The 115343-nt window shown below is 34.4% G+C and carries 126 protein-coding genes and 1 pseudogene (2 of these 127 running past the window's edge); 79 read left to right on the forward strand and 48 right to left on the reverse strand.

The window, feature by feature from the left end:
- From rplN to CRV04_RS01515, 14 genes are all read left to right on the forward strand, one after another.
- Positions 1 to 228, forward strand: the 3' portion of a protein-coding gene (rplN, locus tag CRV04_RS01450) for a 50S ribosomal protein L14 (protein WP_128994840.1). The gene continues 141 nt to the left of window position 1, outside the view; the window shows 228 of its 369 coding nt (coding positions 142-369); its start codon lies off the left edge, out of view; it ends in the stop codon at positions 226 to 228.
- A gap of 2 nt (positions 229 to 230) precedes the next feature.
- Entirely contained in the window at positions 231 to 470 is a 240-nt protein-coding gene (gene rplX / locus CRV04_RS01455; RefSeq protein WP_128994841.1) for a 50S ribosomal protein L24, read from the forward strand.
- A 1-nt stretch (position 471) separates the two neighbouring features.
- Complete coding sequence (gene rplE / locus CRV04_RS01460) at positions 472 to 1020, forward strand: 50S ribosomal protein L5 (protein ID WP_128994842.1); 549 nt, start codon at positions 472 to 474, stop codon at positions 1018 to 1020.
- Complete coding sequence (locus CRV04_RS01465; protein WP_128994843.1) at positions 1020 to 1205, forward strand: type Z 30S ribosomal protein S14; 186 nt, start codon at positions 1020 to 1022, stop codon at positions 1203 to 1205. Before rplE ends, CRV04_RS01465 begins: the two co-directional genes overlap by 1 nt.
- Positions 1206 to 1217: 12 nt before the next feature.
- Positions 1218 to 1616 carry a 30S ribosomal protein S8 gene (gene rpsH, locus CRV04_RS01470; RefSeq protein WP_128994844.1) on the forward strand — a complete coding sequence of 133 codons (399 nt, stop codon included), beginning with the start codon at positions 1218 to 1220 and terminating at the stop codon, positions 1614 to 1616.
- 9 nt (positions 1617 to 1625) lie between these two features.
- On the forward strand, positions 1626 to 2159 hold the full coding sequence (gene rplF / locus CRV04_RS01475; protein ID WP_128994845.1) for a 50S ribosomal protein L6: 534 nt from the start codon (positions 1626 to 1628) through the stop codon (positions 2157 to 2159).
- A gap of 10 nt (positions 2160 to 2169) precedes the next feature.
- A complete protein-coding gene (gene rplR, locus CRV04_RS01480; protein ID WP_128994846.1) occupies positions 2170 to 2529 on the forward strand; it encodes a 50S ribosomal protein L18 in 360 nt (119 codons plus the stop codon).
- A gap of 9 nt (positions 2530 to 2538) precedes the next feature.
- Entirely contained in the window at positions 2539 to 2979 is a 441-nt protein-coding gene (gene rpsE, locus CRV04_RS01485) for a 30S ribosomal protein S5 (protein WP_128994847.1), read from the forward strand.
- 3 nt (positions 2980 to 2982) lie between these two features.
- Positions 2983 to 3381 (forward strand): 50S ribosomal protein L15, encoded by a 399-nt coding sequence (rplO, locus tag CRV04_RS01490; RefSeq protein ID WP_128994848.1) that lies wholly within the window; start codon positions 2983 to 2985, stop codon positions 3379 to 3381.
- Between the two features lies 1 nt (position 3382).
- Positions 3383 to 4645: a preprotein translocase subunit SecY gene (gene secY / locus CRV04_RS01495; protein WP_128994849.1), complete on the forward strand. Its 1263-nt coding sequence runs from the start codon at positions 3383 to 3385 to the stop codon at positions 4643 to 4645.
- Between the two features lie 5 nt (positions 4646 to 4650).
- Positions 4651 to 5412 carry a type I methionyl aminopeptidase gene (gene map / locus CRV04_RS01500; RefSeq protein WP_128994850.1) on the forward strand — a complete coding sequence of 254 codons (762 nt, stop codon included), beginning with the start codon at positions 4651 to 4653 and terminating at the stop codon, positions 5410 to 5412.
- Positions 5413 to 5422: 10 nt separating this feature from the next.
- Complete coding sequence (gene infA / locus CRV04_RS01505; RefSeq protein WP_128994851.1) at positions 5423 to 5641, forward strand: translation initiation factor IF-1; 219 nt, start codon at positions 5423 to 5425, stop codon at positions 5639 to 5641.
- Positions 5642 to 5737: 96 nt separating this feature from the next.
- Positions 5738 to 6997: a GGDEF domain-containing protein gene (locus tag CRV04_RS01510; RefSeq protein WP_128994852.1), complete on the forward strand. Its 1260-nt coding sequence runs from the start codon at positions 5738 to 5740 to the stop codon at positions 6995 to 6997.
- 14 nt (positions 6998 to 7011) lie between these two features.
- Positions 7012 to 7917, forward strand: coding sequence for a DUF3369 domain-containing protein (locus CRV04_RS01515; RefSeq protein WP_128994853.1), 906 nt, complete (start codon positions 7012 to 7014; stop codon positions 7915 to 7917).
- 114 nt (positions 7918 to 8031) lie between these two features.
- Here the strand turns inward: CRV04_RS01515 and CRV04_RS01520 are convergent, their stop codons facing one another.
- Entirely contained in the window at positions 8032 to 8244 is a 213-nt protein-coding gene (locus tag CRV04_RS01520; protein ID WP_128994854.1) for a hypothetical protein, read from the reverse strand.
- A 129-nt stretch (positions 8245 to 8373) separates the two neighbouring features.
- Between CRV04_RS01520 and CRV04_RS01525 the strand changes: the two genes are divergently transcribed.
- From CRV04_RS01525 to aspS, 3 genes are all read left to right on the forward strand, one after another.
- Positions 8374 to 9045 carry a uracil-DNA glycosylase gene (locus tag CRV04_RS01525; protein WP_164969091.1) on the forward strand — a complete coding sequence of 224 codons (672 nt, stop codon included), beginning with the start codon at positions 8374 to 8376 and terminating at the stop codon, positions 9043 to 9045.
- The gene (locus tag CRV04_RS01530) at positions 9042 to 10121 is read left to right on the forward strand and encodes a hypothetical protein (RefSeq protein WP_128994856.1); all 1080 of its coding nucleotides are present in this window, start codon (positions 9042 to 9044) and stop codon (positions 10119 to 10121) included. The genes CRV04_RS01525 and CRV04_RS01530 overlap by 4 nt, the downstream gene beginning before the upstream one ends.
- A gap of 83 nt (positions 10122 to 10204) precedes the next feature.
- Positions 10205 to 11956: an aspartate--tRNA ligase gene (gene aspS / locus CRV04_RS01535; RefSeq protein ID WP_128994857.1), complete on the forward strand. Its 1752-nt coding sequence runs from the start codon at positions 10205 to 10207 to the stop codon at positions 11954 to 11956.
- Positions 11957 to 11983: 27 nt separating this feature from the next.
- On the opposite strand, the gene CRV04_RS12820 is transcribed toward aspS, so the two are convergent.
- Both CRV04_RS12820 and CRV04_RS01540 read right to left on the reverse strand, forming a co-directional pair.
- Positions 11984 to 12154, reverse strand: coding sequence for a hypothetical protein (locus tag CRV04_RS12820; RefSeq protein WP_164969092.1), 171 nt, complete (start codon positions 12152 to 12154; stop codon positions 11984 to 11986).
- Between the two features lie 63 nt (positions 12155 to 12217).
- A complete protein-coding gene (locus CRV04_RS01540) occupies positions 12218 to 12907 on the reverse strand; it encodes an SDR family NAD(P)-dependent oxidoreductase (RefSeq protein ID WP_128994858.1) in 690 nt (229 codons plus the stop codon).
- 98 nt (positions 12908 to 13005) lie between these two features.
- On the opposite strand from CRV04_RS01540, the gene CRV04_RS01545 reads away from it, so the two are divergent.
- A complete protein-coding gene (locus tag CRV04_RS01545; protein ID WP_128994859.1) occupies positions 13006 to 14742 on the forward strand; it encodes a YgiQ family radical SAM protein in 1737 nt (578 codons plus the stop codon).
- A 62-nt stretch (positions 14743 to 14804) separates the two neighbouring features.
- Here the strand turns inward: CRV04_RS01545 and CRV04_RS01550 are convergent, their stop codons facing one another.
- The gene (locus CRV04_RS01550) at positions 14805 to 15446 is read right to left on the reverse strand and encodes an adenylate kinase (RefSeq protein WP_128994860.1); all 642 of its coding nucleotides are present in this window, start codon (positions 15444 to 15446) and stop codon (positions 14805 to 14807) included.
- A gap of 173 nt (positions 15447 to 15619) precedes the next feature.
- Here CRV04_RS01550 and CRV04_RS01555 point away from each other — a divergent pair, with 173 nt between their 5' ends.
- Positions 15620 to 16189 (forward strand): adenylate kinase, encoded by a 570-nt coding sequence (locus CRV04_RS01555; protein ID WP_128994861.1) that lies wholly within the window; start codon positions 15620 to 15622, stop codon positions 16187 to 16189.
- 2 nt (positions 16190 to 16191) lie between these two features.
- On the forward strand, positions 16192 to 16950 hold the full coding sequence (locus CRV04_RS01560; protein ID WP_128994862.1) for a competence/damage-inducible protein A: 759 nt from the start codon (positions 16192 to 16194) through the stop codon (positions 16948 to 16950).
- Between the two features lies 1 nt (position 16951).
- Here the strand turns inward: CRV04_RS01560 and CRV04_RS01565 are convergent, their stop codons facing one another.
- The 5 genes from CRV04_RS01565 to CRV04_RS01585 all read right to left on the reverse strand — a co-directional run bounded on the left by CRV04_RS01565 (position 16952) and on the right by CRV04_RS01585 (position 21678).
- The gene (locus tag CRV04_RS01565) at positions 16952 to 17551 is read right to left on the reverse strand and encodes a tetratricopeptide repeat protein (RefSeq protein ID WP_128994863.1); all 600 of its coding nucleotides are present in this window, start codon (positions 17549 to 17551) and stop codon (positions 16952 to 16954) included.
- On the reverse strand, positions 17548 to 18573 hold the full coding sequence (locus tag CRV04_RS01570) for an alanine racemase (protein WP_128994864.1): 1026 nt from the start codon (positions 18571 to 18573) through the stop codon (positions 17548 to 17550). Before CRV04_RS01570 ends, CRV04_RS01565 begins: the two co-directional genes overlap by 4 nt.
- A gap of 3 nt (positions 18574 to 18576) precedes the next feature.
- A complete protein-coding gene (uvrC, locus tag CRV04_RS01575) occupies positions 18577 to 20412 on the reverse strand; it encodes an excinuclease ABC subunit UvrC (protein WP_128994865.1) in 1836 nt (611 codons plus the stop codon).
- A 289-nt stretch (positions 20413 to 20701) separates the two neighbouring features.
- Positions 20702 to 21196, reverse strand: a complete 495-nt coding sequence (locus CRV04_RS01580; protein WP_128994866.1) for a SprT-like domain-containing protein — start codon at positions 21194 to 21196, stop codon at positions 20702 to 20704.
- A gap of 11 nt (positions 21197 to 21207) precedes the next feature.
- On the reverse strand, positions 21208 to 21678 hold the full coding sequence (locus CRV04_RS01585; RefSeq protein ID WP_128994867.1) for a J domain-containing protein: 471 nt from the start codon (positions 21676 to 21678) through the stop codon (positions 21208 to 21210).
- A 98-nt stretch (positions 21679 to 21776) separates the two neighbouring features.
- Between CRV04_RS01585 and CRV04_RS01590 the strand changes: the two genes are divergently transcribed.
- Positions 21777 to 22655: a radical SAM protein gene (locus tag CRV04_RS01590; RefSeq protein ID WP_128994868.1), complete on the forward strand. Its 879-nt coding sequence runs from the start codon at positions 21777 to 21779 to the stop codon at positions 22653 to 22655.
- Here the strand turns inward: CRV04_RS01590 and CRV04_RS01595 are convergent.
- Positions 22652 to 23275, reverse strand: a complete 624-nt coding sequence (locus CRV04_RS01595; RefSeq protein WP_128994869.1) for a DsbA family protein — start codon at positions 23273 to 23275, stop codon at positions 22652 to 22654. The genes CRV04_RS01590 and CRV04_RS01595 overlap by 4 nt on opposite strands.
- Positions 23276 to 23394: 119 nt before the next feature.
- Here CRV04_RS01595 and CRV04_RS01600 point away from each other — a divergent pair, with 119 nt between their 5' ends.
- The 7 genes from CRV04_RS01600 (at position 23395) to CRV04_RS01630 (ending at position 30633) form a co-directional block, all read left to right on the forward strand.
- Positions 23395 to 24111, forward strand: a complete 717-nt coding sequence (locus tag CRV04_RS01600; protein ID WP_228126431.1) for a sulfite exporter TauE/SafE family protein — start codon at positions 23395 to 23397, stop codon at positions 24109 to 24111.
- Positions 24108 to 25289, forward strand: coding sequence for an MFS transporter (locus CRV04_RS01605; protein ID WP_128994870.1), 1182 nt, complete (start codon positions 24108 to 24110; stop codon positions 25287 to 25289). The genes CRV04_RS01600 and CRV04_RS01605 overlap by 4 nt, the downstream gene beginning before the upstream one ends.
- A gap of 66 nt (positions 25290 to 25355) precedes the next feature.
- Positions 25356 to 26798, forward strand: a complete 1443-nt coding sequence (locus tag CRV04_RS01610) for an alanine/glycine:cation symporter family protein (protein ID WP_128994871.1) — start codon at positions 25356 to 25358, stop codon at positions 26796 to 26798.
- 67 nt (positions 26799 to 26865) lie between these two features.
- The gene (locus CRV04_RS01615) at positions 26866 to 27987 is read left to right on the forward strand and encodes a sensor histidine kinase (protein WP_128994872.1); all 1122 of its coding nucleotides are present in this window, start codon (positions 26866 to 26868) and stop codon (positions 27985 to 27987) included.
- Positions 27988 to 27990: 3 nt separating this feature from the next.
- Entirely contained in the window at positions 27991 to 28668 is a 678-nt protein-coding gene (locus CRV04_RS01620) for a response regulator transcription factor (protein WP_128994873.1), read from the forward strand.
- Between the two features lie 67 nt (positions 28669 to 28735).
- Positions 28736 to 30136 (forward strand): aspartate ammonia-lyase, encoded by a 1401-nt coding sequence (gene aspA, locus CRV04_RS01625; protein ID WP_228126432.1) that lies wholly within the window; start codon positions 28736 to 28738, stop codon positions 30134 to 30136.
- A gap of 2 nt (positions 30137 to 30138) precedes the next feature.
- Complete coding sequence (locus CRV04_RS01630; RefSeq protein WP_128994874.1) at positions 30139 to 30633, forward strand: asparaginase domain-containing protein; 495 nt, start codon at positions 30139 to 30141, stop codon at positions 30631 to 30633.
- On the opposite strand, the gene CRV04_RS01635 is transcribed toward CRV04_RS01630, so the two are convergent.
- The 5 genes from CRV04_RS01635 to CRV04_RS01655 form a co-directional block, all read right to left on the reverse strand.
- Entirely contained in the window at positions 30634 to 31713 is a 1080-nt protein-coding gene (locus tag CRV04_RS01635; protein WP_128994875.1) for an ABC transporter permease, read from the reverse strand.
- The gene (locus tag CRV04_RS01640; protein ID WP_128994876.1) at positions 31713 to 32822 is read right to left on the reverse strand and encodes an ABC transporter permease; all 1110 of its coding nucleotides are present in this window, start codon (positions 32820 to 32822) and stop codon (positions 31713 to 31715) included. Before CRV04_RS01640 ends, CRV04_RS01635 begins: the two co-directional genes overlap by 1 nt.
- A complete protein-coding gene (locus tag CRV04_RS01645; RefSeq protein ID WP_128994877.1) occupies positions 32812 to 34509 on the reverse strand; it encodes an ATP-binding cassette domain-containing protein in 1698 nt (565 codons plus the stop codon). The genes CRV04_RS01640 and CRV04_RS01645 overlap by 11 nt, the downstream gene beginning before the upstream one ends.
- 11 nt (positions 34510 to 34520) lie before the next feature.
- Positions 34521 to 35489 carry an HlyD family secretion protein gene (locus CRV04_RS01650; protein ID WP_128994878.1) on the reverse strand — a complete coding sequence of 323 codons (969 nt, stop codon included), beginning with the start codon at positions 35487 to 35489 and terminating at the stop codon, positions 34521 to 34523.
- 83 nt (positions 35490 to 35572) lie between these two features.
- Positions 35573 to 36085 (reverse strand): ferritin, encoded by a 513-nt coding sequence (locus CRV04_RS01655; RefSeq protein ID WP_128994879.1) that lies wholly within the window; start codon positions 36083 to 36085, stop codon positions 35573 to 35575.
- A 118-nt stretch (positions 36086 to 36203) separates the two neighbouring features.
- On the opposite strand from CRV04_RS01655, the gene CRV04_RS01660 reads away from it, so the two are divergent.
- The 10 genes from CRV04_RS01660 (at position 36204) to CRV04_RS01705 (ending at position 46593) form a co-directional block, all read left to right on the forward strand.
- Positions 36204 to 37124: a manganese-dependent inorganic pyrophosphatase gene (locus tag CRV04_RS01660; protein ID WP_128994880.1), complete on the forward strand. Its 921-nt coding sequence runs from the start codon at positions 36204 to 36206 to the stop codon at positions 37122 to 37124.
- Positions 37125 to 37196: 72 nt separating this feature from the next.
- Positions 37197 to 37964 carry a sulfite exporter TauE/SafE family protein gene (locus CRV04_RS01665; RefSeq protein WP_128994881.1) on the forward strand — a complete coding sequence of 256 codons (768 nt, stop codon included), beginning with the start codon at positions 37197 to 37199 and terminating at the stop codon, positions 37962 to 37964.
- A gap of 2 nt (positions 37965 to 37966) precedes the next feature.
- On the forward strand, positions 37967 to 38395 hold the full coding sequence (locus CRV04_RS01670; protein ID WP_128994882.1) for a GNAT family N-acetyltransferase: 429 nt from the start codon (positions 37967 to 37969) through the stop codon (positions 38393 to 38395).
- Positions 38396 to 38400: 5 nt separating this feature from the next.
- Positions 38401 to 39171: an AraC family transcriptional regulator gene (locus tag CRV04_RS01675; protein ID WP_128994883.1), complete on the forward strand. Its 771-nt coding sequence runs from the start codon at positions 38401 to 38403 to the stop codon at positions 39169 to 39171.
- Between the two features lie 231 nt (positions 39172 to 39402).
- Positions 39403 to 40707, forward strand: a complete 1305-nt coding sequence (locus CRV04_RS01680) for a 2-isopropylmalate synthase (RefSeq protein WP_128994884.1) — start codon at positions 39403 to 39405, stop codon at positions 40705 to 40707.
- 92 nt (positions 40708 to 40799) lie between these two features.
- Positions 40800 to 41423 carry a DJ-1/PfpI family protein gene (locus CRV04_RS01685; RefSeq protein WP_128994885.1) on the forward strand — a complete coding sequence of 208 codons (624 nt, stop codon included), beginning with the start codon at positions 40800 to 40802 and terminating at the stop codon, positions 41421 to 41423.
- 71 nt (positions 41424 to 41494) lie between these two features.
- The gene (locus CRV04_RS01690) at positions 41495 to 42568 is read left to right on the forward strand and encodes a DNA alkylation repair protein (RefSeq protein ID WP_128994886.1); all 1074 of its coding nucleotides are present in this window, start codon (positions 41495 to 41497) and stop codon (positions 42566 to 42568) included.
- Positions 42565 to 43032 carry a Cys-tRNA(Pro) deacylase gene (gene ybaK / locus CRV04_RS01695; protein WP_128994887.1) on the forward strand — a complete coding sequence of 156 codons (468 nt, stop codon included), beginning with the start codon at positions 42565 to 42567 and terminating at the stop codon, positions 43030 to 43032. Before CRV04_RS01690 ends, ybaK begins: the two co-directional genes overlap by 4 nt.
- Before the next feature lie 79 nt (positions 43033 to 43111).
- Positions 43112 to 43312 carry a hypothetical protein gene (locus CRV04_RS01700; protein WP_128994888.1) on the forward strand — a complete coding sequence of 67 codons (201 nt, stop codon included), beginning with the start codon at positions 43112 to 43114 and terminating at the stop codon, positions 43310 to 43312.
- A 95-nt stretch (positions 43313 to 43407) separates the two neighbouring features.
- Positions 43408 to 46593 carry an NAD-glutamate dehydrogenase domain-containing protein gene (locus tag CRV04_RS01705; protein ID WP_128994889.1) on the forward strand — a complete coding sequence of 1062 codons (3186 nt, stop codon included), beginning with the start codon at positions 43408 to 43410 and terminating at the stop codon, positions 46591 to 46593.
- 27 nt (positions 46594 to 46620) lie between these two features.
- On the opposite strand, the gene CRV04_RS01710 is transcribed toward CRV04_RS01705, so the two are convergent.
- On the reverse strand, positions 46621 to 47340 hold the full coding sequence (locus CRV04_RS01710; protein WP_128994890.1) for a hypothetical protein: 720 nt from the start codon (positions 47338 to 47340) through the stop codon (positions 46621 to 46623).
- A 244-nt stretch (positions 47341 to 47584) separates the two neighbouring features.
- On the opposite strand from CRV04_RS01710, the gene CRV04_RS01715 reads away from it, so the two are divergent.
- Entirely contained in the window at positions 47585 to 47947 is a 363-nt protein-coding gene (locus tag CRV04_RS01715) for a hypothetical protein (RefSeq protein WP_128994891.1), read from the forward strand.
- 64 nt (positions 47948 to 48011) lie between these two features.
- Here the strand turns inward: CRV04_RS01715 and ciaB are convergent, their stop codons facing one another.
- Positions 48012 to 49910 carry an invasion protein CiaB gene (gene ciaB / locus CRV04_RS01720; protein WP_128994892.1) on the reverse strand — a complete coding sequence of 633 codons (1899 nt, stop codon included), beginning with the start codon at positions 49908 to 49910 and terminating at the stop codon, positions 48012 to 48014.
- 167 nt (positions 49911 to 50077) lie between these two features.
- On the opposite strand from ciaB, the gene htpG reads away from it, so the two are divergent.
- The 3 genes from htpG (at position 50078) to aat (ending at position 53696) form a co-directional block, all read left to right on the forward strand.
- Positions 50078 to 51991 carry a molecular chaperone HtpG gene (gene htpG / locus CRV04_RS01725; protein WP_128994893.1) on the forward strand — a complete coding sequence of 638 codons (1914 nt, stop codon included), beginning with the start codon at positions 50078 to 50080 and terminating at the stop codon, positions 51989 to 51991.
- Between the two features lie 183 nt (positions 51992 to 52174).
- A complete protein-coding gene (locus tag CRV04_RS01730) occupies positions 52175 to 52879 on the forward strand; it encodes a hypothetical protein (RefSeq protein ID WP_128994894.1) in 705 nt (234 codons plus the stop codon).
- 148 nt (positions 52880 to 53027) lie between these two features.
- A complete protein-coding gene (gene aat, locus CRV04_RS01735) occupies positions 53028 to 53696 on the forward strand; it encodes a leucyl/phenylalanyl-tRNA--protein transferase (RefSeq protein ID WP_128994895.1) in 669 nt (222 codons plus the stop codon).
- A gap of 5 nt (positions 53697 to 53701) precedes the next feature.
- On the opposite strand, the gene CRV04_RS01740 is transcribed toward aat, so the two are convergent.
- The gene (locus CRV04_RS01740) at positions 53702 to 54172 is read right to left on the reverse strand and encodes a hypothetical protein (RefSeq protein WP_128994896.1); all 471 of its coding nucleotides are present in this window, start codon (positions 54170 to 54172) and stop codon (positions 53702 to 53704) included.
- A 261-nt stretch (positions 54173 to 54433) separates the two neighbouring features.
- On the opposite strand from CRV04_RS01740, the gene CRV04_RS01745 reads away from it, so the two are divergent.
- Complete coding sequence (locus CRV04_RS01745; RefSeq protein WP_128994897.1) at positions 54434 to 55036, forward strand: hypothetical protein; 603 nt, start codon at positions 54434 to 54436, stop codon at positions 55034 to 55036.
- 26 nt (positions 55037 to 55062) lie between these two features.
- Here CRV04_RS01745 and CRV04_RS01750 read toward each other — a convergent pair whose 3' ends face one another.
- Complete coding sequence (locus tag CRV04_RS01750; RefSeq protein WP_164969094.1) at positions 55063 to 55917, reverse strand: universal stress protein; 855 nt, start codon at positions 55915 to 55917, stop codon at positions 55063 to 55065.
- A 157-nt stretch (positions 55918 to 56074) separates the two neighbouring features.
- On the opposite strand from CRV04_RS01750, the gene CRV04_RS01755 reads away from it, so the two are divergent.
- Positions 56075 to 56641: a hypothetical protein gene (locus tag CRV04_RS01755; RefSeq protein WP_128994899.1), complete on the forward strand. Its 567-nt coding sequence runs from the start codon at positions 56075 to 56077 to the stop codon at positions 56639 to 56641.
- Here the strand turns inward: CRV04_RS01755 and CRV04_RS01760 are convergent, their stop codons facing one another.
- Positions 56642 to 57439, reverse strand: a complete 798-nt coding sequence (locus CRV04_RS01760; RefSeq protein ID WP_128994900.1) for a DUF4197 domain-containing protein — start codon at positions 57437 to 57439, stop codon at positions 56642 to 56644.
- A gap of 336 nt (positions 57440 to 57775) precedes the next feature.
- Between CRV04_RS01760 and CRV04_RS01765 the strand changes: the two genes are divergently transcribed.
- Positions 57776 to 58426, forward strand: a complete 651-nt coding sequence (locus CRV04_RS01765; protein ID WP_128994901.1) for a hypothetical protein — start codon at positions 57776 to 57778, stop codon at positions 58424 to 58426.
- Positions 58414 to 58944, forward strand: coding sequence for a DedA family protein (locus CRV04_RS01770; RefSeq protein ID WP_128994902.1), 531 nt, complete (start codon positions 58414 to 58416; stop codon positions 58942 to 58944). Before CRV04_RS01765 ends, CRV04_RS01770 begins: the two co-directional genes overlap by 13 nt.
- A 286-nt stretch (positions 58945 to 59230) precedes the next feature.
- Here the strand turns inward: CRV04_RS01770 and CRV04_RS01775 are convergent.
- Positions 59231 to 61450 (reverse strand): annotated as a pseudogene (locus CRV04_RS01775) (methyl-accepting chemotaxis protein); the annotation flags it as partial.
- Between the two features lie 89 nt (positions 61451 to 61539).
- Here CRV04_RS01775 and dbpA point away from each other — a divergent pair.
- Both dbpA and CRV04_RS01785 read left to right on the forward strand, forming a co-directional pair.
- A complete protein-coding gene (gene dbpA, locus CRV04_RS01780) occupies positions 61540 to 62904 on the forward strand; it encodes an ATP-dependent RNA helicase DbpA (RefSeq protein WP_128994904.1) in 1365 nt (454 codons plus the stop codon).
- A 62-nt stretch (positions 62905 to 62966) separates the two neighbouring features.
- Complete coding sequence (locus tag CRV04_RS01785; RefSeq protein ID WP_128994905.1) at positions 62967 to 63248, forward strand: peptidylprolyl isomerase; 282 nt, start codon at positions 62967 to 62969, stop codon at positions 63246 to 63248.
- Between the two features lie 19 nt (positions 63249 to 63267).
- On the opposite strand, the gene CRV04_RS01790 is transcribed toward CRV04_RS01785, so the two are convergent.
- From CRV04_RS01790 to CRV04_RS01805, 4 genes are all read right to left on the reverse strand, one after another.
- Complete coding sequence (locus tag CRV04_RS01790) at positions 63268 to 64860, reverse strand: HD domain-containing protein (RefSeq protein WP_228126433.1); 1593 nt, start codon at positions 64858 to 64860, stop codon at positions 63268 to 63270.
- Positions 64861 to 64943: 83 nt separating this feature from the next.
- Complete coding sequence (locus CRV04_RS01795; protein WP_128994907.1) at positions 64944 to 66320, reverse strand: PhoH family protein; 1377 nt, start codon at positions 66318 to 66320, stop codon at positions 64944 to 64946.
- A gap of 40 nt (positions 66321 to 66360) precedes the next feature.
- Complete coding sequence (locus tag CRV04_RS01800) at positions 66361 to 67557, reverse strand: EAL domain-containing protein (RefSeq protein ID WP_128994908.1); 1197 nt, start codon at positions 67555 to 67557, stop codon at positions 66361 to 66363.
- Positions 67557 to 68639: a sensor domain-containing diguanylate cyclase gene (locus CRV04_RS01805; RefSeq protein WP_164969095.1), complete on the reverse strand. Its 1083-nt coding sequence runs from the start codon at positions 68637 to 68639 to the stop codon at positions 67557 to 67559. The genes CRV04_RS01800 and CRV04_RS01805 overlap by 1 nt, the downstream gene beginning before the upstream one ends.
- Before the next feature lie 165 nt (positions 68640 to 68804).
- Here CRV04_RS01805 and CRV04_RS01810 point away from each other — a divergent pair, with 165 nt between their 5' ends.
- Complete coding sequence (locus CRV04_RS01810; protein WP_128994910.1) at positions 68805 to 69137, forward strand: hypothetical protein; 333 nt, start codon at positions 68805 to 68807, stop codon at positions 69135 to 69137.
- Between the two features lie 2 nt (positions 69138 to 69139).
- Here CRV04_RS01810 and CRV04_RS01815 read toward each other — a convergent pair whose 3' ends face one another.
- The 6 genes from CRV04_RS01815 to CRV04_RS01840 form a co-directional block, all read right to left on the reverse strand.
- Positions 69140 to 69433, reverse strand: a complete 294-nt coding sequence (locus tag CRV04_RS01815; RefSeq protein WP_128994911.1) for a DUF3817 domain-containing protein — start codon at positions 69431 to 69433, stop codon at positions 69140 to 69142.
- Between the two features lie 78 nt (positions 69434 to 69511).
- Positions 69512 to 70372, reverse strand: a complete 861-nt coding sequence (locus tag CRV04_RS01820) for a GP88 family protein (protein WP_128994912.1) — start codon at positions 70370 to 70372, stop codon at positions 69512 to 69514.
- A gap of 93 nt (positions 70373 to 70465) precedes the next feature.
- Positions 70466 to 71497 (reverse strand): selenide, water dikinase SelD, encoded by a 1032-nt coding sequence (gene selD, locus CRV04_RS01825; RefSeq protein ID WP_128994913.1) that lies wholly within the window; start codon positions 71495 to 71497, stop codon positions 70466 to 70468.
- A gap of 111 nt (positions 71498 to 71608) precedes the next feature.
- Entirely contained in the window at positions 71609 to 72277 is a 669-nt protein-coding gene (locus tag CRV04_RS01830) for a response regulator (protein ID WP_128994914.1), read from the reverse strand.
- Positions 72267 to 73868 carry a sensor histidine kinase gene (locus CRV04_RS01835; protein ID WP_228126434.1) on the reverse strand — a complete coding sequence of 534 codons (1602 nt, stop codon included), beginning with the start codon at positions 73866 to 73868 and terminating at the stop codon, positions 72267 to 72269. Before CRV04_RS01835 ends, CRV04_RS01830 begins: the two co-directional genes overlap by 11 nt.
- The gene (locus tag CRV04_RS01840; RefSeq protein ID WP_228126448.1) at positions 73861 to 74976 is read right to left on the reverse strand and encodes an ABC transporter substrate-binding protein; all 1116 of its coding nucleotides are present in this window, start codon (positions 74974 to 74976) and stop codon (positions 73861 to 73863) included. Before CRV04_RS01840 ends, CRV04_RS01835 begins: the two co-directional genes overlap by 8 nt.
- Positions 74977 to 75150: 174 nt before the next feature.
- On the opposite strand from CRV04_RS01840, the gene CRV04_RS01845 reads away from it, so the two are divergent.
- The 9 genes from CRV04_RS01845 (at position 75151) to CRV04_RS01885 (ending at position 84315) form a co-directional block, all read left to right on the forward strand.
- Positions 75151 to 76821, forward strand: a complete 1671-nt coding sequence (locus tag CRV04_RS01845) for a 4Fe-4S dicluster domain-containing protein (protein WP_128994916.1) — start codon at positions 75151 to 75153, stop codon at positions 76819 to 76821.
- On the forward strand, positions 76814 to 77422 hold the full coding sequence (locus CRV04_RS01850; RefSeq protein ID WP_128994917.1) for a TorD/DmsD family molecular chaperone: 609 nt from the start codon (positions 76814 to 76816) through the stop codon (positions 77420 to 77422). The genes CRV04_RS01845 and CRV04_RS01850 overlap by 8 nt, the downstream gene beginning before the upstream one ends.
- Positions 77423 to 77503: 81 nt before the next feature.
- Positions 77504 to 77728, forward strand: coding sequence for a formate dehydrogenase (locus tag CRV04_RS01855; RefSeq protein WP_128994918.1), 225 nt, complete (start codon positions 77504 to 77506; stop codon positions 77726 to 77728).
- A 15-nt stretch (positions 77729 to 77743) separates the two neighbouring features.
- Entirely contained in the window at positions 77744 to 80542 is a 2799-nt protein-coding gene (locus CRV04_RS01860) for a molybdopterin-dependent oxidoreductase (protein WP_128994919.1), read from the forward strand.
- Positions 80543 to 80552: 10 nt separating this feature from the next.
- Complete coding sequence (fdh3B, locus tag CRV04_RS01865; protein WP_128994920.1) at positions 80553 to 81143, forward strand: formate dehydrogenase FDH3 subunit beta; 591 nt, start codon at positions 80553 to 80555, stop codon at positions 81141 to 81143.
- Between the two features lie 9 nt (positions 81144 to 81152).
- Positions 81153 to 82112 (forward strand): cytochrome b/b6 domain-containing protein, encoded by a 960-nt coding sequence (locus CRV04_RS01870; protein ID WP_128994921.1) that lies wholly within the window; start codon positions 81153 to 81155, stop codon positions 82110 to 82112.
- The gene (fdhD, locus tag CRV04_RS01875) at positions 82109 to 82942 is read left to right on the forward strand and encodes a formate dehydrogenase accessory sulfurtransferase FdhD (protein WP_128994922.1); all 834 of its coding nucleotides are present in this window, start codon (positions 82109 to 82111) and stop codon (positions 82940 to 82942) included. Before CRV04_RS01870 ends, fdhD begins: the two co-directional genes overlap by 4 nt.
- Entirely contained in the window at positions 82935 to 83345 is a 411-nt protein-coding gene (locus CRV04_RS01880; protein WP_128994923.1) for a ModE family transcriptional regulator, read from the forward strand. The genes fdhD and CRV04_RS01880 overlap by 8 nt, the downstream gene beginning before the upstream one ends.
- A complete protein-coding gene (locus CRV04_RS01885) occupies positions 83338 to 84315 on the forward strand; it encodes a cysteine desulfurase (protein WP_128994924.1) in 978 nt (325 codons plus the stop codon). The genes CRV04_RS01880 and CRV04_RS01885 overlap by 8 nt, the downstream gene beginning before the upstream one ends.
- A gap of 165 nt (positions 84316 to 84480) precedes the next feature.
- On the opposite strand, the gene CRV04_RS01890 is transcribed toward CRV04_RS01885, so the two are convergent.
- Positions 84481 to 84783, reverse strand: coding sequence for an NINE protein (locus CRV04_RS01890; protein ID WP_128994925.1), 303 nt, complete (start codon positions 84781 to 84783; stop codon positions 84481 to 84483).
- 216 nt (positions 84784 to 84999) lie between these two features.
- Here CRV04_RS01890 and CRV04_RS12935 point away from each other — a divergent pair, with 216 nt between their 5' ends.
- The 3 genes from CRV04_RS12935 (at position 85000) to CRV04_RS01905 (ending at position 86016) form a co-directional block, all read left to right on the forward strand.
- Positions 85000 to 85209, forward strand: coding sequence for a hypothetical protein (locus CRV04_RS12935; protein ID WP_128994926.1), 210 nt, complete (start codon positions 85000 to 85002; stop codon positions 85207 to 85209).
- Between the two features lie 42 nt (positions 85210 to 85251).
- Positions 85252 to 85419, forward strand: a complete 168-nt coding sequence (locus CRV04_RS12940) for a hypothetical protein (RefSeq protein ID WP_228126435.1) — start codon at positions 85252 to 85254, stop codon at positions 85417 to 85419.
- A gap of 72 nt (positions 85420 to 85491) precedes the next feature.
- Positions 85492 to 86016 carry a hypothetical protein gene (locus CRV04_RS01905; RefSeq protein WP_128994927.1) on the forward strand — a complete coding sequence of 175 codons (525 nt, stop codon included), beginning with the start codon at positions 85492 to 85494 and terminating at the stop codon, positions 86014 to 86016.
- A gap of 10 nt (positions 86017 to 86026) precedes the next feature.
- On the opposite strand, the gene CRV04_RS01910 is transcribed toward CRV04_RS01905, so the two are convergent.
- Positions 86027 to 87001 (reverse strand): aldolase catalytic domain-containing protein, encoded by a 975-nt coding sequence (locus tag CRV04_RS01910; RefSeq protein WP_128994928.1) that lies wholly within the window; start codon positions 86999 to 87001, stop codon positions 86027 to 86029.
- A gap of 124 nt (positions 87002 to 87125) precedes the next feature.
- Between CRV04_RS01910 and CRV04_RS01915 the strand changes: the two genes are divergently transcribed.
- The 3 genes from CRV04_RS01915 (at position 87126) to CRV04_RS01925 (ending at position 91498) form a co-directional block, all read left to right on the forward strand.
- Positions 87126 to 87827, forward strand: coding sequence for an alpha/beta fold hydrolase (locus CRV04_RS01915; RefSeq protein WP_128994929.1), 702 nt, complete (start codon positions 87126 to 87128; stop codon positions 87825 to 87827).
- Between the two features lie 62 nt (positions 87828 to 87889).
- Positions 87890 to 88852 (forward strand): substrate-binding domain-containing protein, encoded by a 963-nt coding sequence (locus tag CRV04_RS01920; protein ID WP_128994930.1) that lies wholly within the window; start codon positions 87890 to 87892, stop codon positions 88850 to 88852.
- Entirely contained in the window at positions 88853 to 91498 is a 2646-nt protein-coding gene (locus CRV04_RS01925; protein ID WP_128994931.1) for a PAS domain S-box protein, read from the forward strand.
- Here the strand turns inward: CRV04_RS01925 and CRV04_RS01930 are convergent.
- The 3 genes from CRV04_RS01930 to CRV04_RS01935 all read right to left on the reverse strand — a co-directional run bounded on the left by CRV04_RS01930 (position 91495) and on the right by CRV04_RS01935 (position 93102).
- Positions 91495 to 91950: a DUF2721 domain-containing protein gene (locus tag CRV04_RS01930; protein ID WP_128994932.1), complete on the reverse strand. Its 456-nt coding sequence runs from the start codon at positions 91948 to 91950 to the stop codon at positions 91495 to 91497. The two genes, CRV04_RS01925 and CRV04_RS01930, sit on opposite strands and share 4 nt — an antisense overlap.
- Positions 91944 to 92114 carry a hypothetical protein gene (locus CRV04_RS12835; protein ID WP_164969096.1) on the reverse strand — a complete coding sequence of 57 codons (171 nt, stop codon included), beginning with the start codon at positions 92112 to 92114 and terminating at the stop codon, positions 91944 to 91946. The genes CRV04_RS01930 and CRV04_RS12835 overlap by 7 nt, the downstream gene beginning before the upstream one ends.
- Before the next feature lie 103 nt (positions 92115 to 92217).
- A complete protein-coding gene (locus tag CRV04_RS01935) occupies positions 92218 to 93102 on the reverse strand; it encodes a DMT family transporter (protein WP_128994933.1) in 885 nt (294 codons plus the stop codon).
- Positions 93103 to 93244: 142 nt separating this feature from the next.
- Between CRV04_RS01935 and CRV04_RS01940 the strand changes: the two genes are divergently transcribed.
- A complete protein-coding gene (locus CRV04_RS01940; RefSeq protein WP_128994934.1) occupies positions 93245 to 93595 on the forward strand; it encodes a RidA family protein in 351 nt (116 codons plus the stop codon).
- A 3-nt stretch (positions 93596 to 93598) separates the two neighbouring features.
- Here the strand turns inward: CRV04_RS01940 and rraA are convergent, their stop codons facing one another.
- From rraA to CRV04_RS01960, 4 genes are all read right to left on the reverse strand, one after another.
- Positions 93599 to 94084 carry a ribonuclease E activity regulator RraA gene (rraA, locus tag CRV04_RS01945; RefSeq protein WP_128994935.1) on the reverse strand — a complete coding sequence of 162 codons (486 nt, stop codon included), beginning with the start codon at positions 94082 to 94084 and terminating at the stop codon, positions 93599 to 93601.
- A gap of 124 nt (positions 94085 to 94208) precedes the next feature.
- Complete coding sequence (locus CRV04_RS01950; RefSeq protein WP_228126436.1) at positions 94209 to 94799, reverse strand: hydrogenase-4 component G; 591 nt, start codon at positions 94797 to 94799, stop codon at positions 94209 to 94211.
- Positions 94800 to 94878: 79 nt separating this feature from the next.
- Entirely contained in the window at positions 94879 to 96804 is a 1926-nt protein-coding gene (locus tag CRV04_RS01955) for a sensor histidine kinase (protein ID WP_128994936.1), read from the reverse strand.
- Between the two features lie 57 nt (positions 96805 to 96861).
- Positions 96862 to 97086 carry a hypothetical protein gene (locus CRV04_RS01960; RefSeq protein ID WP_128994937.1) on the reverse strand — a complete coding sequence of 75 codons (225 nt, stop codon included), beginning with the start codon at positions 97084 to 97086 and terminating at the stop codon, positions 96862 to 96864.
- Positions 97087 to 97171: 85 nt separating this feature from the next.
- On the opposite strand from CRV04_RS01960, the gene CRV04_RS01965 reads away from it, so the two are divergent.
- The 6 genes from CRV04_RS01965 to CRV04_RS01990 all read left to right on the forward strand — a co-directional run bounded on the left by CRV04_RS01965 (position 97172) and on the right by CRV04_RS01990 (position 102584).
- Positions 97172 to 98098 carry a class I SAM-dependent methyltransferase gene (locus tag CRV04_RS01965; RefSeq protein WP_128994938.1) on the forward strand — a complete coding sequence of 309 codons (927 nt, stop codon included), beginning with the start codon at positions 97172 to 97174 and terminating at the stop codon, positions 98096 to 98098.
- Positions 98099 to 98174: 76 nt separating this feature from the next.
- Positions 98175 to 100085 carry a sensor histidine kinase gene (locus CRV04_RS01970; RefSeq protein WP_128994939.1) on the forward strand — a complete coding sequence of 637 codons (1911 nt, stop codon included), beginning with the start codon at positions 98175 to 98177 and terminating at the stop codon, positions 100083 to 100085.
- Between the two features lie 36 nt (positions 100086 to 100121).
- Positions 100122 to 100892: a hypothetical protein gene (locus tag CRV04_RS01975; protein ID WP_128994940.1), complete on the forward strand. Its 771-nt coding sequence runs from the start codon at positions 100122 to 100124 to the stop codon at positions 100890 to 100892.
- A 44-nt stretch (positions 100893 to 100936) separates the two neighbouring features.
- A complete protein-coding gene (locus tag CRV04_RS01980) occupies positions 100937 to 101377 on the forward strand; it encodes a disulfide oxidoreductase (RefSeq protein WP_228126437.1) in 441 nt (146 codons plus the stop codon).
- Positions 101367 to 102020, forward strand: coding sequence for a DsbA family protein (locus CRV04_RS01985; RefSeq protein WP_128994941.1), 654 nt, complete (start codon positions 101367 to 101369; stop codon positions 102018 to 102020). The genes CRV04_RS01980 and CRV04_RS01985 overlap by 11 nt, the downstream gene beginning before the upstream one ends.
- 9 nt (positions 102021 to 102029) lie before the next feature.
- Complete coding sequence (locus tag CRV04_RS01990; RefSeq protein WP_128994942.1) at positions 102030 to 102584, forward strand: TlpA family protein disulfide reductase; 555 nt, start codon at positions 102030 to 102032, stop codon at positions 102582 to 102584.
- A gap of 21 nt (positions 102585 to 102605) precedes the next feature.
- On the opposite strand, the gene CRV04_RS01995 is transcribed toward CRV04_RS01990, so the two are convergent.
- The gene (locus tag CRV04_RS01995; protein WP_164969104.1) at positions 102606 to 102986 is read right to left on the reverse strand and encodes a response regulator; all 381 of its coding nucleotides are present in this window, start codon (positions 102984 to 102986) and stop codon (positions 102606 to 102608) included.
- Between the two features lie 426 nt (positions 102987 to 103412).
- Here CRV04_RS01995 and CRV04_RS02000 point away from each other — a divergent pair, with 426 nt between their 5' ends.
- The 5 genes from CRV04_RS02000 to CRV04_RS02020 all read left to right on the forward strand — a co-directional run bounded on the left by CRV04_RS02000 (position 103413) and on the right by CRV04_RS02020 (position 106754).
- The gene (locus CRV04_RS02000) at positions 103413 to 103709 is read left to right on the forward strand and encodes a hypothetical protein (RefSeq protein WP_128994944.1); all 297 of its coding nucleotides are present in this window, start codon (positions 103413 to 103415) and stop codon (positions 103707 to 103709) included.
- A 61-nt stretch (positions 103710 to 103770) separates the two neighbouring features.
- A complete protein-coding gene (locus CRV04_RS02005) occupies positions 103771 to 104106 on the forward strand; it encodes a hypothetical protein (RefSeq protein ID WP_128994945.1) in 336 nt (111 codons plus the stop codon).
- Between the two features lie 5 nt (positions 104107 to 104111).
- Positions 104112 to 104711: a DUF4405 domain-containing protein gene (locus tag CRV04_RS02010; RefSeq protein WP_128994946.1), complete on the forward strand. Its 600-nt coding sequence runs from the start codon at positions 104112 to 104114 to the stop codon at positions 104709 to 104711.
- An 86-nt stretch (positions 104712 to 104797) separates the two neighbouring features.
- Positions 104798 to 105238 carry a hypothetical protein gene (locus CRV04_RS02015; RefSeq protein ID WP_128994947.1) on the forward strand — a complete coding sequence of 147 codons (441 nt, stop codon included), beginning with the start codon at positions 104798 to 104800 and terminating at the stop codon, positions 105236 to 105238.
- A gap of 61 nt (positions 105239 to 105299) precedes the next feature.
- The gene (locus CRV04_RS02020) at positions 105300 to 106754 is read left to right on the forward strand and encodes an NAD(P)/FAD-dependent oxidoreductase (RefSeq protein WP_128994948.1); all 1455 of its coding nucleotides are present in this window, start codon (positions 105300 to 105302) and stop codon (positions 106752 to 106754) included.
- Positions 106755 to 106783: 29 nt separating this feature from the next.
- On the opposite strand, the gene CRV04_RS02025 is transcribed toward CRV04_RS02020, so the two are convergent.
- From CRV04_RS02025 to CRV04_RS02040, 4 genes are all read right to left on the reverse strand, one after another.
- Positions 106784 to 107251, reverse strand: coding sequence for a ferritin-like domain-containing protein (locus CRV04_RS02025; protein WP_128994949.1), 468 nt, complete (start codon positions 107249 to 107251; stop codon positions 106784 to 106786).
- 70 nt (positions 107252 to 107321) lie between these two features.
- Entirely contained in the window at positions 107322 to 108065 is a 744-nt protein-coding gene (locus tag CRV04_RS02030) for a hypothetical protein (protein ID WP_128994950.1), read from the reverse strand.
- A 214-nt stretch (positions 108066 to 108279) separates the two neighbouring features.
- Entirely contained in the window at positions 108280 to 108912 is a 633-nt protein-coding gene (locus CRV04_RS02035) for an HAD family hydrolase (RefSeq protein WP_128994951.1), read from the reverse strand.
- Positions 108909 to 110834: a sensor histidine kinase gene (locus CRV04_RS02040; protein WP_164969097.1), complete on the reverse strand. Its 1926-nt coding sequence runs from the start codon at positions 110832 to 110834 to the stop codon at positions 108909 to 108911. Before CRV04_RS02040 ends, CRV04_RS02035 begins: the two co-directional genes overlap by 4 nt.
- A 165-nt stretch (positions 110835 to 110999) precedes the next feature.
- Here CRV04_RS02040 and CRV04_RS02045 point away from each other — a divergent pair, with 165 nt between their 5' ends.
- The 3 genes from CRV04_RS02045 (at position 111000) to CRV04_RS02055 (ending at position 112517) form a co-directional block, all read left to right on the forward strand.
- Positions 111000 to 111383, forward strand: coding sequence for a nuclear transport factor 2 family protein (locus tag CRV04_RS02045; RefSeq protein WP_128994953.1), 384 nt, complete (start codon positions 111000 to 111002; stop codon positions 111381 to 111383).
- Between the two features lie 68 nt (positions 111384 to 111451).
- The gene (locus tag CRV04_RS02050) at positions 111452 to 111727 is read left to right on the forward strand and encodes a hypothetical protein (RefSeq protein ID WP_128994954.1); all 276 of its coding nucleotides are present in this window, start codon (positions 111452 to 111454) and stop codon (positions 111725 to 111727) included.
- A 79-nt stretch (positions 111728 to 111806) separates the two neighbouring features.
- A complete protein-coding gene (locus tag CRV04_RS02055; protein WP_128994955.1) occupies positions 111807 to 112517 on the forward strand; it encodes a YebC/PmpR family DNA-binding transcriptional regulator in 711 nt (236 codons plus the stop codon).
- A 1-nt stretch (position 112518) separates the two neighbouring features.
- Here the strand turns inward: CRV04_RS02055 and CRV04_RS02060 are convergent, their stop codons facing one another.
- The 3 genes in view from CRV04_RS02060 to CRV04_RS02070 are tightly spaced (each overlapping or abutting the next) and all read right to left on the reverse strand, a layout consistent with a single transcriptional unit that may run on beyond the window.
- Positions 112519 to 113274 carry a M48 family metallopeptidase gene (locus tag CRV04_RS02060; RefSeq protein WP_128994956.1) on the reverse strand — a complete coding sequence of 252 codons (756 nt, stop codon included), beginning with the start codon at positions 113272 to 113274 and terminating at the stop codon, positions 112519 to 112521.
- Positions 113271 to 113720, reverse strand: a complete 450-nt coding sequence (locus CRV04_RS02065) for a YiiD C-terminal domain-containing protein (RefSeq protein ID WP_128994957.1) — start codon at positions 113718 to 113720, stop codon at positions 113271 to 113273. Before CRV04_RS02065 ends, CRV04_RS02060 begins: the two co-directional genes overlap by 4 nt.
- A protein-coding gene (locus CRV04_RS02070) for an alpha/beta fold hydrolase (RefSeq protein WP_128994958.1) crosses the window boundary here: on the reverse strand, positions 113717 to 115343 show its 3' portion. 503 nt of this gene lie beyond the right edge of the window; 1627 of the gene's 2130 nt are visible here — the last part of the coding sequence; the start codon falls outside the window, past its right edge; the stop codon is at positions 113717 to 113719. The genes CRV04_RS02065 and CRV04_RS02070 overlap by 4 nt, the downstream gene beginning before the upstream one ends.

Here is a 115343-nt window from a genome sequence, read left to right on the forward strand (position 1 = left end):
CCAACTGGTAAAGTTAAAAAAGGTCAAGTTGTTAAAGCTGTTGTTGTTAGAACTCACAAAGAGATTCAAAGAGAAAATGGTTCTTTAATCAGATTCGACGACAACGCTGCTGTTATCCTTGACGCTAAAAAAGAGCCAATTGGAACGAGAATTTTTGGACCTGTTGCAAGAGAAGTTCGATATAAAAACTTCATGAAAATTGTTTCACTTGCTCCGGAGGTATTATAATTATGGCAGTTAAATTAAAGATCAAAAAAGGTGATACTGTAAAAATCATTGCTGGAGATGATAAAGGTAAAACGGGAGAAGTTTTAGAAGTATTACCATCAAAAAACAAAGTAGTTGTTAAAGGTTGTAAAGTTGCTAAGAAAACTGTTAAACCTGATCAAGACAAAAATCCAGATGGTGGTTTTGTAAACAAAGAGATGCCTATTGATATCTCTAATGTAGCAAAAGTAGAAGGTGAGTAAGATGTCAGCTAGATTATTAGAAAGATATAAAGCGGAAATTAAACCAGCATTAGAATCAGAATTCGTAAAAAACAAAATGTTAACTGCTAAGTTAGAAAAAGTAGTTATCTCTGTTGGTGCGGGTGAGGCAATGAAAGACAGTAAATTAATGCAAAACATTCAAGATACTATCTCTTTAATTACTGGTCAAAGAGCAGTACAAATCATTGCTAAAAAATCTGTTGCAGGTTTTAAAGTTAGAGAAGGTATGCCTGTAGGTGTTAAAGTAACACTTAGAGGGGAGCAAATGTATAACTTTATAGATAAACTTTGTTCAATCGCACTTCCAAGAGTAAAAGACTTCCAAGGTCTTAATAGAAATGGTTTTGACGGTAGAGGAAACTTTAACTTTGGTCTTGATGAACAATTAATGTTCCCAGAAGTTGTATATGATAATATCATTACAACACATGGTATGAATATTTCAATTTCTACATCTGCAGATAACGATAAAGAAGCGTACAGATTATTAGAACTTGTAGGAATTCCATTTACAAAAGGAAGAGCGTAATGGCAAAGAAATCTATGATTGCTAAGCAACAGAGAGCTCCTAAGTTCTCTTCTAGAGCTTATACAAGATGTTCAGTTTGTGGTCGACCACACTCAGTTTACAGAGACTTTGGTCTTTGTAGAGTGTGTTTAAGAAAAATGGCTAACGAAGGTTTATTACCTGGTGTTAGAAAAGCTAGTTGGTAGGAGAATAAAGCTATGATGAATGACATAATCGCAGATGCTTTAACTAGAATTAGAAATGCAGCAATGAGAAAACTTGAAGTTACTACATTGTTACATTCTAACACTGTAGAAGGTGTATTGAAAGTTTTAGAGCAAAAAGAGTATATCGATGGATATAAAGTAGTTGACGGTAAAAATAATAAGAAAACTATTCAAGTTACACTTAAATATGATGATGCTGACAGATCAGTTATCAACGAGTTACAAAGAGTTTCAACTCCAGGACGAAGAGTTTATAAACACTCTACTGAGTTAAAATCTTTCAAAAATGGATATGGTACTATCATTGTTTCTACAAACAAGGGTGTAATTTCAAATGATGAAGCTTTCGCTGCTAAAGTTGGTGGTGAAGTTTTATGTACAGTGTGGTAGGAGAGAACAATGTCAAGAATTGGTAAACAACCTATCGCAATCCCAAGTGGAGTTGAAGTTACAGTTGATGGTACAGCAATCGTTGTAAAAAAAGGTAATAAATCTTCTACTGTTGAGACACACGGACGAGTTGATGTTGAAATCGCAGAAGGAAAAGTTGTATTCTCAAGAAAAGGTGAAGATAAAGAATCTTCAGCATTCTGGGGAACTTACAGAGCTTTAACAAACAATGCAATCGTTGGTTTAGCTGAAGGTTATAAAAAATCTTTAGAGATCAACGGTGTTGGTTACAGAGCTGCTGTTAAAGGTAAAGTTCTTGAGTTACAACTTGGTTATTCTCATCCAATCGAATTTGATATTCCAGAAGGAATTGAGATTTCTGTTGATAAGAACATTGTAAACGTAGAAGGTGCAGATAAACAACAAGTTGGTCAAACTGCTGCAATTATTAGAGGCTTTAGAAAACCAGAACCATATAAAGGTAAAGGTGTTAAATATACTGACGAGCATATCGTTAGAAAAGCCGGAAAAACTGCTAAGTAAGGTGTGAAGTATGAGTAGAGCAAAAGATTTAGCAAAGAAAAATTCTTTAAGAATTAAAAGAAAAAAAAGAGTTAGAGGAAAAATCTCTGGTACAGCTTCAAGACCAAGAGTTACAGTTTTCAAATCTAATAGGTATTTAAGTGCACAAGCAGTAAACGATGTTGAAGGTGTTACATTAGCATCAGTTAACTCTAAAGCTATGAACTTAAATGTAAGCAAAGAGAACGCAACAAAAGTAGCAGCTACATTCGCAGAAAGCTTAAAAGCTGCAAATATTACTGAAGTTGTATTTGACAAAAATGGTTACCTTTATCACGGTGTAGTTGCAGCATTCGCTGACGCACTTAGAGATAACGGTATCAAATTATAAGGGTTAATGATGGCAGTTAATAGAGAAGATTTTCAAGAAGCAATCGTTAAAATTGGAAGAGTTACAAAGGTTGTAAAAGGTGGACGAAGATTCAGATTTACAGCTTTAGTTGTTGTTGGTGATAAAAACGGAACAGTTGGATTTGGTACTGGAAAAGCAAAAGAGGTTCCAGATGCAATTAAAAAAGCTTTAGATGATGCATTTAAACGATTAGTCAGTGTATCAATTAAAGGAACAACTATCGCACATGATATTGAGCATAAGTACAATTCAAGTAAAATTTTACTTAAACCTGCATCTGAGGGTACAGGGCTTATTGCTGGTGGTGCTGCGAGACCAGTTCTTGAACTTTCAGGGGTTACAGATATCATTGCTAAATCTCTTGGTTCAAACAATCCAAACAACCTTGTACAAGCTACAGTTGAAGCGTTAGCAAGAATTAAAGGATAGAGTATGGCATTAGACAACTTACAACCAGCAACTGGTAGTACAACAAATACTAAACGAGTAGGTAGAGGTCAAGGTTCAGGAATGGGTAAGACTTCTACTCGAGGTCAAAAAGGTCAAAAATCTAGATCTGGGTATAAAATCAAAAGAGGTTTTGAGGGTGGACAAATGCCAATCCAAAAAAGACTTCCAAAGATTGGATTTTTCTCAAGAGCTGTAAAACCTTACTCTATCAATGTTGATAAAGTGAAACAAGTTGCAGCACTTGAAGAGATTACAGTTGAGTCAATCAAATCTGTATACAAATTATCTAAATCAGTTGTAAAGGTTAAATTAATTGGTGCAGCTGCAAAAGATTTAGCTTCTAAAATTAAAGACGAAAACGTAACAACTACTGGAAACTAATATGAGTAAAGATCTAATAAATAAGATTCTTATTACATTAGGTTTTATCTTCCTCTATAGGTTACTGGCATACGTGCCAGTTCCTGGAGTGAACATAGACGTTGTAAAAGAATTTTTTGATTCAAATGCAAACAATGCATTAGGTCTTGTGAACATGTTTAGTGGAAATGCCATTGAGCGATTAAGTATTATCTCATTAGGTATTATGCCTTACATTACTGCTTCTATTATTATGGAACTTCTAGCAGCAACTTTCCCTGGTCTTGGTAAAATGAAAAAAGAGCGAGATGGAATGCAAAAATATATGCAAATCATCCGATACACAACTGTTGTAATCACATTGATTCAAGCAGTCGGAGTATCAATGGGTCTGAACTCATTAACAGGACAAAGTGGTCAAGGTGCAATCTCAATTGATATGGATACATTTGTGGCTGTTTCAGCAATTTCAATGTTAACAGGAACCATGCTTTTAATGTGGATTGGAGAACAAATCACACAAAAAGGGATTGGTAATGGTATTTCACTGATTATCTTTGCAGGTATTGTTTCGGCAATTCCAAGTGCAATTGGTGGTACGATTGATTTAGTGAACAATGGACAAATGAACTTCTTAACAGTTATTGGAATCCTAGTGGTTATTCTCGGAACGGTGGGAGCAATTATCTATGTTGAATTAGGTGAAAGAAGAGTACCTGTATCTTACTCAAGAAAAGTAATGATGCAAAATCAAAATAAAAGAGTAATGAATTATATTCCTATTAAGGTAAACCTTTCAGGTGTAATTCCTGCAATTTTTGCAAGTGCAATTTTGATGTTCCCTGCTACTATTTTACAAGGCAGTCAAAACAAAATATTGATGGCTGTGGCAGATTTTGTAAGTCCTCAGTCTTATACATTTAATATCTTTATGTTCTTATTTGTTGTTTTCTTTGCATTCTTCTATGCATCGATCACCTTTAATGCAAAAGATATCTCTGAAAACTTAAAAAAACAAGGTGGATTTATTCCTGGTGTACGACCGGGTGAAAGCACTGCTGGTTTCTTAAATGATATTGCTGGACGATTAACGTTCTGGGGTGCATTGTACTTAGCTGCAATCTCTACAGTACCATGGCTTTTAGTAAAAGCAATGGGCGTACCTTTCTATTTTGGTGGGGTAGCTGTACTGATTGTTGTTCAAGTTGCAATTGATACCATGAGAAAAATTGAAGCACAACAGTATATGAATAAATATGATACATTAAGTGCAGTCGGTCTGTAAATATTATGGCAATTCCATTAAGAAAAGAAAACGAAATTGAAAAGCTTCGAACTGCTTCCCAAGCAGTTGCGAAGACTTTGAACTACTTAAAAGAGAATGTAAAACCCGGAATGACCCTGTTAGAAGTGGACAAAATGGGTGAAGATTTTCTTCTGTCTTTAGGTGCAAGACCTGCTTTTAAAGGTCTGTACGGCTTTCCAAATGCAATTTGCACATCTTTAAACGAAGTTGTAATTCACGGTATTCCTGATGATACAGTATTAAAAGAGGGAGACATTTTAGGACTCGACATCGGAAGTGAAATTGATGGTTGGTATGGTGATGCGGCCATTACAATGCCAATTGGTCAAATTTCCAAAGAGGATGAAGACTTAATAGCGTGCGCAAAAGATACTTTATATTATGCGATTGATATGATTAAAGAGGGTATGCGATTCAAAGAGCTTTCAAAAGCCATTGAAGACTTCATTCGTGCAAGAGGTTATGTGCCTTTAACACGTTTTTGTGGTCATGGAATTGGACGAAAACCACATGGTGAACCAGAGATTCCAAACTATGTTGAAACGCCAAACGTGAAAGCTGGTCCTAAAATTAAAAACGGAATGGTTTTTTGTATTGAACCAATGATTTGTCAAAAAGAGCAGGAACCTGTGATTTTAGAGAATGATTGGGACGTGATATCTCAAGATGGCTTACGAACAAGCCATTATGAACATACTGTGGCTGTGGTTAATGGTAAAGCAGTCATTCTATCAGAAGTAAATTAAAGGAAAACAAGTGGCAAAAGATGATGTAATTGTAATTGATGGTAAAGTGATTGAAGCGTTACCTAATGCAATGTTTAGAGTTGAATTGGATAATGGACATGTAGTATTATGTCATATCTCTGGAAAAATGAGAATGCACTACATTAAAATTTTACCAAGCGATAAAGTAAAAGTGGAGATCACACCTTACTCTTTAGATAAGGGTAGAATTACTCACCGATACAAATAATTTAATAAAAACAATTTATAATTTATAAATTGTTTTTATTGTTTATTAACACACTTTAAGGCAAAATATTTGCATCTTGTATTTTAAAGAAGCAATATGGACAAAGAAAAATTAGTTGGTATTATTAAATCTACACTGACAACCCTTAAAAAGAAAAACATACATGCTACCCCAATTAACTATGCTAAAGAGTTTAGCCGACAAGCAGGGGAGTACAAAAAAGAGCTCAAAGAATACAAAGAACTCGAGTATTTAATAGAAGAGCTTATTCATCAACAAAACAACAATAAACATCCTAAAATTGATACGTATTATGAACTTGTAAGAGAGTATAAAAAACTTTATAAAACAAATAATCTTGAGATTTTAATAAATAACTTAGAAGAAATTATTGCACCATCAATCAATCATGAGATTGATTCAAGCATTGAAAAGTTTGTAAAAAGTGTAAAAACGAAACCTTCTCAATTTTTATCTGAAAAAAAAATTGAAGAGTTAAAAGCATTGGCTCAAGAAAGAATTGAGCTTGATCGTGAAGTGATTAAAGAGAAAACATCGGATATCATCAAACTGACAAATTTAATGGGAAAATATTTTGATCGATCATTGATTCAAAGTGGAAACTCTTTGGATGAAGTCAATAACATCAAACAAGAGCTCGATGAACTTGAACTCTCTGCTACTTCAAAAAGAGAGTTGATTCGACTTCAAAATAAGCTTGTTGATACGGTGTATGCATTAGGAAATAATCTGAAAAGTTCTCAAGAAGAACTCATTGAAAATAAATCACGATTTGGCGAGATGCAATCACGTATTATAAAACTGCAAGAAGAGCTTAACAGTGTACGTAAAGAGAAGTTTATGGACTTCTTAACAGGCGTACATAATCGTCGGGCTTTTGATGTTGAGATTGAAAAGCTGGAGACTCAGTTTAAAATTTTTGGAAACAAATATGCGATTTTATTCATAGATATTGATTATTTTAAAAAGATCAATGATCAATATGGACATGAGTGTGGAGATACCATTTTAAGAACTTTTGCAAATCTTTTAAATGCACTTACTCGTGAAGGTGACATGATTGTTCGATACGGAGGAGAAGAGTTTATTGCTTTAATCAAGTATGAAGAACAAGTTGAAGTTGAGAAGTATGCAAGACGTATTAAAAAAACCATTGAAGAGAATAATTTTGTTTATAAAGACTTAAAGTTTAAAATTAAATTTTCTGCGGGTGTTGCTTATAGAGAAAATAATGTTAATAATATTGATACCGTCAATGCCGCAGATAGTTTAATGTATAAAGCGAAACGAACGGGTCGAGAACAAATTATATTTGAAAATGGTTTAATCATTTAAGTTAAAGGATATGTATGATGGATGCTAAAAAACCTATGAAGTTTGCTCAAAAAACAAAAGGTGAGTCGATTAAAGATACGTGGAAAGTTCTTATTGTTGATGATGAGGAGAGTGTTCATACGATTACAAATGCAGTGCTCAATGGAATTACGTTTGATCATAAAAAACTTGAGTTTATTAGTGCTTACAGTGGAACACAAGCAAGAGAGTTGATGCAAGAGAATCCAGACATTGCATTGATACTTCTTGATGTTGTTATGGAGAATGACAATGCGGGTTTAGAGTTTGTTGATTATGTTCGTAATGATTTAGAGAATAAAATGGTCAGAATTGTACTACGAACAGGACAACCAGGATATGCCCCTGAGAAAGAGGTGATCGACCAATATGATATCAATGACTATAAAGAGAAGACAGAACTGACTGCTCAAAAACTTTATACCACGGTTATTACTTCACTTCGAAACTTTAAAGATTTGATTGATTTACAAAATCAAAAAATTCCTGTAGAGAAGAAACAAAACAGCATGATGTATGAGTTCTCTCAAACGGCATTGGAAAAATTGATTACAACCATGAAAGAGAGCTGTGAAGGCAAATGTGAAGGCATCGAAATTGTGGTGTGTGAATTTGTCAAAGAGAACAAAATGATTTTGGCTTCAACTGAAAGTTATAAAGGTTTGGATTATGAAGGGTTTATTGCAAAATATCCTGATATTCAAGAAGCCATTGAAAAAGCGTTGGAGTTAAAAAGCAGTATCTCGATTGAAAAAGGGATGGTGAGTTACTACGAAGATGAGAGTGGTAATGAAAACATTGTTTATGTGAACAGTCCTAAACACTTGACACAAAATGATATTCAACTCATTGAGATGTTCTCGTTTAATATCTCTTCAGCCATTGAGCTGTATTACAAATAATCAATACATGAACCATAGATGTAATATATTTACATTTATGGAACTCATAACTACCTATAGTCGCGCATTTTAAAAAATATATAAGCAGCGATAAGTCCCATAAATCTAAATATCTTACGATACTCTTTGTAGGGTTAAGTGGATTTCCTCTTCTAAACGTTTTTTTTGTTCACTCATGAGTTTGAGATTCTTTTTTAACAACTCTTTATCTTTATATGAATCGATAATAAACTCAAACAACTTTGGTCGGTTTTTTTTCCAATTGTGCAACGTGGTTTTATTCACTTCTAAATCTGATTCTAATTTTCTTAAACTGGGTGTCATCATGAAACGGCCTTTTAAACTTTATATGCAAATTGTATAATTATTTGGAACGATTGTCAAGTATTTTATATAAATTTGTTCCAAATAATGGAACAAATCAGAGTGAAAGTTCTTTTTTTGTACAATTTTCAGATGACAAAACAAGTACAACAGAAAATTTTAAAACACTATAACAGCTTGCAAATGATGGGTTTTGAGTATGCTCCTGCATTAAAAACGGATGAGCTTAACAACAATGACATGTCCTTGCCCAATAATTTAATTGATTTACAAGCACTTGTTGAAAATTGCAGTTTGTGTGAGTTATCTAAATACAAAACAAGCACGGTTTTCAGCGAAGGTAATATTCACTCACCCATAGTTTTTGTGGATGTAATGCCTTCCATTGTACAAGAAGAAAACAATCGATTGTTAGTGGGGAAAAGTGGAGAACTGTTGATTAAAATGATTGAAAATGTGTTAAACGTTTCTTACAACCAGTTCTATTTTGCCAATATTATTAAGTGTAAAACAAGCACAAAAAAAGTACCCACACCACATGAAATAAATTGTTGTAAACCTTTTTTAACCAAACAGTTAGAACTCATTTCACCTAAATTGATTATCACATTAGGTGAGAGAACGTATGAATATTTAACCAATGATAAACGAAATATTGAACAAGTTCGTGGTAAAATAACAAAGTATAATCATATTGATGTATTGCCCATATATCATCCAAGTTTTCTGTTGCGAAATCCATCAGCAAAAAAAGAGGCATTTCACGATATGCTTAAAATCAAATCATTAATGGAGTCAATGTGAAACACTACAGTTTTATTTTTATTTTTTCACTTCTTTTTATTGGATGTGCTCCTAAAACAGTAGACTATTCTCAAAAAGAGTACAGTCAAACCTATAAACAAAAGCAACAAGAAGATGCAGAACGAAAAATGAGCCAATTTGAGCTCTTTAACATCTATGAAGACCAAAACAGAGTTGCCATCGTATTTCCTTCAAAAGTGGTTGGAAAATATGCTAATGGAACAATCAATACCATCATTTCATATTTGCTTTTTAAAAATGAGAAGTTTGATGTGGATGTGATTGATTCTTCAACAGAAGAGTATGCAAGTGTCTATCAAGCGATGAATGAAGTGGTAGACAACCGATACAGTAAAGTGATACTTCTTTTTACTGAAGATGGATTACAACACTTAAACGATATTCAAAATATTGACAAACTGGATATTTTTATGCCACTCATTCATAAAAGCAGTGTCATTAATCCTATGCCAAATATTACTTTTGGAGGAATGGATTATGAAGAACAAATCCAAACACTTAAAACTTTGAGTAATGGTAAAAATACTCACTTTTATGGAGAGAGTGTATTGGGCAATACTTTACGAAATATTTTATTGCAAGATAACTTTAATGTGATCAGTGAGCGTATGATTAAACCTTCAGGGAATAACTATAAAGCAATTACATCTCAAGAAGTACTCAATGATTCAACGCTGTTTTTAAATACTTCTATTATTAAAACCTCTATTTTACTCTCACAATTAACAGTGCAAGAGGCAACGCCGTATGTGATTCTTTCAACGCAGTTAAACTTTACGCCACTGATAGTATCTTTAACGCAATACCCAGATAGAAAGAATTTCTTAATTGCAAACTCCATTGAACAAACCTCTCCTATTTTAGAAGAGACCATCAACTTACTTGATGCAGATGTGGTGTATAACTGGGTGAACTACTCAACACTGATTGGAATTGATTATTTGTATAACAACAAAATGACCAGCAGTGTGATTAAAAATAGAATTGTGGATTCTCAAGTACAATACCGTACAACGATTTACAAAAATACTCCATTTGGATTTAAAAAACAGTAATCTTTTCAATTTTAGCTTAGTCCAACAAAACCTAAGTTTTGTTTCGATATAATCGCGGATATTTAAACACGATGGAGCTAAAATTGAGAACTCATTATTGTACTGACGTAACTGAAAAAAACATTGGGGAGACGGTTACTGTTGCTGGTTGGGTCAACAGTAGACGAGACCACGGTGGAATCATTTTTATTGACTTAAGAGATAAAGGCGGGATTGTTCAACTTGTAGCAGACCCACAAGATAACAAAGAAGCATTAGAAGTAGCAGAAAAAGTAAGAGATGAATTTGTTTTAATTGCTACAGGGAAAGTAAGACAAAGAGGGGAAGGGTTAGAAAACCCAAACCTAATAACAGGTAAAATTGAAATTATCTTAGATGAACTGATTATTGAAAATCGTTCAAAACCAATGCCATTTGACTTAGGTGATGAAAAAGTAAATGAAGAGATTCGATTAAAAAACCGATTCTTAGAACTTCGAACAAAACGATCATATGATATTTTTAAATTAAGAAGTACCGCAAACATTGCAGCAAGAAACTCTTTAAATGAGATGGGATTCTTAGACGTTGAAACACCAATTTTAACAAAATCAACACCAGAAGGTGCAAGAGACTATTTAGTACCTAGTCGTGTTCACCCCGGTGAATTTTATGCATTGCCTCAATCACCACAACTTTTCAAACAACTTTTAATGGTATCTGGATTTGATAAATATTTCCAAATTGCTAAATGTTTCAGAGATGAAGACTTAAGAGCAGACAGACAACCAGAGTTTACACAAATTGACGTTGAGATGAGTTTTTGTGACCAAGAAGATGTGATTAAAGTTGCTGAAAAATTGATTCATGATATTTTTACTGCGTGTGGAAAAGAAGTGCCAGCAACATTCAAAAGAATGACGTACAACGAAGCTATGGAGCTGTATGGTAGTGATAAACCAGATTTACGATTTGGTATGCCAATGGTAGACGTAATCGATATTTTTGGACGAAGCACCAATGAAATTTTTGCAGATATTGCAAAAGATAAAGCACACAACAGAATCAAAGCCATCAAAGTACCAAACGGAGATAACATCTTCTCTAAACGACAAATGAAAGGTTTTGAAGATTACGTTCGAAAATTTGGAGCTAAAGGTTTAGGTTACTTCCAAATGAAAGAGGATGGACTTAAAGGACCATTGACTAAATTCTTCTCTGAAGCAGATTTAGAAGAGATTGTGAAAGTAACTGAACTTCAAGAGGGTGACGTTGTATTCTTTGGTGCAGGTCATAAAAAAGTGGTTTGGGACTACATGGGACGATTCAGATTGTACCTAGCAGAACAAATGGAAATCGTACCTAAAGATGTATACGAATTCTTATGGGTTGTTGACTTTCCAATGTTTGAAGTAGAAGAGGGTAAAATCAAAGCACTTCACCACCCATTTACAATGCCAAAAAACTTAAACAAAGAGAACATTGAAGAGATTGAATCAATCGCTTATGACTTAGTACTCAATGGTACTGAGCTTGGTGGTGGGTCTATCAGAATTCACAAAGAAAACATTCAAAGTGAAGTATTTAGCCTTATGGGTATTAGTGAAGAAGAAGCCAAAGAGAAGTTTGGATTCTTACTGGATGCACTTCAATTTGGTGCGCCTCCACACGGTGGATTTGCAATGGGGTTTGATAGAATGATTATGTTGCTTGCAGGAACAGACTCTATTCGAGACGTGATTGCATTCCCTAAAACACAAAGAGCTCAATGTCTTATGACACAAGCACCGTCTGAAGTAGATGGTGAGCAGTTAAAAGAGCTCAGTTTACGAATTCGAAAAGCAGTAACAGAATAAAAGAGAATTTCTCTTTTGTCTGTTGACTTACTTATATTTACTCACTCTTACAATATCCAATTTAAAAAATCGTTTCTTATCAATTTTTGTCTTTAAATCTTCATAGATATTTTTACAAGCATTACAACTGCAAAATGGCAGTGCCATTAAAAGTTTTTCATTGGCACCAATGGGTTGAATTTGAGTTTTGTGTAACATCTTCTTCTCCTAGAATATACAAAGAAGTTTGACATGTTACTGTTACCAATTGATTACGTTTCATCAAAGACTGCGTACATCAATAAACGCACCACTTTCAAATTTATCACTTTGTTGTGCAACCTTTGCCAAACGTTGGGCTGCTTGTTCAGGTGTTTGTATTTCTCCATTTTTGAGACGTTGTGCAGAAGGGAACTCTTGGTCGTTTATATCAAATCGTATGTAATCTGTCATGGGTGTTTCTACAACACCTGGAGCCACTGCTAGCAAAACAGAGTTGGGCATCTCTTTGGAGTAGAGATTTAAAAGCATGTTTAACCCCGCTTTTGATAAAGAGTAACTTGCCCAACCTTTAGAACCATTGACTGATGCACCTGAAGAGAGCCCAATGATGGTTTTGACTTCAATGGTAGCCAATATATCCAGCAACTCTTTATTGGCATAGACATTGAGGTTATACACCTCTTGTAGCTCTTCAATAGTGAGTTCAAATGATGATTTGATTTCACCCAACATGCCTGCATTTAAATAGACCAAATCAAGTGCTTGAATGTTTTGTATAAACTCTTTGAGATTGTTTTTTATAAGTTGTGTTTGGATTAGGTCACACGCTTTGAAAGTAAAGTTTTCATGTGTGATACTGGGTTGTGTTCGACTGATACCAAAAACATGGTAACCTGCTTCTAAATAGTAGTGTGTTAAAGCCAACCCCAATCCTGAACTGCACCCTGTGATTAATACGTTTTTTGACATTGACTTTCCCTATACTTAAAGTTTTTGTTCAATATTTTAGTATAAATCACTTTTATATACTCTTTTGGTTATAATTGCCAAAAAATAAAAAGAATAGAATGTTTTTACCCACAACCAAAGAAGAACTTAAAAAATTAAATATAGACCAACTTGATATTATTTTAGTCAGTGCTGATGCATATATTGACTCACCTTTTATTGGCGTGGCCGTAGTAGGGCGTATGCTTGAAGCACAAGGGTATAAAGTAGGAATCATTGGACAACCTGATATTGAGAGTGATGACATCATGCGTTTGGGTGAACCAAAACTCTATTGGGGGGTCAGTGGTGGAAGCATTGACTCGATGGTTTCAAACTATACTGCTACTAAAAAATTTAGAAACTCAGATGACTATACTCCCGGTGGGAAAAACAACAAACGACCTGACAGAGCAACGTTAGTATACACCAATTTAATCCGACGACATTTTAAAAACACCGTACCCATTGTCTTAGGTGGGATTGAAGCGAGTTTAAGACGTGTAAGCCACTATGATTATTGGACCAATAAACTGAGAAAACCGGTACTCTTTGATGCCAAAGCTGATTATTTGATTTATGGTATGGGTGAAATGGCGATTAAAGAGTTCAGTGCGGCACTTCGCGATGGGCAAAATCCTCAAGATGTACGAGGAGTGTGTTATATATCTAAAGAGCCAAAGAGTGACTACCTTCAACTGCCGTCACATCAAGAGTGTGTGGATAACAAAGAGAAGTATATTGACCTTTTTGATGCTTTTTATGATAACAATGATCCCATCTCTGCAAAAGGCTTATGCCAACCAGTAGACACACGGTTTTTAATTCAAAATCCACCGTGTGATTACTTAGATGAACAAGAGATGGATAACGTGGCATCTTTACCTTATGAAAGAGAGTTGCACCCGTATCATCGATCTGAAGGGAAAGTGAAATGTTTAGAGACGATTAAGTTCTCTATTCAGACGCATCATGGATGTTGGGGTGAGTGTAACTTCTGTGCCATTGGTGTACATCAAGGACGAACCATACGAACACGAAGTGAAGACTCTATTTTAAAAGAGGCCAAAGAGTTTACACAATACAAAGATTTTAAAGGCATCATCTCAGATGTAGGTGGACCAACAGCGAACATGTATGGCTATGAGTGTACAAAAAAACTTAAAAAGGGTACTTGTGATGAGATACGATGTGTGGATTACGAAGGGTTATGCAAAGCGATGAAAGTGGATCACTCTCGACATCTGAATCTTCTTAAAAATATTAGACAAGTTCCTGGAGTTAAAAAAGCGTTTGTGGCTTCAGGGATCAGATACGATGTTATCACTGAAGATAAAAAACATGGCTATGAGTACTTAAAAGAGTTGGTTAATCACCACATCTCTGGTCAGATGAAAGTGGCACCTGAACACACCTCTGATAGGGTTTTAAAACTCATGGGAAAACCAGGAAAGCAATCATTGATTGATTTTAAGCGATTGTATGACCGTTTAAATAAAGAGGCGGGAAAGAATCAATACTTAACGTATTATTTAATTGCAGCGCACCCAGGATGTGAAGAGAAAGACATGCATGAACTTAAGAACTTCACACGCAATGAGTTAAAGATGAACCCCGAACAAGCACAAGTCTTTACTCCCACTCCTTCAACGTATTCAAGTGTGATGTACTATACGGAACTTGACCCCGTAACGCGTAAGAAAATCTACGTGGAAAAAGATATTAAACGCAAAGAGAAACAAAAAGACATTGTCATTGATAAGCAGTTTATTCAACGAAACAAACGACCTTCTGGTGGCAGTGGAATGCAAGGATAAAAGCATAAAAAAAGGGGCAACTGCAAAACAGTCGCCCCCTTTTTTATTTGTGAGTTAAAAGATTATGCTAAAGCCGCAATCATATCTTTTGTAACATCTGAAACATCTTTTGTTCCATCAAGTTCAGTGAATACACCCATGTTTGTATAAAAGTCAATTAAAGGTGCCGTTTGTGCATGGTATGCTTCAAGTCTGCTTTTTACAGTCTGGGCATTATCATCTTTTCGAATAATGAGTTCACTTCCACAGTAATCACATACGTTCTCTTCTTTTGAAGGGTTAAACTCTACATGGAAAGAGGCACCACATTTTGAACATACTCTTCTTCCAGTGATTCTTCCTACGATTAATTCATCTGGAACATTTAAAGAGATTACTCTGTCAAGTGAGATTTGCATGGTTGCCATAAGCTCTTTAAGTGCTTGGGCTTGTGCTAATGTTCTTGGGAAACCATCAAGGATGAAGCCCTCTTTACAGTCAGACTCAGCCAATCTGTCTTTAATGATACCAATAATAGTTGAATCTGGAACCAATTTACCTTCATCCATAAATTTCTTTGCTTCTAATCCCATCTCAGTGTTGTTAGCAATCGCTTCTCTTAAAATATCACCTGTTGAAATTTGTGGAATGTTGTATTTCTCAATTAAAAATTTTGCTTGAGTTCCTTTACCCGCTCCTGGTGCACCAAATAGCATTAAGTTCATAGTCATTTTCCTTTTAAATGGTTCCCTTATAAGGCAGTCAAAAATCATTTTTAAAGACCTTTAAGAGAACAGTGAATTGTGTTTGATTTTTTGTATTGTAGTTAAAAAGCATTTAACATCACATAAAGAATTTAATCGATTTTTGCTACAATAACAACTTTAAAAGGGTATACATGAAAAAACTATTTTTAATTATTGGCGCACCAGGAAGCGGGAAAACAACCGATGCAGAGCTTATTGCAGCACAACATGAAGACATCACTCACTACTCTACAGGGGATATGTTAAGAGCGGAAGTTGCAAGTGGAAGTGAAAGAGGAGAACTCATTGATTCATTTGTCAGCAAAGGAAACCTTGTCCCAATTGAGATTATCATTGAAACCATTGTAATGGCCATTAAAAATGCACCAACGGATGTGGTTGTTATTGATGGTTATCCAAGAAGTGTAGAGCAAATGATGGAGTTAGATCGATACTTGGTTGATGAAGATGAAGTAGAGTTGGTCAATGTTATTGAAGTAGAAGTATCCCAAGAGGTTGCTTGTGAAAGAGTTTTAGGACGAGCAAGAGGAGCTGATGATAATGTGGAAGTGTTTAACAATCGAATGAAAGTCTACACGGAACCCTTAGAAGAGATTCAAATATTCTATAAAGCAAAAGATGTGTTAAAGAAAATCAATGGTGAGCGCACCATTGAAGAGATTGTTGAAGAGATGGATGCCTTTATTCAATCACGAATTTAACTATGAGTTCTTTAACTAATCCCAACTTCTACTCTGTGATTATTGGCACAGAGCTACTTAATGGGCGTCGCAAAGATGCTCATTTTACTTTTTTAAACCAAGAGCTGCTCAAGCGAGGATTTATTCAAAAAGCAAACTTTGTTATTAAAGATGATCCACAATTCATGCTGGACATTTTTAATCTGATACAACAAGATGAAAAGGCAGTGATGTTTTGTTTTGGTGGCATTGGTGCTACGCCAGATGATTATACCAGAGAAGTTGCAGCCAAAGCCTTTACCAATAGTGAGATGTTTTATCATGAAACAGCCAAAGAGCTTATTATTAATCAATTTGGAGATGAAGCGTATCCCTACAGAATTGAGATGTCTCATCTGCCTGTTGGAGCAAAACTTTTAGACAATGTGGTTAACAATGTTCCGGGATTTTATTTAGAAGATCGATTTTTCTTTACACCTGGATTTCCTTCAATGTCACAAGCGATGGTTTTACAAGCATTGGACAGACACTATTTAAAAAATGATACAAAGGTGTTTAGAAAAACATTGACGGCATACACAGGAGAGAATACGCTTATTCCTTTGATGAAAAAAGTACCTTCCAACGTGGAACTTTCATCGCTTCCACGTATTAAAGGTGAAAAAAGGGAAGTGGTGCTTTCCATTGCTGCTTTTGAAGAAAATGTGTGCAGTGAAGTGTTCGATACTTTTGTATTATTTTTAGAGAATGAGAAAATAGAGTATGTCTTAGGAGATGTTTAACTTATGGTTTGACATACGTTGAGCCAAATTTAAACCCTTTATCTTCTGGATAGTTTGGCAAGTTATAATCTCTCCAAACTTTTAAACAAAGTGGGTGCTTACTTTGAACGCCTTCTTTTGCAAATGCATGAGCTCGTCCAAAGTTCACAAACACTCCTTTTCCAGCTGCGTACATATAGGCTAAATTACATTGGGCTGTAATATATCCTTGTTTTGAAGATTTTTCATACCATTTGATGGCTTCTAAATAGTCCTTTTCAACAACGCCCCCCAGTGTGTAGTACATGCCTAAACGATTTTGAGATGCGGCATGTCCTTTTTGCGCTAATTTTTCGAATTGTTCAAAAGCTTTTTGTTGGTTGTACAGATAAAATTTTGGATTGGCGTATAAGACCCCTAGGTTATATTGAGCTTTGTAATTTCCCAGTGCAGCAGATTTCTCAAAGTATTCAAATGCTTTGGTATAGTTTTTTTCTTTGTAGTATTTTTTTCCCTCTTCAAAGAAGACTCCCGTGTCTGCTTGGGCTAAATCATCAATGGTCAGTGGACTGTTTGCCCATGCAATTCCTGCATATAAAAGAAGTCCAAGCATTTTGTTCATGATGTAATCTCCCTTGGTATATCCGGTTTAAGTGAGGTTATGATTTCATAGGTAATCGTATCATGTGCTTTGGCCAATGGCCAAGCATTATTAAAAAGACAGATTTCATCTTTTGTGGTATTTAATGAGAGGTTGTCCATTGAAACACGACCTAACACTTCATAGCCTTCAGGCGTAAAAAATTTTTTACGTTCATTCAGGCGTAAAAATCCATGTCCATACCCAGTATCATAAGTTGATACGTCCATATCCTCTTGTGCAGTATAGGTTCCACCATAACCAATGCATTGATTTTTTAATAACTTTCTTGATGATAATTTATTAACATATAAAGATAAGACTGGTTTAAGTTTTGGAATTCCAAAAATTGGGTTGGTATCAAGATATCCATACAGTGCAATTCCAACACGAACCCAATCATCATCAAAAGAATTATCACGAAATGTCGCTGAAGAATTTGAGCTATGAAAAATAGGAATGGGTAAAAAAAGTTTTTCACATATTTTAATAACTTCTTTTTTTACCTTTTTAAAATTATTTTTTTGCCAAAAGAAAACAGAGCTCAATTCATCGGCACTTTTGTGGTGTGTGAAGACCCCTGATAAAATGAGTCCTTTGTTATAAATCCCTAAAATAGCCTCTTCTAGCTCTTCAATGGCAACTCCATTTCTATGCATTCCTGTATCTACTTTAAGCTGGACTTTAGTATTTTTTTGCATCAACTCAATGTCATTTATACAATTTATGGTCATGTGAAAAGTATGTGAATAACTTGGGGGTTGTTTATCAGCTAAGATTAAGATATTGTCGAATAATGTCACAATCTTCTCTGCTTCTGCAACACTATGTACCACCGCGTTTCGTACCCCATACTCTTTACAAAGGGTACCAATTTCTACAATTCCGTGTCCATATGCGTTGTCTTTTAGTACCACTGCAATCTTGTTTTTGTCTTTGATTTTTGACTCAATGAGTTGAAGATTGTGAAAAAGATGTGATTTATTCAGTAAAATTCGTGCCAAAGCTTAATCCAAATTATTAAAATGTTTATGTATAAGAGTAGCATCTTTTTCGTTTAAAACCTCTTTGAGGTTTTCAAAAGTTGCGTTTTTAATCTCTTTAAAAGTTCCAAAGTATAAAAGCAGTTTTTTAACTTTGGCTTCACCAATACCATGCAGTTGCAACAAGGATATTTGTTTGTCCTCTTTTCGTTTTTGCTTTTTATGAAAGTTAATGACAAAGCGGTGCGCTTCATCTCTTTGACGTTGTACAAATTGAAGTCGTGCGTCACTGGGTTGTAGTTTAAGTTCTTTAAAGATACCGTCTTGTTTATAATGTAAGATGTCTTTTGCTTTTCCTTTAGCTCGGTGCGCCTTTGCATCAACTTTCTCTTTTGCTATGGCAATGATGTCAATGTTTACTCCCACAGACTCTATGATGTCATAGGCCAGTTTAAGCAGAGTTGAACCTCCATCAATAATCCAAAGATCAGGTGCTGGATTTTTTTCAAAACTCTCTACTCGGCGAATGAGCATCTCTCTCATTTGTGCATACTCATCATTGGTTTCTAAGTTGTAGTGTCTGAAATCTACTTTCATGAATTTCTCATGCCAAACGACCATTGCTCCAACGGTTGCTTGACCCATCATGTGTGAGTTATCAAAACTCTCAATACGTTCAGGCACTCTTTGCAAACAGAAGAGCTTTTGCAGTTCTTCATACACCGTGGTATGGTTTTTCGTTGCATCCAATCGAAGCAATTCTTCACAGTTATTCAGTGCTATTTTTATAAGTTCACATTTTTTACCCGCTTTTGGAAAATTCAGAGGAATCTTTTTATTGAATTTTTGTTGTAAGAAACTTTGTAACTCCTCTTGGTTTTCTGTTTCATTCGCAATGAGTACCTCTTTAGGCAGTACTGGAATTTCATGGTTGTAGTAGTTGATGATGGCTCTTTCATACATCTCATCCAAGTCCACTATACTTTGTTCATCGACAAAGTCAAGTTTAATGTAATCATGATTTGAAGATGCCAGTTTCCCATCTCGGATAAACATACGCACAATCACGGCACGTTTAAGCCCTTGTTTAATAGCAAAGACATCAAGGTTTTCATTACTGGCTAAATCCATACCGGTTTTGACTTGAGATTTTTCAATGGTTTTGATACGGTCACGTAATATCATGGCATCTTCAAAACGAAAATCCATGGAATACTCTTCCATACGATCTTTGAGTTTGAAAATGAGTTTACTTTTATTATAGATATACTCTAAAGCTTCATTGACAATACGTTTGTATTCTTGTGAAGATATTTTGCCTTCACACGGTGCATGGCACTTTTTGATTTGGTAAAACAAGCAGGCCTCTTTCCCTTTTATACAGGCCTTTTTTTGGACCAATGGTACAATCTCATAAATGGAGTCCAATATGTCTCGTGCTCCAGTAGAATAAGGACCAAAGTATTTGATACTGCTGCCTTTTAAAACCTTTCGTGTGATTTCCAGTCGTGGGAAATCTTCACTCATATCAATATAGATATAAGGGTAGGTTTTATCATCTCTCAATAAAATATTGTATTTGGGTTTGAGTTGTTTAATCAATGAATTCTCTAAAATCAGTGCATCGTGTTCATTGGGTACCACAATCCAATCCACGTTTTTAACTTCACTGATCATCTTATAAATACGAGGTCCAAGTTTTTCAGCAGGTTGTAAATAAGGGGTGAATTTAAAGTATGATTTTACACGATTTTTAAGCACCTTTGCTTTACCAACATAAAGCAGGTGTCCCTCTTCATCAAAGTATTGATATACACCTGATTGATTGGGAAGTTCTTTGAGTTTTTCTTCTAGATTCATGAAAAGTATTTTATCTAAAACAAGATGAAACTCTGCCCATTTTTGGAAGCTTTTAAAGAGATTGTTTTGTGAAAAAAATTTTAAAATTTCAGCAAGAGTTAATTTAAAAAGATGTTATAATAGGAGTAACCAAACAATAGGAGGTGTGAATGAGAGGAATCAAACATTCTTAATATTGTTACCACAGATAAATCATAAAGAAAAAGTTAACTACACAGTTATAGCATAGATAAAAGTTTATTTATGATTTAAAAAGGGAAGAGCTCATTTGCTTCTTCCCTTTTTTCGTTTAAAATGATGTTTTCCCCAATAAAATGTCGTGTTCATTGACATATTGTTCACACTTAATGCCATTGAGTTGCTTGCAGATTTGTTGCCACTCTTTCCCATGACCTTTCTTTTTATTGGTAAAATTGCCCTTATAAAACATCACTGCATGTGCATATTCATGAGGTATGACATGGTTTATCATATACTCACTGCTCTCTTTAAAACGTTTTTTATTTAAATAAATAACAATACGATGATGTTTGGTATAGGCTGTTGCACCATAAAGATGAGCAGGCATGGCATCACTCACAATCAAAGGCACATTTAAATCAAAACCAAGGTTTTTTTTCATCAGTTGGCGAGTTTGTAATTTTTTATTTTCAATTTTTTGTAAGAGAGTTGTACTTAATGGGTGATTATCAAAGTGATAGTCTTGATACCAGTGATACCCTAGAAGAAGTATCGAAAGTATTACCACAAAGAAAAAAAAGAGATTTAATCTTTGCAGAAACATGAAGGTACCTTTTATTGTGCTACTTGCATCAATACATCTCGATAGTGGTTAAGCTCTTTCATGAGTGTATCATCATGGTTATTGATATCAGGGTGGTATTTACGTGCTAACTCTTTGTACCTTTTTTTCACTTCCTCTTTAGTAGGACTGTGCGTAAAGCCAAAGAACTCTTTTGCTTTTTGAACTTCACCAAATTGTGGTGGGGCTTGGAAGTTGCCTTGCTGGAAGTGTTGAAAATCTTCAAAACGGAAACCTTGTGCGCCTTGTTGAAAGTTTGAACCATCAAAGTGAAAGTGAAAACCGCTTTGCCGTGATTGCTCTTTGAGTTGTTTGATTTTTTTATAGATAAAGAAATATCCTAAAATGATTAAAACAGAAACAATAATTAAAAATGTTCCAAAGTTCGTAAAGATAAGATAGAGAACAAAAAAGAGTAGGCTAAATCGAATGAGTTTGCTAAAAAAGTAATCAATGTTATTCATGTAGTAAAAAATGTCCTTTTAATGTCTGCTTGTATTATAGTATTTTGTTATTATAATAAGGTTAATATTTCATATAGGATTATATCAAGGAAAAGTTAATGATTCATTACAGTGAGCCTCTTTTTAGACCACCTTCAGAAGCAAACAATGTCATAATTCAAATCACACATGGTTGCAGTTACAACGCCTGCAGTTTTTGTTCGATGTATGAAACCAAACAGTATAAACAAAAGAGTCTGGATGAGGTGTTTGAAGATATTGAAACACTAAATAAGTATTACTCACAAGCACACAAGATATTTTTAGCCGATGGAGATGCCTTAGCTGTAGATACTTCTACGCTTTTACAAATACTTAAAAAGCTCTATGCATCTTTTCCCAATTTACGACGCGTCACTTCATATGCTTCTCCTATTAACTTAGAACAAAAATCATTAGAAGAGCTTTCAACATTGTATGAAGCTGGATTAAAACTCATCTATTTTGGAATTGAAACAGGCAGTGATGTCTTGCTTAAAAAGATTCAAAAAGGAACAACTTTTTCAAAGATGAAAGAGGGATTAAACAAAGCAAGTCAAGCAGGTTTTAAAATCTCAGCAACGGTTATTTTGGGTGTGGGTGGAAGGGAGTATTCAAAAGAACACGTGGCACAAACTGCTCGATTGGTCAATGAAACCACATTGAACTATCTCTCAACCTTACAATTGGGATTGCAACAAACTAAAGAGGCACAGTTTTATAAAAAGTTTGAACAAGGGTTTACTTGGTTGGATGACAAAGAGATGCTTGAAGAGCAGTTACACTTTTTAGAAGCCTTACAACCTACAAATAAAATCATTTTTCGTTCAAACCATGCAAGCAATGCTTTTGCACTTGCTGGAACTTTGCCGAAAAATACGAACCGATTGATAGATGAAGTGAAGTATGCCATCAAGGATGAATCACTGCTCACTCCTTCATGGCTTCGAGGGTTTTAAAAGTAGGTGTTTTCACTTAAATTTTGAATTTGAGCGAGCATTTTAGAACTCTCTTTAAAATCGATATTTATAGGATAACACTCTTTTTTATATTGTAAAAGAAGTGTGGGAAATACACGCACATTGAGTTTTCGTCGTAAGTTCAAATCTTCATCTAAAAGGGCTTGTGTTTGTGGAGTGTGAAGCCGTTTTTCAAACACTTTTTTATCCAAGCCAATTTCATCTGCTAATTTGACTAAAACCTCTTTTTGTGAAGGATTGAGTGCTTTTTGATAGTAACCGCGTTGTATGGCTTGAAGCATCTCTTCCTCTTTGCCCATTTCACGTGCAAGAATCAGAGCTTGGCACGCTAAATAGGTGGCTCTTTGGGGTGTGTTTTTACTCCAAAAATCGTAGTTGAATTTTGTGCCTATTTCTTGTTCTATTTGTTGCCAGATGGCTTTGATTTTCTCTTGTTGATCTTTGGGCATCACTTCATCTGTGTGTTGAGCCAATCCGCCACAGACATAAACAATTTGGGTGTTATCTTTTAAGTTTTTTTTGAGCTCTTCAAATACAGGCTTAAAAGCGTAACACCAAGAGCACATTGGATCATGAATATAGTATAGTGTCTTTTGCATGATAAACCTCCTAAGAACTTTTTGTAATTATATCTTTTTTACATCAAAGCAATGTACAAAAAAATCATTAGTTATTCCATTTAACTTGTTTTAGTTTTTATTTAGAGTATAATTCCAAAATGATTTTAGAAATAACACTGGGTATTATTACTTTTTTAACCTCCATTGTTGCGGGAGTTGTCGGTATTGGTGGAGGTATGATGCTTATTGCAATCCTTCCTTCTTTTTTACCTTTGAATGCGTTGATTCCTGTGCATGGTTTGACTCAAATGTCAAGCAACTTTTCACGAGCTGTTTTTGGATATAAGGATGTAGAGTATGAAGTTATCCCTAAGTTTTTAGTGGGGTCACTTTTGGGTATTGCTCTTTTTTCTTCTATTTTGTTTTATATTTCATTGGAGTATGTGCCTCTGTTTATTGGGGTGTATATTTTACTCTCATTGTGGAGTACAAAATTCAATGAAAAAATTAAACGATATGAAAACTATTACATTGCTGGCTTTTTTCAAACAGGTCTTTCTATGGTTGTAGGTGCAACGGGACCTCTGACGATGACACTTTTGCTAAAAGATTATGGGGATAAACATAAAGTCGTGGCAACAGGTGCAGCACTTATGAGTATCACACATATTTTTAAAGTAATTGTGTTTGTCTTTTTTGGTTTTGTTTTTTGGGATTATGTTGGTGTATTATCTTTCATGATCGCAGGTGCCATAGCAGGAAGTTTTGTAGGAACAAAATTGCGAGATAAAATTGATGGTAAAAGGTTTATAATGGTACTTAAAGTGCTTCTTTCTGCATTGGCAATTAAGCTGATGGTTTCTCTGTTTTTATGAGAGATTTTTTTAAATCCAAAGAGGCATTGCTTTATGTGATGTCCATTGCGATGCTGTTCTCTTTTTCAGCATGGATGAGTCTTTTAAATAACTTTGTGGTTGAAGTGGCCTCATTTAATGGTAGTCAAATAGGGATTTTACAAAGTTTGCGTGAAGTTCCTGGCTTTTTAGCCTTTACCGTGGTATTGGTTCTTTATTTGATTGCCCAGCAACGTTTGGCATATCTCTCCATGATTTTATTGGGACTTGGAACGCTTTTAACAGGTTATTTCCCCAATGCTATTGGTTTATATATCACAACAGTCATTATGTCCATAGGTTTTCACTATTTAGAGACACTTAATCAATCACTCTCACTTCAATGGTTGCCTAAAAACAGAGCACCGATTATTTTAGGGCGCATCACAGCAGTCAAATCTTTTACAGGATTATTGGTGTTTGTCTTAATTTTTGCGATGATGAAATATTGGGATGTACCCTATAAAAATGTCTATTTGTTTTTTGGTGGTATCACCGTGGTGATTGGTATTGTGTGTTGGATATTTTTTGAGCATTTTAAAGATGACGTTGTCCAAGAAAAGAAGTTGAGTTTACGAAAAGAGTATTGGCTTTTTTATGTTTTGACTTTATTTGCAGGTGCAAGACGACAAATCTTTGTGGTATTTGCTGGGTTTTTATTGGTTGAAAAATTTGGTGTTGATATTGAAAATATGGTTTTGCTTTTATTTGTGAATGCTGTTTTAAATATCTATTTTGCGCCGAAAATTGGAAAATTTATTCATAAGTTCGGAGAGTATTTGACACTTCGCTTAGAGTATCTTGGCTTGGTCATTGTTTTTACAGCATACGCTTTTGTGGACAACATCTATATTGCTTTTGGACTTTATATTTTAGACCATTTGCTCTTTTCAATGAGTTTGGCACTGAAAACTTATTTTCAAAAAATTGCCAATCCAAAAGATATCTCCACTGCCAGTGCCGTGAGTTTTACCATCAACCATATAGCAGCTGTTTTTTTACCCTTTGTATTAGGGCTTATTTGGTTGTATTCAAACTCTTTGGTCTTTATTATTGGCGCTTTAATAGCGTTGTGCTCTTTAACACTTTCATTTTTGATTCCAAGAAACCCAGTACAAGGGTATGAAACAACACTCAAAAAAAGAGAGATTGTGCCGTAAAAATTGTAAGACACTTTTAACCCTCTTAAGCATGTTACAATTTTTCAAATGAAAAAGGAGTCTTTCATGTTAGGTGAAATTAATGATTTTTTGAATAACTTGATTTGGGGTAATATCTTAATTTATATGTTACCTGCATTGGGTATTTTCTTTACGATCAGTTCGCGGTTTGTGCAGTTTCGATATTTTTTTAAAATGTTTCATATTTTAAGAGATACGGTGCACGATAAAGATGGGCATATCAGTTCTTTCCAAGCACTCATGCTGAGCGTTGCTGGACGTGTTGGTGGTGGAAATATTGCAGGTGTTGCAGTGGCAATCACTTTGGGTGGTCCCGGTGCTGTTTTTTGGATGTGGATCATTGGTTTAATTGGTATGAGTACAAGTTTTTTTGAGTGTTCCTTGGCTCAATTATATAAAGAAAAAGATGCATTAGAGACAGGTGTGTATCGTGGAGGTCCAGCTTATTATGTTACCAAAGCGTTGGGACAAAGATGGTTGGGTGTGATTATCTCTGTGTTATTGATGTTTACATTTGGTTTTGCCTTTAATGCCACACAATCTTTTATTATCACCACTTCATTTGAATCCTCTTTTAACATTCCTACTTGGATAACTAGTATTGCTATTACCTTGATTTTTGCATTTGCAGTATTTGGGGGTATTAAAAGAATTACACGATTTTCAGAGGTAATTGTGCCTATTATGGCCGTAGGTTATTTGCTCATTGCAATTGTTGTGATTGCATTGAACTATGCTCAAATCCCACATCTGATTGCTTTGATTGTTCAAGAAGCATTCTCTCCCACGTCTGCTATCAGCGGTGGAATTGGTGCGGTGATGTTGCAAGGAGCAAAAAGAGGGATGTTCTCAAATGAAGCGGGATTGGGTTCTGCTCCAAATGTGGCTGCCGTTGCTTATGTGGCACATCCTGTTCAACAAGGTATCGTTCAATCGTTTTCTGTGTTTATTGATACCATTATTTTGTGTTCATGCACGGCATTTATCATCCTTTTATCAGGGGTATACGTTCCTGGGCAATCTGGTGTGGACGGAGTATTGTTAACGCAAAATGCACTCATTGAGCATATTGGTCCTTTTGGGGGTTATTTTGTAACTGTGGCACTCTTTTTGTTTGGTTTCTCTTCTATTTTATACAACTACTACTTAGCAGAAAACTCACTGAACTTTTTCAACAGTGGGAACAAATCTCTTTTTACAATTTTTAGAATTTTTGTGATTGCTCTGATTATTTGGGGGTCTTTTCAAGACTTGGCATCGATATTTTCATTTGCTGATCTTTCAATGGGACTATTAGCTGTGATTAATATGTTTGCAATTGCACTTTTATATAAACCTGCTTTGCGTTTAATAAAAGGGTATGATCGACAAATCAAAGAGGGAATCAAACCAGTGTTGCGTTATAACGACTACAACGAATTCAAAATTGACAAAGCCATATGGAAAGAGATTGTAGATAATATTAATGACATCAGAAAACAGAACTAGTACAGACATTTTTGTCTGTACAAAGCCACATTAAGTTAATATTAGATTATTATTTTGGAGCTTTAATATGTTTAATAAAGAGGGCATACCATTTTTTGTCATTACCATCCCTTTCTTAAGCATATTCTTTATTGCCTTATTCAGTTTTTCGTTTTATTTAAAAACAGTAGATGCCAGTTTTGAAGAAGAGTTGAAATCGTATAAAATACTCTATATGCAAACGCATCCCAATGCAAACTTTGATCCAATTGAAAAAAACAAACGTGCCATACATGCCCAAAGTATTGAAACATTTCAAACTTTTATGGTGACACTGACAACCGTGACACTCATCTTTATGTTTTTATTTACAATTTTAATGATGAGCATCATCAATGATATTGTTAAAAAATATGTCAAGCAAGTACAGAATAAAGAGGAAAAACTGCAAAACTTGAATAAAAACTTGGTGTATAAAGTACAACAAGGTATCGAAGAAGGAAAGAAAAAAGATAAAGCAATTTTAATGCAAGCAAAACACGCACGAATGGGTTCGATGATCTCCATCATTGCACACCAATGGCGCCAGCCTTTAACGGAGTTATCAGGTATTTTAATGGAGTTAGAGACCGCCACACGATTTAATAAAGTGAACAAAGAGCACATTTTAAATTCCGTTGAAAAATCAGATCAAATGATTGCGTTTATGTCCAATACCATTGATGATTTTAGAAATTTCTATAAACCTGATAAGAAAAAAGAGTATTTTAATCTCAAACAGGCGTGTGAAAGTGCCATTTCGTTAATCACTGCCACATTGATTGAAAATGAGATTGAACTCAAAGTGGAAGTACATCAAAACCGAGATGTGTTTGGTTATCCACGAGAGTTTTCACAAGTGATTTTAAACCTTATTTCCAATGCCAAAGATATTTTGATTGAGAAACAAACACCTCATCCTTTTATAGAGTTAAGTATCAGTACCAAGGGGTTAAACAGTATTATTTGTGTTAAAGACAATGCAGGCGGGATACAACCTGAATTTTTAGAGTTGGTGTTTGATCCCTATTTTAGCACCAAAGATACTTCTAAAGGAACAGGATTAGGACTTTATATTTCCAAGTTAATCATTGAGCGAAATATGGGTGGAGAGTTAAGTGTTTATAATGATCATGAAGGCGCTGTATTTAAAATTGTGTTAGCAGGATAAAAGATGAATCAAAATCTACTTGAAGAGCTCAGAAAAGTTCCCATTTTATGTGTTGAAGATGAAGATGGTATCAGAGAAGTGATTGTCAATACTTTGAAGTATTATTTTGATGAAGTGTATGAAGCTTCTAATGCAAAAGATGCATTTGATTTGTATGAGGAGTATAAACCCAAAATCATTTTATCTGATATACAAATGAAAAAAACAAATGGCATCAATTTGGTGCGTCAAATACGAAAGCATGATATGCAAACGACCATTATTATGTTAACCGCTTATTGTAATGAAGAGTATTTGATGGATCTGATTAATCTGAATATCAATCACTATATTTTAAAACCACTCAATCATAAAAAACTCACTGAAGCACTTTTAAAATATGTGCAAAAACACGTCACTCAAAAACTCTCTTTAGCACAAGAGCTTTATTTGGATTTAGCTACTCGATCATTGTTGTATAAAAATGATACTATACCGTTGCGTAAAAGAGAGAAAGAGTTTTTACAACTTCTGTATGAACATAAAAATCAGATTGTTACGTATGCAATCATTGAAGATGAATTATGGGGCGACAAATTTATGACCAATCATGCCTTAAAGTCATTTATTAAAGAGTTAAGAGCTAAATTACCCCTGAATATCATTAAAAATGTACCGCAAGAAGGTTATACCTTGCTATAATACAAAACACACTTTTTACATACTTCAATTAAGTATGATACATAGATAATATTTTAAGGTGAATATAATGGAAAATTATAGAATAGATAAAGATTTTTTAGGTGAAAAAGAGATTGAAGTGAATGCCTATTATGGTATTCAAACATTACGTGCTAAAGAGAATTTTGATATTACACGAACCAGTATATCTTTGTTTCCTAATTTTATTAAATCTCTTGCTAAAGTGAAAAAAGCATGCGCATTGACCAATTATGAATTGGGGGATTTAACCGATCAACAAAAAGATGCGATTGTACAAGCTTGTAATGAGATCATTGATGGTAAGTTTCATGACCAATTTATTGTTGATCCTATTCAAGGAGGGGCAGGTACTTCTACGAATATGAATGTCAATGAAGTCATCACCAACCGAGCTTTAGAGATATTGGGATATCCAAGAAGTGCTTATGATATCATACACCCCAATAACCACGTCAATATGAGCCAGTCAACCAATGATGTCTACCCAACAGCCATTAAGTTGACACTGCATGAATTGATTTATAAACTCAAAGATTCATTACGATATTTACGAGATGCTTTTGATGAAAAAGCCATAGAGTTTAAAGATGTACTAAAAATGGGACGAACTCAACTTCAAGATGCAGTTCCTATGACATTGGGACAAGAGTTCAAAACATTTTCAGTGATGATTGATGAAGATATCTTTCGTCTCAGAGAGGCACAAGCTCTTTTAAAAGAGGTGAATTTAGGTGCAACGGCCATTGGAACAGGGATTAATACTAAACCAGAATATCAAAGAAAAGTGATTAAACACTTACGAGAAGTGACGGGGGTAGATTATCAAAGTGCAGGGGATTTGATTGAAGCAACCCAAGATACAGGAAGTTTTGTACACATCTCAGGTGTTTTAAAACGTGTTGCTATTAAAGTTTCAAAAGTATGCAACGACTTAAGACTGCTTAGTTCAGGACCAAGAGCGGGATTAAATGAAATCAATCTTCCTAAAGTACAACCAGGAAGTTCAATCATGCCTGGAAAAGTCAATCCTGTTATACCTGAAGTTGTCAACCAAGTCGCTTTTGAAGTGATTGGTGCAGACGCCACCATCTCGATTGCGTGTGAAAGTGGTCAGTTGCAGTTAAATGTTTTTGAACCTTTAGTGGCATATAAACTCTTTACTTCCATCAACATGATGCGGCGTTCGTTTTATACTTTGGCTAAAAAGTGTGTTAAAGGGATTACGGCGAATGAAGAGGTGTGTATGGAGTATATCTTAAATTCAGTCACTTTAGTAACGTGCTTAAATCCAATTTTAGGTTATGAGAAGAGCTCGGCCATTGCAAAAGAGGCATTGGCAACCAATAAACGGGTCTATGATATTATTTTAGAACAACAACTCTTTACCAAAGAACAACTTGATGAACTGCTTCACCCAAGAAACATGGTAAGTAATTTTAAAGGATAGAGATGCACGTATCAATCATAAACACAGGCGGTACCTTTAACAAACGATATAACCCCATAAAAGGTCAACTTGAAGTGCCTTTAGACCATAAGGCACTTGAAAAAATTCTTGCATCGACGCATAATGTGGAGTTTGAAATCATAGATGTGGTTTCAAAAGACAGTTTAGACATGACCAATGAAGATCGTTTAACAATATATGAAGCCATTCAAAACTGCTCAAATGAGAAGGTGATTGTCATACATGGTACGGATACCGTTGATTTAACTTCGGCACTGATCAAAGAAAAAAAGTGTGAAAAAACCGTTGTTTTCACAGGAGCAATGGTACCTATGAGTATTGATGAAGTCGAAGCAACCATGAATTTTTCATTGGCTTTAGGGTATTTAAGCCACACTACACAAAAGGGTACTTTTATTGCCATGCATGGCGTGGTGGTTGATTGTTCAAAACTGGTTAAAAACAGAGCGTTAGGACAATTTCTTATTCAAGAGTAACTAGGTTACTTTTTTCTTAAAGAACCACGTTGCAATACTCAATGTAACAACTCCCAAGGCAATCATGGGAAGAATTTCCCATATTGCCACAGCCCATGAAATATCTTTCAAAAAGACCCCTTTTAATAAAATCAGAAAATATTTAAGTGCGATTAAGTCAGTAAAAGGAATCAACCACTCTGGCATATTTTCAACAGGCGTTGCAAATCCCGACATCAATATAGAAGGCACAAGAAGAATAAATGCACCTAAAATACCTTGTTGTTGCGTTGAAGACAAAGAGGAGATAAACAGACCAAATCCCACAATTGAAAAAACAAACGCAATGATTCCTACGATTAAGATGGGAAGTGAACCAATAAAGGGCACCTCAAAAAAAGTAATGGCTGCAATAAAAATAAATGCTGCTTCAATGATGCTGATCATCATAGGTGGAATGGTTTTTCCAATGATTAATACCATTGGACTTATAGGAGCCACGGAGATTTGTTCAAAGGTTCCTAATTCACGTTCGCGTGCAACGGACAAAGAGGTTAAAATCAGTGCAATGATCATTGTCAAACTCCCCACTAAATTGGGTAAAATCCACCAAAAATTATCTAAGTTGGGGTTATACCAATGTCGTACTTCTACACTGTTGTCTTGTTTTGAAAAAGTTTGAGCAATAAGCATTTGTATATACCCCACAGCAATTTGTGCACTGTTGGATCTTCTTCCATCTGCTATGAGTGCGATGCTTTTTTTCCAAGAGGGTGTTTGCAGCGAAAAGTTTTGAGAAATTTCAACGGCCACAAGGATGGTTTGAGTATCCAGTTTGTGTTTTAAATCTTCATTACTTTTTAAAAAGTAGACTTCACTGAAGCGCGGGCTGTATTTCAAACTGCGTATGAGTTCTTGACTTTTTGTTGAGTTGTCATAATCCAACACACCAATGGGGATGTTTTTAACTTCCAGTGTAACTGCAAAAGAGAAGAGAACCAGTTGAATTAAAGGGGGAATGATGATTACGATACGAGAGCGTTTGTCACTCCAAATGGCTAAAAACTCTTTGCGTATGAGAGAGAGTAGTTGCGTCAACATTATTGTAACTTCTTTCGTGTAATCATAAAAATGATTGCAAACATGCTGATACCATACAGAAGCATATAAAGCATATTGGGCCAAATAATCTCGTGAATATTGCCTGAGAGAAAAAGTGTTTGTAGTATGGTAATAAAATATTTCGCAGGAATAAAATGCGTAATAAACTGTAACCAAGGTGGCATACTGCTGATTTGAAAAATAAAACCTGAAAGAATCATGGCGGGTAAAAACCCAATAATCAGTGCCATTTGAGCTGCTACAAATTGATTTTTTGCCAATGTGGATATGAGTAATCCAAGACTCAATGAAGGGATTAAATAGACGCAAGAAGAGAGAACAAGTAAGAAAAAAGAGCCTCGAAAAGGTATCTCAAACCAGCTCAGTGTAATGAACATACAAATCAATAATGAGATTAAACCCAAGATAAAATAGGGCAGAAGTTTACCTAAAAGCAGTTCTAAAATATTAATGGGTGTAGACATGATGGCTTCCATGGTTCCTCTTTCCCACTCTCTTGCAACAACCAAAGCCGTCAATAATGTACCAATAAGTGTTAAAATAATGGCAATGGAACCGGGCAATAAAAAGTAACTGCTCAGCAATGGAGCATTAAACCAATAACGTGTTTGAATATCCAGCAATGTTGGAGAAAATACAATGCCCTCTTTATATAACCACTCTTGCCATACATTGATACCATATTTCATTGCATACCCTGCAATACTGGGTTCTGTTCCATCGGTGATGATTTGTATGCGCGGTTGACCTTTTAAGATATCGACATCAAAGGTTGAAGGAACAATAATCATTGCATGCAGTTTGCCTTCTTGTAGGGCTTTTGTAAAATAGCGACGATCCGTTGCGGTTGTAACATCAAAACTTTCACTGTTGGAAAAAGCATTGACCAAACTGCTTGTATGAGCAGAACTCTTTTCAATAACGATGCCCAATGGGATGTTTTTTGAATCCAAAGAAATGGCATAGCCCATTAAAAAAAGCAACATCAAAGGCAAAATCAGTGCAATGATCAAAGCACTGGGATCACGAATGATTTGTAAACTCTCTTTGATAAAAAGGGCTCGTAAACGTTGCAGACTAAACAGCATCATGTTCCCTTTTAATAAGCTCTATAAAGGCCTCTTCCATGGTTGCATTCTCACCAATTTGTTGAATCAGATTATGAGGAGTATCCAACGCAATGGCTTTGCCTTTATAAATCAACGCAATACGGTCACAATATTCGGCTTCATCCATAAAGTGCGTTGTCACCATGATGGTCATCCCTTTTTGTACCATCGCATAAATATGGTTCCAAAACTCCCGTCGTGTGAGTGGATCAATTCCTGAAGTGGGCTCATCTAAAAATAAAACAGCAGGATCGTGCATCACTGCACATGCCAAAGAGAGTCTTTGTTTATACCCCAAAGGCAGTGTTTTAGAAGCGGTTTTTTTGTATTTATGCAGTTCAAAAATATCCAGCATACGCTCTATTTTTCTCTTTTTTGTCTCTCCTTTAAGCCCATACACCCCTGCAAAGAATTTTAAGTTTTCATAGACTGAAAGATCTCCATATAAAGAGAACTTTTGAGACATGTAACCAATTTTTTGGCGCGCTTTATAGGAGGAAGTTTGTAGACTAAGACTCAGAACTTTTGCTTCACCATGGCTTGGTTTTATGAGTCCACACAACATTTTAAATGTCGTTGATTTTCCTGCGCCATTGGGGCCTAAAAAACCAAAAATCTCTCCTTGATTGATACTGAAGCTGACATCATTGGTTGCCACAAAATCTCCAAACCTTTTTGTGAGGTGATGGGCTTCAATGAGACTGTTTGAAACTCGTTCAAATGAGCCCATTTGTTGAGCCAACAATGAGTGCCCATTGAAATTACCGTTGAGTATATTCATAAACCCATCTTCAAAATTGGCTGACATACTTTCATAATGGCAATGGGGTGCATCGATTCTTTCAAGGGAAGGCAGTAAGGTTTTATGTTCACAAATCAGTTTAATGCTGTTGCCTAAAATCACTCCATCTTTAACGTGCTCATTTTCTAAAGCCAAACGAAGGGTTTTTCTTTTATCTTTTAAATTGCCGATGAGTTTAAAAACCTTTCCATTCATGGTTTCACTCAGTCTTTGAGGTTTGCCTTGAAAAAGCACAGTGCCCTCATTTAAAAGGATAACTTCGTCGCATGCTTGTGCTTCATCTAAATAAGCAGTGCTCCAAACAACCCCAATATCCTCTTCAATGAGTTTGTTGACAATTCCCCATAACTCTCTTCTTGAAATGGGGTCAACCCCGACTCCTGGTTCATCCAGCAATAAGAGTTTGGGTTTTTTAATTAAGGCACATGCCAGTCCTAGTTTTTGTTTCATTCCGCCTGATAAATCTTTAGCTAAAAAAGAGGTGAACTCTTGAAGGTTAATAAACGTAAGCAACTCTTCTATTCTCTGTTTTTGATTGAGTGGATCGATGCCTTGTAAGTTGGCATACAGTTTCATGTTTTCCAAAACCGTTAAATCTTCATAAAGACCAAATTTTTGAGGCATATAGCCAATATTTGCTTGCACTTTAAAAGCCTCTTTGGGTAGAGATGCTTCCAATACAGTAAGGGTACCACTGCTTGGGTCAAGTAAGCCTGTCATCATTCGTATGAGTGTGGTTTTCCCTGCTCCATCGGGTCCCACAATACCTGTGATTTGTCCTTTTTTAATATGAAGGTCAATCTCTTTTAGTGCCAGTGTATCACCAAATGATTTTGTCAGATTATGTGCAGTAACCAAAGACATTCAACACTCTTTTAGAGGTCTTCAAACTCAATGGTTACAGGCATCCCTTGACGGATATATTCATCGGGGTTTTGTAAAATAAGACGTATACGATAGACCAATTGGGTTCGAAGTTCTTGTGTTTGAACATTTTTAGGGGTGAACTCCGCTTGTGCTGAGATAAAACTCACTACCGCTTCGTATGTTTTATTGGGTTGTGTATCTGTGTAGACTTTTGCATGCATATTGGGTTGAATCTTTCCTAAATAGGGTTCATCAATATAACTTCGTATCCAATACTCATCATTCAATGCCATTTCGAACACAGGTGTGCCTTGGGCTACAATAGAACCTTTTTCATAAGCACGTGTTAATACCGTACCGCTGCTTGGTGCAATCAGTGTTGTATCTTCCAGATGAATTTTGGCCTCTTGCAATTGTGCTTTTAAAGCCTCTAATTGAGCTTGCGCAGAGAGGATATCCTCTTGTAAATAACCATTTTTTAGAAGTTGTAAATTGTGTTTGGCATAATCATATTGTGCTTGTGCGCTGTCAAAAACCAATTTATGGTCATCAAATGTCTGTTTAGAAATGGAGGCGGTTTTTAAAAGTTGTTTGTATCTGTTTAAATCTTTGTTTGCTTTTTTAAGTTCTACTTCGGCTTTATCGAAGTTTGCTTGTGCTTTTTGAATATCTTCTACTCGATATCCATTTTTCAGTTTTCTAACTTGGGCTTCTTGCATTTTAACTTCCGCTTGAATCTGGTTGAGTGCTTGTATATAGAGTGCATCATCGAGTTTGGCAAGCGGTTCATTTGCTTTAACGCTCTCTCCTTCATCAAAAAAAAGTTCAGAGATTTTTCCTGAAACACGAAAACCCAATGAGACGGTTCTTAAATCAACGTTACCGTAAAACTGTTTTTGTTCACTCTGGTTGTTGAAACATCCGGATAAAAAAAGTGAGAGGATAAGGGGCAGTAAGCCAAGTGCATATTTCGACATCGTTTCTCCTGTCTTGTAAAAAACGATTATAGCAAAAGTGAGATTATTTTAGCGACAGACAAAGTCATTGAGACTCTGTGTGTTTAAGCTTTTGAAGTTGGGTCTACAAATGTTCTTGTCGCTAACTCTTTGTCGATGGTATACAGACCATAACCATTATCTCCCACAAGTTTAATGTGGTCAATAATCTCACTGACAGTGGCTTCTTCTTCTACTTGTTCGGTCACATACCATTGCAGTAAGTTATACGTTGCATGGTCTTTCTCTTTCATGGCAATATCAGAGATGTCATTTAAGTTTTGTGTCATGAATTGCTCATGAGCCAATGATTTTTCAAAGACATTTAAAAGTGAATCAAACTCCACAGCCACTGCTTCAATGGCTGGAAGTTGAAGTTCCACACTTTGGTCTTCAAGGTATTTAAAAAGTTTCATACCATGAGCAATCTCTTCTTGGTATTGCACTAAAAACCAGTTTGATGCTCCATTAAAACCCTCTTTTGAACAGTATGCACTCATACCTAAATAGATATATGCTGAGTGAAACTCTCTGTTAAGTTGCTCGATTAACGCTTTTTGAATTGTTGCTTGAATCATACTCTCTCCTTTAGTAACTATTTTCCATTATATCACGAATTGTTTAATATTATAATTTAAATCATCCCTAACTAAAGTTTGGTTACAATTGCGCAAAAAAGATAATAGGAAAGATTTTATGGCTATTTATACATGTGGACACACAACGCCAGATTCAGACTCAATTTGTTCTGCAATCTCTTTGGCATATTTACTTAATAAAATAGGACGTGAAGCAACGCCTGCACGACAAGGAGAGGTAAATCCAGAGACTCAATTTATTTTAGACAGATTTGGATTTACAGCACCTGAACTGAAAACATCGTTTGCAGGTGAAGAGATTTTTATCACTGATTATTCTGACAGAGGTCAAGCACCAAAAGATATCGATGAAGCAACCATCGTGGGAATTGTTGACCACCATAAGTTAGGTGACTTAACTACCTCTGCTCCTTTAGAGTGTTGGATTCGACCAGTAGGGTGTACAAACACAATTGTAAAAGAGATGTATGATTATCATAAAGTAGAAATTCCAAAAGAGATTGCTGGAATCATGATGTGTGCTATTTTAAGTGACACCGTAATTTTTAAATCTCCAACATGTACAGACCTTGATATTAAAGTGGTACGTGAATTAGCACAAATTGCTGGAATAGAAGATTTTGGTGCATTGGGAATGGAGATGTTCAAAGTCAAATCTGCTGTAGAGGGTGTGCCTGTACGAGAGTTGATTTTACGAGACTATAAACCTTTTGATATGCACGGAAGTAAAGTGGGAATTGGTCAACTTGAAGTGGTGGATTTAACTATTTTTGATGCAGTCAAAGATGAACTTCAAGCAGACTTAGACAAACTTCGAGAAGAAGAGGGGCTTCATACAGCCGCACTTCTTTTAACAGACATCATGAAAGAGGGCTCTGAAGTATTGGTTTCAAGCAGTGATGCATCAATCTTTGAAAAAGCATTTGATAAAAAACTTGAAAACGGTAAAGTGTGGATTGACGGTTGTCTTTCACGAAAAAAACAGATTATCCCTTTCTTAGAACCTGCATTTGCATAATTAAAAAGAGAGCTTACAACAAGCTCTCTTGACTCTTTTTTATAGATACTATTTTAATTTTAAGGCTGCCATATGGATTTTGGAGCAGACATCTCGTTATTGTGGATTACTGTTTTTGTACTCACTGGTTTTTTTGCAGGATATATTGACGCTATTGCTGGTGGTGGAGGTATGATACAAGTACCGATGCTTCTTTTTAGTGGGATTGCTCCCATACATGTATTGGCTTCTAATAAAGTGGCAAGTGTCGTAGGCGTACTCATGGCAACCATCAAATATGCATGGAGTAAAAAAATCAATTATAAAGTCGTAGCAGTTGCTATCATTCCATGTTTGATTGCTTCGTATATTGGAACCAAACTGGTGATGTATCTCTCTGAAGAGACCATACAGTGGATGATTCTTATAGCCATTCCTATTGCGATGCTGTTTTTGTTTAAAAAGAGTAAAACGATTGTCGAAGTTCACCGAGAAAAAAGTAAAAAAAATATCATCTTAGCTACTGCACCCATTGGCTTTTATGATGGGTTACTAGGACCTGGTACAGGTACGTATATGACGATTTCCATGAAGAAGTTTTTACAGCTGGATTACCTCATGGCCACGGCTTCCACAAAGCCACTGAACTTTGCAACCAATGTGGGGTCTGTGATTGCGTTTGTACTTGCGGGGAAAGTGTTATGGTTAGTGGCTATTCCTATGGGATTAGCTAATGTTTTGGGTTCGTATGTGGGAAGTCATTATGCCATCAAAGGTGGGGAAGCTTTTATTAAAAAAGTACTTGTGTTTGTACTTGTTTTAATGTTGGTGGGAAATATAATTAAAATAGTAGTGAGTTAATTATGATTACAAAAATAGAAGAGTTTGAATATCAAAAAGTTGCAGAGGTTTGGGAAGCATCCGTTCGAGCAACACACACTTTTTTAAGTGAAGCAGACATTGCTTTTTTTAAACCAAAGATTTTAGATGAGTATTTATATGCCGTGGATTTATTGGCTTATCGAGATGCATCTGAAGAGATTATAGGTTTTATTGGTATTCATGAGGGGAAAATAGAGATGTTGTTTGCTCATCCCAAACATTTTAAACAAGGCATTGGAAGAATCTTAACTCAATATGTCATACAAAATCATTGCGTCAATGAAGTGGATGTGAATGAGCAAAACCCAAAGGCTTTAGAGTTTTATAAGCATATGGGCTTTAAAGTCATCTCCCGAAGTGATACAGATGGTTTAGGTAAACCTTTTCCTCTGTTACACATGAGGTTATAAGCCGCATGAGTATTCAAGTATTTAAAGACAGTCGCCTGCCTTTTGTAGAACTCAGATATCTAAAGGTCATACCAGAGTGTACTAAAATGCATCTGCACGATGAAGTGACCATAACAGCGGTTGAAGTAGGGGAGTTAAATATCATATTCAATGATGAGAACTACCACTTAACGCCAAATGAAATCATGATTATCAATCAAAACATCTCTCACTGTGCGACGCTAAACGATACGGATTCAAAAGGGTGCTTTGTTTTATATCTGGATACAGCATATTTAAAAGAGTTGGCTTTAGAGTTTAAAGCACCTTATGCTGTTCAAACACAAAGCGGTTTTATAACATTGTGTAAAACACTCTTAAGTCAACAACACAGTATGATTGAAAAACAAGAAGAGACGCTGTTGTTTTGTATGGAGAGTTTTGCTCAATGTGATACCACAAGTAGTGAAGAGCGTATGGATGAAACGGTCTTTCAAATTAAAGCCTATTTGGATGAACACTATTTAGAAGATATTGATTTACCAAGCATTGCACAACAGTTTGATATCACGGAGATTCACTGTATACGTCTTTTTAAAAACAGATTTGGTATTCCTGTGCATTCGTATGTTTTAAATAAACGTGTTCATCATGCTAAAGCACTTTTAAATCAAAATATTCCCATTGTTGAAGTGGCGTTACAAAGTGGGTTTTTTGACCAAAGCCATTTAAATCGAAGCTTCAAACGTATCTTTCAAATGACGCCTAAACAGTTTCAAAAAAATCTTTTATCATAAATGTTAATTTTGTACAAGATTTTATTTCCCTTTTTTGATTACAATGTTGAAAATTTAATCAAAGGAGCATAGTATGCGCAAACAAACCTATTCAATTATTTCTCAATATAACCCTCTTTTTGCTTCACTGCTTCTTCTGTCTCTCTAATATTTCTTTTTATTAATTTATCAATTCATTTATGTTTATGACACGGCGTCATCTAATTTATTATATTTTTCATGGAGAAAAAAATGCAATTTAAAAAATACAGACCCTATGAGAGGGTAGAGAACATTCAACGAGATTGGCCCAATAATCACATCACACAAGCTCCTATTTATTGTAGTGTGGACTTACGTGATGGTAACCAAGCATTGGTCAATCCTTTAGGAATAGAACAGAAGTTAGAGTATTTTAATACCTTAGTGAAAATGGGCTTTAAACAAATAGAAGTAAGTTACCCCAGTGCCAGTGAGACAGACTTTGGGTTTACACGTATGTTAATAGAAGACAACTTGGTTCCAGATGATGTGGCGATACAAATATTAATCCCTGCAAAAAAAGAGTGGATTAAAAGAAGCGTAGAAGCAATGCAAGGAGTGAAAAACGGTATTTTTCATTTATACAATCCCACCAATGAGTTTCAACGAAGAGTGGTATTCAATAAAAGTGATGAGGAAATCATGAATATGGCTGTTGAGTCCATGCAATACTTAGTGGAGTTAACACAAGAGTTCCAAGGCAATGTGACCTATCAATACTCTCCAGAGAGTTTTTCGCAAACGCAATTGGATTTTGCATTGACCATTTGTAACAAAGTCATAGATGTCGTCAATCCAACGACCGATAAAAAAATGATCATCAACTTGCCCAATACCTTAGAAGCCTGCACCGCCAATGTGTATGCAGACAGAATAGAGTGGATGAGTAAACGTTTAAATAAAAGAGAAGCCGTTATTTTAAGTGTGCATCCTCACAATGACAGAGGAACGTCAGTGGCTTCTGCTGAACTTGCAGTTTTAGCGGGGGCTCAAAAAGTAGAAGGCACTTTATTTGGTAATGGAGAGCGAGCAGGCAACTTAGACGTGGTGAATTTTGCGTTTAATATATACTCTCAAGGAGTGGATCCAAAGTTGGATTTATCGATGATTGATGAGGTCAAAGCGATGTATGAAAAACAGACTCAATTACAAGTACATCCACGACACCCTTTTGTAGGTGATATGATATTTACTGCTTTTAGTGGTGGACATCAAGATGCGATTAAAAAAGGACTTGATTACTACAGAAAAGAGCACTGTCAAGAGTGGAATGTACCGTACTTACCCATTGATCCCAAAGATATTAAAAGAGGGTATGAAAAGGTCATACGTGTCAATTCTCAATCAGGAAAAGGGGGCGTGGCGTTTATCATCAGTGAGTTTTTAGGTGAAGAGTTGAGCAAAGAAGAAGCAATTGCTTTTGGTCACATGGTCAAACAAAAAAGTGATGAAGTGCAAAGAGAGTTAAGCAAAGAGGAGATTATAGCCTTATATCAAAACAGCAATCGAGTTTAAATCCTAAAGGGAATATGAGGTCAAGCCGCCAAAAAATAACATAAGAGAAAAAATTAGCTATAATCTTTTACTAAAAAAATAAAAGAGAGCAGATGCAAAAACAAGTAGGAATATTAATCTTTGAAAATATTGAGGTTTTAGATTTTTGTGGACCTTTTGAAGTTTTAAGTGTGGTACGTTTGGATGAGAAGAAACGTATGCAGACAAACTCTCCTTTTGATGTGAAACTCATTGCACTCACAAAAGAGGTGGTGATTACAAAAGGTGGCATGAAAGTGATACCTGATTTTGATATTCATGATTGCCCACCGCTTGACATATTGATTGTGCCAGGAGGAATGGGAACACGCACATTGATGTACAATGAAGAGATATTGAACTTTGTACGTGCCAAAGCAAAAGAGGTTGAACTCTTAACTTCAGTGTGTACGGGTTCACTTATTCTCGCCAATGCACAACTCTTAGATGGTGTAGAAGCCACAACTCATTGGAAGAGTCTCAATCGTATGAAAGAGGAGTTTCCTCATGTAATGGTGTGTATGGATAAACACTTTGTCGAGGATGGCAATGTCATTTCATCTGCGGGTATTTCTGCAGGGATTGATATGGCATTGTATATTTTAAAACGTTATTTTGGTGAAGAGGTTGCACGAAGTACAGCACAACATATGGAGTATCCATATTTAGAAGTGAACCAAAGAAAAGTTGTTTTATAAAAGTTTGCATTTTGTCATGTTTTTTATATTAAGTAGAAAAATAACCTATACTTTCATTAAAAAGAGAGAGAATGGCTGAAGCACTTAAAGAGGTTTATACACATCAATACATTAAAAACTTAGCATCTAAAGTAGAAGAACAATACGATGCTTTTAACACCGAAGCCTTTATTCATGAAATTTTCAATGAAACATGGAAAGACATGGAGTTAAAGATGCGTATGCGACATATTGCAATTATCCTTAATGAATATTTACCTTTGCCTTATAAAGAACAACTTGAAGTTTTAAAACCAGCCTCCCAACACTTTGTCTCTTTTGAGGCGATGTTCTTTCAAGATTTTGTTGAATTGTATGGTCTGGATAACTTTGAAGACTCCATGAAAGCTTTGGAAGTTTTCACCTATGAATCAAGCAGTGAGTTTGCCATACGACAATTTATTTTAAAGTATGAAGAACAGACTTTGCATCAAATGAAACTGTGGGCACAAAACCCTTGCGAACACTTAAGACGACTTGCATCTGAAGGGTGTCGACCAAGACTGCCTTGGGCCATTGCTTTGAATGCATTTAAAAAAGACCCCACAAAAGTGCTTGAAATCATTGAACTGCTTAAAAATGATGAGAGCACATATGTGCAAAAGAGTGTGGCCAATAACCTCAATGATATCTCAAAAGATAATCCCCAAGTTGTCATAGAATTTGTTAAAAACAACCTTGGAAAACATAAAAACCTTGATTGGATTTGTAAACATGGCAGTCGAACTTTGTTAAAACAAGGAGATGAGCAAATACTGAAACTCTTTGGTTACAGACAAGCTTCTCATGTAAAGATAAAAGAGTTTACACATGATGAGGTCGTAGTAAATGAAGGAGAGTTAAACTTCAAATTTACACTGCAAAGCATTCAATCTTTAGGAAATTTACGAGTAGAATATGCTATATACTATCTCAAAGCCAATCAAACACACAATAAAAAAATGTTCATGCTCTCTCAAAACAGCATCAAGGTGAATGAAAAAACCTTTGAAAAAAAGCAGAGTTTTAAAAACATGACCACTCGCAAGCACTACAGTGGAAAACACTACATTGCTTTGTATGTAAATGGCGAAGAGATGATAAAAAAGGAGTTTGAACTGTTATGACACCTGCAGTGAATTTATTGAAAAAAAACAAATGCAGTTACAAACTGCATAAATATGAGCACGACCCTGCCATAACAGACTTTGGAAATGAAGCGGTCGAAAAACTGAAGCTTGATGCTAAGCAAGTATTTAAAACTTTGCTTGTGGAACTGACACCTAAAGAGTTGGTGGTGTGTGTTATACCTGTGGCAAACATGCTCAGTCTCAAAGAGGTGGCAAACGTTTTTAAAGCAAAAAAAGCGGTGATGGCCAACAAAGAGGAAGCTCAAAAAGTAACAGGCTATTTATTGGGTGGTATCTCTCCTTTGGGACAGAAAAAAAAGTTGCGTACAGTTATCGATGAAACGGCCATGAATTTTTCTGTTATGTACATCAGTGGAGGTAAAAGAGGGTTGGATATTGAACTCTCTGCTAAAACCTTACTAAGCTTGACCAATGCAAGCATTGGATTAATTACAGCATAAGATTTTTATATAATTTTTTATAATATTAGCTTTTAATTTTTATTGCTCTATAGTAGGGCATATTATAAAGGAGTTGATCATGAAAAAAGAAGCGTTTGACGACGAATTGAGTATGGATAAAATTGACGATTATAATGAAACACCGCCTGAAAAAAAGAAGACACTTATCAAAGTGATCATTGCTATTTTAGCTGTGGCAGTGGTTCTTGGTGGATTAAAATATTACTACAGTGATGATGACTATATCGGTACACAGGAGCATCCAGGTATTCGCAGATAAAATATGTTAAAAAAATGTCATATTGTTGTGAATATTAAAATTAGTTTATGGTTTTGTGTGTATAATTTCTTTAATTACTATTTTAAAGGATACTCATGGAAGCTTCACAATTTGATTCGATATGTTCCCAATTATTAACAAAAGAAGACCTGCAAGTTTCAAAAGAGTTGGTTCAACGCATTGAAAATGAGAGCATAGTTACAGAGATTGTTTATAAAGGCAAGCAGTCATATATTAAAATCTACGCGCTTAAAGAGTTGTACCTCTCTTCAATTATTCCTATATTGCACAATTTTGGCTTTGAAATCATCGATGAAATCACATATAACATTCCCAATAAAAAAGAGTTGATTTACATCACTCGATTTAATTTGAATTTAGCTGAAAAAGATAAATTGGACAGTTCTAAAGAGAATGTGGAGTTTGTCATCACCGATGCACTTAAATATGAGTTTATCAAGCGCACCAAACTCTTTTCACTGGTGTATAAACAAAATCTCTCTTTACGAAGTATTACCCTTTTAAGTGCCATTATTGAGTATTTAGATCAAGCGGTTATTTCACTCAACACCGAAGCCATTATCAATACTTTAACCTGTCATGATGAGATTGCAAATCAATTTGTGGATTATTTTCATATAAAATTTAACCCCAAAGCGACCAAAAGAGAGAAACAACTGTTAGATTTAGAGGCTAAAATAGAAGAGAACATTAAAAATGTACCCAATATTTTGGACGATAAAATCCTAAAACTCACTTACGCACTTCTTCAAGCACTTATAAGAACAAACTTCTATTTTGACAAAGAGTCCATTGCTTTTAAAATTGATTCGAAGAAATTTTCTGAGAACTTAAAAGGGCTACAACCAAATATTGAGTCATTTGTCTATCACCACAACTTCTATGGATTGCACTTACGTATGACCAATATCAGTCGTGGTGGTTTGCGTTGGTCTGATCGACACGACGATTATCGACAAGAGATTAAATCACTCATGATCACACAAGAGGGTAAAAACTCAATTATCATTCCAAGTGGGGCTAAAGGTGGATTTGTGATTAACAAACCAACCCCTGAAGTGAGCAAAGAGTTTTTCGAAGAGGTGTATCGAAACTTTATCAATAACCTCTTAGATCTTGTGGATAATATGAAAAACGGTGAGATTGTTCGTGATAAAAGAATTGTTGCTTATGATGGAGATGACGCATATTTTGTTGTTGCAGCAGACAAAGGAACTGCAGCCATGAGTGACGTGGCAAACTCGATTGCCATTGAACGAGACTATTGGTTAGGGGATGCCTTTGCCAGTGGTGGAAGCAATGGATTTGGACATAAAGATTTAGGTATCACGGCACGTGGTGCGATTATGTCGACCAAACGATTCTTCATTGAAGAGGGCATTGATATTTATAAAGACCCTATTTCAGTGGTTGGAATTGGTTCAATGAATGGAGATGTTTTTGGGAATGGATTGATTGAATCAAAAGCATTTAAATTGGTTGCTGCTATTGGTCACAAAGATATTTTTATTGACCCGGAACCAGATTTAGAAAAAAGTTATGAAGAGCGAAAACGACTCTTTTTCTCTGGCAATGGAGGGTGGTCAAATTATGACACCAAGCTCATTTCAAAAGGGGGAGGTGTATTCTTACGAGCAACCAAAGAGATTGAACTCTCTGAAGAGATTAAAAAACTCATAGGTACAGCTAAAAAGAGCATGAGTGGGGAGGAGTTATGTCGAAAACTGCTCACCATGAAAGTGGATCTTCTTTTTAACGGTGGTGTGGGTACGTATGTAAAAAGCAGTGAAGAGAGTAATTTGGATTTAGGAGACAAGCAAAATGAAGCGGTGCGTGTGGATGCGAGCGATTTAAAAGCACGAATCGTAAGTGAAGGTGGAAACTTAGGGTTTACTCAAAAAGCACGTATTGAGTATGCTATGCGTGGCGGGAAAATCAATATTGATGGTATTGATAATGCAGGTGGAGTGAACACCTCTGACCATGAAGTCAACTTAAAAATTTTATTGAATACCATTCAAGGTAAAGGCATCATTTGTGCAGATGAAAACAAAACCATTCTCTCTGGTTTAACCGAACAAGTGGTCAATTTGGTGTTATGGAACAACTATGAACAAGCCTTAACCATCTCACGAGACGAAGAGCTTTCACAACGATATTTAAGCAGCTTCCAAGATGCAATTCAAGTACTTGAAGACAATGTGGTTTCATTTAACCGACACGACTTTTTTATTCCTAAAAATGAGAATATTCATGAAATCATCAATAAAAACGGTTCCATTGTTCGACCGATTTTATGTAACTTGCTTTCATACAGTAAAATTTTCATGAAAGCATTGTTGTTGGAGTCAAAATTTATTGATGAAGCTTTTCCTACTCAATATCTTTATAAATATTTCCCAAAATCATTTGTGGGAGCGTACGAACATGAGATTACCTCTCACCCATTAAAACGAGAAATTATTGCTACTAAAATTGCGGATATTGTCTTAAACTCTCAAGGGATTACCTTTATTTGTGATTATGACAAATTAGGCTTTGATAAGTTCATTTTGAAAATCAAGTCTTACTTGATTGCAAGTAATCTGTTCAGTTCACGAGACTTGCGATTTGATGTTTACCGAAACGATTATAAGCTTGCCGTTGAAGATCAGTATAATTTACTTAATGAGTTAGAACATACTCTTAATTTTACGACCAAATGGATGGTGAAATACTCTAAAGAGTATCAAATTGAAGCAAGCCATATTTTGGATCATAAAGATGAACTTTTTGAAATTTTAGGTGAAATGAGCAAATCAAGTTACATTGAAATCATTGCAAATAAAGAGTATTTTAACTTGTTCTATGGTGTGATTGATTACTTGAATTTTGCCATTGCCGCCATTATGATAAAAGAGAAATCACTGCACTCATTCAGAGATGTTATCATTGTTTTTTATTCATTGATTCGAGAGTTTAAAATCTTAGAGTTGATTGATGCACTTAATCAAATCAAAATTGCTGACAACAGTGAAGCGGTGCTTAAACGACAAATTCTTAAATTTATAGAGTTTATTGTGGTGCATTATACAGAAGAGATTCTCAAATTCAAACGTGTGAATGAGACACCTGAAGCTGCATTTGAAAACTACTTAAGCAATGAAGAGGATCTGTTTAATATGATTAAAGTACAAATCAATGAATTCATGGCCCAAGAGAAACGTTCACTTCAAGAGATTACGATTACTGTTAATCAAATGTTAGTGGCATTGATATAAGCTATCTTGTGGATTTCTCCACAAGAGTTAGCTTTGAAGCTGGTTGATGAAATCTTCTGTAGGGTAGTTGTGTATGGGTTGTGTTAGCAGTGGATTATAGGATGCTTCTTTTTGGCTCTGTTTCTCTTTTAAAACAGTGTTGTAGCTTGATTCAAACAACTCCTTGAACTTACTTAACATTGTAACATTCTTATCATTGCTTGAAGCACTGCGTTCTAAAAGTGCATCCATACGATTCATTATATCTTCATATGAAGATAAATCACTCGTATTGTTTAAAATCGCATTCCCCTTTTCATCGACACCCTTAAAAATCATGGACATGATATTAAAGTTGTTTTTGTTATCAGATTGTGTTAAAGCATCCAAGAGTGCTTGTTGCTCATCTTCACCTAATATTGAGGGAGAGGAAGTCACCGTATTGGGACTGTTTTCAACCAGACCGTTATCATTGATATCTCTTTTTTCACTAAAATGCATTAAAAGATTGTAGGCGGCTTCTTTATTTAAAGACTCTACATTGATATCTTTTCCTACCATGGAGTAGTTTTTAAGCGTAAGAAGTTCTTCATCACTTAAGGTCTTCAGAAAATCTTTGCTTGAGTCAGGAGTGACTTTTTCGCTTTGCGCTTTTTTATATATCGCTTCAAAAGATTCATCATATGGCGATGTCCTGTTATTTATCACATCAACAGAATTCGTCTCTTCTAATGTAACCAGCTCTGATACATTATTAGAAATAGTCATACTTGTCTCCTTATTACTACAACTATATTATAAAATAATCACTGTTCTAAACACAATAAAGGATAGGGAATGATAGAACTTTTTTATAAAAAATAACGAAAAAAAAGCGAAGATTAAGAAAGTGAAATAAGATGAGAGTGACTCTTAACTTATTAAATATGATGGAATTGATTATTAAATAAACAAATAACACCACACACTCTTAATGGTTTGTGATATACTAACGCAAAAAAAGGGAAGAAGCATGGGTTTTTTTGATATCAGTATCAGTGAACAATCAAAAGATGCAAAAGAGTGCATCAACCAATTAAAAGAACGCATTGAACCGTACAGCAAAGAGCTTGTAGAGAGCAAATACTCAATGGAGTTCATGCACTTTAAACCCAAAGGCTCTTTAGTGAACTATAATCTCAAAGTAGAAAACACCAAACAAAATATTTTTATAGAGGGAGAACTTCAAAATACACTGTTGATTACGATTTTAATCATTTTGTCTATTTTATTGACGTATGGTTTGGGTGTGATTGTGATTGTAGGGTATGTCTATTATCAAAAACGTACCGTGACACACTTCTTAAAAGCACTTATTGCAAATAAAAGCAGTTAAACTCTTTTAAGAACTTCAAGTCATAGCCTTGCCTATAAAAAGTAGGCAGACTATGTATTCATTTTTAGATATCTTTGATATAGTTGCTTTTTTTATCTTGCGTATCCAACTCTTGACCGATGGCTTTGTATCGTTCAAAGTAGTGCGTTACAAAGTTATAAATGGTAGGGTTCACGGGCATAAAATATTTGCCCTCTTTTTTAGCATACTGATTTAAAAACTCTGACGCATCTTTTTTGTTTAAGTAGTGCAGTGCTAAAGCTTGATAAGTATTGATGTACCACTTTTTAAGTGCTTCATAACGCTCAGGGCTTAAATCGATGTTGAGTTGCTCATTTTCCCAAGAAAGTACTCTGCTTTCAAAAAGACCTGTTAAGTGAATGATTCCTTCACAATAGTAAGGTTGTACTTCATCTACTTCCATCCAACCCATAAGCCCAACTGCACGTTTAACCGTATCTATTAAAACTTGTTCAGAAAGCTCACTCTCACTGTTTCCAATAAAGAATGAGACCAGTCCACCTGTGGTGGCTTTAAACTCTTCGATGTTTTTAAAGTTCCCTGTTTTGTTCATGACTGATTCGGTCTCATCATCGCACCATAAAATGTGCCCGTACTCATGACCAATCGTGGTGATGTCATAGACTTGGTGCCACTTTTTCTCTTCTTGGAACAGGAACGTTCGGTCTTTACTTAAGAATTCTTGACCAAAAATCTCTTGTGAGAGTTTTAAAAAGGGTTTGGCACGAGAAGTTTGTAAAATTTCATCTGAAAAGGCAAAGATTTTTTTCCCTTCTTCAAGTGATACGATTTCATCATTGGGTACGACTTGTGCTGAAAACAATCCATTAAACTCTGCTCCAAAAAACAGAGCAGGTCGCCCAATATAGAGTTGCACTTTATCCAAACTCTTCATAGAAAAGTCAAAGACACTTTTGTGCTCTTTGTAGTTGGGGTTGTTAAAATCAAGTGAGTGAAACATGGTGGTGAACATGTTTTTCATCTTCTCTACTCGTTGTGCATTTTTCTCAAACTTAGGATTACTAAGCCTTATATCCCACTCTAAAGCCACCGCTTTTCTAAAGTGGTCTTCGTAGTACTCTAATGGGTGTCCAATTTGAATAGGGGTTTTGATTTTCATCCACGCTCGATCCACGTTTGCCCACTGTTCAACCAACTTATTGGGTTCATCTTCGCTGAAGGCTTTTATTAAACTTTGAATATACAACACATAATCCCACTTTTGACCATAAATCTCATCTTCAAGCTCTATAAGTCTGTCTGCAAAGGTTTCAAGTGCATTCACCACAGCAGTGGTTTGCTCTTTAAATGCTTTAATATAAGCTTCACTTTTATGGCTTCCATCGTTTTGTTCAACCAAAGCAGAGTAACTTCTATCAGCTGTTTGTCCGTTGTGTCCTAAATCAAAGAGTTCATTCTCTTCTAAGTAAGCATAGACTTTGGCTTCATCGCCATCAAACTGCTCTAAAAGAGCTTTGTTAATACCATTGATGATATGCCCCGTCCATGCACTTTGCCATGAACTCATGCAAAGTCCCACTTCATACACGCCCTCAAATACGGCTTGGTAAAATGGTGTTAAAAGATTGTTGCCTTTGATAAAATCAAAGACCAAGGCTTGGTGCTTGTCGTGCCAGAAATCTCGTACAAAACCATACGCTTTTTCTTGAAGTTCAATCACCTCTTTTTCATTTTTGCCCATCTTTTTAAGCACTTGCACCAGTGAGTCATCTCGTAAGTTTACAAGTCGAGTAATCAGTGCTAAGCGTAAGTTATCATCTATGTTTTCAAGTTGCAGGTGTTGTGCAAAGCTTTCAATGAGTTCAAGCTTATCGTAGGCTTTGTCTTCTAATGCAGTGATATAACCATTGATTTCATTTTTCTGGTCATCTAAATAGGTATAAATTTTACTGATATCATCTAAAAATTGTGTTTCATTCATTTATTGTCCTTTAATTGTCTCTTCTATTCTAACTAAAAACTGCTATTCTTTTCTTAAATTAGCACTGTAATATTAAAAGTGCTAAAATTTTAAAAAACTTTAGCCAAGTTTTATAAAGTTGTGATAAAATTTTACCACACAATTAAAAAAAATAATAGGAGAAATTTATGGCCAAACATCAATTTCAAACAGAAGTTGGACAACTTTTACACTTAATGACGCACTCGTTGTATTCAAACAAAGAGATTTTTATACGGGAACTTGTATCAAATGCAAGTGATGCGATTGATAAACTGAACTATTTAAAACTGACCGACGACAAAATTAAAGCGGCACTTCCAGAAGATTGGAGTGGAGAGATCAACATCGCTTTTGATGAAGCAGACAACTCTATTACCATCCGAGATAACGGTATTGGTATGAACGAAGAGGATTTAATCGCTTCGATTGGTACCATTGCAAAATCAGGAACAAAATCATTTATTGATAACTTAACAGGAGATGCAAAAAAAGACTCAAACCTTATTGGACAGTTTGGGGTTGGGTTTTACTCTGTATTTATGGTTGCAAGCAATGTGGATGTGATTTCAAAAAAAGCAGGCGAAGAGACTGCATACAAATGGTCAAGTACTGGAACAGGTGAGTTTGACTTGGGACCTTGTACAAAAGAGGATATTGGTACGATTATCTATATCAAACTCAAAGATGAAGAGGGAAGTGAGTTTGTCAGCAAACACCGAATTAAAAACATCATCGCTAAATACTCAAACCACATTGCCTATCCAATTTTCTTGAACTACAGTGAAGAAGTAACGGAAGAGTTAAGCGAAGAAGATAAAAAAGCAGGAAAAGAGCCTAAAAAAACAACGGAAAAACGACACGAGAAAATCAATGAAGCAACCGCTCTTTGGACTCAGCCAAAAGCGAAACTCAAAAAAGAGGAGTACAACGATTTTTATAAATCTATCTCTCATGATTCACAAGACCCAATGCTTACAATCCATACAAAAGCTGAAGGGGTGAGTGAGTACACCACACTTTTCTATGTACCAAAAACGGCACCAATGGACATGTACCGAGCAGACTATCAACCTGGAGTGAAACTCTATGTTAAAAGAGTATTTATAACCGATGATGAAAAAGAGTTACTTCCTACCTACTTAAGATTTGTACGAGGGATCATTGACTCTGAAGATTTACCACTGAACGTTTCAAGAGAGATTTTACAAGAAAACAGAATCTTAGCCAACATTAAACAAAGCTCTGTGAAGAAAATCTTAGCTGAGATTAAAAAGCTTTCTAAAGATGAAGAGAAGTACAAAGAGTTTATTGAGCAGTATAACCGACCATTAAAAGAGGGTGCTTACCAAGACTTTACAAACAAAGAGGCACTTTTAGAGCTGATTCGATTTAAATCATCTAAGACTGAATTGGGTGAAATGACCTCATTGGCAAAATATAAAGAGAATGCTGACAGTGAACAAAAAGCGATTTATTATATCATTGGTGAAAATGAAAAAGTACTTCGAAACTCACCACTTTTAGAAGCGTATAAGAAAAATGAGATTGAAGTTCTTATTTTAGATGACAAAGAGATTGATGAAATCATCACGCCAATGTATGGGGCATACCAAGAGTGGGAGTTCAAAGACATCACTTCTTGTGAAGCGCCAAAAGTAGAGCAAAGTGAAGAAGAGAAAAAAGAGGTTGAAGAGAAGTTTGAATCAATCACCACTAAAATCAAAGATATTTTAGGTGAAGCGGTAAGTGATGTACGAATTACAAACCGACTCTCTGAATCTCCATCTTGTGTGGTGAAAGATGCAGGCGATGCACAAATGGCTCAAATGATGCAAATGATGAGAGCAATGGGACAAAGCATGCCAGAATCTGCACCAATTTTAGAAATCAACCCTGAACATGATATTGTGAAGAAACTCAATGGTTGTGCAGATGATGCGATGATTGATGATGTTTCGTGGGTGTTGTTAGACCAAGCGAAGCTTTCTGAAGGGATGGAAATCACTGACGCAGTGTCGTTTGCACAACGTCTTACTCGTATCACTAGCAAGGCATTGTAAAAGTATTATTTACATAAACCTTCTTCGTTGAAAGGAAAATTTACTCAGTCATTTACGACGAGTAAACTCCTTTCATAAATTTCCCTTCCGCCTTGAATCTTCATATAACTAATACTTTTTCTAACTTATAATCTTTTAGAAATTTTTTAATAAAATTTGATATAGTCATACAAAAGGAAAAATATGGAAACTAATAGGTTTATTGATAGATATTTTGAAAGTGAAGCAATTTTATTAAAAGTTGAATATTCAGAGAAAAAAAATTTAACTACTTTTATGACATATTTAGAAAACTTACATTCTGTTGGGGATAAGTTAAGAGATAAATTTAATTGTAAAATTAATCATATACCAGAATTTGTTATTTTAAAGATAATAAGAAATTATTTTCATCATATAGAGGATATTGAAGAATATTCAATGTTTGTAGAGTTTGAAGAGTGGGGAATTTATCAAAGTGGTATACATTTAATAATTTCTATGAAGGATTTTGCTAAATCTATAAAAAATTTTATTGACAATAATGGTAGTAAAAAATATGTTCAAAAACAAATAGAATTAATCTGTGAATTTATTGAAAATGATATTATTGATAAAGTTGATGAACTTACAAATTTACCAAAAATTTCAATAGATGGTAAAGTATATGAGCTTGGTATTGATATATTTAAATATGTTTATAATATATCAAATATTATTGCTGATAAATGTAGAGAAATTGAAGATTTGAAAAACAAGGATTGTATTATAAACCTTGATAAAACATATACTAGTTATTATAATATACCTAAAAGAGATTTTGTATGTATACCAGAAAATATTCCACTAATGACAACAGAGGGGATTATTTTTCCAAAAGATGAAAAGAGTATTAGATTAGTTGATTAGAAATCAAAAGAAGTCTATAATTTAGATGGATATAATATCTGAAATGAAAATTTTTATTCAGAAAAAGAAAGTCAAGCGATAAGCGGTAACTTTTCAAGATATTATCCATATAACTCAACCTTTCAAAATATTTCGATACTATTTCACCATGGAACTACTTGACCCTGAACATAAAATATACTTACTCAATAACGATAATTTTGATTTCCCTACTTTAGAGATGATGAACGATGACTTGGTTGCTATTGGTGGTGATTTTCATCCTCAAAGAGTTATCAATGCCTATGAAAATGGAATCTTCCCTTGGTTTATAGATGACTACAACTACATTCATTGGTTCTGTCCTAAAAAACGTATGGTCTTATATCCTGAGCAAATGAAAGTTTCCAAGAGCTTACAAAGGGTTATCAACAATAAAGGCTACGTTGTAAAGTCTAATGAACGCTTTGAAGAGGTGATTCGTTCTTGTGCTAACATCAAAAGAAAACATGAAGCTGAAACGTGGATAAGTGAAGAGTTTATTATTGCCTACACACAACTCTTTGAATTAGGCTTTGCATTTTCCATTGAGTGTTATTTGGAAGATGAATTAGTTGGTGGATTATACGGATTGCTTATAGGCAATGTTTTTTGTGGTGAGAGCATGTTTGCCAAAGAGCGAGACGCTTCCAAAGTGGCTTTATACTATTTGTGTCAACAAGCCAAACAAAATGGCATCAAACTCATTGATTGCCAAGTCTATAATGAACATTTAGCTTCACTTGGAGCCAAAGAGATTCCAAGAGAAGACTATATTAAATTGTTAAAGCAGTTGTAGTTTTATTAAACTCTGTTTGCTTCCATTTGTAAAATCTCTTGACTGATTGAGTTCGCCAACTCATCAGTAACAATCTCATTCCATTTGTGCATTTGAGTAATGAGGTTTGATTTTACGACGTCTTTCATCCCTTGATTGAAGAACTCGTTGTCATTGATTTGATTGATGATGGGTTCCACTTGAATTTTCCCCGATTTTACGCTGTCCATGTTTTCATTAACAAAGTGTTGCACGGCATCCATTGAAGCTTGTTTTAAAAGCTCCATTTCATAAATACGTTTTAAATCAGGCATGTCTTTTATCTCTTTGAGCATTTGATAAATCGAAGCCAAGGCAGATTTTATATCGACTTGGGCATTGACATCCAGTTGGGTATCACTGATCATTTTCCCCAAACTGATTTGGTAGTACGTTTCATATTTCGCCAGGTTATTAACAATATTATGCCGCGAGAATTCTTCTTTGAGGATCTTCATGTTTTTTTCCTTTTGTCTTAAAAAAGTGTTACCTATATTTTATTACATAATGCAATAGTTTTATCTTATATGAAAGATTTTTTAGTACAATACCCAAAAATTTTTAGGAGAAGCGCGTTGATTTTTGAAATTAACATAGCAATACTTGCCCTTTTTACGGTAGGTTTTCTATATTTAGTAAAAAAAGAAAAAGATGTGAAAAAAGGTAAAATTCCTTTTAAAAAATAGCTATAATAGGGTAAAAGACTCAAAGGATTTATCATGAGAACTCTTTTATTAACGTTTTTACTGTTTTTTTTCACTGCCTGTACGGCACAATCATACAATTATCACAGTCAAACTCAAACCCTGCATTTTAAAACAGACACACAAAGCACTTATAACATCGCTTTAGAACACCCAAAACGAGTCTATACACATGATGTATGCACCAATTTTTCATACACTTTAGAGGATAACACAAAAAACTATGGAGCACTTTTCTTAGAGCACATCAGTTTAGACAATGACTGCAAGTACAACGGCCTTGCCATGGGTTTTTTTACTTATGAGTTTCAAAGCCATCTGAAGTTAAAAAGTTTTAAAAAAGTGGAGAGTCAAAGTTTTGCCAACTATGAGTTTACGACGTATGAAGTCAATGGTTCAAGTTATGTCAGTTTCATACATCAATATCAAGCATTAAGTGATACGTTTATCATAGATTATAAAGGGCAACTCTCTTTAGAACTCATTCAACAGTTTGATAAAAACTATGTTTCAAACTACATTAACAAAACACGTTTTAATCAAGCGTATAACCAAAGTCTGGTGCGATTGAATATTTTTAAGAATTTCTTTAATAAAGAGAGCGAAATGTTTCAATAAGTAAAGAGAAAAACTCTTTACTTATTTTAAGCGATGTGGAAGAAAACGTCACTTTCAAGTGTTTCCAGTAAATAAACAGAAACAGAGCCATTAAGTACCGATGAGACACCACCAATACCCTGTGAGCTTAAAATCACTAACTTGGCATTCTCTTTTTTAGAGATTTCAAGTAACACGTCATTGATATTATAAAATGATTCCAGCAGTTCATATGCCTCAATGTCTACCTCATTTCTAAACGTTTCAAAAACTTTTTGTGCTTGTTCTTTGACCTGTTTTCGTGCTGTCTCTTTATCGTGATTGGCATTGTAAAACGTGATTGCAAAATCGGTCAGTTGTTTATACGCATGCACCAATTTAATCTTTGCAAAATCAAAGAAAGCTTTTGAAAACTGCATTGTTTTTCTCGATGTATCGGTTAAGTCAGTAAAACCTAAAATCTGTTCATACGGTTTATCACAAAAGTTTTTTATAAACAGTATAGGACAAACACTTTTTTTAGCAACTTTATATGCCGTTGAACCCAATTGTTTATCTGTGAAATCATCTTTTGAGTTCGCCCCTAAAACAATCAAGCATGCGTTGATGTTTGATGCCATTTCAAGAATTGTTTCTGCGGTGTTGCCTTCTTTAATTTCAATTGAATATTCAAGTTCACTTGCATTTGCCTCCTCTAACATCGAAGCGAGTCTGTGATAAATTGATTGTGTTATATTCTCTTTTTGCATTTGTGGAAAAAAATTTTCAAACATGGACTGATTGACCACATGAAGCAGTGTCAATTTATATTTTTTGATTTTTGATAATTGAACAGCACGCTTAAGTACGTCAATACTGGTTTGTGAAGCATCTAAAGCTACGAGTATATTTTCATTATTCATAGAAAACTCCAATTTGTTTTTTTTGTTACATTTATAACACATTGATTATACCCAATAATTTTGAAAACGTTATAAAGCCAATTACTCTTAATCTTAAAGCAAAATAGATATAATGCACTTTATATTACTCTTAATGATATTACGTAGGATGAAGTGCATGAATTTTTTTAAAAAACTGCTTAAAAAACTGGCTAAAGCCTCTTTGCCTATTTTTAACTTTGATCAAAATGAACTCAAATTTCAAATAGACTCAAATGACATGTTCAGTTACCCTTTAGAGAATTTTGACTTTAAAACACGGCACGATCCATACGCTTTAGATGCCTATACGATTAAAAACAGAGACATCTTTATAGAACACATTCGTTTGGATACAGACTCAATTTGGAATGGCGAGCCTTACGGCACGTTTAAAAGCTTTTTCAGAAGTAAAATCCATGCACAATCCATGGATTTAATCAAAGAGTTCATTATTGATAACTACACTTTTGCAACGTATAAAATCGATGATGACTTTATTGTTCATCTTATTTATATCTATGATTTTAATAAAAACACGTTTATTGTAGATACCAAAGGGGAGCTCTTTTTTGCCTTGGTCAATGAGCTTGATCACAGTTATGTTTATCCGTATGAAAATGAGAAAAAAATAAATATTTTTTTTGATATCAGCATGTCCAAAGAGAATGCATTTCGTTCTTTCTTTGGACACTCAATGGGATAACTACTTCCCAAACACCTCTTTGAGTAATTCTGTGGTTCTTTTTTGAGGGTTGGTGCGAATGGCACTCTCTTCTTTTGCAATGTAGCTGAACAGTCCCTCTATTGTTTTAGCGGTAATGTATTCTTCTAAACTCTCTTGAGAATTTCCAGGCAAATATGAATCCACACCAAAGCTTTTTGCAAAACCTTGAATGCTTGAGTTTTTCACAAGCTCTTTTCCTTGAGTTTGATAGAAGTCATTAAACGCTTTATAGTATGTGGCAACTTGACTGCTTTTCATGCTCTCTTGGACAATTGGAGCAATCGCTTTGGTCAGACTGCTTTGAGTCTTACTTTGAAAGTAATCTGTGGTTGCAGTGTTTGAACCATTTAATATTGTGGTGGCATCTTCAATGCTCATATTGGTAATGGCCGTTTTAAAAATATCTACCGTTTTTGGTACAGATTTACTTGCTGCACTGTTCATTGAGTGTATGAGTTCATCCGCATATTGACCGCCACCCGCTTTTCGAATCGTATTTTCGAGTGTTTGCAAGGCAGAAGGAAGAGGAATTTTAACAGAGCTGTTTAAAAAACCCTTCTCTTTAGATAATTGTGCGGTTGCACTGTTTACTCCTTGATCAAGTGCAGCTTTAAGTGCTTTAGAGACCATTGAATCATCTTGCGTACTGTTTGAAGTTGTAGTGCTACTTTTTGAAGACCCCAGTGAGTCTATGACACCTTTTGCCATATCTTGCCAAGAAGCAAAAACTGCAGAGGCAAGAATCAATGTTGAAAGAAGAATTCTGTGTGCTTTCATGAGACACCTTTTTAATGAGTTAAGATAATAATACTATAAGTGATATAAAAAAATGAGCATAAAAAAAAGCAACGTACAAGGAGAAGAAGAGGGGGAGATTTGTACGTTGCTTCTTTTTTAAAATGTATGATATAATTCAAATAAATCATAAACAGAATATCTGTTTACTTCAGTAAGTTGTTACTTACATAATGAAAATATAACAAAACAGGACAAAAAAACTCCTAATTAAATTAACCTAATCGGATAATTTTAGTCCTATTTAAGTTTTAAGCAATATATTTTTAACAATATTTACGCTAAAATCCCTTAAATTCAATATTTTAGGAAAAATTTATGAAAGAAATTAACATAAAAGATTTGCAAATAAATTTTGAAATTTCTCAAATTTTAGATTTTATAAATGAAAAAAAAGAGTTTGAAATAGATATTTTTGGAACCGTTTCAGAAAAAAACAGTACATCAAAAAAGAGACCCTTAGTTTTTCAAGGACAAATTGAATCCAACTCAATGTTCGATCTGCCTCAAATCATTGCCAATGGTTTTGGACAAAATTATAAACCACAAGTCAATGCAAACAGTTGTACGTTGATCCCTGTTGGAGCATGGCAAACAATCATCGATTTGAATCAAAGCAGAATGAGTTATTTTGACCATCAAACCGATGGTGTTGAAGTGTTTGAAGACAAAGTATTAGAAAACATAGGTTGGCATGCCATTCCTTTTAATATTAATTATCGTCAAATCAGTGTCTTTTTAGAAGCGAGTTGTGAAGGTACGTTTGTATTTTATGATAACGGCATGCACTTTAATGGTTTTGTGATTTTAGATGATATTGATGATGCCAAAGAGAAGATGACAGCTTTTGTTGTTAATGAAATCAATAAAAAAATAGTCAATGGTGAAATTGATACAAATGATTTAGACGATGACCAAGAGGAGTCATTGGCATTTTTTAATATAAAAGGAGAGATGTGGAAGAGTTAATACGAGAGTGGGGATATATCATCCTTTTTTTATACTCATTTGGTGGTGGTTTTTTAGCCTTAGCAGTGGCAGGAGTATTGTCATATGCAGGTGATTTAAATATCTTCATCTCGATTTTAGTGGCTGGAAGTTCAAACTTTTTAGGAGATCAATTTCTCTTTTTATTGGCACGAAACAATAAATCCTATGCCAAAGATATGATGAAAAAGTATGGACGTAAAGTCGCTTTAGCACATTTGATGATGCGACGATATGGCTCATACGTAATTGTGGTTCAAAAGTATATTTATGGAATTAAAACACTCATCCCTCTAGCCATGGGATTAACAAAATATGATGCTAAAAAATTTATGCTGTTCAATATTTTAGCAACGATTCTTTGGTCCGTGGTAGTGGGATATGCCAGTTATTTTATGGGAAACATTATTTTATCTCATGCAGAAGAGTATAAGTATTATGGAGTAGGGGTTGTCTTTTTAATTATCTTAGCAGTCTCGATTTATCTCAAACGAATATAAAGAGAAATCTCTTTATATTCTAAAAACTTTCCCACTCATCTTCATGTTCAGTTTTAGGTTTTGAAGCCACGTTTACTGTCTTTTTTTTCAACTCTTCTTTGTACTCTTTTTTTACACTTGGCTCTTTGTACAGCGTCTCTGTTTTTTTATTTTCAGTTGCTTTGACTTGAGTTGGTTTTGGTGTTGGAGTGGATTGATGTAAAGCTTTAATTCTTTTTTCAACGTCTCTTTTTTCTTCCCCCTGATATTGCATGTTGATGGTCTGTTTTCGTAATACAATTTCATCTTTACCATCAAACTCTTTGGCATTGGCATGCTCAATGATCATCTCTGAAATTTCTAATGTTTTTCGTGCAATTGAGTCTGCTTCACTTGCATGTGTTGCATTCTCTTGGGTGATTTTATCCAAGGTATTCACGGCGTCATTGATTTGTACCATACCAGCAGACTGCTCTTTACTTGCATGCGTAACGTTATCGATTAGATCAATGGTGTTTGTGATATTTTCATTGAGGTCTTTATACCCTTCAATCATTGACGTTGCAATTTTTTTACCTTCGGTGGTTTTAAGTTGCGCATTTTCAACAAGCTCTTTAATCTCTTTGGCTGCTTCCGCACTTCGTGAAGCGAGGTTACGTACTTCTTGCGCAACCACAGCAAAGCCTTTACCTGCTTCTCCAGCAGTGGCAGCTTCAACGGCGGCGTTAAGTGATAGGATATTGGTTTGGAAAGCAATTTGGTCAATGACGGTAATAGCCTCATTAATCGCCGTGGTCTGTTCATTGATATCTTCCATTGCACGTGCGGTGTTATTGGCCAACTCTTCACCCATTGAAACAGAGTGTTTAACTTGCTCTCCGTATTGTGCCATTTGAATGGTGGTTTGTGTATTGCTTTGAATATTGGAAGTAATCTCTTCTAAACTTGCCGCTGTCTCTTCTAAACGTGCAGCTTGGTCATTGGCAGCATTGGCAATTTTATCCATATTATTGGTCAAGGTCTGTGCATTTTGTCCTAAGACCATACCACTTCGTTTGTTTTCAACCAATGTTTCTGTGATGACTTCGCCTAAAATATTGACATCATTTTCAAGCTCTTTGATTACCCCTTCTAAATCATTGGCTTCAATTTTTGGTCTGAAATCAAGTTTAGAGTAGAGGTTCAGAACTTTCATGATTTTAGACATGTTTTCATTGAGTGTGTGTAACATTTCGTTGATGATGTTTTTAAGTTCACTCAATGATGGATTGTTTGAATCTCCATGAATTCTTGTATCTAAATGCCCCTTGTTGATCTTATTGGCTACTTCAATGGTGTTTTTAATCAACTCTTTGTCCATACGAATATACTCTTTGGTTCGATTGATGTTTTCATTAATCATGCGCGACATCATTCCCAATTCATCTTGTGAATCAATGGTTTCAAGATGTATGTCCTCTTTTTCATAATTGATAAAAGCAAAGAAATCCGTCAATCCACGTTTTACAACATCCACATCTAACAAAATAGTAAAGGCAATGGTTCGAGCTAATACCAAGGTGATGCCAATACCCAAAGCACTTAAACTCCCAAATAAAATCAAGTCAAAATTGGCCACACTCTCTTGTTTTGTTATGGTGGATTTCAGTGTATCGGCTAAGAAATTCTCTACCTCTTTTAATAAATTGATTTTTTGTGTGATTTGTCCAAACCAATAAGCTGACTCAATGCCAAAACCTTCCTTTTTGCCTTGATATAATGCAATATCTCGCATACGATTCACTTCATTGACTGAATCACCCTGTACGGTTTTTTCATAAAAGGCTTTAGAGGCATCGGGAGCCACTTTTAAAAAGGCATCCATATAGGCATTTTGTTGTGCAATCAGACTTAAAAACTTCTCTTTCATACCTGGACCAAAATTGTCTCTTGCAAAGGTGTTTGTACCCACAGCTCGTTCAATTCCTGCACGCTCTTTAGAGAGTAAAAAGTTCATATAAGCCAAAATATCTTGTGATACTTGTGCACTGTTAGAGAGTTTGGAAATGGTACTGATAAGATCAAGCAAATGTGCATTGGTTTTGGTATAATAACCAATGGCATTGGCCGTTTGAATATCTAAATTCGTAACACTGGAACGAATATTTTCCAGTTTTGACAGTTCGCTCAATGCATTATTGAGGTTGGTGACAAGTTCAGATGAATACTCATTAACATCAAATTGAGTTAAAAATAATTTTAATTCTGAAAGACGTTGATTGGTGTTTTCTCTTTGATTTGGCAGTTCGGTTGTAAACTTTGTGCCTTTACTTCCAAGGAACCCCGCAGTCATTCCTCGCTCTTTTTGCGTCTCATGCACCAGTGCACCAATTTTTGTAGACAACACAACCACATGTTCAAGTTGATGGAGTCTTTGGGCATCCTGGTAAGAGTTGTAGGTCAATTTTCCTGCAAGCAGGATCATAATAATTAAGGGTATGGACATAATCAAAATCAGTTTTTGTTTTATGGACAGTTTAGATAACATGGTTTTCTCCTTTGAATCACTCATTTTATGATTTTAAAGATATAATATGAGTATATAATAACAAAAATAACAAAAAAGGTACATTTATCTTGACATTTAATCAGCTAAATTTAGAAAAAGAATTAATAAGTAACTTGAACTCATTGGCTCTTACACATTTAACCCCTATTCAAGAACGTTCTTTGCCAAAAGCATTGCAGGGTGAAGATATTGTGGCAAAAGCCAAAACAGGTTCAGGGAAAACCATTGCATTTTCACTGCCCATTATACATACGTTAAATGTTAAAGAGTTTCGCATTCAATCACTTGTATTAGCACCCACACGAGAGTTGGCGAATCAAATTGCCAATGAGATACGAAAATGTTCTCGACACATTCACAATGTTAAAGTATTGACTTTGTGTGGGGGCGTACCTTTTAAACCACAAGTGGCATCTTTGTATCATGGTGCTCATATTGTTGTAGGAACACCTGGAAGAATTTTAAAACATATTCAAGAAAAAAATCTTGATTTGAATCATATTAAACAATTTGTTTTAGATGAAGCCGATAAAATGTTGGACATGGGTTTTTATGAAGATATTGAAAAAGTGATTGAAGCGCTTCCAATAAAACGACAAACGATGCTCTTTTCTGCAACGTATGAAGAGAACATTCAAGCTTTAGCAAATGAAGTGATGCACAACCCTTCATTTATTGAAGTGGAAGAAGAGGAAAAACCTTTTATTCAACAATACTTTTATGAAGTGAACGAACATCAAAAAACAGCGTTTATTCCTGCACTCATACAAAACCATGAAGCCCAAAGTACGTTGATATTTTGTAACACCAAAGTACAATGTGATGAAGTGGCCGATGAGTTGTACAATATGGGCTTAGATGTCTTAACACTGCACTCGGATTTGGAGCAAAAAGAGAGAGATGAGACCATCACTCTTTTTGCTCATAAATCCTATCCGATCTTAATTGCAACGGATGTCGCTTCACGAGGCTTGCATATTGATGACATTGATTTGGTGATTAATTACGATTTAGCACGAGATGAAAAGGTGCACACCCATCGCATTGGAAGAACAGCACGAGCTGGAAAGGGTGGACTCTCCATCTCTTTATTTTGTGAAAATGAAGTCTCATATGCACAAGAGTTAAGTGAATTTTTTGATCATACTGTAAAAGAGAGTATTGAGAACATCTCCAATGAGAAAGATTTTATCATTGATGCGCCTTTTAGAACACTTTTTATTAATGGTGGAAAAAAACAAAAACTCAGAAAAGGGGATATTTTAGGTGCGTTAACGGCCGGAGTTGGTTTGAAAAAAGAGCAAATCGGTCAAATAGACTCTTTTGATTTTTGCTCTTATGTAGCGGTAAAAAAAGAGGTGATAAAAGAGGCACTTGAAGGTTTATCCAATAACAAAATTAAAGGGAAATATTTCAGAGTGTTTGAGAAGTAGTGTAAAGCTAATGTAACTGCACTTATGTTACAATCACGCACAAAAATTAAAAAGGAACCAACATGGCAACAGCAACAGCACGACACCTACTTGTAGACTCCGAAGAGTTATGTAATGAATTAAAACAACGCATTCAAAATGGAGAAGATTTTGCCGCAATCGCACAAGAGTATTCTCAATGCCCTTCAGGACAAGCAGGTGGAGATTTAGGGAAGTTTTCACAAGGTCAAATGGTACCTGAGTTTGACAAAGTGGTTTTTAATGAAGCTTTAAATGAAGTTCATGGACCAGTAAGAACAAATTTTGGTTACCACCTATTAGAAATCACTTCTAGAGAGGATTAAAAGAGGGCGAAAGCCCCTTTTAACTGAATATCTCAAAGAGGATGGATTTTAGCTCCTCTTTCATTTCCTCATTGAGATTATTGTTACTGTAAATATAAAAAGGCACGGTATTTAACATCGATTGTTTTAACCGTTTTCTCACCGTTGAGATCTCATCAATTAAAATCAAACTTTTTCCATCATACAAAGAAAACTCTTTTTCAATTCCCAAACTAAAAGAGACCACTTGATAGGCAAAAAAGGTGTCTTGATTTTGTGATTCATACTTTTTCGTAAATTCATCGAGCCTTTTTTGAAGCCGTTTTAAATTGTGTTCTGAGATGTATCCAAAACTCTCTCTGAATTTATAGCGTTCAATGGTTGTAAATCCTAAGGTGTTGTAAAATTCATTGAGGTTTTTCCATGTCGCTTTAAAAAAACGTTTTCCAAACAAAACCTCTTCAAAACAGACCAAATATTTCTTCTCTTCATTATTGAGGTGTTTTTTATTTTTAATACTGAAGTACTCTTTTTTAAACAAAGAGATTAACCAGTTTTCATCCAATAAACTCACCACATCAAGTTTCTTATCTTTGTTTTTCTCTTCTAAAAATTTCCAAAGCATACTAATAGAGTCGGTTACATTTCTGCTTTTTTTATGGTTAGAGAAGTATTTTTGAGAAAGATAAAGCACCACATTTTCTAAAAGTGCATCGGTTTTGGCAATACCGTAGTTAAAGATGACTTTTTTATAAAGATTAAATCGCATTTCAAGCATGTGTTCAATGTCAATAAGTCCCATGTCTAAAAAGCTTAAGTGGTATCCTGCTTCATCTTTTACAAGTACGGTTTGTTTGGTGATACGTATATGATCATTGGCTCCACCAATGTAACCAGAAGCGAGCATATCTCGGTTGATATAATCCAATCTGTCTGCATCTACTGTAGAACTGATGATTTGGTGCAGTACTTTAAAGTCAAATCCCTCATAAACTTGTTCTTCCAAAATCATGATACACACGCGGTGAATCAGCTTTAAATACTCTTTTTGTTTGGCTTTTATGATTTGAGGCAACTCTGTTTCAAACAGAATATCAATAAGCTCTTTACCGATGGCTTCATGAAGTACCAACATACTGTTTTGTGTGGTTTTCTCATAAATGTGTTTAAACTCCATTTGCACATCTGAGAGTTTTAAATCACTCGTACTCTCTAAAGTGTTGTAGACTTTTTTAAGAGCATACTCAACTTGGTGTGAAAAAGGCAGATGCCCTACATCATGCAACAGTCCAGCCAAACGAAGTGCTTGAAGTACGATATTATAGACTTCTCGTTGACTTTTCGATTTTGTAGGAATGGTGAATTGATATAACTCTTTGTTGTCAAAGTATGAGATACCTCCATCCAAAGGGATGTTGAGATTATCCTCTTTGATGATGTTTTTTATCACTTTTTTTAACTCTTTCAAAAAAGAGTTTTTGGCCACATTTGAAGCATTTAAAAGGGCATTTTCAAGCATGTATGAGCTTAAATGCATCGTTCCAAGTGAGTGAATAAAACGCTTTGTAGTAATAGAAGGATAAGAGAAATAGGCCAATGCATTTTGGGTAATGAATTGAAGCCTATTTAACACTTTGGTTTGTAAAATTTTATCTTCTAGTTTGGTATACTCGATATGATTATAAATCGTATCATTGACTAATCTGTTTTGGATGGTTATTTTTTCCTTTTCTCAAAAATTCGTTCTGTAAACTCAGCAAATTTACCTCGAACAGCTTTGTCCAATTCGATGGCAAACATGTTCAGTTCGGGATGTTTGTTGTTGGTTTGTTTTAACAGTGAGGTTAACCCATTGTTGTATTTGTTTAAATACATGTTGTCAATTTGTCGGTTGGACCCAATGACAATCGCTTTACACGACTCATCTAAACGAGAAAGGATAAGTTGGGTGGTTTTTTCACTGCTGTTTTGCCACTCATCCATGATGACAATCGCTGAACTGAGTGTTCGTCCTCTGGCTTCCCCTGGCCAAAGTGTTTCAATACAGTATTTGTCTGTCAGTTCTGCAATTTTTGATTGGATGGACTCTTTGTTCTCTCTGTTTTCACTCTTTTTAAGATGTTTCTTTGCAATAAACTCCAAAGTGTCTTGCAGTGCCATGTTGTAAATACGAAACTTCTCATCATTACCCGATAAGAAACCTATTTCTGCACCTTGGTCGAGTGATTCAATCGAATTTCGTACATAAACAATCTTGTCATAAAACCCTTTATCAATCAATCTCATGCCTGAAACAATTGAGAGTAGGGTTTTACCTGAACCCGCTTTGGCATCAATGACCAACAGTTCATAACTGTTTGATAATAGTGCTTTCATAAAGAGTTTTTGTTTTAAGTTAACAGGTTTAACAATAAGTGCTTTAAAGTCATCCTCTTTTAGAATATCCAAACGTTCATTAGCAATGATTCCATACGTGGAGTTTCCATCATTGCTTTGAAAAGAGTACGAGAAGTTTTCAAATTCATAATCGCCATCGATTTGTTTGATGTCTTTTCCATCTAAAGCGTTAAACTCACTTGAATCCAATTCAAAAGGTTTAATAAACTGAAATTTAGGCACGGTCGATTTATCATCGTGCAGGGTTTCAGCTTTAATCCCTTTAAATTGTGCAAATGTACGTGCATAAATGTCAATGGATAAAAAGACAATTTGAATACCCTTGTAATAAAGCTGTGCAATACTGGCAACTTCAATGATACGTTTGTCATTGCTTTCACTTAAGTGTGCTTGTTCAATTTCAGATTCATATTTGTCTTTAGAGATAATATGAACACTCAACTCATCGTTATAGAGTTTAACGACTTTGAATGACTCTTTATGGTCAACTTCTTTAATTTTCATTTTAGCAAGGAGTCTTGCAAACTCTCTGGAGTGGTACCCAATCTCGTTGGTTAATTTCTTCTTGTCTTCAAGTTCAATTAATACGGTTTCAGGAATGACGATGGTGTTTGATTTATTGTCAGAGACTCGGTAGAGGTTTTGTAGATTTTGTAAAATGATATTCGTATCTACGACATAAACTTTTTCTTTCATGGAAAAATTATAGCATGAATTTATTACATTTGTGTTACGCTCAGACTAAAATGTCTAAACATAAAATATAATCTTTGTCATCATGGCAAAAACACTTTGCAAAAGTACGGCACATATTCCCTGTGGCATGTGAGATATACTTTTGACTGATAAAGGTCTGGTCCTTGGATGTTTTGGTAATATAATAGTACTCTTTTAAATAGTGACTGTCCCCGTGTTGTGCAGGTTGAAAGAATTTTTTTGTTTCTCCTGAGATGATGGTCTCTCCAATTTGCCGAGCAGAATGATAATCAATGAGATACATCGCTTCGAGTTTGAGCTCTTGATTTAAAAATTCTTGAATTTTATTGCATGAAAAATCTTCAAGATTCATCGTCTTAATTTTCTCAATGACATAGTTGGAGTAGTTATTGGTGTGGTATAACAATGCCTCTTTTTTCTCTTTGTGCTCTTTGATCATTTTGAGATTCAATACAGAAATATCAGAAATTCTTTGAGCGATGTTGTCGTATTCCTTCTCTATTTTATCTTGCGGCGTAGAGAAATAAAACCCTTGATATATAGAGATGTCTGTTTTGAGGCATTTTAATATCTCATCATCTTGTTCAACGCCTTCGGCTAAAACAATGGCACCTATTTTATTACACATTTTACTGATGGCTTTGAGCACTTCAGAGTGAATAAAGTTGTAATGAATGTTGTGTATGATAGAACGATCCACTTTTACAATATCGGGTTTAACCAATGAGAGTCTATCAAACGTAGAACCTCCCATACCAAAGTCATCTAAGGCAATATTAAAACCTCTGTTTTTATAAAAGGTGGTGAAGTTTTTAAGTTTTTTAGAGTTTTCAATTTTATCTTCTCGAATCTCTAAGACAATATTGCTGGGTGGTATTTTCTCAATTTTGCATATATTGTAAAAGTCAAAGTCATCAAAGTTGAGTTCCTCATCTATAAGTGAAGACTCGAAGTTTAAAAACAGAAGTACATCAGGGTTTTGTTCATAATAAGGTACAAATTTTTTGATGGCCAATGTGCGTACATATTTATCAAACTCAAATGTAAGATGGTGTGTTTTGACCTCTTCAAACAAATGCACCGGAGAAATCACCAAATCTTGCTTAAAGCCTCTTGTTAATGCTTCGTATCCTATGATTTTTTTATTCACTGTAGAGATAATGGGTTGAAAATAGATTTTAATGTCGTATTTGTTTAATATATGTTCTAATTTCATCAATCTATTTCCACCCTGTTTCTTCCATTTTTCTTTGCTTTATACAGTGCATTGTCTGCTTTTTTTATAAATTCATCAATCGTGTATGAACGGTTGTATTCAACTAAACCCATACTTACTGTGATGTTGCCTACGGTCTCAAATTCAAAAAACTCGACTTGTTTTCGAAGTTTATTGGCAATACGTTTGCTTTGTGTGAGTGTGGTTTGAGAAAGCAGAAGCACAAACTCTTCTCCACCCCATCTGGCAAAAGTATCACTGCTGCGAATGTTTTGTGAAATCACACTGGATAACTCCACTAAAACAGAATCCCCAACATCATGACCATAGGTATCATTGATGCGTTTAAAGTGGTCAACATCAATAAAGAGTAAACAAAAGTTCTCTTTATAACGTTCAAATTTTTTACACTCATACTCCAAAATATCATCAAATTTACTTCGATTATAAATATTGGTTAAATAGTCCATTTGCGCTTGTTTTTTGAGTGACTCTTTTTGGTTTTTAAGTTTTTGTAAAATCTCTTTTTCATGGCTGATGTCACTGAAAATAGCAATGTATGAACTGATTTTGTCTTCTTCAAATACGGCCGTTATAGATACTCTTTGATGATATATTTGACCATCTTTTTTGCGGTTCACAATTTCACCGTTGAAGTAGCCTTCGCTTTGTATTTTATTCCATAACTTCTCATAGAATTTTTGTGGATGGTGTCCCGATTTAAGTATATTTACTTTTTGGCCCAATACTTCCTCTTTTTTATATAAAGTAATGGTTTCAAAATACTTATTGACATATTCAATGGTGCCATCTTTACTTGTAAGCATGATACCTTTGGGAATATTTTCTAAAAGGGTTTGTTGTACGCTTTTGGTATGTTTATCAATATTTTTTGAAAACAGTGCAAAAAAATTGACAAAAAACATATACGTGATGATAAACAATACAACAATTAAAAATGCTCCTTCAGCACTGACCATATTATTTGTAACAAGGGCAACTAAGAAAAGTGCGTATATAAACAATAATACAAACAAAAACATCTGCTTAAGTTTGTAAAAGTTGTTTATAAAACTGAACATTTCCCCCATCCTTCATTTTATGTTAATATTATTTTATCATGTATGCTGTCACATATACAAGTTAAACTGTATAGAAAATAGACACTCTAAACAAATGACTAAAAAAATTATTTTTATACTTCAAAGAGTTAAAAAGCTTGTGATATAATATCTAAAAGGATTGGCATGAAAAAACTTGGAATACTCTTTTTTTTAACAATGAGTTTGCTCTTTGCAAGCAGCAATGAAGTCAAACGAGGGCAGACCTATTACCAATATATTTTAAAACCGATGTTGGGATATAATGGGGCAGTTTTTGCTAAAAAACATACTAAAAAAGAGTGGCAAGAGCTCTTTTTAAATGAAGCCGCAGGATTTAAAAAAGAGTTTCAAGGGGTATCTGATACGTTGGATGCGTTTATGAATCAAAAAAAGTTTTATGACATTCGTAATGACCTAAAGGCCTTTGTCATATATTATGCCAAAGACGCTTCAGTCACTCCTTCTTGTCAAGAATAGTTTTATGCTCGTTGATACGCTTTTAACTTTTTATCCATAAAAAATGTTCCAAATGGAAGCAGTGAAGCAATAAAAAGTTGTCCGCTAAAGTTCATATTCCAATCGTGTTTTCTCATTGACTCAAATAGAAAAATCATAAAGAGTATAAAAAGTATTCCATGTCCCATTCCAACGACTTTAACCGCCTGTGGGAAATCTGCAAAATATTTAAGTGGCATTGCAATAAAAAGAAGGATAATAAAGGAAACTCCCTCTAAAAAAGAGATCAATCTGAATCGATTCAGTGTTTCTAACATGTGTTACTCCTTACGTGGACATCTTTGAATATCCAAAGAAAATTTTATATAAATAGTATAAAAAGAAGCTTAACACATCTACACTTGGGAAAAATATTTATCAAGTTCTTCTTGGTTTTGAATGATAAATCCACTGTTAGTAATGTCCGTTTTTTTAGCTGCTTCATGTGCTAAGACAAGACCTTTGTTGTTCTCTCTGTGGTAAATGTCAGAGGCTCGACAATTGTTTAAATCGGCATCAATGATTTTATACCCTCGAAATGTTGAGTAGTTCAGAAGTTTCTCTTTAATCTCTTTTTTGAAAATCACAGCTACATCAATGTTTTTTTCAAGAAGATTTTGTAGAAATGCCCAATCATCAATCAACTTACCTTTGTGCATTCCTGCTCGAGAATAGGTTAAGTGGTAGTTTGAAGGCAGATTTTTTCTGCTTTTGATGATGTCATATTTGGTGTAATCAAAGAATTGCACTTGTTTAAAAAAGCTCATGATGTTTTCATATTTTCCTTCTTTAAACTCAAATGCCTCTTTTTCCCATAAAATATCGGACGTACCATTGAGTTGAATGGCAAGAGAAAGACCCTCTTTGTGTGCTTTTTTTTCAAGTGAACGAATCTCTTTAATCAGTCGTATAAAAAAATCATCTCTTTGCAGTAGAAATTTAAAGGTTCGTTTGAGTCGAGCTTGTTTGATGCGATTTTTTGCAAAATCACTGTTTTTTAAAATACCTTGATGATAGATACATGAGGTCGCACATCCATTGGTGGCTTTTTTACATAAATTAATTTTACTTAAATTAATTGCTTTGTCATCGTACTCAATACCGTAATATGCAGCATTCATAATGTTTTTTTGTGGTGCTAAGTACAAAGTACCAATCATGTGTGTGGAGTTTTTATTAACCGTTAATAGTGAAGTAGTATTATAGTTGTATGTCACAAATATGCCCTCATGAAAAAATGAGGCATAATTGTAGCAGGACAAAGTAAAAAAAAGATAAAAAAATGCAGTAAAAATCTTTTAATTTTCAAATCAATAGACAATGAGAGCTGAGATGCCTCTGGGAATAACTTCTCCAATAATTCTGGCATAGCCAAAAGTCAGCTCTTCAATCTCTTTGATATACTCTTTGGCATCCTCTTTATTCATGGCAATCAGAAGTCCCCCCGATATTTGTGTATCACAGTATATCAGTTTACATTTACTTGTATTGCACATAATGGTTAAGTGTTCATCAATATAATCCATATTTTGCATGGTTTCTATTGGAATGACATCTTGGTCAGCAAGCTCTTGTGCTAAAGGTGCAACAGGCACTTCTCCGCAATGAATATTATATGAAGTAAATGGGGTAGTTGACGCCAATGCATGTCCCAATAAACCTTGATATGAGACAGTGGTACAGGCACTGACATCATATTTTTTCATAATTTGTGATGGCAAGTAGTTTAATGACTCCATAATGTGTGTTGCCTCTTTGATGGTATTACTGTCAAGTAAGTCTTTTTTAATAGCTGAAGTAAGAATCCCCATACCTAAAGGTTTTGTTAAAACCAATACATGTCCTATTTTTGCAGTATTATTCTTGTAAATATTTTTAGGATGAAGTGTCCCTAAAACTGAGAGTCCATACATCAGTGAAGAGGAGTTGATACTGCCATAAGCCATAGAGACACCACCACATTCTTTGATTTTTTCATCGCCACCTTTTAGAATTTCATTGTGTAAAGCTTTGTCATTTATGGAGGCATTATACCCCAAAGTACTCATTGCTGTTTTTACTGTTGCACCCATAGAAAACAGAGATGATAAAGAGTGTGCAGCAGCAATTTTGCCATAGCTATAAGGATTATCAACCATGGGTGCTAATAACTCTTGAGTTTGCACCAATGCTTCATTTTCATTGAGTTGATAAACTGAAGCATCTTCGAGTGTTTCAGGACCAATAAGTAGATTTTTATTTTGTGCACATGAGTGACAAACGTGTTCTAAGTTTACAGCATCATATTTTGTCATATGTTCTTGAGTCGGTAAGAGTTTTGTTAAGGGATAGTCTCTGTTCATCCGGGATCACTTTATTTAATTAAGTCATAAATTTTACACTGTTTTTTTTAAAATGAGATAAATAAAGTCAAAATTTATTTACCTTTTTAAAAACATTTCATTAATGTGATATTAGCTCTGTTCCTCATCTAAAGCTTGTGTGTTAAAATGGTATGTCTTATGAGCAGTTTTAACTAAGATATTCTTTTCTGCAAGCTCTTTAAAGAGTTTAATTAAAGTAGGTTTAGAGATAGATATCTCATTCATAATATCACCATAAGAAGCCACCAAAGTATTATCATAATTTAAATTGGAAATGATATATCGTATTACTTCAACTTGTTTAGAGTCAGTGACTGCTGAAATTGTTTTGATGACATTATTATTCTTCTCTATCTCTTTTTTTTGAATAAGAGGCAGTAAAATATCATGTAAAGTATTTAAAAGCTCTTTGATATTAATCGGTTTTACAATATAGTTTTCTACTTTGAGTTTTATTGCATCAAGTAAATATTGTGTATCGGTGTGTGCTGTGGTTAAAATAGTAGGGATATGATGACCTTGCTCTTTGAGTGTTCGTAAGAAATCAATGCCATTTTCATTTTCAAGTAAAATATCTGAAACGATGACATCAATTTTTTCATTTTCTAAAACTTTCAAAGCTTCTTCAGAAGTATGTACGGCAAATACTTTATGCAAAAAGTCTTCTAAGATATCTGTTGTATGAGTCAGTAAGTTGTCATTATCCTCTAAATAAAGAATATTAAATTGATTCAATATGTTCAAATCTCTATTTTTCATTTGTAGTTTCCTTTTGTGCAATCGGTATTTCTATGATAAACAGTGTGCAGTCTTCAAATACTTTGTCTATTTTGTAGTAGACATTTTTACACTTAATCGAACCTCTCATGTGTTTTTCGATGATCTGTTTAGACATATACAAGCCTATTCCTGTTCCATTACTTTTATACTTTGTGGTATAGTATGGCTCAAATATTTTTGGCAGTACTTCAGGCAAAATACCACCACCATTATCATAAATGCTTATTTTAGCTTTTTCATTGATACGTTTGACAATCACCTTGATTTGTCGATTGTTCTCTTTTGTGGCACTGAGTGCATCTTTTGAATTAGATATTATATTTAAAAATACATGAGAAAGTTCATTATAATAACCCAATATACTAATTTCCTCTTTTAGAGTGAGTGAAAAGGTAATTTTCTCTTGTTCCAGTACATATTTAGAGAGATCAAAGGAGTCGTTGATACACTCTTTAAGACTGAATATTTCTTTGCTTTTATTGGGTTTAAAGAAGTTTTGGAAATCTTCTAAAGTATCCGACATATTGTTGGCTAAATGCATCGCATCTTGTGCTTTTTTTTCTATGTATTCTTCATCCAGTTTGCCCATTTGAGCTTTGAGTTGAAAGCTTTGAATGATGACTAAAATTGCGCCAAGAGGTTGCCTCCATTGGTGGGCAATATTTGCAATCATTTCTCCTAAGCTTGCTAATCGGGCTTGTTGAAACATAATTAAATCTTTTTTACGATTACTGTCTACTTCATATTTGACTCTTTTTTCAAGGTTTTCATTGAGTTTTTGCAGTTCTTTTGTTTTTTCATCTACTGTATCTTCTAAACCAATGTGCAATTTTTTAAAGTTATTAATCAATAAAATAGAGAGAATAATGGATGAACAGAATACAAAAATAATGGAGAAATTTAAAATCATTGTTAAAACGTTAAAGACTTTTTGTGTGTCTCTTTTTTCATTAATTGCTAAGTTCAAGTCATAATTGATTAGGTTCGTAATATAAATATTTATTGAGTTTATTTGAGAATAGATACGGTCAATTAACTCCACAGAGAGTTTGCCATTACTGTTGTTAAGCTCTTCAATGGTTTGCAAATCTTTATTGAGTTGCTGGATTTTATTATCCACATTTCGAATGATATTTATTTTCAAAATATTATTATCTGTTGAGAGTTTTTTGAACGAAAAAATCTTTTTAATATAATACGTTATAAATGTGGGTTCAAACTCTTTATTATTGGAAGTTTGGATGTATTCATTCCAATTTTTTTCAATGAGTTGTTCTCCTAAAATGATGACATCTTTCGCTTGTGTAGCGTTAAGATTATGTTGTTGCAACTCATACAAGGTATCATAAATATTTATCTTATACGCATCTTTTATGATTTCAAGTTTCGTTAAAGGTTTTGTACGTTTTTCAAAAAGAATATCAAAGTCATTTTTAAGGGCATAAATAGAGATTTGAGATAGGATAATAATACTGATCATACCTCCTGTAATGACTAAAATCAAAAAGGATGTTTTAAATGAAAATGAGAGTGTATCAAAAAGAGAAAAAAGTTGTCTTATTTTATTCATGTTCAATCTCTTTAAAGCGGTTATTTTTATATTCAAACAAGTATGTTTTATGAAGCAGTTGAGAGTTTTTAAACTCTGCATGAATTCCATCGAGATAGTTCTTTGGCAATTTTTGAATGGTTTGTAAGAATTTTTTTCGGGTGATGTATCCATTGATATTTTTAAGCGTCATCACAACGGTTTTGGCAGCAATAAATGATTCCAAAGAGATAAATCCAAGTGGAATATCAGGATTATATTCATGCATTCGTTGTATATACTCTTTTATAATAGGAATATTGGTATTGGTATAACTGGGTACAACTTCAGAAAAAATAAGGTTATTGGTTTTATAATTGAGTTCTTTGACCATTGCATTGGCATCACTAAAAGAGAGATTACAAAAGAGGGTGTTTTTAAAATTAGGATGCTGTTCAGCTTTTTTTATAAACATGGCATTGGCTTTATACGCTCCCACCATAATAACTGCTTCGGGTTTTGTTTGTTGGATTTCATGAAACGCATGACCTATGGAGAGGGTATTTCTCTTATATGTTCCTTCCGCAATGAGCTCTAAATTGTACTGTTTTAAAGCATGAATCAGTGAAACATATCCCTCTTCTCCATAATCATCATTTTGATAAAATACAGCAAATTTATTTAAACCTTTTTTGCGGTGCAAATAATCAATGAGTTGTTCTATTTCTTCTTTATAAGAGCTTCTGATATTGATGATGTTTTCATAATACTCTTTACGTAAAAACTCTCCACCAGTAAAAGGTGCAATAAAAGGGATGGGATTATTCTCAATCATTGGTAATATATTTTTAACTGTGGGTGTTCCAACAAAACCAAAAAGTGCAAATAAATTTTTCTTTTTCAACAGCTGAGAGATGTTTTCAGATGTTAAAGTTGGTTCATATTTATCATCAAGTGTGAGAAGCTCAATTTGTTTGTCTTTAAGAAGTTGATGTTCATTTGCATATTTAAAGTAGGCATTTGCACCCGCCTCAACAGATTCACCCCACTTATACATTATTCCAGATTTAGGCAGAGAAGAGCCTAATAGTATTGTTTTTGTGTTGAATATTTGCTCTTTTAAATTGAAGTATATGATTGTCAAAAGCATAACGACGATGAATAGAATACGAAACAAAAGAAGTTCTCCAATTTAAAGTGATACAAAACTGCACACATCATTTAATATATTGAAAAATAAGTAAAATATATTTTACCATTTAAGATATATTAAAGAGTTATAAAAATAAAATGGTAAATTATATTTTACCAAAAGGCATATTTTATGCAGGAATTTATCTATTATAACCCCAATTCTTTAGAATTTCCCTTAAATGAAGAGGTTTTAATCTCTTCAACCCTCAAAGAGTTAAAAGAGATTAACTGTATTGTCTCCAACAGTGATCAAGTCAATGCACAAGTGGTAGCAAAAGAGATTGATTTTTATATTCAAAATTCACAAGACAATTTGAGCAATAAAATGAAAAATGTGGGAAAACTCTACAAAATAAATGCGTTGCGTTTTGATTTATCTTTAGATATGGAACAAGAACTTCAAGTTGATAACCGAGTTTTACTCATTGGAACACAAGAGCAAAAAGATGATTTTTTAGGTTCTAAGTTGGCTTTAGAGTTCGAGTTTTATCATATTGATGCCTCTATTTTAAAAATGATCGATGGACATATGGGATCTTTTGAAGTTATAGTTGATAATGATGGTAAAGAAACCGTTCTTAAAGTATCACAAATTGTTTGGTTTGATGCCACAGAAACATTTGATCGTGCGGGGATTTATGATCCAATATCAAGCAGTCATGATGATGTCTTTGAACAACTTCTTCAAAATACAAAAGGGCATATTTATAAAAAATTTATTACATATGATAGTTCTATTTGTCAATATCATGATAGAAGAGATGAGGTCTGTGCTCAATGTGTCAATGTTTGTCCAACGGTTGCTATTACAAAAGATGATGAAAATAAACATCTTATTTTCAGTGATATTGACTGTTTAGGGTGTGGTGGATGTATCTCAGTTTGTCCAAGTGGTGCTTTGGATTATGCCCCCATGAACACAGAGAGCTTTTTCCAAATTTCCAGAATGTATGAAGGACATACTCCTTTAATTATCCCTGCTAAAATGAATATCCATGAAATCAATATTGAACTCAAGGAACACGTGCTTCCCTTGAGCATTGAGGGTGAGAAGTTTTTAGATGAAAGTAAACTATTAACTCTTTTACAAGAGAGCGGTTCTCAAATTGTTTTTTATACCGACTTCCTATCAAAAGGTACCACCGATGCCATTGATATCTTAAATCAAATTTATAAGAAAAAATACAACTGTAAAGCCATCCTTGTTGCTCAAAATGAACAGGAGTTACAAGCAGCCCTACAAGAGGTGCAATTTGTAGAAAACTCACGATACTCTATCAATCAAACCACAGAGAAAAAAAGAGAGAACTTTGCCATTCGACTTGAAAAGATTGTAGATGGTCAAGACTTAGGTCGAGTTATCACTGGACCAAGCGTGCACTATGCTAAGGTTAATGTAAACGAAGCAAACTGTACTCTATGTCTTTCATGTGTTGGGGCCTGTAACGTAGATGCACTTATTGCAGATGCAACAGATAACACTTTACAACTCAATTCAAGTTTGTGTACAGCCTGTGGTTATTGTGAACTCTCCTGTCCCGAAAAAGATTGTTTGAGTATCGAGCAAGATATGATAGAACTTCAACCTTCATGGTTTACTTACAATGTATTAGCACAAGATGAACTCTTTGCTTGTGTGGAGTGTGGCAAAGAGTTTGCAACCAAAAAAGCTGTTGAAAAAATTGCACACATGATGTCACCGATTTTTTCAAAGATGAGCAAAACAAAAGAGAGAACACTTTACTGTTGTGAAGATTGTAAAGCAAAATTAATGATACAAGAGGGATTATTACATGCATAATGAACAAATAAACCAAGCCAGAGTCTTTATTTATAACATATTAGCAATGTTATTTGTAGAAAGTCATGTAGAACATAATGCAGATAAAATTGTTCAAAATTTAGAAGTTCTTAGTGAAAATTCATTTGATGATGAAGTGGAAGAGGCAGTAAAATGTCTGCTTGAATATATTCAAGCAGAGGGTGTAAAGAGTTTGTATGAAAATTTTCAGAAACTCTTTTTAGTACCATTTGGAGAATATGTCTCTTTGAGTTGTTCTCAATATCATGAACAAAGAGAAGCAGGTTTGATGCTCATAAAGGTTCGAGATATATTGGCAAAAACTAAAATCAGAAAAGATGAGACACTCTTTAAAGCACAAGAAGATGATTTTGGATTTTTATTTACTTTGAGTGCTTATTTGATTGAGCAACAACAAATAAACGAAATAAAAGAGGATTTACAAAAACAGCTTTTTTTAGAGGTGATTAATCCTTATATTGATCATTTATCAATGGAGTTAGAGAAATCAAAAAACCCCATATATATCCATGCATCTACAATTTTAGCAAACTTTATACAGTTTGAACGAAGCTATTTAAAAATCATTAAAGCGGCCTAAGTAGCATAAGAGAGTCCCCATAAGTATTTATTGAAATATTTATGGGGGTTTTCGTACCCACAAAATAAAATAGGAGTTAATATGGCTGAAGAGTTTAACACAAGACGAAGCTTTATTAAACGAGCTGGAATCGCTGCTTCTGTTTTTGCAGGTTCTGCTGTCGCTGTGGCAGCAACAACACAAAGCAGAGATAGAGGTGAAGGAAGTGATTCTGGACATGGTGTTGCAGTAGGAATTGCACACAAAAAAGAAGTTTTATATAAAAAAACTCAGGCTTGGAGCGCTTTTTATAACGCTGCAAAATAACAAAAGGAGAAGAGAATGACAATGCTTAAAAGCTTTGGGAGAAGAAGTTTTCTTAAGATGGCTTCGTTAGCAACTGCTGCAACAGCAACGTCTGCATTTGCAAACACAGGTGTCTTAAGAGAAGCAAAGGAAGAGGAGATTAAAAATCCATTCCCAGGATCAAAGTTAGTAAAAACAGTCTGTTCATACTGTTCAGTAGGTTGCGGTGTTGTAGCTGAAGTACATAATGGAGTATGGGTAAGACAAGAGGTGGCATATGATCACCCAATCAGTCATGGGGGACACTGTTGTAAAGGTGCTGATATGATTGATAAAGCGAGAGCTACAAATCGTTTAAAATATCCAATGGAAAAAGTAAACGGAGAGTGGAAAAGAGTGAGTTGGGATAATGCCATGGGTAAAATCTCAGACAAGTTACAACAACTCAGAGAAGAGCATGGTCCAGATGCAGTCCAATTTATTGGTTCATCAAAAGTGAGCAATGAGCAAGCTTTTTATATCAGAAAATTTGCTGCAATGTTTGGTACAAATAACATTGACCAACAAGCAAGAATTTGTCACAGTCCTACCGTAGCAGGTGTTGCAAATACTTGGGGATATGGAGCAATGACAAATCACATTGGTGATATGCAAAACTCTAAAGCAATTATTATTTTTGGTGCAAATCCAGCATCAAATCACCCAGTTGCTATGCAACACATTTTAAAGTCTAAAGAACAAAATGGGGCTAAAATCATTGTTGTTGACCCTAGATACACAAAAACTGCTGCAAAAAGTGATGTGTTTTGTAGAATACGACCGGGTACAGACATTGCGTTTATGTATGGAATGATTCGAATCATTAAAAAGAACAACTGGTTTGATAAGCAGTTTTTAAATGACAGAGTATATGGTATTGAAGAGATTTTCAAAGAGTGTGAAGAGTATACGCCTGAACACGTTGAACATATCACAGGTTGTCCAAAAGAGACATTGATTCAAGCTACATCAATGTTTGCTAGTGCCGATCCAGGTTCATTGATTTGGAATCAAGGATTAACACAACATACTATTGGTTCATCAAATACACGACTTGCAACCATTGTTCAATTGATTTTAGGAAACATGGGTAAAACTGGTGGTGGATGTAATATTTTAAGAGGACATGACAACGTACAAGGTGCAACAGATTTAGGTTGTTTATCTCATACACTTCCTGGATATTATGGACTTTCTGAAGGTTCATGGAAATACTTCTCTAAACAGTGGAATGTAGACTATGACTGGTTAAAAGGACGATTTAAATCGAAAGAACTGATGGAATCGGAAGGTTTCAGTTTGAGTCTGTGGCTTCACGGTGTATTAGAGCAAAACAATGCTAAAAATAATGGTGGAAGTCCATTGCGAGCTTTAGTGGTTATTGGTAATGGTATTTCAACGATTACTCAAACGCATAAAGTAAAAGAGGCTTTAGATAAATTAGAACTGGTTGTTTTTGTTGACCCATTTGTTAATGATTCAGCTGTAATGACAACTCGAGAAAACAACTTATTTATGTTGCCAGTTGCAACTCAAATGGAAACATCTGGAAGTATCGTGAATACTTCACGAACTATTCAATGGCGATATCAAGTAATTGATCCATTGTATGAAGCAAGACCAGATCATGAAATCTTATTTGATTTTGCAAAAAGACTTGGGTTCTATGACCAGTACGTTGCTGGTATGGGTAAAGGAAAAGATTTTAAATGGCCTGAAGATGCAACCAATGAGATTGCACGAAGTCTTAAGACTATTGGTATGCAAGGACGAACAGCCGAGCGAATTAAAAATCATACCGATAATTGGCACTTGTTTGATTCAGTTTCTTTAAAAGGGAAAGGTGCACTTTCTAAAGAGTATTATGGATTACCTTGGCCTTGTTGGAATGAAAGCCATCCTGGAAGCCCAGTATTATATAATGTAAATCTTCCTGTTTCACAAGGTGGTATGGGATTTAGAGCACGATTTGGTACTGAGAGAAATGGAACAAATCTCTTAGCTGAAAAAGGTGTTGCTCCAGTAGGTTCACGAATCAAAGGTGGATATGCGGAAATTACGTATAAAAATATTGAAGAACTTGCAGGTGTAAAACTAAGTGCAGCAGAGAAAAAAGCAGTAGAAGGTAAAAACTGGAAGACAGATGACAGCGGTATATTAAATAAATATGCACTCAAAGCGGGACTTGCTCCATATGGAAATGCAAAGGCTCGAACCATCGTTTGGAATTTTACTGACCAAATCCCTAAACACAGAGAGCCGTTACACTCACCAAGACCAGACTTAGTAAAACAATATCCTGCGATTCGAGATAAGAAAAACTATTTCCGTACAGATGTACGATACGAATCTGAGCAAAATGCTCAAGAGTGGTCAAAAGATTACCCTACAAGTATTGTTTCTGGAAGAATTGTTGAACACTTTGGTTCAGGAACAGAAACAAGAGCATCTAAATATTTAGCAGAATTATCTCCTGAGATGTATGGTGAAGTTCATCCTAATTATGCAGCTTCTTTAGGAATTAAAGATGGTGAGATGATGTGGGTATATGGTACAGCAGAAGGGAAGATTAAGGTTCGTTGTAAGTACAGTCACACAGTGGCAGAAGGGTATGTATTCTTACCTCAAAACTTCTCAGGAGTATTCAGTGGTGAAAAACTTGATTACAGATATCCAGAAGGTACGCAACCATATATCTATGGTGAAGCATCAAACCAAATTACAAGTTATGGTTTTGACCAAGAGACAGGTTGTCCAGAGACAAAATGTTCACTTGTCAGATTAGAACGAGCATAGGAGAAGTAGTATGAGTAAACCAGATTTTGCACGGATGAAATTTTACTGCGATGAGAAGCTTTGTATTGATTGTAACGGATGTGTAGTTGCTTGTAAAGAGGCACATGAAGTTCCAGTTGGAGTAAATCGACGAAAAGTAGTAACGATAAATGAGGGAATCGTAGGACAAGAGATTTCTGTATCAATGGCGTGTATGCATTGCGCTGATGCACCTTGCCAACAGGTGTGTCCAGTAGACTGTTTTTACATCAGAACAGATGGAATTGTTTTGCATGATAAAGATAAATGTATCGGATGTGGATATTGTCTCTTTGCATGCCCATTTGGTGCACCACAATTTCCTAAAAATGGTGCTTTTGGTACTAAAGGAAAAATGGATAAATGTACTATGTGTGCCGGAGGACCTGAAGAGACAAATTCTCATGAAGAGTTTGAAAAATATGGACAAAATAGAATTGCTGAAGGAAAGGTGCCAATGTGTGCTTCAATGTGTTCAACTAAAGCATTACTCGTAGGTGATGCAGATGAAGTGGCATTGATAAAAACATACAGAGCAACCGCAAAAGGAAAAGGTATCCAAACTGAAGCGATGGGTTGGTAGGAACAGATAATGGAAAACAGCTCATTTTTTAAACGAAACAGAGCATACATTTTTACAATTCTTGGACTGTCAATCGTCGGGTTTGTATTTTTAAAATTTCTTATGATCATTGATTGGGAATATTTTATACAATATAAACTTGCAATTCTTATGACAGGGAACGTGGATGGAGTATTGGCTCCACCACACTCTGCATATGAAGCGATGGTAAATGCAGCCTTTGGTCCAAACTATGAAGCGTTTGCACCAGAGATTATCCGAGCAAGTAATGAGCGACAGCTTTTTATTTGGTGGGTATTTGTTGCAGAGATAGCGATTTTTTGTATTATGTATGTGATTCAAGGACGACGAGTTCCCAAAGTAACAAACTTCGATGATCAAGTAGTGGTGTTTAACCTCTTTCATCGAATTGTAATTTGGTTGAACGTTGCAATAGTTTTAACACTGATTATCACTGGATTTAATATCACTTGGGGATTGCGTTCAGGTGGTGGAGAGTTACCGTTTTTATTCAGAGGTACTCATGAAATCACAGGACTGATTTGGTTCCCTGTATGGTTGCTGATGAGTATCATTGCATTTAAAGACTCAAAACTTCTGTTCAAAAACAGTTTGACAAGAAAGATTATTATTCCAGGTACGTATAAACCGATGAAAAGAATCATCTATTTCTTCTTCGTGATTATGGGTGCTGGTTTATTAGTCAGTGGAGCAATTATTTGGTACTTGCATCCAGATGCATACACCAATGCACAAGTGATTCAATTTAAACGGTTAGTACTGTATATCCACTTTGGATCGAGTGTACTGATTATGTTCTTCTTGATGGACTTTATTTACTCTGCATTAGTAGCAGTAAAAGGGAATATCAAAGGTGTTATCACAGGGAAATACCCAAGAGAGCACTTAGAGCAAATCGCACCGGACGTATTAGCAGAAATTGAAGAAGCAAAAAGGGAAAAGGCATGACACAGCCAATAAGAAGTGAAAACTTCTCCCTTGTGCATGACAAGAACTTCAGTGAGTATTGCAAAGAAGTCATGATTGAAAAGTATGACCAAGCAAGCTTAGAATTGTGTGAAGATTTCGTCATCAAAGAGGAGAGAATAGAGTTCTCACTTAATTCAGATAAATTTCTTTCAGTCATGAGTATGGCACAACATCAAGATGCGCATATCATTGGGTTTTTACTCAGTGAAGCAGTGATTACAGCATTGGATGATGTTCAAGATATTCAAATAAGTCCCGATGGATTAAAAGTAAATGTCATAGCAAAAATTTCACAAGAGGGTTATGCCAACTTGTTTAAAGAGAAAACCTTGACCTCAGGATGCTGCGTAGGTGTAACAGGCAATGCCCAAAAGAGTTTTGAATGTGCATTTGTGAACACCAACTACAGTGTAGATGCGACAGAGATTTTAGCAAATATGCGCACCTTTAATACTCCCAGTGAATTGTTTGATAACACAGGATGCGTACATAAAGCAGAACTTGTACTAGAAGATGGTACAATATATACCACAGAAGATATTGGACGACATAACGCGATTGATAAAGTCGTAGGACAAGCGATTATGCAAAGAAAGAGTATCAAGAAATCGGTATTGTATGTGAGTGGTCGTCTCTCAATGGAGATGGTTGTAAAATGCGTGATGCATAAAATACCTGTGGTCGTATCAAAAGCGGCAGTGACCTTTCAAGGGATAAAAGCGGCGAACGAGCATGGAATCACACTTGTAGGATTTGCAAGAAACAAAAAAATGAATATCTATACACACTCAGGGAGAATTAATGTCTAAAACGTTTCAATTAGATGAAACACAAAAAGATTTAATATTGACAAATTTAGACAGTGATGGTGAATTATCGTGCTTAAAAGCATTTAAAGTCGCACGTTTAATAGGAGTAAAACCTATTGACATGGCAGACGTTTGTGAGAGCATCAATATCAAAATTACCAACTGTGAGTTGGGCGTATTTGGAAAACTTGATTTTCACGATGCCTCTTTACAAACCTATCAAAATTTAGCTCAAAACTATACACAAGATAAACGAATGGAGTGCCGAATCATTTGGGATGAAGCACAAAAATCGACACTTAAAAACGTGGGTTCTACCGTAAAACACTCTGATATTGAAGTGACCAATTGTCAGTTGGGATGCTTTCGTGAACGAAAAGGTAAAAAAGAACTCAATGATTAAACTTAATCATTTACAATACTCTCGATCAGCGCATTTAAAGATTGACAATACTTACAGTATGAGTGCATTAGTTGAAAACACCACTTTTGAAGAGCTTTGCATAAAATATAAAGAACATTTTGGATACTTAAAACTCAAAACTTTTGCCTTTAGCAAAGAAGGATTTTTAGGTTTATTATTGGAACTTAAAGGAACCGTTGCAATTGGTATGGGTGAAACACTGCATTTAATTCAAGCAGGAAAACTTTATGAATCTTTAGGCTTTGAGGTTATTTGGTTGCCTTTACAAAAAGATGGCAAAGTAAATTTATCACTTTTAGATAAAGAGTCGATAGATTTTCTTTTCTTATCTTCTTATGTGGCTGACACTTTTATGCAAACAAGTATTAAAGAAGTCAAAGAGAAGACATCTGCTATGGTGATTTCAAATGGTACAGCACATATAGACCAAGCAAGTGATGCTTTGTATTTAGACCCTTATAAACTCTTTGGTTTTAATACTTCAGGGGTACTTCTTTTTAACAATGAGAGTTTTGAACTGCTTTCAGTGGGTGCCATTGATACTCTCAGTGCCAAACTTTTGTTTGATACAAAAACAACACAAGTATTGAATAGCACACTTAAACCGCAATTCATAGAAGCACTACAAATATTTTTTAAAGAGGATATCTACTTTTTTGTGGACTCTAAAGAGACACTGCCATACACTTTGCACTTTGGACTTAAAGGGATAAAAGCACGAGAGTTTATTCGCACCTTAGCACTCAATGAAATCTATATTTCAAATGGGGAAGGGTGCTCTTTGGGCTTATCAAAACCTTCTCGTATCATACAAGCGATGGGGTATGATGAAACCAGCAGTCGCAATGCGATTGTATTGTCGTTTAGGGATGAAATGAGTGATGAGGAAGTGCAGAAATTAACTAAGCTTATGTATCTTAAATATAAACAAATCAAATCATTTTCATAGCTACATTTTAATTCATCTTTTGCCCAATTTCTTCGTTAAATAAAAGTTTTATCTACTCATTGGCTTTAAGCCAAATCCTACGATAGAACTTCTCTTTGCCTCAAACTAAAACAAAATATAAATTAAACTGTAGCTATGCTTTAGATAATAATACTTATTGTAATTTTAAGCATTATTCATTTGTTGTTTTTCGTAGTTATTTAATACTTCAAGGTTCTGTAGTTTAACAATTTTGTGTAAATTAAAACCATCAATAATCCACCAAATAAAAAGACCTACAAAAATAAAATAACCTATAATTGCAAATAATGTAATTGCTGCAACAATAAATAATACAATATATAGCCACCCTTTACTTTGTCCAGTATAAAATCTGTGTGCTCCAAATATTCCTAAAAACCACCAAAGCACATATGCTAAAATTACATTTTGCTGTTGAACTTTCACTTTTTCTAATTCAATATCCATTGAATCTCCTTTAAATAAAATACAATATTATAGTGACTTTTAAATAAAGTAATAATAGTTTTAAAATAATTACATAAAAGTTACAACTAAAAATATTTTTTTTAGTTTATACACGTGGTATATTTTTCATAAGAGTTTTATATAATAATGATAATGAATATTAATTATATATAAAGGAAACGAGGCGTATAATTCCTGCAAAAAAAAGGAAGAGGTATGCACAAAACCATCAAACTCATTCGACTCTCACTGGGAGTCATATTTTTGTGGTATGGATTTTTAAAATTCTTTCCACACTTAAGTCCTGCGGAGGTTTTAGCTACTAAAACGATTGATATTTTATTTTTTGGTTTCTTTTCACCTGAAGTCTCTATTAAACTTCTGGCCCTTTGGGAAGTTGTTGTTGGAGTAGGGTTTTTACTTTGAGTCTACACTCGTTATGTCGTTATTCTGTTTTTAACACACATGGTGTGCACATTTACACCCTTGGTGATTCTGCCTGAGCTTTCATTTACTCAAGCTCCGTATGCATTTACACTGGTGGGGCAATATATTGTCAAAAATGTGGTCTTTATTTTAGCAGGTATTTTAATCTATCAAGAGAGTAAAAAAGAGCGACAACAAGCTCTGATTTAAACAATTTTTTCTTATATTTCAAGGGTGCTTTAACAAAAAAGAATTATAATAAAATCACAAAAAGGAGATTTTATGAATAAAAAAACGTTATTGCACCTATTTGGTACACTTTTGATTGGTTTTTGGATCGTAGGATGTGCGAACTTAGAACCACGTATTATCAGCTCTAAAGATTATGATGTGAAAAACAAGTTGGTTTTTAATGCTTCACAAGAGAAAATGGTTAAAGCTTCAAAAGAGGTTTTCCAACTCAAAGAGTGGGATCTCTTTTATGAAGGCGAAGAAAAACCGAGTAAAACATACAGCTATTTTAGCAGTCATGGTGGACCATTTAATTATAAAAACTATGACAATGTGGCTTGGAACCAAAGCTTGATGTCTAAACTGCAACCCACTTATTATATCACGGGTAAAACACCTACATCGGCGTTCAGTTTTGGTGCAGAGTTTTTTATTGTGCTGTACAGTTCAGATGACCACATCACGGTTGCACAAGTGACCATGGCAAGTAATCAAATCGCAGAGAAAGATAAGTTAGAAGGGTATATTCAAGAGTATGCTGCCCTATTGAATGAGCAGCTTAATAAAAACCAGTAAGAGCTGGTTTTTAACTGTACTCTTCTGTGAGTTTATTGTAAAACTTCACATATTCAGTGTCACCTGTGTCTCGTGCTTTCATTGCAGGACGTGGGTGTTCATTAAGTTTACCTGTAATCATGTATGGCACAGAGTAACCCCAGTCAAGCTCTTTTTCAAGATCAACAATATAATCTTCAATGAATTTAAGCACAGGAAGCAGTTTGTATTTTGGGTTCTTTAAAAATCCAACTAAAAGCTCCATTGGACAGTTTCCTGCTCCTCGTCCAAGTCCTGAAACTGTTACGTCTAAATAACTTGCACCATACATCATTGCTTCAAGTGTATTGGCGTATGCCAGTTGTAGGTTGTTGTGTGCATGAATACCGATTTGTTTCCCGTTATTTTGAGCTACATTAAGGTACTTCTCCGTTAGGGCATTGATTTGTTCAGGGTAGAATGAACCAAAGCTGTCTGCAATATAGATGATATCTACATTCGTTTTGCTCAATTCATTTAACACATCATCCAATTCATGGTCAAATGATTTTGAAATCGCCATGATATTACAGGTTGTTTCATACCCTTTTGCATGAAAGTCTTCAATGAGTTCAATCGCTTCAGGCAGTTGGTGAATGTAGGTTGCAACACGAATCATGTCAATCACACTTTCAGATTTTGGTGGAATCTCTTCTTTAATCGTTCTTCCAACATCGGCCATGGTTGCGAGTTTTAAACTCGTATTGTTTTCACCTACAATTCTTCGAATGTCCTCTTCTTTACAGAAGTTCCAACACCCATACTCTTCCGTACTCATAACCGTTGGAGAAACATTCTTTCCAATCTCCATGTAGTCAATACCAGCAGCAACACACATCTCATATTGTGCTTTTACAAACTCATCTGTAAAGTGGTAGTTATTAACCAACCCACCATCTCGAATCGTACAATCAAATACTTTGATATCTTCTCGTGCTAACAGCATGGAACCCTTCTTCTCAATCATTGTATGTCCTACTTTGAATAATTTTTTGTAATAATAGCGCAAAGGGTCTCAAACCAATATTAAGGTTGTGTCAGATTTATGTCAAGTGCCCAAATTTGAAGTGATTTTTAGCTAAAATGATTTCATGAAAGAAAAAGTATATGTACTGCCTGGCTTGATGTGTGATGAACGTTTATTTGTATCCTTAACACCTTATATTCAAAACCAATTTGAAATCATCTTTGTTGCAATTCCCTTGGCTCAAACGGTAAAAGAGATGATTGAAAAACTTGAGAAAATTTTCCCTTTAAAACCCATTAATCTTCTGGGATTTTCTTTAGGTGGTTATGTGGCTTCGTATTTTGCTGTAAAACATCCCCAGCGAATAAAAAGAGTATTTATAATGGCCTCTTCGGTGTGCAGTATGCCTCAAACAGAGATACAAAAGCGTCAAGAGGTGATTCGCTTTGTTGAAAAAAATGGCTTACAAAAGCTAAGTCAAAAGCAGATTTTGAAACTTTTAGATCCTATTAACCATCAAAATGATGAACTTAAAGCGTTGATACAAAACATGTATGTTGATTTGGGAGAAAAGGTCTTTAAACAGCAAATACAAAGCACCCTTTATCGAGAAGATTTAAGTGAACAACTCAATGCACTCTCAATCGTGTTGTGGTTTTTTTATGCCCAAAATGATCAAATGATTGATCACAGTTGGTTTGATTTGATTAAAGAAAATGAAAGACATAAAATATTTACACATCAAAGCCACAGCCATATGTTGCCTCTTGAAGAGCCTCAAAAAGTGGTCGAACTTATTGATTTATGGTTACAAAGTGAAGATTAAATAAGTTGTGACACTTTTATTGATTATATGATAAAATGAGACAATTACTTTAAAGGCCAATAATGAAGCAGTTTAAACAAGCAGTATGGATGATAGTGGTTATGTTTGTTTGTGCATGTGCACAAGAAAATACAAACAAACAGATTGCATATATTGCTTCAGATAGATCGATTCCATTTTGGCAAATCATGGGCAAGGGAGTTGTTTCTAAAGCCTTAGAATATGGTTATGAAATTGAACTTCTGGACTCTAAAAATTTGGCAAAAGTGGAGTTAGAACATACCATTAAAGCCATACAGAACAGAGTGGATGCCATTATTATCTCTCCTACCAACTCTTCACGATGTGTTACTGTTTTAAAGCTTGCACAAGCAGCCAATATCCCTGTGGTGGTTTTAGATATTGGAACAGATGCAGGAGAGTATCTCTCTTTTATCTCTGCGGATAATAAAAAAGGAGCCTATGATATTGGTAAAGTATTGGCAAATAAGATGAAACAAAAAGGCATTGAAACAGGAGAGGTGGGCATTATTGCTATTCCGCAAAAGCGTCTTAATGGACAACTCAGGACCACAGGTTTTATGCAAGCCATGCAAGAAGAGGGGATTAAAACAGCGGACATCAAACAACAAGTGAACTTCTCATTAGAAGAGACCTATATGTTCGCCAATGAGCTTATAATCAAATACGATGATCTCAAAGCGATTTGGCTGCAAGGTTCTGACAAATATCAAGGCGCACTCAATGCCATTAAAGATGCCAATAAAGAAGGCGAAATATTGCTCATTACTTTTGATGCTGAGCCTGAATTTTTGGAGCTTATTCCCAAAGAGGTGCTTGTAGGAGCAGCAATGCAACAACCTTTTTTAATGGGTCAAGAAGCAGTTGTTGTTTTACATGAACACTTTAATGGTAATGCCGTGGCACGAAACATTCAACTGCCTATTTTAGCAATCTCTCAAGAGAACATACACGAAAAACTCTTCATCATTAAACGAAACGTATTGGGATTAGAAGGAGAATAGATGCAAAGAAAAGGAAAACAATCCATATATTTGACACTCAGTCTTATTATCATACTTACTGTAACCATCACGATGAGTATACATGCTTCTTATTCTTACTTTACCACCAAAAAAAACCTTATAGAACAGATGAAAGTGGATTCGGATAATACGGTACAAGCTCTTCAAAAAAACATTAAAAAACTCATTGAGTCTTATTCTGTTCATGAATATGAGAATGTGATACGCCATGAGTTGGCTCGTCGAAATATATACGCGATTGTGATTGAAGATTTTAACATGGGTAAAATTATGGGACAAGAGGAGTATGTGACGGGTTATATTAAACAAAATAATAATATCACGTTATTGTATGATGCTAAAAGTAAAGAGCATCAAACATTGTTACAACAAAGTTATTGGGTTAAGAAACATCTTATTTTTGATAACAATAAAAAAGAGTTGGGAAAACTCTATGTCTATGTCTCTGATACAAACATGCAAGAAGTGTTGCATAACATCATTCAACAAACGTTGATTAATACCGTGGCCATCTCATTCTTTTTAGTCTTGGCCCTGTTTGTAAGCATTCGTGCTTTTATTTTTATGCCCATGGGAGAGATTATTCAACGATTGCAAGAGCAAGATAAAGATGGTATTCCTTTGAAAAAAATCAAAAGCAGCTCTTTTCTAGAAGTGGATTGGTTGGTGGATGCAATTAATAACATGATTGATACTATTCGACAATCACAGCGTTCAATGAGTGAACTGAATGAACGTTTAGAGTTGGCTTGGGAAGGGGTTAATGATGGTATTTGGGATTGGCAAATACAAAAAGATGAAGCCTATTTTTCTCAACGATGGAAAAGCATGTTGGGGTATGAAGATGATGAAATAGACACAAAACCTGCCAGCTTTTTTAACTTAGTTCATGAAAAAGATAAAAAAAGAGTAGAAGCAGTGCTGGAAGCGCACTTTAAAGATCCTACGCATAACCCGTATTATTTAGAAGCCAGATTGTTGTGTAAAGATGGAAGTTATAAGTGGGTTTTACTTCGAGGAAAAGCCAATTTTGACAAAAAAGGCCGACCTGTTCGTATGGTTGGGTCTCATACGGATATTGATCAAACGAAGAAAATCACTGAATTGATTAATAAAGCTGAAGTAAAGTTTCATACTCTTTTTCAAGAGTCGTTGGATGCGATTGTATTGTTGGATTTACAAACACAAACATTCATTGAATTTAACCATAAAACACTTTTACAATACGGTTACACAGAAGAGGAGTTTAGAAAACTTTCACCACAAGATTTAAGTTTTGAGTTTATCAATTCTGAAGAGTTGAAAGCCAAACAACAAGAGATTGTACGCAAAGGGTGGGATCATTTTTTAACCAAACATAAAACCAAAGATGGGAAAATACTTGATGTGGCAGTCAAAAGTAAATGCATCTATTTGGACAAGAAGGAGGTGCTTTATATCACCTTGCATGATATCACAAAAGAAAAAGAGAATGAACTCAAACTGGCACGTTCTTTGGAGCTACAAACACGTATTTTTGACCATGTGGGCTATATCTTAATTCGTACGGATGAACATGGTGTGATTCAACAAATCAATAAAGAGGCTGAAAAAGTCTTGGGATACAGTGCAGATGAATTAGTAGGGAAGTATACTCCTGAAATTTTACACTTAGAGAATGAAGTGATTGCTCGAAGTACAGACTTTTCAAAAGTGCTTAATCAACCTATTAAAGAAGGGTTTGAGACCTTTGTGATTAAGAGTACTTTGGATTTGGAGAATGAACATGAGTGGACGTATGTGACGAAAAAAGGGGTAAAAATCCCCGTGATTTTAAAAGTATCTGCACTCAAAGATAAAGCAGGACATATCTATGGTTATTTAGGTATTGCACAAGATTTAACGCAACGAAAACTCATGGAGTCTCAATCTAAATTGGCATCCATGGGAGAGATGATTGGCAACATTGCACACCAATGGCGACAACCACTGAGTGTGATTTCTACCATTGCAAGTGGGGTGAAAGTCAAAAGTGAATTTGGTCAGTTCAGTATAGAAGAGATGATACCCGATATGGATAATATTGTTGCTCAAACCCAATATCTCTCAAAAACCATTGATGATTTTCGTGATTTTATTAAAAACAGTAATAAAAAAGAGCCCTTTTCAATTGTAAACAGCATTGAGAAAACACTTAATATCTTACACTCTTCAATGGTCAATAACAACATTGAGATTGTGTTGGATTTGGAAGATGATATTAAAATTGATGGTTTTAAAAACCAATTGATACAAGCGTTGATTAATATTATTAATAATGCCAAAGATGCCATCAAAGAGAACGTAAAAAAAGATCAAGATCGATTGATTTTTATTGCTACGCATCAAAAAGAAAATGCTTTAGAATTGAGTATTAAAGACAGTGGAGGCGGTATTAAAGAAGCCATTATAGGAAAAATATTTGAACCTTATTTTACTACTAAACATCAAAGTGTGGGTACGGGAATTGGGCTTTCTATGGCACATCAAATCTTAACACAACATCACAATGCACGTATTACAGTGCACAATGAAAACTTTAATTATAAAGATAAAAACTATACTGGAGCGTGTTTTCAGATCTATTTTTTTAATTCCAAAGCTTAAGGAATATAACTCTGTTTTGATTTGATAAACGTTGTAGTAAAGAAAATCTCTTTTAAAAAAAGAATCAAAGCAATGATTAAAGCAACCATTGCAGAAATAAACAAGCTTGAGATAAAGAGTGAACTTTTAAAACCAAACAGTGCACTTAAAAACATCGTTACAATGACCACGGCAATTAAAAGCCCTGTAAGAGTGCAACAAAGAATGGCCCAGTTGGTATTGGTCATTCTCATGGTTAAGAACTCTCTTCGTTCTTTGATGGGTTCAAATCCTTGTTTATTCTCATTTTCAAACTTATCCAAACGTTCAATTTTATCAATAATACGTGAAAGTCTTCCTGTAAAAACATTGAGTAATCCAGCAACGGCTGCAAGTAAAAATACAGGCGCTACAGAGAGTTGGATAAAGTGTGAAACAGAAGTAACAATTTGAGTATTTTCAAAGTTTAACATTGATGGTCCTTATTAATGGTGATAATCCAATCCTTGCATTTGGGAATATTTTTAATTTTTTTAAGCTCTTTTGGTGTCAGTGTTCGATACTGCATCATGCTTCCATCAAAGATAATGACACTGATTTTTTCTTTTGTAAAGAGCGCTTTTATTTTTTTGATCATGACTATTTTATTTTGCACTGCCCAAATTGACAACGTAAAAATTTAATGACATAGTATAAAAAAACCAATCCCAATATGATTTCAAAAATATCGTACAAAAGACTCATTTTTTCTCCAATTTTCGTATAAACAGACCCGAAAGAATCAGTACCAATGCCAACCAAGCAGAGGTTGATGGCAGTTTTTTAAAAAATACCCATGACCAAAAAATAGCAAATATGGGTATTAAATAAGAGACTTGCGACATAAATTGTACACCGACATTTTGAACAAGTTGCACACGTATGAGTGAAGCCAATGCTGTAGGAAAAATAGCTAAATAGACCACACTGATAAGGGAGAAGTTCAAAATGGTATGACTATTTATATCATATAAAAATAAAAAAGGCAACATGGAAAGTGTGGCTGTTAAAAACATGGAACTGGAACAAACCACTGTTGGTAAATAAGAGACTCTTCTCAGTAATAATCCTGATCCAATATAACCTAACGTGGCTCCCAACATAGCAAGTTCACCTTTTAAACTGTCGTGGCGTTGATTGAGAAAATCATGCCCTAACAGTATGAACACACCTAAAAAACCAAGAATAACACCAATGAGTTTAAGCAGAGTAAACTTTTCATCATGGGTAATGTAGTGTGAAAGTATAAGTGCAATAAACGGCCCTACGGCTAACATAATAGCAGCCGTACTTGCCGAGATGTATTGTTGTCCCCAGGAGATAAGAAAAAAAGGCAAGGCATTGTTTAAAATGCCCACACAAATAAGAATGGTCCAACTCTTTGAATCACGTGGAAAGTGAAGTTGTTTGACTCTCATCACAGCCAATAAAAAGAGTGTCGCGAAAAAAATTCTAAAAAAAGCAATGATAAAAGGATCATAGGTTGTCAGTGCCATCTCAACAGCGATAAAGGCACTTCCCCATATTGCTGCTAAAAGCAGCAGTCCAAAATAGTGTATGAGTTGGGGTGTTTTGATGTTATTCATGTGTTATCTTTTTGCAATTGTAAAGTGCTATTGTATCGCTTTTAGGTAAATTGAAATTTAAATATCAATTTAAATTTTATAATGAGTTTTAGTTTAATAAATCCATGCTATGATAATAGATTAATTCAGTAAAGGAGTCTTCATGATTGATCGAAAAATAGTCGGTACTCGCATGAGTAAAATTGTTGAACACAATGGTGTGATTTATTTTGCTGGAATTGTTCCTACAGATAAATCAGGGGATGTTCAAGAACAGACCAACGAAGTTTTGAAAATTGCACATGAACTGTTTGAACAAGCCTCAACCAATAAAGAGTCATTGTTACGTGCTGAAATCTATTTAAAAGATATTGACAGAGATTTTAAAGCATTTAATGAGATTTGGGATTATTGGGTTTCAAAACAGAACCCTCCTGCTCGTGCGTGTGTACAAGCAGGAATGTCAACTCCTGATACGTTGGTTGAAATTGTATTTACAGCCGTAAAAATATAAAGCTTACGAAATCAGTGGTTCATTGCACACAATCACCCCATCTTCATCGGCATAGAGGTAATCACCTTGGTTAAAGGTTACTCCTCCAAAACTGAGTTGGTCACCTCTTGATGAGTTGGTCTTTTCAAAGTTTCTTAATGGGCATGTACCTATGGCATAAAGTCCCACTTCAATATCTTTAGTGTGTGCAACGTCTCGCACATATCCATTAAGAATAATCGCTTTCCAGTTGTTGTTTTTTGCAAAGGCCATGAGTTTATCTCCCACAACCCCATAAAAGTATTGTGCATTGTCTACCACAACCACGCGTCCTTGTCCATCTTCATCACGAAGCATCTCTAAAAGTCTCCAGTTGCTTTTATCAAGTTTTACTGTTACAATCTCTCCGGCACACTTTTTAAGTCCACCGTAGTTTTTAAATTCGCTTGAAAGTACTTGTATTTTTTTATTTTGGTTATCATCGCATAAATCTGCAGTTTCAAATTCCATATTACTCCTTTATAATTTGTTCTTGTCTGGCTTAAAAAGGATTATATATGAGAAGAGTGTATAATTTATGTATAAGGTTTATTCAAAGAGTTTTAATTAAAAAACTCTTTCAAAGTGTTACTTTTTAATTCGTTAGTGAGGCTATTTTTTCATCAATGAGTTGAAGAGTACGTTCTTGTGTTTGGTAAGAAATCTCTGGCAAAGTTCCGCCAAAGAGCTTTTTGGCCTCTTCAAAGCCTTGAACAATCCCTTCACGACCTTTTTGTAGCAGTTCGATATCATCGCCTGAAAATGAGAAGACGAAGTTGGCTACTCGGTCAGATGTTTGAGTTACCCCAAAAAAACCATCCTCACTGATTAATTCATTCGCTTCATCCGTGGTTAGTTCTGTGATGGGTTTCCCTTCATAACCAATATTGGATAAGCTCATACCACTTTGTGTGGTATTGCCTGAGAGAAAATCAAGCACTTCTCGGTTGTTTTGTGAAATGGCACCTTGTACAAGGCTGTTTCCTTTAGACATATCCGATGCGTTGATGGTGTACAGAATAATTTGTGCATTCATGGACAACGTCACATTAAATGCAGAATCTTCAACGGTATCTTTAATACTTTTTTTCGGAACATCTCGGTCATATTGGTCTGCTTTTATGGAAGCATTCTTTTTATAGGCATTTATCTCTTGTGCGGCTGCACTGTTGTTTATATTAATCATGGCAAAGCCTTTGTATTATTTGTTTCTATTATACATTTCTTAAAGTTAAATAAATATTAGATAAGAAAATTAATTATATTTAACTGTTTTTATTTCCAAGTGGAAGTCGAATCTCAAAATAAGCACCTTGGTGCTCTTGATGGTTATAAAGATAGGTTCTATTTGATACTTTTATTTCGCCTTCCATATTTTTTTGAATGATTTCCTGACACATATAAAGCCCAATTCCCGTACCTTGTGATTTGTGTTTGGTGGTAAAATAGGGCTCAAAAATACGCCCAATGATCGCTTCAGGTATGCCTCCTGCATTGTCTTGAATACCTAAAACGGCCTCGTTATTCTCTTCTTTGAGCGTAATGAAAATGAGTTTATTAAAAGAGCTGTGTTTTTTAATCAGTTCATCGCGTGCATTATTTAAAAGGTTGATAATGACTTGTATGAGCTCATTTTGGAAGTTATATATTTCTATACACTCTACATCTTGGATGATATGTATCTCTTTATTTTTAAATTGTACCCAGACCAATGAAATGGCTTGTTCAATGCAAGTGCAAACATTAAAATGGTTCTTCTCTTTATTGACTTTAAAAAAGTTTCTAAAATCATCAATGGTGGTTGAAAGGTATTGTGCCGATTTATTAATGGTACTAAGACCTTCTAAAATACTTTCATTGGTTAAGATTTTTAACTCTTGTTGTATTTGCATGCCTGTTGCAGAGGTGGTGATAGTTGAAAGAGGTTGCCTCCATTGGTGTGCAATGTTTCCTATCATCTCTCCCATAGCAGCCATTTTTGATTGTTGAGAAAGCAATGTTTGTTGATTTTGATTCTCTTCTAAGTGCAGTTGTATCTCATTGGTGTAGTTTTTAAATTTGGCCTGTAACATCTTTGAAAAGTAAAAAGAGAGCATTAAAAGAATAATTGTAACGAGTAAACACAGTTGAGTGATATTACGGATATTGTTTTTAAACTCTTTATCTAAAAGCGCTTTTTTATTCTCTATTTCAATATTTAAATCATCGGTATAAAAGCCTGTACCGATCATCCATTGCCAATCGGATAATCCTTTGACAAAACTGATTTTCTCAATAGGTTTATCGTTATTGATTTTTTTGGTTTGAATATAGGTATAAAATCCTGAACCTTGTTTGGCAATTTCAATGAGATCATTGATTACATTATCAACATCAACCACATCTTTATTTTCTGCAGCAGACTTTCCAATAAAATAGGGTCGTATATGACTTAAATAGGTGCTGTCATAATTTAATACAAAAATATACCCATTTTTACCAAAACGTATGGCTTGGATGTGTTCTAAAAGACGTTTTTGAATCTCTTGTTCAAAATCTTCTATGTATTCACCCGTACCAATAAACCAGTTAAAAGGTTTGAAGTTTTTGTAGTATCCCACTTTTCTTTTTTGTTCGCTTTTATCATTGGGTTTAAACCAATACCACTCATAAAAGAGTTCATCTTGGTGTGCAAGTTTTTTAATGACATCTTGAATGATATATGAACCCTTGGCATCTTGATGATTAAGTAGGTTTCTTCCTTCAAGATGAGGCGAGTAGGGTAAAAGGACATTTTTTCCTGATTTTTCATAGATAAAAAAGTAACCTCTACCACTGTTAAAAGTAATTGGGCGTATGGCCTCTTTAATGAGCTTTTTAACATCATCTTCACTTCGGTGTCGGTTTTCATTATAAATAGCCATTGCTACTGCATGAGCGTTGTGTAATGCTTCATGCAATGACTCTTTTAAATCTTTTTCTGTGTTGCGTCGTTCACGTTTTATAAACTCAAATACAGAGTTGACTTGCTCTTGAATAACTTGTTTATTTTTTTCAATGTATTGAGATTTGAGTTTGGCTTTTTCTTGTTGAAAAACGACATTATTCTGAAAATAAAGAGTTGAAATGATAATGATTGAAAGCAGAATAATAAATGCTGAGGGTACATATTTGATCAGTTTGAGTATGTGTTGTTCATTTTTAAAAATCATTACAGAGCCTCTTTTCGATGAGACATTGTAACAATTTATGCTTTAAAAGAGAATAGGTTATTTAATGACACGTACCTCTTTGATGTATCTGTCCATGCCATAAGGGTCTGTAATCATAAAAATATATTCGTTGCCTTCGATGATCAGTTTGGCATTGGTTGCAATCTCTATGCTCTCTTCACCGTTGAAGTAATCACGGTTTTGGTATTGAATCGTATAGGTTTTATCGGTACTGAGATTGAGTTGAGATAACTCCTCTTTTGTGTGTGCTGTAAAGCCCATCGTATTCCTTTTTTTTGATTTGGAACATAATGGTATCTAAACTATCTGTAAAAGAGTTTAATCAAGAGTGCACTATACTTCTGTTATGAGAAGATTTACAACGCAAACACTTTATGAGATTACCACCACATTAGAAGCACAGTTGCGCCACTTAAGTGTTCATGAAACATTCAGTTTTGAAGTACTTAACCCAGATTTATATGTGGGAGTCTACAGTGGACAAAGTGTTACAATCAACACTGAAGTCTATATTTACAGAAATTATCACAACTGGATGAATTTGGCACAAGCGCTGTTTTGCAGTATGCAAACTCCTGTAAAAGTGAATGAAACTTTGGTGTGTTTAACATTTAAAAAACTGGATATGAATAAAAGTTTTCATCAGCAAACGGTCGATGTAGAGCAAAAGTATGGAGACACTTCTGAGTTTTCAAACATCCATAAAAATGAAGAGAGCTCTTTTTTATTGGCCTATAAACATGCCTTACATTTAGCTAAAGTCAAACAACGAGTACGAATTTTAAATTTGGGTATCAATCAAGGCGATGAGTTTGAAGTGATTTTAAATATCGTAAAAGAGAGTTCACATATAGAACTTGTAGGTATTGATTATTGCCAAAGTGCCATACAAAAAGCCCAAACAAAATTTTTTCAACCCAATATGCATTTTTATGCACATGACATCAATACTTTAGATGAGCTTGCTTTGGGGCATTTTGATTTGATTATCTCTGTAGGAACTTTGCAAAGCACCAGCATTAATTTTAAAGAGGTCTTTATGTCTTTAATTCAAAACTATCTTCAAAAAAATGGTGCCATAATTTTGGGTTTTCCCAATTGTCGTTGGAGTGATGGTGCAATGATTTATGGAGCAAAAATGCCCAATTATGAATTCAGTGACATGAGTCTGTTGATAAAAGACATCTATTTTTGTAAAAAATATTTGCAACAAAAAAAGTACCGAACCTATTTAAACGGTAAAGAGTATATCTTTTTAACGGGCGTGAAATGATTTATGAGCGTTATTATGTAAAAGCTATGTAAAGTTTTACAAAATCAATGATATAATTATTTTTTAAAGGATAGCTTTGTTAAAAGAGAATGAGACTAAACTGCTGAATTTTATTAAATTTTCACCCCTTATTTTTATTTCGATTATTGCAGTTATTATTAATATTTTAATTTATGGCCAAAATCAAATTCACTTTGAACAAGAGGTTAAAAAAGCCCAAAAAGATTTTATACATACCCAAAAAATTATTGTAAAAAATCATGTTGAAACAGCCTACCAAGATATCATTAATGAAAAAAACAGTATTGAACAACGCCTTAAAGAGCAAATAAAACAGAAAGTGTATGAGGCGTATGCCATTGTCGAAAATCTCTATGCGCAACATAAACATGAAGGACAAGAGCATGTGCTCAAAATCATCAAAGATGCTCTGCGAAACATACGCTTTAATGATGGACGTGGTTATATCTTTATTGATCATGTCAGTGGTGTTAAGATTTTACAACCCATTCATCCACAATTTGAAGGGCAAAATTTTCTGCACTTTAAAGACCCCAAAGGGTATGAGTTTGTACAAACCATTGCTAAAACAATTAAAAACAATGAAGAGCGATTTGACTCATATTACTGGTATAAACCTGATAATAAAGAACAAATTTTTAAAAAAATCAGTTTTTATAAAACTTTTAAGCCTTTAGATTTTGCCATTGGAGCAGGAGAGTATATTGATGATTTTACCAATGAATTAAAAGAGAAGATTCTGCATAAATATATCCATAATAAACGACAAAATGACAACAATTATCTTTTTATTATTGAATATAATGGCATCTATTTGGCACATATTAAACAAGAGTATGTAGGGAAAAATAGAATGGCACTCACTGATAAATATGGCAATAAAATCACCCAACTTATCATCAATACGGCCAAAGAAGGGGAAGGGTATGTTCGCTATTTTGGTACGATCATGCCACAAACAGGTAAACCAGCTATGAAAACGACTTTTGTAAAAGGGTTACAAGAGTGGGACTGGGCGATTGCTGCAGGGTTTTATGATAAAGAGTTACAATTGTTGCTGCAACAAAAAGAGAATGAGCTTATTGAAAAAAACAAACAATACATGAAAAAAATCTTTTTTGTTAGTTTGGTTTTAACGGCGATTTTAATTCTGATTACGATTTATATCTCTAAGATTTTAAGAAACTCTTTTTTTGAGTATAAACAACAAATCATCAAAGGAATCAATGAAAATAAAGCCAAAGATAAACTTCTGTATCAACAAGCCAAAATGGCAGCCATGGGAGAGATGCTTGCAAATATTGCGCATCAATGGAGACAACCATTGAGTTTGATCTCATCCGTGGCAAGTGGTATGAAAGTACAAAAAGAACTTAATATCAGTAATCAAGACGATGAGATTAAAGCATATGATGCAATTTTAAAACATGTACGATACCTTTCAACTACGATTGATGATTTTAGAAACTACTTCAGACCCGATAAAGAGAAAACACGAGTGCAAATTCGTGAAGTTTTTGATAAAACCTTTCAACTCATTGATTTAAAAAGCAGAGGTATTCGTGTGATTCAACACATTCAAGATGTTGAGTTAAAGACTTTAGAAAATGAACTTATTCAAGTATTGATTAATATTTTAAATAATGCCAAAGATGCCTTACAAGATAAGCGTGAGAAAATTATTATTATTAATGTTGAAGTACAAAACAACTTATTAATCATCTCTATTCATGACAGTGCAGGGGGTATTGATGAAGCAATACAAAACCGAATTTTTGAACCCTATTTTACGACTAAACATAAAGCACAAGGTACAGGAATTGGGCTATATATGGTTGAAGAGATATTAACACGACACATGGGTGCCAATATTGAAGTGAAAAACTCTGAATTTGAGTTTGAAAATACGACATACAGTGGTGCAGAGTTTATTATTACTTTTAATTTAGATGATAATAAAGCGTAAATTTTATACAATACAGACAAACCTAAAGGCATTGTATTGAAAAAAGATTTTACGGCAAAAGATTTTGACACTGTGTATTTTATGACTTCAGGTCATGAAAATCACGAATTGCTTAAAGCCAAAGAGTATCTCAAAGAGATACAAATGAGCTTTAATATCGGTGATGTAAATGATTCTTTAGATAACTTTACTGATGAAAAAACACTTTTTGAAATCTACAAAGAATCCGTTTTTTCTGCAAACAGTTTAGCATTTTTAGAACAAATTAAATACATGACCTCTTCTGACGGTCTTAATACAACGTTTGTTGAAAAAGCATCTTTTAATGGTAATGAACAAGATAATTATATTTTCTTAGAGCGTAACTTAATTAATCATGCAAAAGAGTTTATCACTGCAATTTGGGATTGCTGTTTATTGCTTAAAATGGCTCATGCTAAAAAAGAACACTCATATTTAATGGATGCTTTTAATAGACTCTTTGCACAATTGACCAAAGAGAAAACGGGGGATGAAACCCATTATAAAAAGCATGAGGATGCTTTGGATATGATTTGTGAACTGGTACTTTTTATGCAGACTTATATGAGTGATTTTTTGATTTTTGCAATCAAAGCAAAGGTGAGTTTTTCCAGTAAAAAAAAACTTGAAATGGCGAATAAAAAGTTTGCAAAGACAGTGTTGAAATCCACAAAGATTGCGTACAGACACCAACTCTTTGAACAAATTCGAAGCAAAAATTATCAGCTTTTGTTGAAACTATTGATTGATCAAAAGAACAATGAATTGCGTCTAAGTGCACAATAAATACACACGAATTTGCTACAATCATGAAAAAATAAAGGAGATGTTTGAGTACTTCATCTAAAATTTTACCCCTGCGGGCAGTGTTATTCATGTTTTTTATTTCTTTGATTGCAACACTGGGAAGCCTTTTTTTCAGTGAAGTCATGGAGTTTATCCCTTGCAGTATGTGTTGGTATCAACGTATTTTTATGTATCCATTGGTTTTGATTTTTTTAGTTAATTTGCTTTATCCAGATGATACGCTTTTTAAATATGCATTTCCAGTGGCTTTTACTGGCTTTGCTTTTTCTGTATATCACAACTTATTAATGTTTGGAATTATTCCAGAAAAAATTGTACCTTGTATTCAAGGCGTGCCTTGTTCAACACGATATATTGATTGGTTTGGTTTTATTACCATTCCATTTTTATCATTAATGGCTTATGGTGTCATTATTATCACACTGATTTTATCTTATAAAGGAGTTTTAAAAAATGAAAAATAAAAGTGTAGTTATTTTTGCTTTGGTTTCTGCCATAGCTATTTTTGTTGCAGCCACATTGGCGTATAATAAAGTTAAATCTGATAAAAAAGAGGAGTTAGCCGTTACTGATCCCAATGCAGTTCCGTATGTACGAGAGCACTCTATGAGTTTAGGAAAAAATGAAAAAAATATTACTGTGGTGGAGTTTTTAGATCCTGAGTGTGAGTCGTGTGCGATGTTCTCTTCAGTTGTGAATAAAGTGTTATATGATTATGGTGATGAAATTAAGTTCGTGGTCCGATATTTACCAAATCATAGAAATTCAGCGTATGTGGTGCGTATTTTAGAAGCCGCACGAGTACAAGGAAAATATAAAGAGACTCTGCAAGCGGTGTTTGATTCTCAACCACAATGGGCAAATCACAATAATCCACAATTGCATCTTATTTGGAGTGCATTGGTCAATGTGGATGGGTTGAATTTAGAACAATTAAAAGCAGACATGAATAACGACACTTGTGAAACCATCATGCAGCTAGATATTGAAGATGCAAATACATTAGGTGTTCGAGGAACTCCTACTATTTTTGTCAATGGAAAAGAGCTTGAAACATTAAGTTATCCAGCATTTAAAATGTTGTTGGAAAATGAAATTTATAAGTAGGAGAAAAATATGAAAAAAGTTTTAGTGTCACTGTTCCTTGCATTTTTTGTTATTTTAATGGCAGGGTGTGAGAGCGAAACCAAACAGGCACAAGTCGTACAAAAAAGTCCAAACAAACAGGAACGACTGGAACCTTTGACTTTAAGAACGGTTGAAGGGAAAAGTATTCGTTTAAATCTGGATAATAAGATTTTAATCTCGGATGACTTAAAAGGAAAAGTGGTGCTTGTAAACTTTTTTGCTACGTGGTGTCCACCTTGTATTAAAGAGATCCCTACTTTTAATGAACTCTATGCAAAGTATCCTGATAAGTTTGAAATCGTTGCAGTTTTGTATGAGCGAAATAAAGATATGGAGGAGTTAAAAGCATTTATAAAAGAGTACAATATTAAGTTCCCTGTAACTGTAGGAGAGAATAACTTTATTGCTGCAAAAATGTTTGGAAATGTGCAAAAGATTCCAGAGTCATTTGTTTTTTCACCGGAAGGTTTTATGCTTCAAAAGTTTGTGGGTGTTATAAATGAAAAGGCGCTTGAAGGATTTATAACCGGTCAAGTAGAGTAAAAAAGAGAGGCAACTCTCTTTTTATTTTTTCATGTCTTTAATCAGTGGCTCTAGTTTTGCTTTAAGTGTCTCTGCACTAAAAGGTTTAACAATGTAGTTGTTTACACCGCTTTTTAAAGCAGTAACAACTTCTGATTTACCACCTTCAGTTGTAATCATTAAAATAGGTGTGTTTGCGTATCTAGGAAGTGTTCGTAAGTTTTTAACTAACTGCAACCCATTCATTTTTGGCATATTCCAGTCTGTTAATACCAAATCATACTTTGTTGACTTTAATTGTCCTAAAGCATCCATTCCGTCAACTGCTAATCCAATATAATCTTCATCAATTCCAATCTGTTTTACAACACTTGAAATGATTCTTCTCATTGTTGAACTGTCATCAACTATCATCACTTTTATATTCATTTCTGTTCCTACTGGAAAATAAATTGTTTGTTCAACATTATACAGAACAAACCTTTTGTTTCTATCAATTAAATATTATACCATTATATTATTTAAAAACTTAATAATAATATTATTTTTTTCTAAATTTTTTATTTTTTGAGTAAAAGCATAAAAAAAGGGACAATGTTATTGTGTCCCTTCTTTTTTATTAAGTAGGAGAAGACGACCTTTGTAATGTGCCCATAATTCAGTAAACAAAAAGCTAAGGAGAAACTTTTTATATTAAATTATTTACAAAAGTTTGTCATCATTTTGAAAGATGTAAAAAAATTTTATCAAAATAGGATAAAAATTGTCTTAAATAAAAAATATAAATAGTTTATTTGATTTTATGCACCATAAAGAACTTTTGTGGAAAAATAAAAAGAAGGAGCACGTATGGAAAACAGTATATTGATAATTTTACTTATATTGACTTTTGTGATTTTGTTATTTTTATTTAAAAGTAAAAATGTGCAACAAACCAAAAGTGCCGAAGATAAAAAACATGAAATTGTATTGAGCTTTAAAAAAGAGATGCGTCATTTTTTAGAACAAAACAGTAATAACGAAACTCAAAACTTGGCTCAACTTAAAACAGAATATTTAAAACAAATCCATACAAAACTGCATAACAATATCTATTTTACTGATGCAGAGGTGAAAAAAATAATTCAAGAACTTGCTTTGATGTAGTTGTTTAAAATCTATTTATAGGATATAATAACTATAAGAAGTTAAATAAAAGGAGGATGTGATGAAACTGTTAGGAATTACAATTGATTTTAATGATAGAAAAACATGTGGATTGCTTCCTGAATTGTGTTTACAATGGGATGAAAAGTATGAAGAACTTGAAGATAACCGTGAATTGATAAAATATTGGGAAAAAAATATTACGCAAGTACTTGAACAAACAGAAAAAATTGTATGTGGAAATATTGGTACCAAATCGATTGTCTACTCTGCTGATGCAGATGCTATTAGTGTCATAGATTCTGTTTTTAAAGAGTTTAAACTTGACACTATTGAGTATGATGATATTATGAAATGTGAACATTGTTTAAAATATGACTATATAGCGAACAGTTAAGCGTGATGAAAAAATTTATATCACTGTTGATGCTTTGGTGTATGTTGATGATGACATACACTGGAGTCATGCTTTTTATTGCACCGGAAGGGCGCGTGGCATACTGGTCAAACTGGAGCATGTTTGGTTTAGACAAAGAGCAGTTTGGAGATCTTCACGTTACTTTTATGGTGTTGTTTGTTTTTACAACCGTGTTTCATATTGCTTACAACATAAAACCCATGTTTTCGTATATGAAAAATAAATACAAAGAGTTTATTTTTTTTAGCAAACCCAACATAGTTGCCTTAGCAATAACGGCATGTTTTCTTATAGGTACTTTGTTTGTCAGCGTGCCATTTTCATACGTATTGCAGCTAGAAAAAAATGTTAAACACTATTGGGCAGATACTTTAGGACGCCCACCATATGGACATGCTGAGCTCTCTTCTTTACGTCAATTCTCTAAACGTATGGGTTATGATGTAAAAGAGGTTATCCAAGTGTTTAAAGAAAAGGGTATTGTTATAGATACTCCCAATACCAATTTAAAAGAGATTGCACAAAAAAACAGTACCACTCCCGCAAAGTTGTATGATATTTTGTTTGAAGCATTGGAAATGTAATAAATTCAAGATTTTTCTTTGAGATTAATGACTCTTTAACTAAAAATAATATACTCTACGGTAACAAATTTCGAGGTTTTGCTTAGATGGAAAAAATTAATACGGTTGGACAATTAAAGTTAGCTTTTTTAGATATGTGGAAAGAGATATCTGATGAAGAGACTCAAGCGTTATTAACTTATGATAAACTATTAAACATTGAAAAACGATATAAAGATGTAGTAACGGAAAGTTTTCCTATTGAAAAAATAGTATTGGTATTTCACGCTTATGCATCGATTGCTTATCTCTCTGCAGAACTGATTGTTAATGCAAAAATCTACTTGGACAATAAAAAAGAGAATTATATTCTTTTAGCCAGAAAGCAAACAGAAAACTCTTTTCAATTCTCAATTGTTTACTCCAATATCAAAGAACTAAGTTCTCACCCTGGATTAGGTATCCCTATTGATAATATGATTGGCTACTTAGAAGGTGATTCTCCTTTAGACTCATTAAAAAACTACTATAACGAACAAACAAAATAGCTTTTTATAATATTAATTAAAAATATATTATCATATTCTATAAAGAGAGTAAGGAGCATGTATGAGTGAAAAATTGAAAAAGAGTTTTGAACTGTTTGAAGATGCTTTACAAAAAGAGGGCTTATCAAGACGAGATGCGATTAAAATGCTTGCAATGTCTGGTCTGTTAGCAACCACGTCAAGCAGTGCCAATACACAACTCAATGCTTCTGGTATAAAAGTCAAAATTGTGATTGTAGGAGGAGGTTTAGCTGGTGTTTCAACGGCTGCACGACTTAAAGCTGCTTCAGATGCATTAGATATCACTATTATAGAACCCAATGCAAATTCTGTATCGTATCAAGCAGGAAATACCTTTATAGGGACAGGGTTATATGAGAAAAAAGATGTGATGTATCGTACACAAGATTTCATACCACGAGATGTTGAGTTTATTCAAGATAAAGTAATGGAATTTTTCCCTGATAATAATCAAGTCATTACCAAAAATAAACAGGTTATTTCGTATGACTTCTTGGTGGTATCAGCAGGTGTGAAACTGGACTTTTCTCAAATTAAAGGTTTAGAAGCTTTAGGTGATATGTACACGCTTGAAGAGAATGAGAAACTTATTCAACATTTGGAAGGTTCAGGTGCAAGTACGGTTTACAATATCAATACAGCTGTTCAAACTTGGAAAAACATGCAAGCAAGCATTGAACAAGCCAAACAGGGTAAACAGATCAATGCAGTGTTTACACACCCTCATACGGCCATTAAGTGTGGGGGAGCACCTAAAAAAATCATGTATTTAATGAACTCCAGACTCAATGAAGCAGGTGTTAGAAAAAATGCAGATTTAACTTTTTATGCCAATTCAGGGAAAATGTTTGTGGTTAAAGAGTATGAAGATGCCATCATTAAACAGTATAAAGCTCGAAACATGAAGTGGAATTTAAAACACAACTTACAAGAGATTGACCTACAAAACAAAGTTGCCATTTTTGATAAGTTTTGGGACGAAAAGGGTGCGTATGATGAAGACTTAGAAGAGTATGAGATGGTAACAAAACATGAAAAAGTTGAAGTTCCTTATGACTTTTTACATTTCACACCACCAATGATTGCTGCACCTGAGATTGGAAATTCTCCGATTGGATCAAGCAATGGTTGGGTTCCAGTGAATCAAAAAACACTGCAACATGTTAAATACAGTAACATTTTTGCGTTAGGTGATATTGCAGCTGTGGCTTTAGGAAAAACAGGAGGAAGTGTTCGAAAACAGTATAAAGTTGTTGCAGAAAACCTACTTGCAGCTATTGCAAATAAAGAGTTGACAGCTGAGTATGATGGTTATACGGTTTGTCCTATCATTACAGATATTGGTAAAGTAATGCTTGCAGAGTTTGATTGGAGCATGAAACCCACACCGTCATTTCCATTAGACCCAACGCAAGAGCGATATATCTGGTGGATTATGAAAGCCTATTTATTAAAACCAATGACGCAGTATGGAATGTTAAGAGGGAAAATATAAAAGAAGTAAAAAGGGAAATCCTTTTTACTTTAAAACTCGGCGCTTCCTACCCAGTTTTGTGGTGCTTGAATAAATGAAAGAATATTCTCTAGAACCTCTTTGTGTTTCATCTCTTCTTGCGCAATTTTAAGGAAAATGATTCTTTCTTGTTCATCTTCAAGTTCATTGGCTTTATTTAAATAGAAGATATAAGCATCGTCTTCTCGTTTAATAGCCTCTTCATAATACTCAACTTCATCTGCTTGAAAGCTTGCATCTGGTTGTTCTTCACTGAGTGTTTCAAAAATTGTTTTTGTATCTGTCATAATATCCATAGTATCAGCATCAACATTCTCTTTATCAAGCATGTTTTTAAAGACTCTATAGTGTTTTACTTCTGCATCTGCTAAAAGGGTAAATACCTTCTTCAAACCCTTGTTGGGAGCTTTAGAAGCTAATTCTCTGTAGTATGCCTCACCATCTTTTTCAACTTTCATAGCGTATTCGTATACATTCATAATTGCTCCTTTTTATTTGTTATTAATATTAGCAAAGAAACAATATGAATGTCAACATTTTTGTTATTTTTTATTCATAAGAGGTGATGGTGGGTGGGAAAGTTGAAAATGAGTTTTTAATCGCTTGTGTGATGGCATTTTTATATTTTGGATTTTCTATGGGGTTAGAAAATTGAAGTCTCTCTTGTGACCAATCTTGAGTCTTCTCTTTTTTATAAACAAAAGCAACTTTTTTTCCCAGTTTAACGCTGTTTTCATAGAGTGCTTTTGCGTAGTCAAAGATATAAGGGAACTCTTTAGAGTTGATTTTATCTCCCCATGCAAAAAAGACAAACTTGCCACTTGGAATAAGGTTTTGCGCATCAAGGTACATGATGTCTCGTTCAAACTCAGTGTTAAGCGTTGAGTAATACTTCTCTAAATCATCATTAAATTTCATTAACAGTTGTGAAGCATCGATGTTTTTTTCATTAAGATTAAAAAGATTTCGAATCTCTACAATTTTTCCTTCACACCCAGTGATGGCATTTTTAAATACGGTGATGGCATTTTCAATTTTGACTTCGACCATCTCATCCCATGCATCAAAATCTTGATACAGTAAAAAAGCGTTTGAATCATACCCTACAGGAGTGACCACGGGATTGTAGAAAAAAACAGTACCCGCAATGTGTTTCTTTCTTGTTTTATTGGTTTTGAGCATCTGCTTTAAATCATTTGCAGTAATCTCTTCATCGTCTTGATTAAAGTAGAGGTAACTTGATGTTAAAAAAACCTCTTCATATTTTGTATGAAATGTTCCAAAATATTGCATTAAAAGCCTTTGTTTTATTTACTGCAATAGTAACAAAAATTTGTGGTTATAAAGCTTATTTAAACTTTGCTTGTTATAATTAAAGTTCATACAAGGAGTTTATTATGATTGCACAACAACTCACGTTTGAACAACAACTTCAACAACAGCTTGCTCTTTTATTAAAAGAGATCAAAGCGTTTTTATATAAGTATCACACTCTTTTAGGATACTTCTAAAAGAGTGTTTTCAACTCATGCAGTGATTGGATGAAATATTGTGCTTTTGAAAAGTCATGTGTTGCAGTGAAACTGTTATGAACAATGACACAATCAATGCCTGCATCATAAGCGGCACTCAATCCTCTTTGAGAATCTTCTACTACAAAAGTCTCCTCTTTTTTTGCTTGCAGTTTTTCTAACCCTTTTAAGTAAGGTTCAGGGTGAGGTTTGGCATGGGTATATTCTTCTACACAGAGTGTAAAATCCATAAAATCAACAATGCCTCGATTGGCATGAATCAAATGAAAATCTACACGTCTTGAAGTGGTTACAATACCCATAGAGTAATCTTTAGATAAATCATTTAATATATCTTTTACATCCGGTATGGCTATCTCTTCTGTTTGTAAGTAGTGTTGATAGAGTTCATCCCTTTTAAAACGACACGCATCCACTATATGAGTAGGAATACCTTGTTTAAAAGCAATCTCCCAAGCCGTACCACCACGCGCCATGATTTTTAAATAGACCTCTAACTCTAAAGTGAGGTTCAACTCTTTTTTTAAAATCTCTTGATTGGCTTTAAAGTACCACTGTTCCGTATCGACTAAAACGCCATCGTTATCAAATAGTATGTGTTTTTTCAATCTTTCTGTTCAATCTCTTTTAATGGTATAGAAATAGAGAATTTTGCCCCTTTATAGATGGATGATTCATGTTCAAACTCCACATTTTCAACATGAATGTGTCCTTTTAAGTGTTTGGTGATAATCTCATAACACATGTACAAACCAATGCCTATCCCTTTGGATTTGAATTTGGTGGTAAAATAAGGTTCAAAAATTCTCTCGATGATATCTTCATTAATCCCTAAAGCATTATCGGTAATATCAATATGAAGACTCTTTTGTGTGGTGTACACATCAATGAATATGAGTTTGTTTTTAATATTGTTGTCATCCAAAGCATCACGAGCATTATTTAAAATATTGATGATGATTTGCATGATTTCATTCTCTAAACAGTAAATGTTTCGATTCTCAATGTTTTTTATAATATGTATCTTGTGGCTTGTAAATTGAGCCGATACAATATTGAGTGTACGGTTAATAGCATCTTCAATGTCAAATTGCACTTTAACTTTATTTGGGTTAAAAAACTCTTTAAAATCATCGATGGTTTCCGATAAATAACGTGCATTTTCATCAATAATTCGAGTGAAGTTGACAAAATCTTTATCATTTAAGTCATTAAATTCATGTTTTAAAGATATACCTGAGGCCGCCGTTGTAATGGTAGAGAGCGGTTGTCTCCATTGGTGGGCAATGTTTCCTATCATCTCACCCATAGCGGCCATTTTAGACTGTTGTGCAAGCAGTACATCTTTCTCTTGGTTTTTCTTAATCTCTTTAGCAATTTTATTTTTATACTTAAAAAAACGATTTTGCACAATTTTGGATATATAAATGGCAATGGCTGTTAAAATCAGTGTAATGGTAACACTGATCACTAAAAGGTTAAAGATATATTCATCATTGGCTTCATCTAAAATTGCTTTTTTTTGAGCAATTTTTTCATTAAGTTCATCATCATAATAACCTGCAGCAATAAAGAAATCCCAATCATTAACGCCTTTGACAAAAGAGGTTTTATGCGACTCTTTATTGTTTGAAAAACCAGGGGCGTAGTGGGTAATAAACCCTTCTCCATTTTTTGCCAACTTGATCATATCTTGTACAAAATGTTTTCCGTGTTTGTCTTTTATATTATAAAGGTTTCGTCCAATTAAAGCGTGATTAGGATGGCTTAATACAACGCCATTATAACCAATTATAAAAATAAACCCTTGGTTCCCAAAATGAATTGTGGGTGTGTATTCAAAGAGATTTTTTTGAATGTTTTTTTCAAAATCATCCATGTAATATCCACTTCCAATGTACCAATTAAGTTCAGGAATATTTTTTAAAAAACCGACTTTTTTCTCTTCTTGGTTGGGATTATTGGGTTTATACCAATACCATTGAAAATAGCTCTCATTGGTTGTTCTCATCAAATCACACATATGTTGGAAAAGGTATTTATTGTTTGTATCTTTGATTTTAGAGACACTTTGATCTTCAAGTTTAGGCATAATAGGGTGTAAAATCATTTTGGTATTGTGTGAAAGAATAAAAAAGTACCCAATGCCATCATTAAATCGAATATCTCTTAAGGTCTCTTTGACCAGTTGTTTCACAACATCTTCACCTAAATGTTTGTTTTGTTTGTAGATTTGTTTAATAATATTGTGTGCAATATTGACGTTTTCTTTAATATTTTGTTGCAGTAATGTTTGCGTTTGGGCTTTTTGATGAGTGATAAATGAATGCACCCGTTCAACCTCATTTTTAACCATGTTTTTATTGGTATTAATAAAATCAATACGCAGTTTTTTAATCTCTTGTTGAAAGCTGTATGTATTGACAATATAGATCAATGCAATGACTAAAAAAGAGAAGAATATTGTAAATACAGGGGGTGAGAATTTTAGAAATTTAAGTAATTTCTCTTCATCTTTTTTAAACTGCATATGCTCTCCATTGTGTATCATTTATTATAACACATAATTTAAAAATTTATTTTTTCTAAGTTCAAATTGTCATATTTTTGAACTTAAAATGAAAAGTGGTAACAAAAAAGCTACTTTTTAGAAAACTTATATAACACTAATAGAATCATTTAACAAGGAGTTAATATGGATGAGACTTTAAGAAAAGAGATTATTGTCTCTTACATTGAAGCCTATAATAACTTTGATATTGATGGTATGTTGACACATCTAAGTGAAGACGTAAAATTTAAAAACACTGAAAATGGCATTGTAACGCTACAAACACAAGGCATTGCTGACTTTAAGCAAATTGCATCTGAGACCTCAAAATACTTCTCTTCAAGAAAACAGAATGTTTTGGATTTTGACTTTACCGATGATTGTGCTATTGTGTATATCAACTTTGAAGCTGTGGTTGCAATGGATATCAGTGAGAAACTCAAAGAGGGTGATGGCTTTAAACTGGGTGGAAAGACCATATTTACATTTGATAATGACAAAATATCTTCAATTGAAGATTACAGTTGATTTTGTTATACAGATGTAACAATCTTATGATATAATCCTTCTCGTTATTTTATTAAGGACTTTTTTTAATGACTGAAATGATTTTAAATTTTATTCAACTTGCTGTGTACACACTGATTTACTTTTCACTTTTAATTCTTACTTTTTCAACATTGACTTGGCTTAACAAAGTCTATATTTGCCGAAAATTTAATAACAAGGGCATCAAACTTAAATGTGTACGTTGGAAACCTTTTTCAAACTCCTTTTTCCCCTTTGTACATAAAAAAGTCTACTTAGTGGAATACATCAAAAAAGATGGACGTGTTTCAAAAACATGGTTAAAATCTAAATTTCTTTTATAATACAACTTTATCATAGCTTTATAGCAACTTTGCTATAATCCCCACACATTAATATTACAGATAAAAACCGGAGTGACGAATGGGTAGAGCCTTTGAATATCGAAAAGCAGCCAAAATGAAACGATGGGGAAATATGTCTCGAGTTTTCCCAAAATTAGCAAAAGCAATTGAGATTGCAGCCAAAGCAGGTGGGGGTGACCCTGATATGAACCCTGCACTAAGAACGGCAATCATCAATGCAAAAGCACAAAACTTACCAAAAGCCAACATTGAATCAGCAATTAAAAGAGCCACAGGTAAAGATGCAAAAAACTATACGGATGTAAACTTTGAAGGAAAAGGTCCTCATGGTGTACTTGTATTTGTTGAGTGCGCAACTGACAATAATACACGAACCGTTGCAAACGTAAAAATGCATTTTAATAAAAATGGTGGACAAGTGGTACCTACTGGTTCATTGGAGTTCATGTTCGATAGAAAAGCAATTTTTGAGTTTGAAAAAGTAGAAGGTATGGAGCTTGAAGAGCTTGAACTTGAACTCATTGATGCAGGACTTGAAGAGCTTGAAGAGGAAGAGGGACTTTGTATTGCACTTGCAGAATACACAGAGTTTGGGAACATGAATGCCAAGTTTGAAGAGCTTGGAATTGAGCTTAAAAAAGCAGAGCTTAAACGAATTCCAAATAACCCACAAGAGTTCAATGACGAACAACAAGAGGAGATTGGAAAACTTTTAGAAAAGCTTGAAGATGATGATGACGTTCAAGCAGTTTACACCAATATAGCGTAGACTACTTCTTATTTAACTCTTTGATGATACGTTTGATGTTTTCAATACGTGTTTTAGAGTTGGGGTGAGTAGAGAAAAACTCTATTCCCTCACTGTTTCCCTGACTCATATTTTCCCAAAACTTAAGTGCTTCATTCAAATCATAACCCGCTTGTTTCATCAAATGAACCCCAATTTCATCAGCTTCACTCTCTTGCATACGTCCATAAGGCATAAGCACACCGTATTGACTTCCTAACCCATATGCTACATTAAAAGCTTGTGTGTATTGGGGTGCTTGTGAACCCACAACAATATTACCCACTACTTGAATGCCTTGTGCCACCATACTTTGACTCATTCTCTCCGCTCCATGACGTGCTAAAGCGTGTGCAATTTCATGTGAGATAACGGTTGCCAGTTGGTCTTCATTTTTAGCAACAGAGAAGATTCCTGTATAAACAACCACTTTTCCACCAGGCAAACAAAAAGCATTTTTCTCACTGTTTTGTACTAAGTTAAACTCCCATTCATAATCTTTTTTATTGGCAACTTTTGCAATCTTTGCTCCAATGTTTTTAACCATCTTTGCTTGAATGGTATTCATGATGACTTTTGATTTATCCAGTGTCTCTTTATACGTTTGTTCACCAAGCGCTAATTCTTGTGATTGAGAAAGTAAAATAAATTGTGAACGATTGGTATAGGGTGTTTTACTGGTACAACCTATAAAAAGTAGAGCTGTGATAGCTAAAAGGAGGGATGTTTTAAATCTCATGGTTTTACCTTTATAATATAGATTCCTTCAAACTCTACACATACCTTACCTTTTTCGATGATTTGTGCATATACAGTGAGAGAACCACTGTGTTTGTTTTGAAGTTTCCTTTTAAGTGTATCAATTTTCTCTTCGGATGGTTTTTGTACATGACACATGATACGTGAATGTACAGGCGCTTTAAACTCAGAAGAGTTTTTATAAATCATAATGGCACTTTTTTCATAACCCAACTCATACGCAATAAGTTGACACATTGACCAACCACTGATGGTCACAATTGAGTTCAAACTGCCACCAAAGGCGGTACCTTTATCATTCACATTGATTTCAAGTGGAGCAGAGGTGATGAGTTCTTTGGCATTGTACTCATTGATTTTTAAACCCATAAGTTTGGTCATGGGAATTTCATTGTGCAGTTTTTCTTGCAGTGAGAGCTTGATCATGGTTGCTCCTCATTTATAAATTCAACAATGGTACTAAAAAGCTCTTTAGCACGTTTCCCACGAATAATAACATGGTTATTAAAAGGCATAAAAATTAACTCTTTTTTTTGTGATGTGATTTTGTCATAGATTTCTTGAGCACTTTTAGGGTTCACTACTGGGTCATTCTGTGCTTGAATAATCAGTGTTGGAAGAGTGATCTTTTTTAAGGCTTTTTTTGTTTTTTTCATCAAATCACTCAGTTGTGATATGGCATCAACATAGTGTCGGTTATAGTTAATCTGTGGGTATTCTGCTTTATTGGGAAGGTACTCTTTTTTATACTCATTGGCATCAAAAGATTCAACCAGTTCATTCCAAAACTCAATAGCAGGCAATACCGTTTTAATACGCAGATCATTGAGTTTGAGTGCAGCATTAATGCAGATGATACCTTTAAGTTTTGGAGCCATTTTCTTGGTACTTAAAAGTGCCAATAATCCACCTGTCGAAAAACCAGCAATATAGATTTTTTCATACATCAAACTGCCAATGATAATCGCTCTTGAAACACTTTCATACCACTCTTTCCAGCTTCTTATTTTTAAATCTTCAGGTGTAGTACCATGACCTCGCAGTCTTGGGGCATAGACATTAAACCCTTTTTTATTTAAATAAACAGCCATCTCATTGACCTCCATGGGCGCTGAAGAGAAACCATGCAGGGCTATGATGCCTATTTTAGAACGATCTGTTTGTAAAAAGTAAGGCTCACCTACCTCTTTGGATTTGATATTTTTATCCTCTTTAAACTCTAAATAGTCTTGCAAATATTCATCTTTTTCTTGATTTATCAGATGAATTAAAAGCATCGCATCAATATCTTTAGGAGGCAGCTTGGAGTACTGCTCAATCATATCCACAACCTCTTTGATAATCAATACCTCATTTAAAAAGACTTTTAAAATATTTTTTAGCCGAATGGTATGGTGGGTATACCCTTCAATCAAATTCTCTTTTGAAATGACATAGTTCTCTTTTGTCTCGCTGATGATTTGGTTCTCTTTGGCTATTTGTAAAACTTCTTCAAAAGGTTCATACTCTTCAAAAGAAATAAGGTTGATAAAATTCTTCTCAATCGATTCATCGTACTGTAAGGAGCTGTTTTTAATCTTATGCGCAATCAAATACAAAAGACGCTTAAAATGGAGTTTATTGACATAATCATGCGGTGAAAAGTATAACAGTGCTGCAAAAAGATGATCAAAACGAATGGTTAAGTTCTCATAAATACTTTTCATAAAGTCATGTGTTAAACGATAGCGGTAGGCATCAATGATTTGATTGTCACTCATGGGAGTGTTTTGAAGTGCCACAGAAGAGGTAACTTCTTTCATTCCCATGGGCTTTAAGATATTAATAATGATTTTAGAGTGCAACACGATATTACTCTCTATTTCAATCTCTTCTTTAAAAGGTTCAGAAATATTTGAAAAAATGGTATTGGCAATCTCTGTTAAGAAGTTCTTTCCTGTTCGAATGGGTGCGTAACTGATATTTATGGGTACGATCATGCTCTCTTGTTGGCTGATGTGGTCATAAACATTGAGCATATAAGTGTTATGGAATGCCTCTTCATTTTTC

Origin of the sequence: Candidatus Marinarcus aquaticus (assembly GCF_004116335.1) — a bacterium.
GTDB lineage: Bacteria > Campylobacterota > Campylobacteria > Campylobacterales > Arcobacteraceae > Marinarcus > Marinarcus aquaticus.

Coding starts and splice junctions, on each gene's coding strand:
- CRV04_RS02060 (WP_128994956.1), bottom strand. CDS start 113,274: ATGAGATTTAAAACATCCCTCCTTTTAGCTATCACAGCTCTACTTTTT.
- selD (WP_128994913.1), bottom strand. CDS start 71,497: ATGAACAGAGACTATCCCTTAACAAAACTCTTACCGACTCAAGAACAT.
- rpsH (WP_128994844.1), top strand. CDS start 1,218: ATGATGAATGACATAATCGCAGATGCTTTAACTAGAATTAGAAATGCA.
- CRV04_RS01920 (WP_128994930.1), top strand. CDS start 87,890: ATGAAGCAGTTTAAACAAGCAGTATGGATGATAGTGGTTATGTTTGTT.
- CRV04_RS01985 (WP_128994941.1), top strand. CDS start 101,367: ATGAAAAATAAAAGTGTAGTTATTTTTGCTTTGGTTTCTGCCATAGCT.
- CRV04_RS01565 (WP_128994863.1), bottom strand. CDS start 17,551: ATGAACAAAATGCTTGGACTTCTTTTATATGCAGGAATTGCATGGGCA.
- CRV04_RS01785 (WP_128994905.1), top strand. CDS start 62,967: ATGGCAACAGCAACAGCACGACACCTACTTGTAGACTCCGAAGAGTTA.
- CRV04_RS01685 (WP_128994885.1), top strand. CDS start 40,800: ATGCAAAAACAAGTAGGAATATTAATCTTTGAAAATATTGAGGTTTTA.
- uvrC (WP_128994865.1), bottom strand. CDS start 20,412: ATGAATCTAGAAGAAAAACTCAAAGAACTTCCCAATCAATCAGGTGTA.
- CRV04_RS01935 (WP_128994933.1), bottom strand. CDS start 93,102: ATGAATAACATCAAAACACCCCAACTCATACACTATTTTGGACTGCTG.
- htpG (WP_128994893.1), top strand. CDS start 50,078: ATGGCCAAACATCAATTTCAAACAGAAGTTGGACAACTTTTACACTTA.
- CRV04_RS01795 (WP_128994907.1), bottom strand. CDS start 66,320: ATGAAAGAAAAAGTTTATGTCGTAGATACGAATATCATTTTACAAAAT.
- ybaK (WP_128994887.1), top strand. CDS start 42,565: ATGACACCTGCAGTGAATTTATTGAAAAAAAACAAATGCAGTTACAAA.
- CRV04_RS01830 (WP_128994914.1), bottom strand. CDS start 72,277: ATGAAAAATAGAGATTTGAACATATTGAATCAATTTAATATTCTTTAT.
- CRV04_RS01880 (WP_128994923.1), top strand. CDS start 82,935: ATGTCTAAAACGTTTCAATTAGATGAAACACAAAAAGATTTAATATTG.
- CRV04_RS01805 (WP_164969095.1), bottom strand. CDS start 68,639: ATGTTCAGTTTTATAAACAACTTTTACAAACTTAAGCAGATGTTTTTG.
- CRV04_RS02040 (WP_164969097.1), bottom strand. CDS start 110,834: ATGCAGTTTAAAAAAGATGAAGAGAAATTACTTAAATTTCTAAAATTC.
- CRV04_RS01710 (WP_128994890.1), bottom strand. CDS start 47,340: ATGACTATTTCTAATAATGTATCAGAGCTGGTTACATTAGAAGAGACG.
- CRV04_RS01800 (WP_128994908.1), bottom strand. CDS start 67,557: ATGAAATTAGAACATATATTAAACAAATACGACATTAAAATCTATTTT.
- CRV04_RS01715 (WP_128994891.1), top strand. CDS start 47,585: ATGGGTTTTTTTGATATCAGTATCAGTGAACAATCAAAAGATGCAAAA.
- CRV04_RS01840 (WP_228126448.1), bottom strand. CDS start 74,976: ATGCTTTTGACAATCATATACTTCAATTTAAAAGAGCAAATATTCAAC.
- aspA (WP_228126432.1), top strand. CDS start 28,736: ATGGAAAATTATAGAATAGATAAAGATTTTTTAGGTGAAAAAGAGATT.
- CRV04_RS01740 (WP_128994896.1), bottom strand. CDS start 54,172: ATGAAGATCCTCAAAGAAGAATTCTCGCGGCATAATATTGTTAATAAC.
- CRV04_RS01670 (WP_128994882.1), top strand. CDS start 37,967: ATGATTACAAAAATAGAAGAGTTTGAATATCAAAAAGTTGCAGAGGTT.
- CRV04_RS02010 (WP_128994946.1), top strand. CDS start 104,112: ATGAAAAAATTTATATCACTGTTGATGCTTTGGTGTATGTTGATGATG.
- CRV04_RS01650 (WP_128994878.1), bottom strand. CDS start 35,489: ATGTCGAAATATGCACTTGGCTTACTGCCCCTTATCCTCTCACTTTTT.
- CRV04_RS01815 (WP_128994911.1), bottom strand. CDS start 69,433: ATGTTAGAAACACTGAATCGATTCAGATTGATCTCTTTTTTAGAGGGA.
- CRV04_RS01645 (WP_128994877.1), bottom strand. CDS start 34,509: ATGTCTTTGGTTACTGCACATAATCTGACAAAATCATTTGGTGATACA.
- CRV04_RS01700 (WP_128994888.1), top strand. CDS start 43,112: ATGAAAAAAGAAGCGTTTGACGACGAATTGAGTATGGATAAAATTGAC.
- rplO (WP_128994848.1), top strand. CDS start 2,983: ATGGCATTAGACAACTTACAACCAGCAACTGGTAGTACAACAAATACT.
- CRV04_RS01515 (WP_128994853.1), top strand. CDS start 7,012: ATGATGGATGCTAAAAAACCTATGAAGTTTGCTCAAAAAACAAAAGGT.
- CRV04_RS01940 (WP_128994934.1), top strand. CDS start 93,245: ATGATTGATCGAAAAATAGTCGGTACTCGCATGAGTAAAATTGTTGAA.
- CRV04_RS01630 (WP_128994874.1), top strand. CDS start 30,139: ATGCACGTATCAATCATAAACACAGGCGGTACCTTTAACAAACGATAT.
- CRV04_RS01610 (WP_128994871.1), top strand. CDS start 25,356: ATGTTAGGTGAAATTAATGATTTTTTGAATAACTTGATTTGGGGTAAT.
- rplX (WP_128994841.1), top strand. CDS start 231: ATGGCAGTTAAATTAAAGATCAAAAAAGGTGATACTGTAAAAATCATT.
- CRV04_RS01600 (WP_228126431.1), top strand. CDS start 23,395: ATGATTTTAGAAATAACACTGGGTATTATTACTTTTTTAACCTCCATT.
- rraA (WP_128994935.1), bottom strand. CDS start 94,084: ATGGAATTTGAAACTGCAGATTTATGCGATGATAACCAAAATAAAAAA.
- CRV04_RS01705 (WP_128994889.1), top strand. CDS start 43,408: ATGGAAGCTTCACAATTTGATTCGATATGTTCCCAATTATTAACAAAA.
- CRV04_RS01605 (WP_128994870.1), top strand. CDS start 24,108: ATGAGAGATTTTTTTAAATCCAAAGAGGCATTGCTTTATGTGATGTCC.
- CRV04_RS01655 (WP_128994879.1), bottom strand. CDS start 36,085: ATGATTCAAGCAACAATTCAAAAAGCGTTAATCGAGCAACTTAACAGA.
- CRV04_RS02065 (WP_128994957.1), bottom strand. CDS start 113,720: ATGATCAAGCTCTCACTGCAAGAAAAACTGCACAATGAAATTCCCATG.
- CRV04_RS02015 (WP_128994947.1), top strand. CDS start 104,798: ATGGAAAAAATTAATACGGTTGGACAATTAAAGTTAGCTTTTTTAGAT.
- CRV04_RS01560 (WP_128994862.1), top strand. CDS start 16,192: ATGAGTTCTTTAACTAATCCCAACTTCTACTCTGTGATTATTGGCACA.
- secY (WP_128994849.1), top strand. CDS start 3,383: ATGAGTAAAGATCTAATAAATAAGATTCTTATTACATTAGGTTTTATC.
- CRV04_RS01835 (WP_228126434.1), bottom strand. CDS start 73,868: ATGAATAAAATAAGACAACTTTTTTCTCTTTTTGATACACTCTCATTT.
- CRV04_RS01545 (WP_128994859.1), top strand. CDS start 13,006: ATGTTTTTACCCACAACCAAAGAAGAACTTAAAAAATTAAATATAGAC.
- CRV04_RS01585 (WP_128994867.1), bottom strand. CDS start 21,678: ATGAATAACATTGATTACTTTTTTAGCAAACTCATTCGATTTAGCCTA.
- CRV04_RS01960 (WP_128994937.1), bottom strand. CDS start 97,086: ATGGGCTTTACAGCACACACAAAAGAGGAGTTATCTCAACTCAATCTC.
- CRV04_RS01555 (WP_128994861.1), top strand. CDS start 15,620: ATGAAAAAACTATTTTTAATTATTGGCGCACCAGGAAGCGGGAAAACA.
- CRV04_RS01640 (WP_128994876.1), bottom strand. CDS start 32,822: ATGCTGTTTAGTCTGCAACGTTTACGAGCCCTTTTTATCAAAGAGAGT.
- CRV04_RS01845 (WP_128994916.1), top strand. CDS start 75,151: ATGCAGGAATTTATCTATTATAACCCCAATTCTTTAGAATTTCCCTTA.
- CRV04_RS02030 (WP_128994950.1), bottom strand. CDS start 108,065: ATGCAATATTTTGGAACATTTCATACAAAATATGAAGAGGTTTTTTTA.
- CRV04_RS02000 (WP_128994944.1), top strand. CDS start 103,413: ATGGAAAACAGTATATTGATAATTTTACTTATATTGACTTTTGTGATT.
- CRV04_RS01990 (WP_128994942.1), top strand. CDS start 102,030: ATGAAAAAAGTTTTAGTGTCACTGTTCCTTGCATTTTTTGTTATTTTA.
- rplE (WP_128994842.1), top strand. CDS start 472: ATGTCAGCTAGATTATTAGAAAGATATAAAGCGGAAATTAAACCAGCA.
- CRV04_RS01525 (WP_164969091.1), top strand. CDS start 8,374: ATGACAAAACAAGTACAACAGAAAATTTTAAAACACTATAACAGCTTG.
- CRV04_RS02020 (WP_128994948.1), top strand. CDS start 105,300: ATGAGTGAAAAATTGAAAAAGAGTTTTGAACTGTTTGAAGATGCTTTA.
- CRV04_RS01675 (WP_128994883.1), top strand. CDS start 38,401: ATGAGTATTCAAGTATTTAAAGACAGTCGCCTGCCTTTTGTAGAACTC.
- CRV04_RS01580 (WP_128994866.1), bottom strand. CDS start 21,196: ATGTTTCTGCAAAGATTAAATCTCTTTTTTTTCTTTGTGGTAATACTT.
- ciaB (WP_128994892.1), bottom strand. CDS start 49,910: ATGAATGAAACACAATTTTTAGATGATATCAGTAAAATTTATACCTAT.
- CRV04_RS01760 (WP_128994900.1), bottom strand. CDS start 57,439: ATGAAAGCACACAGAATTCTTCTTTCAACATTGATTCTTGCCTCTGCA.
- CRV04_RS02045 (WP_128994953.1), top strand. CDS start 111,000: ATGGATGAGACTTTAAGAAAAGAGATTATTGTCTCTTACATTGAAGCC.
- CRV04_RS12820 (WP_164969092.1), bottom strand. CDS start 12,154: ATGTTACACAAAACTCAAATTCAACCCATTGGTGCCAATGAAAAACTT.
- CRV04_RS01910 (WP_128994928.1), bottom strand. CDS start 87,001: ATGATTGAGAAGAAGGGTTCCATGCTGTTAGCACGAGAAGATATCAAA.
- CRV04_RS01905 (WP_128994927.1), top strand. CDS start 85,492: ATGAATAAAAAAACGTTATTGCACCTATTTGGTACACTTTTGATTGGT.
- CRV04_RS01540 (WP_128994858.1), bottom strand. CDS start 12,907: ATGTCAAAAAACGTATTAATCACAGGGTGCAGTTCAGGATTGGGGTTG.
- CRV04_RS01765 (WP_128994901.1), top strand. CDS start 57,776: ATGAAAGAAATTAACATAAAAGATTTGCAAATAAATTTTGAAATTTCT.
- CRV04_RS01855 (WP_128994918.1), top strand. CDS start 77,504: ATGGCTGAAGAGTTTAACACAAGACGAAGCTTTATTAAACGAGCTGGA.
- rplR (WP_128994846.1), top strand. CDS start 2,170: ATGAGTAGAGCAAAAGATTTAGCAAAGAAAAATTCTTTAAGAATTAAA.
- CRV04_RS01925 (WP_128994931.1), top strand. CDS start 88,853: ATGCAAAGAAAAGGAAAACAATCCATATATTTGACACTCAGTCTTATT.
- CRV04_RS01850 (WP_128994917.1), top strand. CDS start 76,814: ATGCATAATGAACAAATAAACCAAGCCAGAGTCTTTATTTATAACATA.
- CRV04_RS02050 (WP_128994954.1), top strand. CDS start 111,452: ATGACTGAAATGATTTTAAATTTTATTCAACTTGCTGTGTACACACTG.
- CRV04_RS02005 (WP_128994945.1), top strand. CDS start 103,771: ATGAAACTGTTAGGAATTACAATTGATTTTAATGATAGAAAAACATGT.
- fdhD (WP_128994922.1), top strand. CDS start 82,109: ATGACACAGCCAATAAGAAGTGAAAACTTCTCCCTTGTGCATGACAAG.
- CRV04_RS01590 (WP_128994868.1), top strand. CDS start 21,777: ATGATTCATTACAGTGAGCCTCTTTTTAGACCACCTTCAGAAGCAAAC.
- rplF (WP_128994845.1), top strand. CDS start 1,626: ATGTCAAGAATTGGTAAACAACCTATCGCAATCCCAAGTGGAGTTGAA.
- CRV04_RS01550 (WP_128994860.1), bottom strand. CDS start 15,446: ATGAACTTAATGCTATTTGGTGCACCAGGAGCGGGTAAAGGAACTCAA.
- CRV04_RS01690 (WP_128994886.1), top strand. CDS start 41,495: ATGGCTGAAGCACTTAAAGAGGTTTATACACATCAATACATTAAAAAC.
- CRV04_RS12935 (WP_128994926.1), top strand. CDS start 85,000: ATGCACAAAACCATCAAACTCATTCGACTCTCACTGGGAGTCATATTT.
- rpsE (WP_128994847.1), top strand. CDS start 2,539: ATGGCAGTTAATAGAGAAGATTTTCAAGAAGCAATCGTTAAAATTGGA.
- CRV04_RS01890 (WP_128994925.1), bottom strand. CDS start 84,783: ATGGATATTGAATTAGAAAAAGTGAAAGTTCAACAGCAAAATGTAATT.
- CRV04_RS01955 (WP_128994936.1), bottom strand. CDS start 96,804: ATGATTTTTAAAAATGAACAACACATACTCAAACTGATCAAATATGTA.
- CRV04_RS01510 (WP_128994852.1), top strand. CDS start 5,738: ATGGACAAAGAAAAATTAGTTGGTATTATTAAATCTACACTGACAACC.
- CRV04_RS01885 (WP_128994924.1), top strand. CDS start 83,338: ATGATTAAACTTAATCATTTACAATACTCTCGATCAGCGCATTTAAAG.
- CRV04_RS01635 (WP_128994875.1), bottom strand. CDS start 31,713: ATGTTGACGCAACTACTCTCTCTCATACGCAAAGAGTTTTTAGCCATT.
- CRV04_RS01870 (WP_128994921.1), top strand. CDS start 81,153: ATGGAAAACAGCTCATTTTTTAAACGAAACAGAGCATACATTTTTACA.
- CRV04_RS01680 (WP_128994884.1), top strand. CDS start 39,403: ATGCAATTTAAAAAATACAGACCCTATGAGAGGGTAGAGAACATTCAA.
- CRV04_RS01860 (WP_128994919.1), top strand. CDS start 77,744: ATGACAATGCTTAAAAGCTTTGGGAGAAGAAGTTTTCTTAAGATGGCT.
- CRV04_RS01660 (WP_128994880.1), top strand. CDS start 36,204: ATGGCTATTTATACATGTGGACACACAACGCCAGATTCAGACTCAATT.
- CRV04_RS01915 (WP_128994929.1), top strand. CDS start 87,126: ATGAAAGAAAAAGTATATGTACTGCCTGGCTTGATGTGTGATGAACGT.
- CRV04_RS02055 (WP_128994955.1), top strand. CDS start 111,807: ATGGGTAGAGCCTTTGAATATCGAAAAGCAGCCAAAATGAAACGATGG.
- CRV04_RS12835 (WP_164969096.1), bottom strand. CDS start 92,114: ATGATCAAAAAAATAAAAGCGCTCTTTACAAAAGAAAAAATCAGTGTC.
- CRV04_RS01520 (WP_128994854.1), bottom strand. CDS start 8,244: ATGATGACACCCAGTTTAAGAAAATTAGAATCAGATTTAGAAGTGAAT.
- CRV04_RS01595 (WP_128994869.1), bottom strand. CDS start 23,275: ATGCAAAAGACACTATACTATATTCATGATCCAATGTGCTCTTGGTGT.
- map (WP_128994850.1), top strand. CDS start 4,651: ATGGCAATTCCATTAAGAAAAGAAAACGAAATTGAAAAGCTTCGAACT.
- CRV04_RS01755 (WP_128994899.1), top strand. CDS start 56,075: ATGAATTTTTTTAAAAAACTGCTTAAAAAACTGGCTAAAGCCTCTTTG.
- CRV04_RS01615 (WP_128994872.1), top strand. CDS start 26,866: ATGTTTAATAAAGAGGGCATACCATTTTTTGTCATTACCATCCCTTTC.
- CRV04_RS01810 (WP_128994910.1), top strand. CDS start 68,805: ATGAAAAAACTTGGAATACTCTTTTTTTTAACAATGAGTTTGCTCTTT.
- CRV04_RS01465 (WP_128994843.1), top strand. CDS start 1,020: ATGGCAAAGAAATCTATGATTGCTAAGCAACAGAGAGCTCCTAAGTTC.
- CRV04_RS01930 (WP_128994932.1), bottom strand. CDS start 91,950: ATGTTAAACTTTGAAAATACTCAAATTGTTACTTCTGTTTCACACTTT.
- CRV04_RS01620 (WP_128994873.1), top strand. CDS start 27,991: ATGAATCAAAATCTACTTGAAGAGCTCAGAAAAGTTCCCATTTTATGT.
- fdh3B (WP_128994920.1), top strand. CDS start 80,553: ATGAGTAAACCAGATTTTGCACGGATGAAATTTTACTGCGATGAGAAG.
- CRV04_RS01730 (WP_128994894.1), top strand. CDS start 52,175: ATGGAAACTAATAGGTTTATTGATAGATATTTTGAAAGTGAAGCAATT.
- CRV04_RS02025 (WP_128994949.1), bottom strand. CDS start 107,251: ATGAATGTATACGAATACGCTATGAAAGTTGAAAAAGATGGTGAGGCA.
- CRV04_RS01750 (WP_164969094.1), bottom strand. CDS start 55,917: ATGAATAATGAAAATATACTCGTAGCTTTAGATGCTTCACAAACCAGT.
- CRV04_RS01745 (WP_128994897.1), top strand. CDS start 54,434: ATGAGAACTCTTTTATTAACGTTTTTACTGTTTTTTTTCACTGCCTGT.
- CRV04_RS01965 (WP_128994938.1), top strand. CDS start 97,172: ATGAGAAGATTTACAACGCAAACACTTTATGAGATTACCACCACATTA.
- aat (WP_128994895.1), top strand. CDS start 53,028: ATGGAACTACTTGACCCTGAACATAAAATATACTTACTCAATAACGAT.
- CRV04_RS01665 (WP_128994881.1), top strand. CDS start 37,197: ATGGATTTTGGAGCAGACATCTCGTTATTGTGGATTACTGTTTTTGTA.
- CRV04_RS01950 (WP_228126436.1), bottom strand. CDS start 94,799: ATGATTAATATAAACAACAGTGCAGCCGCACAAGAGATAAATGCCTAT.